Origin of the sequence: Stenotrophomonas sp. SRS1, assembly GCF_026130205.1 — a bacterium.
Lineage (GTDB): Bacteria > Pseudomonadota > Gammaproteobacteria > Xanthomonadales > Xanthomonadaceae > Stenotrophomonas > Stenotrophomonas rhizophila_B.
Genome location: NZ_JAINFD010000003.1, coordinates 112,510 through 225,680, shown reverse-complemented (window position 1 = coordinate 225,680; position 113,171 = coordinate 112,510). Strand labels below are relative to the sequence as shown.

Annotated in this window: 101 protein-coding genes, 1 tRNA gene and 2 pseudogenes (1 of these 104 running past the window's edge); 55 read left to right on the top strand and 49 right to left on the bottom strand. The window is 66.2% G+C overall.

Going from position 1 to position 113,171, the window contains the following annotated elements; translation table 11 throughout:
* Positions 1–7 precede the first annotated feature (7 nt).
* Together K4043_RS11710 and K4043_RS11705 are read right to left on the bottom strand one after the other, a co-directional pair.
* Positions 8–424 (bottom strand): hypothetical protein, encoded by a 417-nt coding sequence (locus K4043_RS11710; protein ID WP_265309443.1) that lies wholly within the window; start codon positions 422–424, stop codon positions 8–10.
* Positions 421–969 carry a sigma-70 family RNA polymerase sigma factor gene (locus K4043_RS11705; protein WP_265309442.1) on the bottom strand — a complete coding sequence of 183 codons (549 nt, stop codon included), beginning with the start codon at positions 967–969 and terminating at the stop codon, positions 421–423. Before K4043_RS11705 ends, K4043_RS11710 begins: the two co-directional genes overlap by 4 nt.
* A gap of 163 nt (positions 970–1,132) precedes the next feature.
* Between K4043_RS11705 and K4043_RS11700 the strand changes: the two genes are divergently transcribed.
* Positions 1,133–1,459, top strand: a complete 327-nt coding sequence (locus K4043_RS11700; protein WP_121043262.1) for a hypothetical protein — start codon at positions 1,133–1,135, stop codon at positions 1,457–1,459.
* Between the two features lie 18 nt (positions 1,460–1,477).
* Here K4043_RS11700 and K4043_RS11695 read toward each other — a convergent pair whose 3' ends face one another.
* The gene (locus K4043_RS11695; RefSeq protein ID WP_265309441.1) at positions 1,478–2,509 is read right to left on the bottom strand and encodes a LacI family DNA-binding transcriptional regulator; all 1,032 of its coding nucleotides are present in this window, start codon (positions 2,507–2,509) and stop codon (positions 1,478–1,480) included.
* A gap of 312 nt (positions 2,510–2,821) precedes the next feature.
* Here K4043_RS11695 and K4043_RS11690 point away from each other — a divergent pair, with 312 nt between their 5' ends.
* On the top strand, positions 2,822–3,364 hold the full coding sequence (locus K4043_RS11690; RefSeq protein WP_265309440.1) for a single-stranded DNA-binding protein: 543 nt from the start codon (positions 2,822–2,824) through the stop codon (positions 3,362–3,364).
* Positions 3,365–3,607: 243 nt separating this feature from the next.
* Here K4043_RS11690 and K4043_RS11685 read toward each other — a convergent pair whose 3' ends face one another.
* Positions 3,608–3,841: an SOS response-associated peptidase family protein gene (locus K4043_RS11685; protein ID WP_241655230.1), complete on the bottom strand. Its 234-nt coding sequence runs from the start codon at positions 3,839–3,841 to the stop codon at positions 3,608–3,610.
* 110 nt (positions 3,842–3,951) lie between these two features.
* Here K4043_RS11685 and K4043_RS11680 point away from each other — a divergent pair, with 110 nt between their 5' ends.
* Together K4043_RS11680 and K4043_RS11675 are read left to right on the top strand one after the other, a co-directional pair.
* Positions 3,952–4,413 carry a VOC family protein gene (locus tag K4043_RS11680; protein WP_134832125.1) on the top strand — a complete coding sequence of 154 codons (462 nt, stop codon included), beginning with the start codon at positions 3,952–3,954 and terminating at the stop codon, positions 4,411–4,413.
* 164 nt (positions 4,414–4,577) lie between these two features.
* A pseudogene (locus tag K4043_RS11675) lies at positions 4,578–5,068 on the top strand (IS5 family transposase); the annotation flags it as partial.
* A 395-nt stretch (positions 5,069–5,463) separates the two neighbouring features.
* On the opposite strand, the pseudogene K4043_RS11670 reads toward K4043_RS11675, so the two are convergent.
* Together K4043_RS11670 and K4043_RS11665 are read right to left on the bottom strand one after the other, a co-directional pair.
* A pseudogene (locus K4043_RS11670) lies at positions 5,464–5,598 on the bottom strand (transposase); the annotation flags it as partial.
* Positions 5,599–5,727: 129 nt separating this feature from the next.
* A complete protein-coding gene (locus K4043_RS11665; protein ID WP_134832126.1) occupies positions 5,728–6,327 on the bottom strand; it encodes a CGNR zinc finger domain-containing protein in 600 nt (199 codons plus the stop codon).
* An 86-nt stretch (positions 6,328–6,413) separates the two neighbouring features.
* On the opposite strand from K4043_RS11665, the gene K4043_RS11660 reads away from it, so the two are divergent.
* The 6 genes from K4043_RS11660 (at position 6,414) to K4043_RS11635 (ending at position 12,255) form a co-directional block, all read left to right on the top strand.
* On the top strand, positions 6,414–7,376 hold the full coding sequence (locus tag K4043_RS11660) for an alpha/beta hydrolase (protein WP_134833327.1): 963 nt from the start codon (positions 6,414–6,416) through the stop codon (positions 7,374–7,376).
* Positions 7,377–7,853: 477 nt separating this feature from the next.
* Positions 7,854–8,087, top strand: coding sequence for a hypothetical protein (locus K4043_RS11655; protein ID WP_265309439.1), 234 nt, complete (start codon positions 7,854–7,856; stop codon positions 8,085–8,087).
* A gap of 220 nt (positions 8,088–8,307) precedes the next feature.
* Entirely contained in the window at positions 8,308–9,210 is a 903-nt protein-coding gene (locus K4043_RS11650; RefSeq protein ID WP_265309438.1) for a TIM barrel protein, read from the top strand.
* Between the two features lie 26 nt (positions 9,211–9,236).
* Positions 9,237–10,922: a GMC family oxidoreductase gene (locus K4043_RS11645; protein WP_265309437.1), complete on the top strand. Its 1,686-nt coding sequence runs from the start codon at positions 9,237–9,239 to the stop codon at positions 10,920–10,922.
* Entirely contained in the window at positions 10,922–11,497 is a 576-nt protein-coding gene (locus tag K4043_RS11640; RefSeq protein WP_265309436.1) for a gluconate 2-dehydrogenase subunit 3 family protein, read from the top strand. The genes K4043_RS11645 and K4043_RS11640 overlap by 1 nt, the downstream gene beginning before the upstream one ends.
* A gap of 14 nt (positions 11,498–11,511) precedes the next feature.
* Positions 11,512–12,255, top strand: a complete 744-nt coding sequence (locus K4043_RS11635; RefSeq protein WP_265309435.1) for a DUF1080 domain-containing protein — start codon at positions 11,512–11,514, stop codon at positions 12,253–12,255.
* Positions 12,256–12,262: 7 nt separating this feature from the next.
* On the opposite strand, the gene K4043_RS11630 is transcribed toward K4043_RS11635, so the two are convergent.
* From K4043_RS11630 to K4043_RS11610, 5 genes are read right to left on the bottom strand one after another with little or no spacing between them, the layout of a single operon-like run.
* Positions 12,263–12,541 carry a cytochrome c gene (locus tag K4043_RS11630; protein WP_265309807.1) on the bottom strand — a complete coding sequence of 93 codons (279 nt, stop codon included), beginning with the start codon at positions 12,539–12,541 and terminating at the stop codon, positions 12,263–12,265.
* Between the two features lie 36 nt (positions 12,542–12,577).
* Complete coding sequence (locus K4043_RS11625; RefSeq protein ID WP_265309434.1) at positions 12,578–13,444, bottom strand: sugar phosphate isomerase/epimerase; 867 nt, start codon at positions 13,442–13,444, stop codon at positions 12,578–12,580.
* Positions 13,445–13,463: 19 nt separating this feature from the next.
* Positions 13,464–14,588, bottom strand: coding sequence for a Gfo/Idh/MocA family oxidoreductase (locus K4043_RS11620; RefSeq protein WP_265309433.1), 1,125 nt, complete (start codon positions 14,586–14,588; stop codon positions 13,464–13,466).
* Between the two features lie 12 nt (positions 14,589–14,600).
* Positions 14,601–15,818, bottom strand: coding sequence for a nucleoside permease (locus tag K4043_RS11615; protein ID WP_265309432.1), 1,218 nt, complete (start codon positions 15,816–15,818; stop codon positions 14,601–14,603).
* A gap of 26 nt (positions 15,819–15,844) precedes the next feature.
* On the bottom strand, positions 15,845–16,897 hold the full coding sequence (locus K4043_RS11610) for a sugar phosphate isomerase/epimerase family protein (protein ID WP_265309431.1): 1,053 nt from the start codon (positions 16,895–16,897) through the stop codon (positions 15,845–15,847).
* Positions 16,898–16,992: 95 nt separating this feature from the next.
* Between K4043_RS11610 and K4043_RS11605 the strand changes: the two genes are divergently transcribed.
* Positions 16,993–18,042 (top strand): LacI family DNA-binding transcriptional regulator, encoded by a 1,050-nt coding sequence (locus K4043_RS11605; RefSeq protein WP_265309430.1) that lies wholly within the window; start codon positions 16,993–16,995, stop codon positions 18,040–18,042.
* A complete protein-coding gene (locus K4043_RS11600; protein WP_265309429.1) occupies positions 18,033–19,058 on the top strand; it encodes an AI-2E family transporter in 1,026 nt (341 codons plus the stop codon). Before K4043_RS11605 ends, K4043_RS11600 begins: the two co-directional genes overlap by 10 nt.
* Before the next feature lie 13 nt (positions 19,059–19,071).
* On the opposite strand, the gene K4043_RS11595 is transcribed toward K4043_RS11600, so the two are convergent.
* Together K4043_RS11595 and K4043_RS11590 are read right to left on the bottom strand one after the other, a co-directional pair.
* Positions 19,072–21,117: a TonB-dependent receptor gene (locus K4043_RS11595; protein WP_265309428.1), complete on the bottom strand. Its 2,046-nt coding sequence runs from the start codon at positions 21,115–21,117 to the stop codon at positions 19,072–19,074.
* Between the two features lie 168 nt (positions 21,118–21,285).
* Complete coding sequence (locus K4043_RS11590; RefSeq protein WP_265309427.1) at positions 21,286–22,935, bottom strand: hypothetical protein; 1,650 nt, start codon at positions 22,933–22,935, stop codon at positions 21,286–21,288.
* A 237-nt stretch (positions 22,936–23,172) separates the two neighbouring features.
* On the opposite strand from K4043_RS11590, the gene K4043_RS11585 reads away from it, so the two are divergent.
* A complete protein-coding gene (locus K4043_RS11585) occupies positions 23,173–24,348 on the top strand; it encodes a metallophosphoesterase (protein ID WP_265309426.1) in 1,176 nt (391 codons plus the stop codon).
* Positions 24,349–24,377: 29 nt separating this feature from the next.
* Positions 24,378–25,286 carry an alpha/beta hydrolase-fold protein gene (locus K4043_RS11580; protein WP_321160150.1) on the top strand — a complete coding sequence of 303 codons (909 nt, stop codon included), beginning with the start codon at positions 24,378–24,380 and terminating at the stop codon, positions 25,284–25,286.
* Positions 25,287–25,403: 117 nt separating this feature from the next.
* Here K4043_RS11580 and K4043_RS11575 read toward each other — a convergent pair whose 3' ends face one another.
* Together K4043_RS11575 and K4043_RS11570 are read right to left on the bottom strand one after the other, a co-directional pair.
* Complete coding sequence (locus tag K4043_RS11575) at positions 25,404–26,813, bottom strand: DUF2867 domain-containing protein (RefSeq protein WP_265309424.1); 1,410 nt, start codon at positions 26,811–26,813, stop codon at positions 25,404–25,406.
* Positions 26,814–26,843: 30 nt separating this feature from the next.
* Positions 26,844–27,158 carry a metalloregulator ArsR/SmtB family transcription factor gene (locus K4043_RS11570; protein ID WP_265309423.1) on the bottom strand — a complete coding sequence of 105 codons (315 nt, stop codon included), beginning with the start codon at positions 27,156–27,158 and terminating at the stop codon, positions 26,844–26,846.
* A gap of 175 nt (positions 27,159–27,333) precedes the next feature.
* On the opposite strand from K4043_RS11570, the gene K4043_RS11565 reads away from it, so the two are divergent.
* The 5 genes from K4043_RS11565 to K4043_RS11545 all read left to right on the top strand — a co-directional run bounded on the left by K4043_RS11565 (position 27,334) and on the right by K4043_RS11545 (position 31,539).
* Positions 27,334–27,768, top strand: coding sequence for a pyridoxamine 5'-phosphate oxidase family protein (locus K4043_RS11565; protein ID WP_265309422.1), 435 nt, complete (start codon positions 27,334–27,336; stop codon positions 27,766–27,768).
* A gap of 11 nt (positions 27,769–27,779) precedes the next feature.
* Positions 27,780–28,520 (top strand): DUF72 domain-containing protein, encoded by a 741-nt coding sequence (locus K4043_RS11560; protein ID WP_265309421.1) that lies wholly within the window; start codon positions 27,780–27,782, stop codon positions 28,518–28,520.
* Positions 28,513–29,325, top strand: coding sequence for a DNA-formamidopyrimidine glycosylase family protein (locus tag K4043_RS11555; protein ID WP_265309420.1), 813 nt, complete (start codon positions 28,513–28,515; stop codon positions 29,323–29,325). Before K4043_RS11560 ends, K4043_RS11555 begins: the two co-directional genes overlap by 8 nt.
* A 121-nt stretch (positions 29,326–29,446) precedes the next feature.
* Positions 29,447–30,124: a methyltransferase domain-containing protein gene (locus K4043_RS11550; protein ID WP_123728631.1), complete on the top strand. Its 678-nt coding sequence runs from the start codon at positions 29,447–29,449 to the stop codon at positions 30,122–30,124.
* Between the two features lie 188 nt (positions 30,125–30,312).
* Positions 30,313–31,539 (top strand): MFS transporter, encoded by a 1,227-nt coding sequence (locus K4043_RS11545; RefSeq protein WP_123729688.1) that lies wholly within the window; start codon positions 30,313–30,315, stop codon positions 31,537–31,539.
* Positions 31,540–31,682: 143 nt separating this feature from the next.
* On the opposite strand, the gene K4043_RS11540 is transcribed toward K4043_RS11545, so the two are convergent.
* The 4 genes from K4043_RS11540 to K4043_RS11525 form a co-directional block, all read right to left on the bottom strand.
* Complete coding sequence (locus K4043_RS11540) at positions 31,683–33,926, bottom strand: TonB-dependent siderophore receptor (RefSeq protein WP_265309419.1); 2,244 nt, start codon at positions 33,924–33,926, stop codon at positions 31,683–31,685.
* Between the two features lie 162 nt (positions 33,927–34,088).
* Positions 34,089–35,780 carry a malate dehydrogenase (quinone) gene (gene mqo, locus K4043_RS11535; RefSeq protein ID WP_265309418.1) on the bottom strand — a complete coding sequence of 564 codons (1,692 nt, stop codon included), beginning with the start codon at positions 35,778–35,780 and terminating at the stop codon, positions 34,089–34,091.
* Positions 35,781–35,932: 152 nt separating this feature from the next.
* A complete protein-coding gene (locus K4043_RS11530) occupies positions 35,933–36,517 on the bottom strand; it encodes a hypothetical protein (RefSeq protein WP_265309417.1) in 585 nt (194 codons plus the stop codon).
* Positions 36,518–36,599: 82 nt separating this feature from the next.
* Positions 36,600–37,505, bottom strand: coding sequence for a LysR family transcriptional regulator ArgP (locus K4043_RS11525; RefSeq protein ID WP_123728635.1), 906 nt, complete (start codon positions 37,503–37,505; stop codon positions 36,600–36,602).
* A 134-nt stretch (positions 37,506–37,639) separates the two neighbouring features.
* Here K4043_RS11525 and K4043_RS11520 point away from each other — a divergent pair, with 134 nt between their 5' ends.
* From K4043_RS11520 to K4043_RS11510, 3 genes are all read left to right on the top strand, one after another.
* Positions 37,640–38,275 (top strand): LysE family transporter, encoded by a 636-nt coding sequence (locus K4043_RS11520; protein ID WP_121043335.1) that lies wholly within the window; start codon positions 37,640–37,642, stop codon positions 38,273–38,275.
* A 105-nt stretch (positions 38,276–38,380) separates the two neighbouring features.
* Complete coding sequence (locus tag K4043_RS11515) at positions 38,381–40,357, top strand: S9 family peptidase (RefSeq protein WP_123728636.1); 1,977 nt, start codon at positions 38,381–38,383, stop codon at positions 40,355–40,357.
* Between the two features lie 152 nt (positions 40,358–40,509).
* Entirely contained in the window at positions 40,510–42,471 is a 1,962-nt protein-coding gene (locus tag K4043_RS11510) for a S9 family peptidase (RefSeq protein WP_265309416.1), read from the top strand.
* 36 nt (positions 42,472–42,507) lie between these two features.
* On the opposite strand, the gene K4043_RS11505 is transcribed toward K4043_RS11510, so the two are convergent.
* Both K4043_RS11505 and K4043_RS11500 read right to left on the bottom strand, forming a co-directional pair.
* A complete protein-coding gene (locus K4043_RS11505; RefSeq protein WP_265309415.1) occupies positions 42,508–44,289 on the bottom strand; it encodes an oligopeptide:H+ symporter in 1,782 nt (593 codons plus the stop codon).
* Positions 44,290–44,373: 84 nt separating this feature from the next.
* Positions 44,374–45,525, bottom strand: a complete 1,152-nt coding sequence (locus K4043_RS11500; RefSeq protein WP_265309414.1) for a heparan-alpha-glucosaminide N-acetyltransferase domain-containing protein — start codon at positions 45,523–45,525, stop codon at positions 44,374–44,376.
* Positions 45,526–45,702: 177 nt separating this feature from the next.
* Between K4043_RS11500 and K4043_RS11495 the strand changes: the two genes are divergently transcribed.
* The 3 genes from K4043_RS11495 (at position 45,703) to K4043_RS11485 (ending at position 51,307) form a co-directional block, all read left to right on the top strand.
* On the top strand, positions 45,703–47,673 hold the full coding sequence (locus K4043_RS11495; RefSeq protein WP_123728639.1) for an oligopeptide transporter, OPT family: 1,971 nt from the start codon (positions 45,703–45,705) through the stop codon (positions 47,671–47,673).
* A gap of 151 nt (positions 47,674–47,824) precedes the next feature.
* Positions 47,825–49,888 (top strand): S9 family peptidase, encoded by a 2,064-nt coding sequence (locus K4043_RS11490; protein ID WP_123728640.1) that lies wholly within the window; start codon positions 47,825–47,827, stop codon positions 49,886–49,888.
* A gap of 174 nt (positions 49,889–50,062) precedes the next feature.
* Positions 50,063–51,307 (top strand): DUF819 family protein, encoded by a 1,245-nt coding sequence (locus K4043_RS11485; RefSeq protein WP_265309413.1) that lies wholly within the window; start codon positions 50,063–50,065, stop codon positions 51,305–51,307.
* Between the two features lie 120 nt (positions 51,308–51,427).
* On the opposite strand, the gene K4043_RS11480 is transcribed toward K4043_RS11485, so the two are convergent.
* The 5 genes from K4043_RS11480 to K4043_RS11460 are packed head-to-tail and all read right to left on the bottom strand — an operon-like array spanning position 51,428 to position 54,464.
* Positions 51,428–51,913: a hypothetical protein gene (locus K4043_RS11480; RefSeq protein ID WP_265309412.1), complete on the bottom strand. Its 486-nt coding sequence runs from the start codon at positions 51,911–51,913 to the stop codon at positions 51,428–51,430.
* Between the two features lie 48 nt (positions 51,914–51,961).
* Positions 51,962–52,222 carry a cell division topological specificity factor MinE gene (minE, locus tag K4043_RS11475; protein ID WP_017355894.1) on the bottom strand — a complete coding sequence of 87 codons (261 nt, stop codon included), beginning with the start codon at positions 52,220–52,222 and terminating at the stop codon, positions 51,962–51,964.
* Between the two features lie 2 nt (positions 52,223–52,224).
* Positions 52,225–53,034, bottom strand: a complete 810-nt coding sequence (minD, locus tag K4043_RS11470) for a septum site-determining protein MinD (RefSeq protein ID WP_123728642.1) — start codon at positions 53,032–53,034, stop codon at positions 52,225–52,227.
* Between the two features lie 35 nt (positions 53,035–53,069).
* The gene (gene minC / locus K4043_RS11465) at positions 53,070–53,852 is read right to left on the bottom strand and encodes a septum site-determining protein MinC (RefSeq protein ID WP_123728643.1); all 783 of its coding nucleotides are present in this window, start codon (positions 53,850–53,852) and stop codon (positions 53,070–53,072) included.
* A gap of 15 nt (positions 53,853–53,867) precedes the next feature.
* The gene (locus tag K4043_RS11460) at positions 53,868–54,464 is read right to left on the bottom strand and encodes a GNAT family N-acetyltransferase (protein ID WP_123728644.1); all 597 of its coding nucleotides are present in this window, start codon (positions 54,462–54,464) and stop codon (positions 53,868–53,870) included.
* A 139-nt stretch (positions 54,465–54,603) separates the two neighbouring features.
* On the opposite strand from K4043_RS11460, the gene K4043_RS11455 reads away from it, so the two are divergent.
* From K4043_RS11455 to K4043_RS11435, 5 genes are all read left to right on the top strand, one after another.
* A complete protein-coding gene (locus K4043_RS11455; protein WP_123728645.1) occupies positions 54,604–55,800 on the top strand; it encodes a sensor histidine kinase in 1,197 nt (398 codons plus the stop codon).
* Positions 55,800–56,441, top strand: coding sequence for a response regulator transcription factor (locus K4043_RS11450; protein WP_019184539.1), 642 nt, complete (start codon positions 55,800–55,802; stop codon positions 56,439–56,441). Before K4043_RS11455 ends, K4043_RS11450 begins: the two co-directional genes overlap by 1 nt.
* A 313-nt stretch (positions 56,442–56,754) precedes the next feature.
* Positions 56,755–57,834, top strand: coding sequence for an SRPBCC family protein (locus K4043_RS11445; protein ID WP_123728646.1), 1,080 nt, complete (start codon positions 56,755–56,757; stop codon positions 57,832–57,834).
* Positions 57,835–57,937: 103 nt separating this feature from the next.
* A complete protein-coding gene (locus tag K4043_RS11440) occupies positions 57,938–58,309 on the top strand; it encodes a DUF423 domain-containing protein (RefSeq protein ID WP_123728647.1) in 372 nt (123 codons plus the stop codon).
* A 1-nt stretch (position 58,310) separates the two neighbouring features.
* On the top strand, positions 58,311–58,985 hold the full coding sequence (locus tag K4043_RS11435; RefSeq protein WP_123728648.1) for a DNA-3-methyladenine glycosylase: 675 nt from the start codon (positions 58,311–58,313) through the stop codon (positions 58,983–58,985).
* A 2-nt stretch (positions 58,986–58,987) separates the two neighbouring features.
* On the opposite strand, the gene K4043_RS11430 is transcribed toward K4043_RS11435, so the two are convergent.
* The 6 genes from K4043_RS11430 to K4043_RS11405 all read right to left on the bottom strand — a co-directional run bounded on the left by K4043_RS11430 (position 58,988) and on the right by K4043_RS11405 (position 62,204).
* Positions 58,988–59,500, bottom strand: coding sequence for a hypothetical protein (locus tag K4043_RS11430; RefSeq protein ID WP_265309411.1), 513 nt, complete (start codon positions 59,498–59,500; stop codon positions 58,988–58,990).
* Positions 59,501–59,527: 27 nt separating this feature from the next.
* Positions 59,528–60,337 (bottom strand): M15 family metallopeptidase, encoded by an 810-nt coding sequence (locus K4043_RS11425; RefSeq protein WP_123728650.1) that lies wholly within the window; start codon positions 60,335–60,337, stop codon positions 59,528–59,530.
* Positions 60,338–60,346: 9 nt separating this feature from the next.
* Entirely contained in the window at positions 60,347–60,889 is a 543-nt protein-coding gene (locus tag K4043_RS11420) for a PH domain-containing protein (RefSeq protein ID WP_265309410.1), read from the bottom strand.
* A gap of 1 nt (position 60,890) precedes the next feature.
* Positions 60,891–61,070 (bottom strand): DUF4177 domain-containing protein, encoded by a 180-nt coding sequence (locus tag K4043_RS11415; protein ID WP_123728652.1) that lies wholly within the window; start codon positions 61,068–61,070, stop codon positions 60,891–60,893.
* Positions 61,067–61,246, bottom strand: coding sequence for an Arc family DNA binding domain-containing protein (locus tag K4043_RS11410; protein WP_123728653.1), 180 nt, complete (start codon positions 61,244–61,246; stop codon positions 61,067–61,069). Before K4043_RS11410 ends, K4043_RS11415 begins: the two co-directional genes overlap by 4 nt.
* An 88-nt stretch (positions 61,247–61,334) precedes the next feature.
* Entirely contained in the window at positions 61,335–62,204 is an 870-nt protein-coding gene (locus K4043_RS11405; RefSeq protein WP_123728654.1) for an SPFH domain-containing protein, read from the bottom strand.
* Between the two features lie 130 nt (positions 62,205–62,334).
* Between K4043_RS11405 and purT the strand changes: the two genes are divergently transcribed.
* A complete protein-coding gene (gene purT, locus K4043_RS11400) occupies positions 62,335–63,522 on the top strand; it encodes a formate-dependent phosphoribosylglycinamide formyltransferase (protein ID WP_265309409.1) in 1,188 nt (395 codons plus the stop codon).
* Positions 63,523–63,775: 253 nt separating this feature from the next.
* On the opposite strand, the gene K4043_RS11395 is transcribed toward purT, so the two are convergent.
* Positions 63,776–64,981 (bottom strand): endonuclease/exonuclease/phosphatase family protein, encoded by a 1,206-nt coding sequence (locus K4043_RS11395; RefSeq protein ID WP_265309408.1) that lies wholly within the window; start codon positions 64,979–64,981, stop codon positions 63,776–63,778.
* A 37-nt stretch (positions 64,982–65,018) separates the two neighbouring features.
* The gene (locus K4043_RS11390) at positions 65,019–65,774 is read right to left on the bottom strand and encodes an arginyltransferase (RefSeq protein WP_265309407.1); all 756 of its coding nucleotides are present in this window, start codon (positions 65,772–65,774) and stop codon (positions 65,019–65,021) included.
* A 154-nt stretch (positions 65,775–65,928) separates the two neighbouring features.
* On the opposite strand from K4043_RS11390, the gene K4043_RS11385 reads away from it, so the two are divergent.
* Positions 65,929–66,534 carry an EF-hand domain-containing protein gene (locus K4043_RS11385; protein WP_265309406.1) on the top strand — a complete coding sequence of 202 codons (606 nt, stop codon included), beginning with the start codon at positions 65,929–65,931 and terminating at the stop codon, positions 66,532–66,534.
* A 55-nt stretch (positions 66,535–66,589) separates the two neighbouring features.
* On the opposite strand, the gene K4043_RS11380 is transcribed toward K4043_RS11385, so the two are convergent.
* From K4043_RS11380 to K4043_RS11365, 4 genes are all read right to left on the bottom strand, one after another.
* On the bottom strand, positions 66,590–67,798 hold the full coding sequence (locus tag K4043_RS11380; protein ID WP_123728659.1) for a sigma-70 family RNA polymerase sigma factor: 1,209 nt from the start codon (positions 67,796–67,798) through the stop codon (positions 66,590–66,592).
* A 131-nt stretch (positions 67,799–67,929) separates the two neighbouring features.
* Complete coding sequence (locus tag K4043_RS11375) at positions 67,930–68,439, bottom strand: DUF2007 domain-containing protein (RefSeq protein WP_123728660.1); 510 nt, start codon at positions 68,437–68,439, stop codon at positions 67,930–67,932.
* A gap of 1 nt (position 68,440) precedes the next feature.
* Positions 68,441–69,349, bottom strand: a complete 909-nt coding sequence (gene tesB / locus K4043_RS11370; RefSeq protein ID WP_088432131.1) for an acyl-CoA thioesterase II — start codon at positions 69,347–69,349, stop codon at positions 68,441–68,443.
* A 140-nt stretch (positions 69,350–69,489) separates the two neighbouring features.
* Complete coding sequence (locus K4043_RS11365; RefSeq protein WP_265309405.1) at positions 69,490–70,269, bottom strand: enoyl-CoA hydratase/isomerase family protein; 780 nt, start codon at positions 70,267–70,269, stop codon at positions 69,490–69,492.
* 34 nt (positions 70,270–70,303) lie between these two features.
* Between K4043_RS11365 and K4043_RS11360 the strand changes: the two genes are divergently transcribed.
* Complete coding sequence (locus K4043_RS11360) at positions 70,304–70,747, top strand: copper chaperone PCu(A)C (RefSeq protein ID WP_265309404.1); 444 nt, start codon at positions 70,304–70,306, stop codon at positions 70,745–70,747.
* Between the two features lie 100 nt (positions 70,748–70,847).
* Here K4043_RS11360 and K4043_RS11355 read toward each other — a convergent pair whose 3' ends face one another.
* A complete protein-coding gene (locus K4043_RS11355; protein WP_265309403.1) occupies positions 70,848–71,255 on the bottom strand; it encodes a thioesterase family protein in 408 nt (135 codons plus the stop codon).
* Positions 71,252–74,227, bottom strand: a complete 2,976-nt coding sequence (gene uvrA / locus K4043_RS11350) for an excinuclease ABC subunit UvrA (RefSeq protein WP_123728665.1) — start codon at positions 74,225–74,227, stop codon at positions 71,252–71,254. The genes K4043_RS11355 and uvrA overlap by 4 nt, the downstream gene beginning before the upstream one ends.
* 295 nt (positions 74,228–74,522) lie before the next feature.
* Here uvrA and rplU point away from each other — a divergent pair, with 295 nt between their 5' ends.
* The 3 genes from rplU (at position 74,523) to obgE (ending at position 76,363) form a co-directional block, all read left to right on the top strand.
* Positions 74,523–74,840, top strand: coding sequence for a 50S ribosomal protein L21 (gene rplU / locus K4043_RS11345; RefSeq protein ID WP_265309402.1), 318 nt, complete (start codon positions 74,523–74,525; stop codon positions 74,838–74,840).
* Positions 74,841–74,855: 15 nt separating this feature from the next.
* Entirely contained in the window at positions 74,856–75,116 is a 261-nt protein-coding gene (gene rpmA / locus K4043_RS11340) for a 50S ribosomal protein L27 (protein ID WP_019184517.1), read from the top strand.
* A 194-nt stretch (positions 75,117–75,310) separates the two neighbouring features.
* On the top strand, positions 75,311–76,363 hold the full coding sequence (gene obgE / locus K4043_RS11335) for a GTPase ObgE (protein WP_088432136.1): 1,053 nt from the start codon (positions 75,311–75,313) through the stop codon (positions 76,361–76,363).
* A gap of 163 nt (positions 76,364–76,526) precedes the next feature.
* On the opposite strand, the gene rpsT is transcribed toward obgE, so the two are convergent.
* Positions 76,527–76,796: a 30S ribosomal protein S20 gene (gene rpsT / locus K4043_RS11330; RefSeq protein WP_019184515.1), complete on the bottom strand. Its 270-nt coding sequence runs from the start codon at positions 76,794–76,796 to the stop codon at positions 76,527–76,529.
* 116 nt (positions 76,797–76,912) lie between these two features.
* Between rpsT and murJ the strand changes: the two genes are divergently transcribed.
* From murJ to K4043_RS11295, 7 genes are all read left to right on the top strand, one after another.
* Complete coding sequence (gene murJ / locus K4043_RS11325; RefSeq protein ID WP_265309401.1) at positions 76,913–78,517, top strand: murein biosynthesis integral membrane protein MurJ; 1,605 nt, start codon at positions 76,913–76,915, stop codon at positions 78,515–78,517.
* Positions 78,518–78,592: 75 nt separating this feature from the next.
* A complete protein-coding gene (locus K4043_RS11320) occupies positions 78,593–79,540 on the top strand; it encodes a bifunctional riboflavin kinase/FAD synthetase (RefSeq protein WP_123728667.1) in 948 nt (315 codons plus the stop codon).
* Positions 79,537–82,368 carry an isoleucine--tRNA ligase gene (gene ileS / locus K4043_RS11315; protein WP_265309400.1) on the top strand — a complete coding sequence of 944 codons (2,832 nt, stop codon included), beginning with the start codon at positions 79,537–79,539 and terminating at the stop codon, positions 82,366–82,368. Before K4043_RS11320 ends, ileS begins: the two co-directional genes overlap by 4 nt.
* Positions 82,368–82,874 (top strand): signal peptidase II, encoded by a 507-nt coding sequence (lspA, locus tag K4043_RS11310; protein WP_265309399.1) that lies wholly within the window; start codon positions 82,368–82,370, stop codon positions 82,872–82,874. Before ileS ends, lspA begins: the two co-directional genes overlap by 1 nt.
* A gap of 53 nt (positions 82,875–82,927) precedes the next feature.
* Positions 82,928–83,878, top strand: coding sequence for a 4-hydroxy-3-methylbut-2-enyl diphosphate reductase (gene ispH / locus K4043_RS11305; protein ID WP_265309398.1), 951 nt, complete (start codon positions 82,928–82,930; stop codon positions 83,876–83,878).
* 218 nt (positions 83,879–84,096) lie between these two features.
* Complete coding sequence (locus K4043_RS11300) at positions 84,097–85,977, top strand: peptidase M61 (RefSeq protein WP_265309397.1); 1,881 nt, start codon at positions 84,097–84,099, stop codon at positions 85,975–85,977.
* A 250-nt stretch (positions 85,978–86,227) separates the two neighbouring features.
* The gene (locus K4043_RS11295; protein WP_265309396.1) at positions 86,228–86,968 is read left to right on the top strand and encodes a hypothetical protein; all 741 of its coding nucleotides are present in this window, start codon (positions 86,228–86,230) and stop codon (positions 86,966–86,968) included.
* Between the two features lie 33 nt (positions 86,969–87,001).
* Here K4043_RS11295 and treA read toward each other — a convergent pair whose 3' ends face one another.
* Entirely contained in the window at positions 87,002–88,630 is a 1,629-nt protein-coding gene (gene treA / locus K4043_RS11290) for an alpha,alpha-trehalase TreA (protein ID WP_265309395.1), read from the bottom strand.
* A 163-nt stretch (positions 88,631–88,793) separates the two neighbouring features.
* Between treA and K4043_RS11285 the strand changes: the two genes are divergently transcribed.
* Positions 88,794–88,869: transfer RNA gene (locus tag K4043_RS11285), tRNA-Thr, on the top strand.
* A gap of 63 nt (positions 88,870–88,932) precedes the next feature.
* Here K4043_RS11285 and K4043_RS11280 read toward each other — a convergent pair.
* The 5 genes from K4043_RS11280 to K4043_RS11260 form a co-directional block, all read right to left on the bottom strand.
* Positions 88,933–92,010, bottom strand: a complete 3,078-nt coding sequence (locus K4043_RS11280; RefSeq protein WP_265309394.1) for an efflux RND transporter permease subunit — start codon at positions 92,008–92,010, stop codon at positions 88,933–88,935.
* Positions 92,007–93,107 (bottom strand): efflux RND transporter periplasmic adaptor subunit, encoded by a 1,101-nt coding sequence (locus K4043_RS11275; protein ID WP_265309393.1) that lies wholly within the window; start codon positions 93,105–93,107, stop codon positions 92,007–92,009. The genes K4043_RS11280 and K4043_RS11275 overlap by 4 nt, the downstream gene beginning before the upstream one ends.
* A 50-nt stretch (positions 93,108–93,157) precedes the next feature.
* Positions 93,158–93,790 (bottom strand): TetR/AcrR family transcriptional regulator C-terminal domain-containing protein, encoded by a 633-nt coding sequence (locus K4043_RS11270; protein WP_123728675.1) that lies wholly within the window; start codon positions 93,788–93,790, stop codon positions 93,158–93,160.
* A 76-nt stretch (positions 93,791–93,866) separates the two neighbouring features.
* On the bottom strand, positions 93,867–95,201 hold the full coding sequence (locus K4043_RS11265; protein WP_265309392.1) for a sensor domain-containing diguanylate cyclase: 1,335 nt from the start codon (positions 95,199–95,201) through the stop codon (positions 93,867–93,869).
* Complete coding sequence (locus K4043_RS11260; RefSeq protein WP_265309391.1) at positions 95,198–96,004, bottom strand: alpha/beta hydrolase; 807 nt, start codon at positions 96,002–96,004, stop codon at positions 95,198–95,200. The genes K4043_RS11265 and K4043_RS11260 overlap by 4 nt, the downstream gene beginning before the upstream one ends.
* A gap of 195 nt (positions 96,005–96,199) precedes the next feature.
* Here K4043_RS11260 and K4043_RS11255 point away from each other — a divergent pair, with 195 nt between their 5' ends.
* From K4043_RS11255 to cyoD, 5 genes are all read left to right on the top strand, one after another.
* A complete protein-coding gene (locus K4043_RS11255; protein ID WP_265309390.1) occupies positions 96,200–97,204 on the top strand; it encodes a 2-hydroxyacid dehydrogenase in 1,005 nt (334 codons plus the stop codon).
* Between the two features lie 327 nt (positions 97,205–97,531).
* The gene (cyoA, locus tag K4043_RS11250; protein ID WP_123728679.1) at positions 97,532–98,608 is read left to right on the top strand and encodes a ubiquinol oxidase subunit II; all 1,077 of its coding nucleotides are present in this window, start codon (positions 97,532–97,534) and stop codon (positions 98,606–98,608) included.
* A gap of 2 nt (positions 98,609–98,610) precedes the next feature.
* A complete protein-coding gene (gene cyoB / locus K4043_RS11245) occupies positions 98,611–100,614 on the top strand; it encodes a cytochrome o ubiquinol oxidase subunit I (RefSeq protein ID WP_123728680.1) in 2,004 nt (667 codons plus the stop codon).
* Positions 100,611–101,252 (top strand): cytochrome o ubiquinol oxidase subunit III, encoded by a 642-nt coding sequence (gene cyoC, locus K4043_RS11240; RefSeq protein ID WP_184997032.1) that lies wholly within the window; start codon positions 100,611–100,613, stop codon positions 101,250–101,252. The genes cyoB and cyoC overlap by 4 nt, the downstream gene beginning before the upstream one ends.
* Positions 101,252–101,602: a cytochrome o ubiquinol oxidase subunit IV gene (gene cyoD, locus K4043_RS11235; RefSeq protein WP_019184497.1), complete on the top strand. Its 351-nt coding sequence runs from the start codon at positions 101,252–101,254 to the stop codon at positions 101,600–101,602. The genes cyoC and cyoD overlap by 1 nt, the downstream gene beginning before the upstream one ends.
* 95 nt (positions 101,603–101,697) lie before the next feature.
* Here the strand turns inward: cyoD and K4043_RS11230 are convergent, their stop codons facing one another.
* Positions 101,698–103,761: a bifunctional diguanylate cyclase/phosphodiesterase gene (locus K4043_RS11230; protein ID WP_265309389.1), complete on the bottom strand. Its 2,064-nt coding sequence runs from the start codon at positions 103,759–103,761 to the stop codon at positions 101,698–101,700.
* A 151-nt stretch (positions 103,762–103,912) separates the two neighbouring features.
* Between K4043_RS11230 and radA the strand changes: the two genes are divergently transcribed.
* From radA to K4043_RS11215, 3 genes are all read left to right on the top strand, one after another.
* Complete coding sequence (radA, locus tag K4043_RS11225; RefSeq protein ID WP_088432155.1) at positions 103,913–105,292, top strand: DNA repair protein RadA; 1,380 nt, start codon at positions 103,913–103,915, stop codon at positions 105,290–105,292.
* A 129-nt stretch (positions 105,293–105,421) separates the two neighbouring features.
* Complete coding sequence (locus K4043_RS11220) at positions 105,422–107,278, top strand: ATP-binding protein (RefSeq protein ID WP_265309388.1); 1,857 nt, start codon at positions 105,422–105,424, stop codon at positions 107,276–107,278.
* A 50-nt stretch (positions 107,279–107,328) separates the two neighbouring features.
* The gene (locus tag K4043_RS11215) at positions 107,329–109,635 is read left to right on the top strand and encodes a hypothetical protein (RefSeq protein ID WP_265309387.1); all 2,307 of its coding nucleotides are present in this window, start codon (positions 107,329–107,331) and stop codon (positions 109,633–109,635) included.
* Positions 109,636–109,678: 43 nt separating this feature from the next.
* Here the strand turns inward: K4043_RS11215 and ccsA are convergent, their stop codons facing one another.
* Complete coding sequence (gene ccsA, locus K4043_RS11210) at positions 109,679–110,473, bottom strand: cytochrome c biogenesis protein CcsA (RefSeq protein WP_121043472.1); 795 nt, start codon at positions 110,471–110,473, stop codon at positions 109,679–109,681.
* A gap of 130 nt (positions 110,474–110,603) precedes the next feature.
* Between ccsA and ffh the strand changes: the two genes are divergently transcribed.
* The 3 genes from ffh to K4043_RS11195 form a co-directional block, all read left to right on the top strand.
* Positions 110,604–111,983: a signal recognition particle protein gene (gene ffh, locus K4043_RS11205; protein WP_265309386.1), complete on the top strand. Its 1,380-nt coding sequence runs from the start codon at positions 110,604–110,606 to the stop codon at positions 111,981–111,983.
* 76 nt (positions 111,984–112,059) lie between these two features.
* Positions 112,060–113,136 carry a nitronate monooxygenase gene (locus K4043_RS11200; RefSeq protein WP_265309385.1) on the top strand — a complete coding sequence of 359 codons (1,077 nt, stop codon included), beginning with the start codon at positions 112,060–112,062 and terminating at the stop codon, positions 113,134–113,136.
* Positions 113,133–113,171: the 5' portion of an aminotransferase class IV family protein gene (locus tag K4043_RS11195; RefSeq protein WP_265309384.1), read on the top strand. The gene runs 750 nt beyond the window's last position; only the first 39 of its 789 coding nucleotides appear in the window; the start codon lies at positions 113,133–113,135; the stop codon falls past the right edge of the window. Before K4043_RS11200 ends, K4043_RS11195 begins: the two co-directional genes overlap by 4 nt.

The window sequence follows — 113,171 nt, the reverse complement described above, 5'->3', positions numbered from 1 at the left end:
CCGTAAGTCATGGGTGCTTCTGGACACGTGTGCGCCAGTGACCGGCCAGCCATGACACGCCCATGCAGCCTGCGACCACCAGCAGCCAGCCGGATGCCGTTGGCCCCGCGCTCTGCTTGATCGCGCCCCACCACGCCGGGCCGAACATCGCCCCGATGACCAGGACGGCGAGGGCCAACAAGGCAAGCAAGACCCGCGACACCCAGCGTTCGATACCGGCGTCATGCCGGGCAATGCGCAGCGTGACATCACGGGCGAAGCGCATCGGCGGCCCACTTTGCGGGGCCGAAGCGATCGCCTGGGCGATGCGCAGGTAGTTCGTGGCGTCCGGCGCAGCGCGCTGGCCGCTGAGCGCGGCGCGCAGCGCATCCTCCTGGGCCTGCCATTCCTCGGGATCGATGCGGGGATCGTCTGCGTTGCTCATGCGGGCACTCCAATGCGGGATTCAAGCAGTTCGCGCAACTGCTTGCGGCTGCGGAACAGGTGGCTCTTGATGGTGCCTTCGGCCAGCTCGGTCAGGGCGGCGATCTCGGCGATGGAGATCTCCTCCAGGTGATAAAGCGTGAGCAGGGTGCGCTGCAGGGGCGGCAGGGCGTCGATCGCCGCATGCAGGTGCGCGTTGATGTCCTGCTCGCTGGCACGTGCTTCCAGATCGATGCCATCGCCGATCTGTTCGATCAATGCGGTGCCTTCCTCGCCCATGTTGTTCTCCACCAGCGGAATGCGGCGCCGTTCCAGGTGGCGCTTGGCGATCGAATAGGCGACCTGCGCCACCCATGATTTCAACGCGCTTTCGCCGCGGTACTGATGCAGCGTCTGATGGATGCGCAGGAAGGCTTCCTGGCACAGCTCGCGGGTGTCGTCGGGGTGGCGGACCATGCGGTCGACCACACGCCAGCACAGTCCCTGATACTCGCGCACCAGCTGCTCGAACGCGCCGGGCTGCCGCGACAGAATCGCTGCGACCAATGCACGGTCGGCGTCGAGACAGTCGGCAGGGGAGGGCGGCGGCGTATGCATCACCATAGGGATACGTCGAGTGCGGCATCGGTTGCAACCACCTTGCTTGCAACCGTTCTTGCCCTGGCCGTATCTCAGTGGACAAGCCCCTCCTCAACGGAACGAACGCATCATGGATTACAACCTGATTCTCCCCGTCGTCCTGATCCTCGGCATCGTGTATGCCATCAAGAGCGTGGTCGATGGCCACACCCGCCGCCGGATCGTTGAAGCCCGCGGCTCGGAAGAACTGGTGCGCTCACTGCTGGCCGGCGATACCACCAAACGTCGGCTGGCCTCGCTGCATTGGGGCTGCGTGTTGCTGACCCTGGCGCTGGCATTCGGCCTGGTCGATCTGCTCGGCATCGACCGGGTCACGCCTGGCGCGATCGCGCTGCTGCTCGGTGCGACCGGGCTGGGCAACGTGGTGTATTTCGTGCTGGATCGTCGCCTGAAGTAATGCCCGCGTGCGCGTCGCTCAGCTGCGCAGCGAGGAGTCCCGCAGCACCTGCTTCACCGCGATGCTCTGGCCTTCCACCGGCTGGCCCTCGATCAGTGCCAGCAGCTTTTCCACCAGCAGGTGCCCGGCCTGCTTGGTGTCCTGCTGCACGGTGGACAGCGGCGGGGAGACCGAGGCGGCCAGCGGGATGTCGTCGAAGCCGGTGACCGCCACATCCTCGGGCACGCGCAGGCCATGCTCGCGCAGGGCGCGCATCGCACCGATCGCGATCAGGTCGCTGGCCGCGCACAGGCCGTCGATACGCTCGCCGCGCGCCAACAATGCCTGGCAGGCATCGAAGCCGGACTGCTCGGTCGTGATCGCATCGTGCTGCAGTGAGGGCTCGGCGGTCAGGCCGCGCGCGTGCATCGCCTCGACGTGGCCGCGGTAGCGCTGCTCGAACTCGGGATAGTGGCTGGAGGCATGGCCGACGAAGGCGATCCGGCGGCAGCCCTGGTCGAGCAGGTGCGCGGTGATGTCGAACCCGCCCTGGAAATTGTCGCTGCCGATCGAGACACCGGGCTGATCGGGCAGGGAAGCGCCCCAGCGCACGAAGTGGGTGCCTTGCTCGACCAGCCGCTGCAGCCGCTCGCGCGACTCGTGGTAGTCGCCATAGCCCAGCAGGATGATGCCGTCGGCCTTGTTGCTGTCCTCGTAATCCGCCTGCCAGTCGGTGGACAGCTGCTGGAAGGAGACCAGCAGGTCGTAACCGCGCAGCGCGCAGGCCCGGGTGATCGAGCCCAGCATGGCGTGGAAGAACGGGTTGATCAGCGAGTCGTCATTGGTGGGGTCTTCGAAGAACAGCAGGGCCAGCGTGCCGGCATTGCGCAGGCGCAGGCTGGAGGCGTTCTTGTCGACCTTGTAGTTCAGCTCACGGGCAATGGCCAGGATCCGCTGCCGGGTCTCGGCGTTGACCATCGGGCTGCCGCGCAGCGCCCGCGACACCGTGGGCTGGGAGACGCCGGCCAAGTGGGCGATATCGAGGGAGGTGGCTTTGCCGCGGATGGTCATTTCAGCAGGGGGTGAGGCAGTGAAGGGACATCATGCCATGCGCCGCCGGGGCTGGACCTGTCGCCGGGCTGGTCAGGCTGGCCGGGGCCTGGCGGCAGTCGGCGTAACGGTTGTCACCCTTGCCACGTATGGCTCGAGCAGGTTTCCGGTCGCTGCCGGCCGGAATTCCGACAGGGTCGGGGACGGCGGCGATGATAAGATGGTGCAATCTGGATCCCCCCAATTTTCCCAAGGGCGGCCCGGCAGATCTGCACCCCGCTCGGGGCTGTGATATGACTGGGGCCTGCCCTCGGACAACGGAAGAGCAACCCTATGGCGCGCGGCATCAATAAAGTCATCCTGGTCGGCAACCTCGGCAACGACCCGGACGTGAAGTACACCCAGGGCGGTATGGCGATCACCCGCATCAGCCTGGCCACCACCAGCGTCCGCAAGGACAAGGATGGCAACCAGCAGGAGCGTACTGAATGGCACCGCGTGGTGTTCTTCGGCAAGCTCGGCGAAATCGCCGGTGAATACCTGCGCAAGGGCAGCTCGGTCTACGTCGAAGGCAGCCTGCGTTACGACAAGTACACCGGTCAGGATGGCGTGGAGAAGTACTCCACCGACATCATCGCCGATGAGATGCAGATGCTCGGCGGCCGTGAAGGCGGCGGTGGCGGTGGCGGTGGCGGCGGCGAACGTCCGCAGCGCCAGCAGGCCCCGCGCCAGGAGTACGGCGGTGGTGGTGGTGGTGGCGGTGGTGGTCAGCGCGGCGGCGGCGGTGGCTACGGTCAGCAGCGCCCGCAGCAGCAGGCGCCGCAGCAGTCGGCGCCGCCGATGGACGACTTCGCCGATGACGACATCCCGTTCTAATTTTTAGCACTTCCTTCATACAAAAAAAGCCCCAGTAAGTCATTGTACTTACTGGGGTTTTCTTGTTTACGCATGGATTTCTGCATCCTGCTAGTCTGAGGCCAATCTTCTACTAGTAGAGGATGTAAACGATGAGGCCGGCATTTCGCGTTCGGATCGTCTTGTTCGCCTCTGGCGACACTTTCCGGTACTGCTGGATGAGCATGGGTGCCCGCTCTTTCGCCCCACCGTGTTTGCGCTTACTCAGGTTCGGGGTAGGAATCTTTCAACTAACACGATCAGCAACGTGCTGCGTGCGATTGAAGTGGGGGGCTCGCTGGCCAGCAGAATCGCCACGGCGTCGTCGGGCTCGGCGGCCATCCAGTCGTCGACCTGGCCAGGCTGCAGCCACGCCGGCATCCGGTCGTGGATATCGGCTGACACGCCGCTGCTGTCGCCGGTGATGATGGTGAAGGTGCCGAGGCCGCCTTTGCGCATTCACTTGACCGAACAAGCCGCGCCACCTAGATTTCCTGATGAAACCAACTATCTCGCCGTAACCCCAAAGACGGCCTACATGCCGAGTCGGCCCCTATGATCATGCAGCCATGACTAAGACGACGCACCTCGTTGGCGTTGATCACGCCGGCTTTACGGTTTCCTCCTTGGACGAATCCATCCACTTTTGGACCCAGGCACTGGGTTTCGAGCTGCAACGCCAATCGGAGATGGGTGGCGATTTCCTGTATCAGGTTACAGGCGTTGATGATCCGAACGTGCGCACGGCAATCGTCTTGGCGCCGAATGGGTTCATGGTTGAGCTGCTGCAGTACTCTGGAGGTCGCCAGCATGGAGCCGCGCCGGAGAGTGCCGGCGCGATCGGAGCTGCACACCTGGCTTTGACCGTGGAGGATATTCACTCCGCCATCGCCCGTGTAGAGGCTGCGGGATGGAAGGCGAAGGGCAGTCCACAACCAATTCCAGGCGGTCCACGCAAGGGGACACTAGCGGCCTACGTCTCCGGCCCCGATCACATCACAATCGAGTTCATGCAGCCGCCAAGCAGGTGATGGGCGTGCAGAGGAAAGTGAACTGGCATCACTGCTAGGGATGGTCTGAACAAATCTGCGCGAAATCCGATGGTAGTGCCGGCCGCTGGCCGGCAAGCTTGAGGTCCATCAGACCACGTTGAAGGACCCTCCATGCAGCTGACATTCGGTGGTGCCGAAGGCCTGATCCTGAAATGCACCAGACCAGGAAGGGCAATCAGTGGTACTTCGGCATGAAGGCGCACATCGGTGTGGATCAGTTTTCGGGCCTTGTGCACCATGTGACATGCATCGCTGCCAATGTAGGCGATGTCACAGTCACGCACGAACTTCTGCACGGTAACGAGGATTGCGTGCTGGGCGACAGTGGCTATACCGGGGCGGACTCGCGGCCAGAGCTACAGGACGCCAAGGCGGCGTTCTTAACCGCCAGGAAGCGGGGCAAAGTGAAGGCGATCAAGAACGCGCGCGACCGTCGGCAGCACGAGCGCTGGGAGCGTTGCAAAGCCAGCATGCGCGCGAAGGTGGACACTCCTTCCGGGTGATCAAGCGCCAGTTTGGTTACACCAAGGTGCGCTATCGCGGGCTGGCAAAGAACAGCTCGCAGGTGCTGACCCTGTTTGCGCTGTCCAATCTGTGGATGACCCGCTGGCAGTTCGTGCCGGCCCAAGGATAAATCCGTCTGGAGGCGCCCAACGCGGCCTCAAAACCCTATTTCCAGCGAAATAAACCGCAGCAGGTGGGCGCGGGACGCGTTCGGCTCATGAATCCAACATCGCGGGTGATCTGCTCAGAGCATCCTTAGAGGAAATGTCGCCACCATCGCCAATCCTATGATCGAGGCTGGCTTTGTTCACGCGAGAGCTTTGCTCGAGTTCCTCTGGCTGTGCACAGCTGACGGGAACTTGGCGCAGGTCAAGCGCCGCCGGCGAGACGACATTGGCATTGAGACCTTCTCAAATGCACAGGGGCCACTTTGTTTGGTTCATCCTGACGAGGCCGTTGCAGCGTATCTAGGTCCTTGAGCCGCTTGGCGTCGGGCACGCTCATGCCGCCGAACTTGCTGCGCTACAGGTAGTACGAGGCCTCGCTAAAGCCATGCTGGCGGCAGAGGTCCTTGTTGGGCATGCCGGCCTCAGCTTCGCGTAGGAAGCCGATGATCTGCTCTTCGGAAAAGCGCTTCTTCACGTCCAATCTCCTTGTCATTGAGAATTGGACTCCAAACCGCTTCGCTACTCAATCTCGGGGGGACGTCGATCCCGCCTGCCGAAGCTGAGGCAAACTACTATCGGCAACTAGCCAGTCAAGCCGCCGCGGTGGCGGCCTGACGTAACCCTACTTGCCTCCACCGAACCCGGGGGGATTCAGTTTGCGAGACCGGAACGCCGCCACTTTCATCCGGTTCCCGCAGAGCGCCATGCTGCACCAACGGCGCTTTCGCGACTTGGTCGTGTCATGGAACAGCAGTGTGCAGTCATGCGCTTCACACTCGCGTACGTGCTGCAGGTCGCCACCGGCGAGGAGCCGGCTCAGCGCCACTGCGATGGGCTCCAGCAGGCTTTCTGCGCTGTCATCGCGGCGGCGTTCGACCACGCAAGGGCCTGCACCGTCAGTGGACGACTGCAGTTGAACGATCGGTCGGCCAGCCTCCAGCACCTTGTTCACTATCGGTGCCTGGAACGGGCGCCCTGCCCGTGCAGCCGTCAGCAGTTCGCGTGCTTCGTCGCGCAAGGCGGCGGCCAGCTCCGCCACGCCGTTCGGGATGGGGACCGCGCCTGCGTCCAGGACGCCCGCCGCGGCCAGCCAGTCGATTGCCGCCTGGTCGCCCTGAAGCACGTCCACCGGGGCCGTACTGGGGCCGTAGGCCGAGTTGATGAAGTCGAGCGCCAGATCATTGGCCACGAACAATGCGGGGGATGGAGCTGAGTCGATCATGCGTAACCCCTGTAAATGTTGTTGACAGGTTACCACCGCCGCACGTAACCTTCAAATAAACTCCAATGTGGTTACATAAAACGCTCATGACTACTTCGAATACGCTCGCCCGATTCGGCGCGACGGCTGCCCTGCTCGCCGCCACCGCCACCGCGCACGCCCAGGTCCAGTACCGCTACGAACAGGTGGGCGAGGTCAAGGTGTTCTATCGGGAGGCCGGCCCCCGTTCGGGCCCCACCGTGCTCCTGCTGCATGGGTTCGCGGCGTCGTCGTACATGTACCGGGACGTCATCGAGGCGCTGTCGGACAAATACCACGTCATCGCCCCGGACCTGCCCTCCTTCGGTTACACCGAGGCACCTGCGCGTGGCGCGTATGACTACACCTTCGACACCCTGGCCGCGACCCTGCAGCGCTTCACCGAGCAGTTGAAGCTGGAGCGCTACGCGCTGGTGGTGCACGACTACGGCGCCCCGGTGGGATGGCGTCTCGCCAGCGCGCATCCAGAGCGGATCACCGCCCTGATCTCGCAGAACGGCAACGCTTACGAGGACGGCCTGGCGAAGGGGTGGGATCCGATCCGCGCCTACTGGAACGATCCCAGTGCGCAGAACCGCGCTGCCCTGGCCGAGTTCCCCACGGCCGCTGCGATCAAATGGCAGTATCTGGAAGGCGTGCGCGACCCCAGCCTGGTGGCGCCGGATGGCTACACCCTTGAGGGGCTGCATGTATCCAGGCCCGGCAACGCGGATATCCAGCTGGACCTGCTGCTGGACTACGCCTCCAATGTGCGGCTATACCCCGCCTTCCAGGCCTACTTCCGGACGCATCAACCGCCGCTGCTTGCCGTGTGGGGGCGAAACGATCCGTACTTCCTGCCCGCCGGTGCGGAGGCGTGGAAGCGCGACATTCCCGATGCCGAAATCCACTTTTTCGATACCGGGCACTTCGCGCTGGAGACGCATGCGGACGAGATCATTCCGGTGATCCGGGAGTTTCTGGATCGGAAGGTTGGCGCGCACCGAAGCGGAGCGCAGTCGAGTCGTTGAACAACAGGAAACGCGTCGGCAGGCAGAATCCCCAGCGATCCCAAAACGTTCCGGCCGCTGCACGACGATCCAGATGATTGAGTCAATCCGACCGTCCCGTTCAGAGTTCACAAGGTGGCGTCGAACGCGTCCCGTTGGGTCGTATGCCAGCAGAAGGGAAGGGTGCGATCTGGCTTCCAGTGGATAGGGGGCAAGGATGCCAACACGTTTATCTGGTACGCGAAGTTGTTGACACTCGCGAGGCAGTAGTACGCTGGATGCATTGCATGCCAGCGCATGTGGCAGTTGTTTACCTTTTTGGTAGGCACAACCGTTCTGATTTCTGATTTTTACGGATGTAAATGAAACCCCAGTAAGCCACTGTGCTTGCTGGGGTTTTTCTTTTTTGCGCGGGAAGCTCTATTTCCGCTGGTCTGGCGCCGGTCTTCTGCTCTTGGTCGTGCACGATGGGTCTCGACTCAAGGAAGGAGTGACGGCATGCTGCTGACGGACCAGGAACTCAAGCATGTGCTCAACGTCGAGTGGGGAATGCGGTTCTGGCGCTGGTTCCGCTGGGTCCTGCTGGTCATCCTGGCAGTGGCCGCGACCGGCGGTTACACCGGCCTGATGAAGCAGGCACCGAATGCGTGGCTGATCGCCGGCGCGGTCTACCTGCTGGTCGCCTGGCCGGACTCTGCCGCGCGTACGTCTATCACTCGTTGCGCCGCATGATCGACGCCGACCCGGAGGCGCGCGAGCAGCTGCGGCAAGCGATGCATCGCCGGCGATGAGCGGGTGCCTGCGGGCGACAGCCATCACGCGCGTGGTGCCCTGCAGCATGCGTTTTCGTGCACCGCGTCTTGCAAAAAAATGATGTCCTCCTCTATGGTGCAATCGATTGCATTGCAGCGGATCGTCAGCGTTTGATACCGGTTGGGAGGCCGGAAGACGGATGTCCATCCATTCGATCAGACCGGCGCCGGTATCGGGGCCGGGGCTCACGCGGCGCGATGCACTCCGCCTGGCGGCCGCCGCGAGCCTTGGGTTGGGCGCTGCGGGCGTGCTGCCGGCGTTTGCCGCGGCCGCGCCGCTCAAAGGCAACCTGAAGCACTCCGTCGCCCGCTGGACCTTTCCGCAGCAGTCGGTCGCGCAACTGTGCAGGACAGTGAAGGACATCGGGTTCGCCGCCATTGATCTGGTCGGCCCGGAAGACTGGCCCACGCTGAAGGCCCATGGCGTGGACAGCTCGATGTGCAACGGTGCGGAGCTGGGCCTGACCAAGGGCTTTGCCGGCCGTGAGTTCCACGACCAACTGGTGGAGCGCTACACGCGGCACATCGATCTGGTCGCCGATGCCGGCTACCGCAACCTCATCTGCTTCTCGGGCAATCGCAACGGCATGGACCCCGAGGAAGGCATGGCCCATGCTGAAGCGGGGCTCAAGCGCATCCTCGGGCACGCCGAGAAACGCAACGTCGTGCTGGTGATGGAGCTGCTGAACTCCAGGGTCGATCATCCCGACTACCTGTGCGACACCTCCGCATGGGGCGTGGCGCTATGCCAGCGGCTCGGCTCGGACCACTTTGGCCTGCTCTACGACATCTATCACATGCAGATCATGGAGGGCGACATCATCGCCACCATCGGCAGGGATCACGCCTGTTTCAAGCATTACCACACCGCGGGGGTGCCGGGCCGGCACGAGATCGGAGACCAGCAGGAACTCCATTACCCCGCCATCTGTCGCGCGATCCGCGACACCGGTTTCGATGGGTATCTGGCGCAGGAATTCATGCCTGCGGCACCGGATCCCGTCGGCTCGCTGCGCGAGGCGATCCGCCTCTGCGACGTCTGAAACGATATCCACCAGGTGAGAGATCCATGGCAGACAATCATTACGACGCGATCGTCGTTGGCTCGGGAATCAGTGGCGGTTGGGCGGCGAAGGAACTGACCGAGAAGGGCCTCAAGGTGCTGATGCTGGAACGCGGCCGCAACATCGAGCACGTGAAGGACTACGTCAACGCGATGAAGGAGCCGTGGGACTTCCCGCACCGCAACCGGCCAACCCAGGCGATGAAGGCCGCCTTCCCGGTGCTGATGCGCGACTACGCGCTGGCCGAGAACCTCCAGGGCATGTGGGCCGACGAACAGGAATCGCCCTACATCGAGACCAAGCGCTTCGACTGGTTCCGCGGCTACCACGTCGGCGGACGTTCGCTGATGTGGGGCCGACAGAGCTATCGCTTCTCCGACCTGGATTTTGAGGCGAACCTCAAGGACGGCATCGCCACCGACTGGCCGATCCGCTACGCCGACATCGCACCCTGGTACGACCATGTGGAGAAGTTTGCCGGCATCGCCGGCACCCGCGAAGGGCTGGACGTGCTGCCGGACGGTCAGTTCCTGCCGCCGATCCCGCTCAATATCGTCGAGAAGGACGTGGCCGCGCGGATCAGGAAGGCCTTTGGCGGAACACGGCACATGATCCACTCGCGCACCGCCAACATCACCCAGCCATTGCCCGAGCAGGGTCGGGTCAACTGCCAGTACCGCAACAAGTGCGTCCTCGGCTGTCCCTTCGGTGCGTATTTCTCGACACAGGCGGCGACGCTGCCGGCGGCCATGAAGACGGGCAACCTGACGTTGCGGCCGTTCTCGATCGTCAAGGAAGTGCTCTATGACAAGGACCGAAAGCGTGCGCGCGGGGTGGAGGTCATCGATGCCGAGACGGGGCAGACCTATGAGTACACGGCCAAGGTCATCTTCCTCAACGCGTCCTCCTTCAACTCGACCTGGCTGCTGATGAACTCGGCCACCGATGTCTGGGACGGTGGGCTGGGCTCCTCGTCCGGCGAACTGGGCCACAACGTGATGGACCATCATTTCGGTGCGGGCGCCTCGGGCCGGGTCGATGGCTACGAGGACAAGTACTACTTCGGCCGTCGTCCCTGCGGCTTCTACATTCCCCGCTTCCGCAACGTGGCTGCGGACAAGCGACGCTACCTGCGTGGCTTCGGCTACCAGGGCGGTGCCAGCCGCACAGGATGGTCGCGCGAGATCGCCGAGCTGAATATCGGTGCCGACCTGAAAGAGGCGCTGACCGTGCCAGGTGACTGGCGCATCGGCATGACCGGCTTCGGCGAAATGCTGCCGCACCACGACAACACGATCCGCCTGGACAGTGACCGCAAGGACAAGTGGGGACTACCGGTGCTGGCGATGGATGTCTCCATGCGCGCCAACGAACTGGCGATGCGCAAAGACATGGCCGCCGATGCCGCCGAGATGCTCGAGGCCGCCGGCGTCAAGGACGTGGAGATGCATGACAATGACTACGCCCCCGGCAAGGGCATCCACGAAATGGGGACCGCGCGCATGGGGCGTGACCGCAGCACCTCCGTGCTGAACCAGCACAATCAGGTCTGGGATGCGCCCAACGTCTATGTGACCGACGGTGCCTGCATGACCTCCAGCGCCTGCGTGAATCCTTCATTGACCTACATGGCGCTGACGGCACGCGCTGCCGACCATGCCGTGCGCGAACTGAAAGCGGGGAATCTCTGATGGACCGCCGCGAACTGCTGAAGATGATCGTCGCTGCCACCGGTGCGGCCATGATCGGCCTGCCCTCACTCGGTCAGGCACAGGCTCCTGCCGCGTCGGCGAACGCCCTGTTCTCCGATGCCGATGTGGGCACGCTGGATGAGATCGCAGAGACCATCCTGCCGCGGACGAAGACGCCTGGAGCGAAGGACGCCGCCACCGGCGTGTTCATGGCGACGTTCGTCAGCGACTGCTACACCGACCGGCAGCAGGCGACGTTCCGCGCTGGGCTGGTTGACATCAACCAACGCGCCGGTGGCCGCTTCGTCTCGCTCGCGCCGCAGGCCCGCGCCGAGCTGCTGCGCGCGTTGGATACAGAGGCCAGGAAACACGCGGTCGAGGTGACCGAGACCGGCACCGCCGAGGAGGGAGAAGCGATGCCGCATTACTTCACGATGCTCAAGCAGCTGGCCATCTTCGGTTTCTTCACGTCGAAGGTTGGCGCGACCGAGGTGCTGAAGTACGTCGCGGTGCCGGGGCGCTACGACGGTGACCTCGCCTACATCCCTGGTACGCCGGCGTGGGGGACCAGCTGATGGAGCGCAACGGAATGATCACGCCTGTGCTGATCGGCGCTGCCATGCTGGTTGCCGCACCTGCGCTCGCGCAGGCCGGTGCCGACCCTGCGCGCGATCCGAAGAAGACCGAGGTCTGGACGCCGGTGCCCGCGAGCGTGGCCACGCCCCCAGGAAAGGCACCCTCCGACGCGATCGCGCTGTTCGATGGCAATGATGTGTCCGCCTGGGAGTCGGAGCGGGGCGGGCGCGTGCCTTGGCGCGTCGCCGATGGCGCTCTGACGGTGGTTCCGGGCAGCAAGGGCATTCGCACCAGGCAGCGCTTCTGCGACGTCCAGCTGCATGTCGAGTGGCGCACGCCTGTCGAAACCAAGGGCTTTGAGGGTCAGGACCGCGGCAACAGTGGCATCTTCCTGCAGGAACGCTACGAGCTGCAGGTGCTCGACAGTTACAACAATTCGACCTATGCCAACGGCCAGGCGGCCTCGCTCTACAAACAGGCCATGCCGCTGGTGAACGCCTCGCGTGCGCCGGGCGAGTGGCAGGCCTACGACATCCTCTGGAAGGCGCCGCGCTTCTCGCAGGGTGGGGGGCTCCTCTCGCCCGCGCGCATCACCGTGCTGCACAACGGTGTGCTGGTACAGGACGACACCGTGCTGGCGGGCAAGACCGAGTACATCGGCGCGCCGTCGTACGCGCCACATGGGTGCGCGCCGATCTACCTGCAGGAACACGATTCCAAGGTCAGCTACCGCAACATCTGGGTGCGGGAGCTGTAGTGGACGCCTATTTCGCCAGGTAACTGGCGAGATTGTCGATTTCCTGTGGCGACAGCTGGGAAAAGGGCGGCATCAAGCCGCCGCCCTTGCTGATCTTTTCCTTGATCTGCGCCGGCTGCAACCGCTTGGCGACATCGGTGAGTGCGGGGAACGTCGGCGGAACGCCGGCACGATTCGCGCCGTGGCAGGCCGTGCAGTGCACGGCATAGAGTTGGGCGCCAGCGGCCGGGTCGTCCTTGGACCACGCTGTGGGGGCCAGCACCGTGCCGAACAGCGTCAGGGCCAGCGTCAGGATCTTGTTCACGTGGGGCTCCTTGGCGGGCTAGCGCGGTGCGTTGGCGGGCAGCGTGGCGGTGAGGTGTTGACGCAGGTAGTCCGCGCCCGTCTTGATGACCTTGGCCGGATCACGCGGTTGGTCGTGCTCGACGATGTACCACTGCACGCCCGCCGCCGCGGCGGCAGGCAGGATCGCGTTCCAGTCCAGCACGCCCTGGCCAACGGCGGCGAAGCCGCCCTCGTCTTCGGCCTGGCCTTTGGGGGCGTTGTCCTTGGCGTGTACCGCGAACACGTGGCCACGGAATTTGCCCAGCATCACCACCGGGTCATGGCCCGCACGGGCTACCCAGGCCAGGTCCAGCTCGGTCTGCAGGTCGGGGCCGGCCGCAGCGAACAGCAGTTCCAGGCCGGTTTTGCCGTTGAAATCGACCAGCTCGAAGTCATGGTTGTGGTAAGCCAAGCGCATTCCCTGGGCTTTTGCGTGCGCCGCGATCCGGCCCAGTTCCTGGCCCAGTGCGGTCCAGCCTGCGGCATCGGTCGGCCGATCCTTCTTGTCCAGGTACGGCACCACCAGGGTGGTGTTTCCGATCGAGCGGTTGAAGGCCACCACCCCGTCCAGGTCGCTGCGCAGATCGGCCAGCTGCACGTGGGAGGAAATGGCCTTGATCGAGTAGCGGTCCAGCAGTTGCTTGAGTTCGGCGGCGCTGACGTTCTGGGTGCCGACTGTCTCCACCGCGCCGACGCCCGCGTCATGCACGATCTTCAACTGCTGGTCGAGCGTGCCGGCGTCGCGCAGCGTGTACATCTGCACTGCGATGGGCTGCTGTGGACCGGCGGGGTCGCCTGCGAAGGCAGGCAGGGCAACGAGCAGCAGCAGTGCAAGGGTGGTGGTCCTGCGCGTAGCGATGTTCATCAACACATCCTCCCGGGATTCAACCGATGGTGGTCCAGGCACGGGACCTGGCCGATGCAATCACGCGGTCGACGATCAACGCCGAACGCAGGCCGTCCTCAAAGGTGGGCAGGCCCTGTGGCCGCTCGCCGTCGATGGCGTGATAGGTGTCGGCGACGAACGCCTCGAAGCAGTGGCCGTAGCCCTGCGCATGGCCGGGCGGCAACACCGACAGCCGGCGTTGTTCGGCACTGCCGGCGCCCGGCCCACGCACGAAGGTTTCCGCGCGCTGGTCGGGTCGGCCGATCCACAGCCGTTCGGCGTCCTCCTGGTTGAACGCCACGCTGGCCTGGGCGCCGTCGATCTCGAACCAGAGGCGATTGTGGCGTCCGGCCGAGACCTGGCTGACCGTCAATGACGCCAGCGTGCCTGCGCCGGTCTTGAACATCGCCGCGGCCACATCTTCGCTGGATACGGCCTGCATCGCGCCGCCCGCCGCCGGCGTGGTGAAGCTCTGGCCGGTGAGGGCGCCGCGCTCGGCGAGCACGGTGGCGAATGCCGCACTGACGTCGACGAAGCGCTCGCCACTGACCCATTCCACCAGGTCGCACCAGTGCGAGCCGATGTCGGCGAACACGCGCGACGCGCCGCCCAGCGCCGGGTCCACGCGCCAGTTGTTGCTGGCCGGGTCCAGCAGCCAGTCCTGCAGGTAGCTGCCGTGGATCAGGTGCAGCGGGCCCAGCTCGCCCTGCGCGATGCGAGCGCGCGCCTCGCGCACCACCGGGTGGTAGCGGTAGACGAACGGCACCGTGGCGACCAGCCCGGTCGAGGTAGCCAATGCGGCCAGCGCCTGGGCGTCCTCCAGCGTGGTGGCCAGCGGCTTCTCGCAGATCACGTGCTTGCCCGCTTCCAGCGCCGCCTGCGCCATGGCGCGGTGCAGATGGTTGGGCGTGCAGACGTGCACGACTTGTACCTGCGGATCGGTGACCACCTCTTCGATGTCACGATAGGCACGCGGGACATTCCATGCCTGCGCCACGTCGCGTGCGCGATGCGGTGACGAGGCGGCCACGCCCCGGATCTCCGCACCGGACAGCAGCGCCGCGCGATGGTGTACGGCGCCGATCATGCCGGTGCCGACGATGGCAATTCCAAGCTTGGGCATCGGGTGCGGTCCTCAGGGGGTGGCAGGGGCGGCCGCAACCACCGGCCGGTCGCGGAACAGCAGCAGGAAGGCGATCAGCACGACCAGCGCGACGCCCGCCGGGAACAGCCAGATCTGCTGCCAGTCCGGGCCCGCCGCCGTGGTGTAGTGCTCCACCACCGCGCCGGACAGGAACGTGCCGATCAACATGCCCACGCCGTAGGTGGCCAGGGTGATGAATCCCTGCGCGCTGCTGCGCGCGGCGGGGCCGGCATGCGCATCGGTGTAGATCTGGCCGGTGACGAAGAAGAAGTCGTAGCAGATGCCGTGCAGCACGATGCCGATCACCAGCAGGGAGAAGCCGCTGCCTGCATCGCCGAAGGCGAACATCGCATAGCGCACTACCCACGCCGCCATGCCCACCGCCAGCATCGTCTTCACTCCCAGCCGCACGAACAGGAACGGCATGGCCAGCATCAGCAGCACTTCGGAGACCTGGCCCAGCGATTGCAGGCCGGCCGCGCCGCGCACGCCAAGATCGTTGAGGTACGGGTTGGTGAAGTTGTAGTAGAACGATAGCGGGATGCAGATGGCGATGGACGCCAGGAAGAACACCAGGTAGGAGCGCGACTTCAGCAGCCGCAGCGAATCCAGCCCCAGGATCTGCCCCAGCCCGGCATCGCGCTGTTGCGCCAGCGGCGGCGTGTGCGGCAGCGTGAACGCATACAGGCCCAGCGCCAGCGACGCCATCGCCGCCATCCGGAACGTCAGCTCGAGCCGATGCGCCTGTTCCCAGCCCAGCCAGCCGATCAGCACGCCCGCCACGATCCAGCCGACGCTGCCGGCCACCCGCACGAGCGGAAACTGCTTTTCCGGCGACTGCATGTGCCGCATCGCCACACTGTTGGCCAGTGCCAGCGTTGGCATGAACAGCAGCATGTATCCCATGACATAGACGGAGAAGGTGCTGAAGTCCGTCGCCGTGGACGCCAGCCACATCAGCACCGCGCCGGCCAGATGCAGCACCGCGAGAATGCGCTGCGCCGCGAAGTAACGATCCGCGATCAGGCCAACCAGGAAGGGCGCGACGATGGCGCCGATCGATTGGCTGAGGAACGCCGTCGCGACCTGGCTCGCACTGGCCTGCAACGGCCCCTGCACCAGGTACGTTCCCAGAGTCACGAACCACGCCCCCCAGATGAAGAACTGCAGAAACATCATCGCGCCCAAGCGCGACATGGTGTGCGTCATGGCTTGCCCTCCCAGGCAGTGATGGCTCAGATTCCCAGCATGCGGCGCAGTGATCCAGGATCGGTGCCGCTGTCGGCAAAGTCGTCGAAGGCGCGCTCGGTCACGCGGATGATGTGGTCGCGGATGAAGGCGGCCCCTTCACGCGCGCCGTCCTCCGGGTGCTTCAGGCAGCACTCCCACTCCAGCACTGCCCATCCGGGGAAGTCGTACTGCGCGAATTTCGAGAAGATCGCCTTGAAGTCGATCTGCCCATCGCCGAGCGAGCGGAACCGACCCGGACGATCGATCCAGTCCTGGTAACCGCCATACACGCCACTGCGCGCGCTGGCGTGATACTCCGCGTCCTTGACGTGGAAGATGCCGATGCGCGCGTGGTAGCGGTCGATGAAGCCGAGGTAGTCCATCTGCTGCAGCAGCAGATGGCTGGGGTCGTACAGGATCTTTGCGCGGGGGTGGTGGTCCACCACGTCCAGGAAGCGCTCGAAGGTCGCGCCGTCGTGCAGGTCCTCGCCCGGATGGATCTCGAAGCACAGGTCCACGCCGCAGGTGTCGAAGGCATCGAGGATGGGGCGCCAGCGGCGGCCGAGTTCGGCGAAGGCTTCTTCCACCAGTCCTGGCGGGCGTTGCGGCCAGGGATAGAAGTAGGGCCACGCCAGCGCGCCGGAGAACGTGGCATGCGCCGTAAGCCCCAGACGCTGGCTGGCCTTGGCGGCCAGCAGCAGCTGTTCTACCGCCCAGGCCTGGCGGGCGGCCGGATCGCCGCGCTTGTCCGGCGGTGCGAAGCCGTCGAACAGGCTGTCGTAGGCGGGATGGACGGCGACCAGCTGCCCCTGCAGGTGGGTGGACAGCTCGGTGATCTGCAGGCCATGCCCGGCCAGCATGCCGGTGACATCGTCGCAGTATGTCTGGCTGCGCGCAGCTTCGGCCAGATCGAACAGGTGGGGCGCGCTGGTAGGCACTTGTACGCCAGAATAGCCCAGCCCCGCGGCCCAGCCGGCCAGCGTGTCCAGCCGATCAAAAGGAGGTGTGTCGCCGATGAACTGCGCCAGGAACAGCGCTGGACCCTTGAGCGTTTTCAAGAGGATTCGCCCTCGATGCAATCGATTGCATTATCCTAGCAGGGGCATTCGAAAGACCCGTTGTGCACTGCACAGCGGAAGGAAAAGGTAACCCCATGGCCACCATCTACGACATTGCAAAGCACGTCGGCGTCTCGGCCGGCACGGTGTCGCGGGCGCTGTCCCGGCCGGAGAAAGTGCTGCCCGCCACGCGCGCGCGCATCGAGCAGGCGGCCGCCGCGCTGGGCTATGTCCCCAACACGGTTGCCCGGACACTCAAGACCCAGCGCAGCGGCAAGATCCTGGTCACCGTGCCGGACATCGCCAACCCGTTCTTCGCCCAGATCCTGCAGGGCGCGGAGGACGCGGCGCAGGCCGTTGGCTACGCCGTCCTGCTGGGCGATACCCAGAACCTGCCCGAGCGCGAGGAGCGCTATGCGCAGATGCTCAGGCGCAACGAGGCCGACGGTCTGATCGTGCTGGGCCATCGCCTGCCGCCCACGGCACGCACGATCATCCAGCAGCATGGGGCTGCCGCGCCGGTGGTCAACGGTTGCGAGTTCGATCCCGCGCTGGGCATTCCCAGCGTCCATATCGACAACGCGGCTGCCGCGCGCGCCGTGATGGAACACCTGTACGGGCTGGGGCACGAGCAGATCGCCGTGGTTGGTGGGCCGCCGGACAATCCCCTGCACCAGCAACGGCTGGAAGGGGTTCGCGCCGCCGCCAAGGCGCGTGGTCGCCTGCGTCACCTGTGCGTTGTGCCGGGTGACTTCTCGGTGGAATCCGGCCATGCGGCCGGGATGGAACTGCTGGCCCGCGCGTCGGTGCCGACCGCGGTGTTCTGCTTCAGCGACCAGATGGCACTGGGTGTCCTGGCGGCCTGCCGGGATCTGGGCATCCGGGTGCCGGGTGATCTTTCCGTCGTCGGCTTCGACGACCTGGCATCGTCGCGTTACCTCACGCCTCCGCTGACGACCATCCGGCAACCGATGCGGGAGATCGGTGCCCGCGCGGTCAACCTGCTGCTCGCCATCATCGAACGTGTCGATGTGCCGCTCCAGCAGACGCTGGATTTCAGTTTGATGCTGCGGGGCTCGACTGCAGCGCCCGCGCCGCATCCACTACCATGGACCACCCGTCAGGATGCGCCCGCATGTCCATAGTGATCCCCGCGTTGCCCAAGCCGCCCACCGCCCGCATCGCGGCCTGGGTGCTGATGCTGCTGGGCATGTGGCTGACCTTGAAACTCGGGCTGGTGGTGACCCTGCTGTCGGGCCTGCTGGTGTTCCACCTGACCCACCTGCTGGCCTCCACCGTCGAAGGCAAGCTGCCGCCGGGGCGCGCACGGGCCTATTCGGTGATCGTGCTGTCGGCGTTGATCATCGGCGCGCTGACCCTGGCGGCGATCGGCATCGCTTCGTTCTTCCGCAACGAGACCGGTGGCCCGGATGCGCTGCTGATGCGCCTGATGGACATCCTCAACACCTCCCGCCACCAGGTGCCGGACCTGCTGCAGCCCTATATCCCGGAAGACCTGCAGGCGCTGCGCACGGCGATGAACGACTGGGCGGCGACGCACCGCCAGCAGCTCGGCATCGCCGGCACGTCGGCCGTGCAGATCAGCGTGCGGATCCTGATCGGCATGGTGCTGGGGGCGATGATCGCGCTCTACGACGAGTTGCCCTTGCCCAAGATGGGGCCGCTGGCGCAGGAGCTGATCGGCCGCACCAGCCGCATGGCCACGGCGTTCCGGCAGGTCGTGTTTGCACAAGTGAAGATCTCGCTGCTCAATACGCTGTTCACCGCCATCTTCCTGCTCGGGGTGCTGCCGCTGTTCGGTGTGCATCTGCCGCTGTCCAAGACGCTGGTCCTGATCACCTTCCTCGCCGGCCTGCTGCCGGTGGTGGGCAACATCATCTCCAATACTGTCATCACCATCGTCGCGCTGTCGGTGTCGTTCTACGTGGCCGTGGTCGCGCTGCTGTACCTGGTGGTCATCCACAAGCTGGAGTATTTCCTCAACGCGCGCATCGTCGGAGGGGAGATCCAGGCACGTGCGTGGGAACTGCTGCTCGCCATGCTGGTGATGGAAGCCGCGTTCGGGCTGCCAGGGCTGGTCGCGGCGCCCGTGTTCTATGCCTATATCAAGCGCGAGCTACTGGACCAGCGCTGGATCTGAGGGCCGGGCTGCCCTAGAGCTTCAGGTTCAACGACACGTAAGCCGAGCGCCCCGGTGCGGGCGAGAACATCGGCTGGTCATCGCCGCCCCAGAAGAAGTTGTCGTACCACGCATACGCGTAGTCGCGGCCGGTCAGGTTCTTCACCTGTACATCCACGCTCAGCCGCTCGGACAGCTGATACGACGCACTGGCATCAAGCACCGCGAAGGCGCCGAATGTGCCCTGCGTGTTGCGCTCTTCAATGTAATAGTCACCCTGCATCCGGCCCTGCAGGCCGAAGGTCCAACGATCGTTGGCGCGGTAGTCCAGGCCGATGTTGCTGATGTAGCGCGGCGTGGCGATGACTTCGTTGCCGGCCAGAGCGGTACCGTCGGTGGTGAAGGCGCTGACCACCTTGGCCTGCTGGATGGCGTGTGAGCCCCACAGCGTCCACTGCTCGCCCAGGCGCGTGGTGACTTGCAGGTCGACGCCTTCGCGACGGGTCTGGCCCAGGCCGACCGAGGTGCCGGTGGCCGGCATGTTGGCGACCTCGTCGGTTGCATCCTGGCGCCACACCGCGATGCGCGCGTCGGTACCGACGGCCGGGGTGAACTTGATGCCCACCTCCTTGCCGGTATTGATCGAGGGCCGGAACGTGTCCTGGCCGGCGGTGAGGTAGGCCGGTGCGGTGGAGCCGGTCAGTACCTGGAACGTCCTGCCCCAGTTGGCATACACATTGAGGGCCGGGGTGATCGCATAGACCACGCTCAGCTTGGGCTGCTCGATCGTGCCGTAGTGCTGCAGCGGGGCGGTGATGCCACCGGGCAGGCGGGTGCTGCCGGAGAAGCGATCCACGCGGTAGGCCGGCACGATCTTCAACGCGGAGGTGGGCTGATACACGGCCTGCACGTAAGCACCGAGGTTGTCCAAGGTGTAACGGTCATCGTTCTGGATCCGCGCCGGGGTCGAGAAGTCGGTCGGGATGGCGTGGTTGTAGCGCAGGCGGCGGTACGTGTTGTCCTGATGCTCGGCGTTGAGACCGCCTTCGACCGTCAGCGCAGGCGTGGCCGCCCAGGTCAGCGTGCTGAGCAGGCCGGTCTGTTTCTCGTCCCACTGGCGGCGCTGGCGCGGCGCGTTGCCGGGCACGTAACGGGTGAAGGTCACCTGCCGATCGTCCTCGTAGCGGTTGTAGTACAGCTTGTTGTTGACATGCACGGTGTCACTCAGCTGCAGGTCCAGATGGGTGCTGAGATGGCGCATGTCGCGGTCGTCGGCGTCGTTGGCATTCTTGAGCGCGGATCCGCGGCGATCAGTGGCCAACTCTTCAGCCGTCATGAAGCCGGGCTCGTCCGCCTCGTGGTGGTACACCCGTGCGATCAGGCCGATGGTGAACAGGTCCTCGTCACCGCTGTAGAACCACTTGCCGCCGAGCGAGTACTTCTTCGAGCGGTCATGATCGCGATAGCCATCGGAGGCCTGTGACGCCAGGAAGTAGTTCTGGGCGACACCGTTCGCTTCGCGACCGATCGCGACCTGTGCTTCGCGGGTGTTGTAGCTGCCGTAGGTGAGCCGCTCATCGGTGTAGTTGCCGCCCTGGCGGGTGCCGAGGTTGATGTTGCCGCCGATGTTGTGCAGTCCGTAGCGGGGATCGTTGGTCCCGCGCACGACCTCGATGTAGTCGATGTCCAGCGGGAACACCATGTCGATGAAGCGCTGGTTGCCGCTGTTGACGTTGCTGGGGATGCCGTCGATCAGGATCTTGATGCCGTTGAGGTAGCCCTCGCCATTGAACGCGCGGAAGGTGGCCTTGCCGGATTCCGCGCCCTGGCGGGTTTCGGTCAGCTGCATGCCCGGCATCTGGCCGAGCAGCTCCCAGCTGTTGGACACGTTCTTCTCGTGTACCTGGTCGCCGCCCATCACATCCACCGAGGTCAGCACACGGCTGGCGGCCAAGGGGCGGTGCGAGCCTTCGCGCACGTGCACGCTGCCCAGTGTGATCGCAGCATCGCCGGACTGTGCGCGCGCTTCGCCTGCGCACAGGGTCGCCAATACGGCGGACACCATTGCCTTGGTTCTCATCGGGTCGTGCCTTTCCGGGCGTGTGGTAAAAAAGAAATAATATAACATTGCGTTGATTGCGGTCATCCGTCCTCTGACGGCCGCGCAGAGGAATGCGGGGCCTGACGGGTCCTCCCTGGCCAGGATGCGGAAAAGGCCTGCGCTTCAGCAGGCGACAAACGTGGGATGTCAGTGCGGAGCGGCGCCCGTCAACGTGCTCGCGTTCTGGAACACCCACTGGCGTGACATGGTCTCCCAACGGTAATGCCGCAGCTTCAGCGCGGCGATCGGCTGCGCCGTAGCGATCTCAAGCCGTAGCGGCAGGCGATCCTGCTCCCAGCTCAGCGGTCGCTCGCGGCCTTCCCACGTGCCAGTGCCGGCGGTGCGTCCGGCCATCTGCGTTGCGGCAGCCATCGGGCGGCCGGCCGCGTCCACCGGTACGGCTGTCGTCCAGACACCGCGGGTCTGTGAGGGCGGCGGGAGGTCCTGCAACACGGTGACGCGTTGGGGCGAGGTCCAGACGATCCGTGCCTTGGGATTGCGCTGCGACGATTGCCCTTGGGCAAGTGCCTCACTGCCGTCCCACTGGTAGGTCTCCACATCGACCGTCGCACGGAGGCTGTCGAGTGCCTCCAGTTGCGCCGCGCGCGTATCGAGCGGCAGCCGCAGTGGAAACGCCAGGTCGCTTTCGCCGATCTGGTAGCTCTCCATCAGCATCCAAAGGTGTGGCACCGGGACCGCCCGCAAGTGGGGAAGCGCACGACCGGCATGGTCGAGCAGTTCAACCTCGCGCATCCGCGCGGATACCACCAGGGGTGGTGCGGTGGTGGTGTTGCCGGAGATGTCACGCGCGGCGCGCATCTCACCTCCCAGGCGGAGCAGAGGGCGCGATGTGCGGGCGTCAGGCCTGAGACCGAACAGCAGGCTCTTCTCGATGCGAGGCAGCGCGGCCGCATCGAGCATCCAGGGCTCCAGCGTGCCATCTTCCTGCGAATCGACGACGTAATCTGCCGGATCGCGCGATGGAGCAGAGAAGGGAGGGCGCCGCAGCGCCTCATCGGTGGCGTCATGCGCCGCCGCGCCGTCCTCATCCGAGAGCACGTCCGGCGTGGCGATCTCGGCAAGGTTCGCCAGGTGCATACGGTGCGTGGTGGCCGGCGTGCCGTTCTTGCCGGCGGCCACGTGGAATTCGAAGCGCGCTTCCAACGGCATGCCGTCGGCACGGCGCAATGCCTGGCGGCCGGTGCCGCGCAAGGTGTCGCCCTCCACGGTGGTGTCCAGCACCACGGCATCGGCGGTCACCGCACGGACCTGCATGCGCCACACGATCGCGCCCAGACCCTGCGTGGCATCGTGCTGCACGAGGTGCTGGCCCACCGTAAGCGACGCGGGCAGACGCCGGGGGCGCAGGCCGAGCGCCTGCTCCGACGAGGTGAGCACCTGCGCCAGGTAGGGCTGACGGGCAGTGAGTGCCTGCCATGCCTGTGGCGCCAGTGAACGCACCTCGGTGACACGGACCTGCTCGTCCAGATGCATGTCGATGCCGGCGGCCATGACCTCGAGCAGCGCCTGCGCATCGGGCGTATCCGGATCCAGCGCCAGCGTGCTGCGGCCGACGCCGCTGCCGGTCGGCGCGGACCACAGCAGGCGCGTGCGAAGACCGTGGCCGGGCGCCAGGGTCACACCGGTCAACATGCGTTTGCGCAGCGCGGGGGCCGCGCTGTCGGCCGCGCTGACCTGTTGGCTGATGAAATAGACCGCTTCGGCAGGCGGGGCAGCGGCAGCGGACGCACCGTTGAAGAAGAGAATGCCCAACAACGGGCCGCGCAGTGACGCCATCCTTGTAGTCCTTGTCCTGGGAGTGCCGGCGTGCACCCGCAGGATCGGACAGCGTGCAGGTGCAGCGTATCGACGGCGGGTACGACGGACGACAGTTTCCCACACCCACCGGCGCGGCCGACACTGCACCCGCCTGCCTGGCGCTGCCTGAATCATCCCGAATGCCTGCACTGGAATGCGCGGCCTGAATCAGGAACGATGGCAGGGTTTGTCCCCCCACGTTTCCAGGATGTGCCTGTGCTGAGTGTGATCGGCTGTTTGCTTGCGTTGTATCTGGTGTGGCGCGTGATCTGGCCGCTGCGGTTGTCGCGTCCGGTGCGGATCGTACTGGGCCTGCTGGTGGTTGCACTGGCGCTGCACCACCGGATCGTGGCGCAGTTCGCCGGGACCATGGCCTCGCCCGAGATTCCCAAAGCGGTGATCGCGGTGCTTGCGACCGGGTTCACCACGCTGCTGATCAGTGCGGTGTTCGTACTTGTGCTGGATGCGCTGCTGCTGATCGCCCAACTGGTCCGGGCGCGGCGCGTGCTGCCGATGCTGCGTGCGCCGTGGCTGCGCCCTGCAGCGGGCACATTGGCGTTGCTGCTCTCCGCCTACGGTATCTGGCAGGGCATGGCGGTCCCCAAGCCACGCCAGATCGAGGTGGCCATCGACGGGCTGCCGGCCGCGTTTGACGGCTACCGGGTGCTGCAGCTCACCGACATCCACGCCAGCCGCCTGCTCACCGGTGCCTGGGTGGAGAAGGTGGTCACCGAGAGCAATGCCCTGCATCCGGATCTGGTGGTGATCACCGGGGATCTGATCGACGGCAGCGTCAGCGCCCGCGCCAACGATTTCGCGCCGCTTGCCAGGCTGCGCGCGCCCGATGGCGTCATCGCGATCACCGGCAACCATGAGTACTACGCGCAGTACGCCGAGTGGATGCAGGCATTCCGGGGGCAGGGCATGCAGGTGCTGGAGAATACCCACACGCAGGTCCAGCGTGACGGTGCGACGTTGACCATCGCCGGTGTCACCGATCCGGTGGCTGCGCGCTACGGCCTTCCCATGCCGGATCTGACGGCCGCACTGGCCGGGGCGGACCCGCAGGCGCCAGTGATCCTGCTCGACCATCGCCCGGTGGAGGCACGCGCGAATGCCGCCAAGGGCGTGGCGCTGCAGCTCTCCGGCCACACCCACGGCGGCCACATCGTCGGCATGGACCAGCTGGTCAAGCGCGCCAATGGCGGCTTTGTGTCCGGGCGCTACAAGGTGGATGGCATGACCTTGTATGTCAGCAACGGTGCCGGGCTGTGGCCGGGCTTCGCAGCACGTATCGGCGTGCCGTCGGAGATCACGCTGATTACGCTTCGCCAGGGCGCCCGCAGTGAATTGCAACGCTTGCGCGCTGATAGGACGGAAGAACGCGGATGAAAGCGATGCGCAACGTGCTGGGAACGATGATGGTGCTGGCCACCACTGGTGGCTGTGCGCTGCACGGCGATGCGCTGCGAAGCACGCCTGCGGCGGCAGTGCCTGCGGCAGGCGTGGTCCTGCCCGATACCGAGAGCTGGAGCGTGCATGATCCGGCCGGGCGCGACTATCCGATCTGGGTGGCGCTGCCGGCCAGCTACGCGCAGCACCCGGAGCGGCGCTACCCGGTGCTGTTCGTCACCGACGCGCTGTACAGCTTTCCGCTGGTGCGCAGCGTGCGCAACCTGGTGGGGCAGGGCGGCGCCAACCTCGAAGATTTCATCCTGGTCGGGCTGCCGCCGCAGCAGGGGCTGACCTCCAAGCAGAGCCGCTCGCGCGACTACACGCCCACCCAGCCGCAACGCAGTGCCGACGATGACTACAGCGACGACGTGGTCTACGGCGGTGCCGCGCACTACCGCGATTTCCTGGCCACGCACGTGTTGCCCGCGGTGGACGCGCGCTACCGTACCGATCCGGCGCGGCGCAGTTTCGCCGGGCATTCCTACGGGGGGCTGTTCGGCACCTATGTGCTGCTCACACGCCCGCAGATGTTCCAGACCTACATCCTGTCCAGCCCCTCGCTGTGGTTCGACGGGCACTATATCGACCGCCTTGAACAGGACTACGCGCAGCAGCACCGCGCGCTGCCGGCCCGGGTATTGCTGGCGATCGGCAGTGAAGAGAGGCCCACGCCCGATGCGGTAGACGGCCCACGCAACGACATGGTGCGCGATACGCAGGCCTTCGCCGATCGACTGCGTCAGCGCGGCTACCAGGGCCTACAGGTGGAGAACCGGGTGGTCCCGGCCGAAGACCACCTCACCGTATACCCCAGCACGCTCACCCGCGCGCTGCTGCAGGTTTACCCGGGCACCGGACCGTACAACGGGGGCTGAGCATGCAGACTGTGCGCATCGTGCCGTTGTTTGACGCCCACTTCAGCCAGTGCGCAGCGGGCGACCTGGCGACGCGGGTCGCACGGCTCGCGGATTACCAGCGCTGAGCCCACCCGATCAGGCCAGGGCGGTGTCCTGCAGCGATATTGCCGTGGCCAGTTCCGGTGCCAGCGCGTGTGCCACGGCCATGCGCAGCATCGCCGGGCTGACGTGGCGGCGGTGCACCCGGTTGATCGCCGCCATGTAGAGGCGACCGAACGCGTTGAGTGTGCGCACCCGGGTGCCCAGCGCGATCACCGCCGCACCATCGTCCAGCACCTGCACGCGCACGCATGAGCGGAACTGCAGGTGGCGGTCGTCGGCACCGAGCAGAACTTCGGCGCTGCGGTCGGCGACGTCGGTGGCCTGGGCATGCACCGGGAAGCGACCGGCGAAACGCTCGCCGGGTCCGTCAGACAGCAGCGAGGACACCGGGCAGCCCAGCGACGAGGTGCGCAGCCGCAAGGGGGTCACCAGTACATTGCGCAGGGCCATCAGCCGGCCCACGCCCGGCGGTGGATTGCGGACGAATCCCTCCAGCACCGCTTCCAGCAGCGCACGCGCCGAGTGCCCGCCGATGCTGTGGGCGGGCAGGGTGACATAGGTGTAATCCTGGTGGTCGAAGCCCTGCGGCAACGCCTGCTGCAGCAGTGAATCGGCCGGCGCTGCGGGTTGCGTGCCCAGCGTGCCGCATGCCGCGCGCTGCCCGATGTAGCCATGGGCAGGGCGCAACCGCGTCAGGCCGCTGCGCACCCGGCCGACCAGGTTGCGGCTGCCGGCGCACCAGCGGGCCAGCACCGAAGCGGCTGGCGCGCGCAACGACAGCGTCACCCGCGGAAACTGGTCCAGGTCGCTCTGGTCAAGCAGGTGCTGCAACGCCGGCGGCAGGGTCTCGGTCAATGAGGGGATGTCGGCGGTGCCTGCATCGATGCGTGCACGTTGCGCATCGCTCAATGCGCCACTGCGCTCATCGGCATGGCAGGACAGCGCGAACAGCGCCGCGTGCCGGGGATGACGCGACACGAACTGGTGCCAGGTACCGCTGCCGAAGCGAACGGTGAACAGGCAGTCCGGCGGCACGTCGACGCAGCGCAGGGCGCGCACGAAGGCGGCCGGATCCTGCTGCAGTTGTGCGTCGGACACGGTGGAAAAACGCAACTGTGCGCCGCCGCTGCCGGCAATGGCGGTGAACATGCGCGGGCCGGCATGGCGATGGAACGGATGCCCGGTGCGGCCTACCGAGAACGAATACACCGACGACGCATCGCCGTGCGCCAAGTGCATGCCCCCCAGCCGCGCGGAGGGTTCGTCCAGTGCATCAACGAAGTGCGGATGCTGCGCCTGGCGCAGGCCCGCGTCGCGCAGCAGCGCATCGCCCGCACCGATCCCGAGCTGGGCGATCAACGCCACCTCGACCGGGCTGCCATCGCCGCAGGAGGGCAGGCTGATGCTGGGAAACGAACGACTCACGTGTGCGATGTCCTGCATGCCGATCTCCTTGTCGTTGGGTCGCTCAGCTCACGAGGTGGGTTCGCGGCGGGCGCGGGCACGGCTTTCACGCTGCAGCGGGCCGCCCACCGGACAGACCTCGGCGGCCCACGCGAACAGGGTATTGGCCAGTGTGTCGGGCACCTGCCGGAAGTACACGAACTGGCCGCGTTTCTCGCGCTCGATGAGCCCGGCGTCTTCCAGGATGCGCAGGTGGCTGGACAGCGCCGGCTTGCTGAAATCGAAGCGCTCGCCCAGCTCGCCCGCGCTCAACTCGCCGCCATTGAGGTAGGCCAGGATCTGCCGGCGTGCGGTGGAGGCGAGGGCTTCGAAGATGCGGTCCATGGGTAATAGTTAACTAATTCGTTAACTGATGGTGTTCCGTTGGCGCGCGGCTGTCAAGCGCCTGCGCGGTCGAGACGATGGCCCGGCTCGGCGTGAAGGCCAGGACAGCGGCCCTCCACGGCACGGTCACTGTCATCGGCCGACGCTGGCAGCCTGTCCCCAACCCGGATCCGCCATGACCACGCTGACCCTGCCCGAACTGGCCAAGAAGATGGCCAACATCGACTTCACCATGCTGCAGACCCATAGCGACAGCGGGGAGATCGCGGCGCGGCCGATGAGCAACAATGGTGATGTGGATTACGACGGCGACAGCTGGTTCTTCACCACCGAAGACACCGACATGGTCCGCGAGATCACCCGCGACCCGAAGGTGGCGCTGAGCTTCACCGGCAGCAAGTCGCTGCTGGGCAAGCCGCCACTGTTCGTGGCGGTGCAGGGCAGGGCGACCCTGATCCGCGACAAGGCGGTGATGCAGCAGCATTGGGTGAAAGATCTGGAGCGCTGGTTCGCGCAGGGTGTGGATAGCCCTGGGCTGGTTCTGATCCAGGTGGCTGCGGCGCGCATCCATTACTGGGATGGGGAAGACCAGGGCGAAATCCTGCGCTGAAGGAGGCGCGCATGCCCGCGTCGCAGATGCCGAAGATCGGGTGTGCCGGCTGGTCGATCCCCAGCCGCTACGCCATGCACTTCGGGCCCGGCGACAGCCTGCTGGCGCGCTATGCCACGCGCTTTGACGTCGTGGAGATCAACTCCTCATTCTACCGGCCGCACCAACGCGCGACCTACGCGCGCTGGGCGGCCACCGTACCGGCCAACTTCCGCTTCTCGGTAAAGCTTCCGCGGACCATCTCGCACGATTCCGGACTGGTTGGCGTGGGCCCACTGTTGGACCGCTTCCTCGACGAGGTGGGGGGACTGGGGCGTACGTTGGGCGCCCTGCTGCTGCAGTTGCCGCCATCGCTGGCACTGGATACGCGCCGCGCCGGGAGCTTTTTCCGCGTCCTGCGTCGACGCACCCCGGTGCCTGTGGTCTGCGAGCCCCGCCATGCCAGTTGGTTCAGCACGCAGGCCGATGCGCTGCTGCAGCGCCACGCGATTACCCGGGCCGCGGTGGATCCGTCGCGCGTTGCCGCCGCCGCGCTTCCGGGCGGCGCGCAGGGCTGGCACTACTGGCGCTGGCACGGTTCCCCGCGCATGTACTACAGCGACTACCCCGATGCCGCACTAGCCTCTCTGGCGACACAGCTCGTGCAGCAGCCCGGGCAGGCGCAGGCACCGTGGGTGATCTTCGACAACACCGCCCATGGCTTTGCTATCGCCAATGCCCTGCGCTTGACCGAGATCACCACGCATGCCTGAAGGTCCCTCCATCGTCATCCTGCGTGAAGCGGCCGCCAAGTTCCGCGGCAAGACCGTGCGTCTGGTCACCGGCAACAGCTCGCTCGACCTCACCCGGATGGAGGGGCGCCGCGTGGTCGCGCTGCGGAGCTGGGGCAAGCACGTCCTGATCGAGTTTCGCGGCTTCAGCCTGCGCGTGCACATGCTGATGTTCGGCAGCTACCGCATCGATGAGCGCAAGCCGTCGCCACCGCGGGTGTCGCTGCAGTTCGACAACGGCGAGCTCAACATCTATGCCTCGTCGGTGAAGTACATCGAAGGCGCGCTGGAGGACACCTACGACTGGCGCGGGGATGTGATGGACCTGGCCTGGGATCCCAGGCTGGCGCGCAGGAGGCTCAAGCAGCAGCCCGAAACGTTGATCTGCGACGCGCTGCTGGACCAGGAGATCTTTGCCGGCGTCGGCAACATCATCAAGAACGAAGTGCTGTTCCGCACGCGTGTGCATCCCGAATCCACAGTGGGTGCGCTTCCGCCACGCAAGTTGGGCGAGATCATCAAACAGGCGCGGCAGTACAGTTTCGATTTCCTGGACTGGAAGCGGCAGTTCGTATTGCGCCAGCATTGGCTCGTGCATACCAAGCGCACCTGTCCGCACTGCGGCGGGCCGATCAGCAAGACCTACCCGGGCACTACCCGGCGACGGGCATTCTTCTGCCCGGTGTGCCAGGTGCGCTACGGCGCCGCGCCTGCCGGGCGCAAAGCCGCGCCGAACGCACGCAAGGTCGCCCCGAGGCGTTCAGCCAGGTCCTCGCCCATGGCGTAGGATGGGAGCAACACGCACTTACGCGCGTCCAGCGCGATCGACACCTGATCGCCTCCGCTCCTTTCTCAGAGTCTTTCATGCCGCCAGCGGAAGGAAGGCTCCCGTGTCCCACGGAGCGCACATGCCGGGCTATACCACTCGCATTCTCACCATCCCGGTCGGCGGGCACGACTTCCGTATCCGCGCGCTCAGCGATCTGCAGCAGTTTTCCGATCCCACCGGACGCGCCCAGCGGGCCGGCATCCACTCGTCGTTGTGGAGCCTGTTCGGACAGATCTGGCCGGCCGGCCGCGCGCTGGCCGATACCATGAGCCACTTCGACGTGACCGGTAAGCGGATCCTGGAGCTGGGCTGCGGGCTGGGGCTGTCCAGCCTGGTACTGGCCCATCGCGGCGCGGATGTCGTGGCGACCGACCACCATCCGCTGGCCGAATCCTTCCTCGCCTACAACGCCGGCCTCAACGACCTGCCCGCGGTGACTTACCGCGACCTGCCCTGGGAAGTCCCCGATGGCTCGCTGGGGCGGTTCGATCTGATCATCGGCAGCGACATCCTGTACGAACGGGGGCATGCCCATCAGATCGCGGCGATGATGCTGCGACACGCCAAGCCGGATGCCGAGCTGCTGATCACCGATCCCGGCCGCGGCAACGTGGGCTCGTTCTCCCGTGGCATGGCGCTGCAGGGCTTCGATGTGACCGAGGAGCTGGGGTTGTTCGAGGATGAAGGCAATGCGCCGGGCAACGGCCGTCTGCTGAGTTACCGGCGCGGTGATGTTCGGCCGGCGGCCGTGGCCTGAGCACTCTGCTGTGACGCGGCGTGCAGATCGACTGGCGTAGGCTGTCGCCGTCCAGATGCGGCCCAGGCGGCCGGGAGTCCCTCGATGCGATCTCGTCCACTGCCGCCCCGCGAAGGCCTGCGTGTTTGCAGGAGGCACGCTTGAGTACGGCCGCCACCTCGCCCACGGCGCGCCCGCAGACGCGCTCGATGATCATCGCCGGCCTCTCCACGGTGGTGGAGTGGTACGACTTCACCCTTTACCTGTATCTGGCCACCGTGCTGTCGCGCGTGTTTTTCGGTGGCGGCGAGAATGCGTTGCTGGCCACCTTGGCCGGGTTTGCGGTGTCGTATCTGATGCGGCCCTTGGGTGCGCTGGTGTTCGGCCATCTCGGCGACCGCTTCGGTCGCCGCTACATGCTGCTGGCCTCGATGTTGCTGATGACCGTGGCGATGCTTGCCACTGCGCTGCTGCCCACCTTCGAGAGCATCGGTGCCGCTGCCGGTGTGCTGCTGTTGCTGCTGCGCTGCCTGATGGCGTTCTCGGTGGGCGGCGAGTACACCGGCGTGGTCGCATATCTGCTGGAAACCGCACCCGTGCGCAGGCGCGGGCTGGTGACCTCATTGGCGTCGGCCGCGAGCGAAGTGGGGGCCTTGCTGGCGGTGGCGTTGTCGGCGCTGACCGTCGCGCTGCTGAGCACGGCGCAGCTGGATGGCTGGGGCTGGCGGATTCCGTTCTTCGTCGGTGCGGCGCTGGCGGGGGCGATCCTGCTGGCGCGTTCGACCATGCACGAATCGCCGGAGTTCGAACGGCAACAGGCCGAGGGCACCGTGCCGACGTCGCCGATCCGCGATAGCTGGCGGCACCACAAGCCCGCGATTGCGCGCACGTTTGCGATCTCCGCACTGGGCTCGATCACCTATTACGTTGGAATCACCTACGTGCCCGCGTTCCTCGGTTCGGTGGGGCAGGTGAGTGAATCGGAGGCGTTGTGGCTGTCCACGGTCGCGGCGGTGGCGGTAATCGTGGTGACGCCGCTGGCGGGCGCGTTGTCGGACCGGGTCGGGCGTCGACCGGTGTTGATCGCGCTGGCCGCGCTGTCGGCGCTGCTGCCGTTGACGATGTTCTCGGTGATGGCCGGCGGCAGCACCGTGGCGATCGGCCTGGCGGCGGTGGTGCTGGCCTGCCTCGCGGGCGGCGTGAGTGCGGTGGCGGCACCGGCCACGGCCGAGCAGTTCCCCGGCGAAGGGCGGCTCAGCGGGCTGGCACTGGGCGTCACCATGGCCACGGCGTTCTTTGGCGGTGCTACGCCGTTGCTGGCCGAACTGCTGGTGCGGCATACCGGCTGGTCGTCGGCCCCCGGGGCCATGATCGCGGTGGTCGCGATACTGGTGCTGCCGGTGATGTGGACGCTGCGCGAGACACGGCCCAGGTAGTGCCGGCCGCTGGCCGGCTCCACGCAATATCGGATTCTCGAGGAGCCGGCCAGCGGCCGGCACTACCTGTGTGCGGTGCGCGGGAAAAAAAACGGGCCGCCCGAAGGCGACCCGTTCGTTCAACACCGCGATGTCGCCAGGCCTCAGTACTTCCAGCGCAGGCTCAACGCAACAAAACGCGGCTCGCCGTAGTTGTTGTAGTCCAGGTTGGCCCAGTAGGTCTTGTCCAGCGCGTTGCGCACGCTCAAGGTCGCCGTCCAGCTGTCGCTGATGCGGTAGTTGGCGTTGAACTGCACCAGCGCATACGCCGGCTGGTTCACCGTTACCGTGCCGCCGAGCGGATAGGGGATGTTGTAGCCCTGCACCTTGCTCTGCCACTGCACGCCCGCACCCACGCTCAGGCGTTCCAGCGCGCCGCGCAGCCGCACCTGGGTGTTGAGCTGCAGCAGATCTTCGGCCGGGTTGGCGTACAGCAGATCGGTGGCGGCGCGGGTCACCTTGACGTGGGTGAAGCCGGCATTGACGGTCCAGCCCGGCAGGATCTCGCCGTTGACGTCCACTTCCCAGCCGCGCGCCTTGGTGCCGTTGATGCCGATATAGGCCGAGCTGCCGTCGCTGAGCGATCCGTCCGGCAGGCTCATGTCGCGCACCGCGTAGTTGTCCTGCTTGGCCTCGAACACCGCGGCATTGGCGGTCAGGCGGCCGTCGAACCACTGCGACTTGATGCCCGCTTCCAGGTTGGAACCTTCCACCGGCGCCAGCAGGTTCTCGTTGCGGTCCTTGAAGTTCTGCGGGTTGAAGATTTCGGTGTAGCTGGCGTACGCCGCCACCTGTGGGGTGATGTCGTATACCAGGCCCACATAGGGCGTGACTTCATCCGTCACTTTGTACGCGCCGCTGGTGCCGGTGTACGCACCGGCCGCGTTGTAGGAACGGGACAGCGTTTCCCAGCGGCTCAGGCGCGCACCGGCGATCAGCGCCAGTGGATCGGCCAGCCGCAGGCGGGTAGCGACGTAGACGCCGCTCTGCGTGGTCTTGGCGACGCGGCGTGCGCCGGTACGTGCGTAGGTCACTTCGGAGATGTCGCCATCCCAGGCGCGGATATCCGGGATGTAATAGCAGCGCTCACGCACGCCGGCTGGGCTCACGCAGGTGGCCCAGTCACGCGGGTAGTTCAGCGCGATGGTGTTGGTGGTGCCTTCCAGGTCCGCCCACTGCCCGCCTACGGTCAGGTCGTGCTCGCGGCCGAACAGGGAGAACGTGCCGCTCAGGTAGGCATCCACGTTGCGGCGGGTGTCTTCGGAATCGCCGGCGGCGGTGCGCAGGAAGATGCCTGCACCGGTGGCCGGATCCGGGTAGCCGCTGCCGTACACGCGCACGTTCTGCACGTTGCCCTGGGTGTAGGCGGTGTTGATCTTCAGCAGCCAGTTCTCGCCGAAGCGCTGTTCCAGGTTGGCGAACGCGGTGCTGGTCTCGCGCTGCCAGTAGCTCCACTTCGGCGCCACGTTGGTCGAGCGCGGCAGATGGGCGAAGTCGCCCTGGCTGTTGAAGAAGGGCACCGTGCCCCAGGTCGAACCGACCGGATTGTTGTCCTGGGTCTGGTAGCCCACGGTCAGCGTGGTGCTGTCGGTCAGGTCACCTTCCAGCACGGCCATGCCGGCCATCTTGTTCTCGTGGTACCGGTCGTAATACAGATCACGGTCGGTGTAGGCGGCGACCACGCGGCTGCGGAAACGGCCGTCCGCGGTCAACGGCGCGGTCACGTCGGCTTCCATGCGCTGGTAGTCCCAGCTGCCGGCGCTCACCGCGAAGGAGGCGTCGAATTCCTTGCCCGGGCGCTTGCGCAGCAGGTTGACCGTGGCCGAGGGCACGCCGGCGCCGCTCAGCAGACCGTTGGCACCGCGGATCACTTCGACGCGATCGTAGAAGGCGGTGTCGTATTCCTGGTTGGTCGACCCGCTGTAGGTGGGGATGCCATCCACCTGGAAATCGGTGATGGCAAAGCCGCGTGCGTAGTACAACGGACGCTGGGTGTCGTAGAAGGAGACGCTGACGCCGGTGACGTTGCGCATCACATCGTTGATGCTGAACAGCGATTCGTCCTGCAGCCGCTGCAGGCCGATCGAGGTAGCCGACTGCGGGGTTTCCTGCAGGCTGATCGGCAGCCGCGTGGTGCTCGACGGGACTGCCCGCGCACCGACCACGCTGACCTTGTCCAGGGTCTTGGCATCGGCATTGCTGCCGGCGTCTGCCAACGCATCGGCGAAGGCCTGCGGCGCGGTCAGCATCAACACGGAAAGCAGGGCCAGGCCCAGCGGGGCACGGCGGGGGAGGCGAAGCGAAGCAGCGCAGGCGTACATGCGGGTCTCGTGATGGTCTGGGGACATGGCCGGGCCCCAAGCCCGGCGGGGTGCAAATGTAAAGCGTTCTCATTCGCTTTACAAATGGTGAACATTCAGCGTCACCAGGCCCCACAACGCATCCGGCCACCGCAAGGGTGGCCGGAGGGAAACCATGGCAAGAGACGCTAGCCCCTTGCCGGTGCAGGCTTACAGCGCCTGCAGTTCTTCGTTGGCGTTGCGCTTGGCCTCGGCCGGCTTGGCGGCCGGCGGCGGGGTCAGCATCACCGCCGGGCTGGTCTCGACCGGCACATCCAGGTACGGCAGCTTCAGGGTCTCGCTGGTCAGGCGGCGGATCTCATTGGTCAGCGCCGGGCTGTCGTTGAGCTTGCGGCCATACGACGGGACGATCTGCTTCAGGCGCGCTTCCCAGCCCGCCGCCATCTGCTCCGGGAAGGCTTTCTTGAGCAGGTCCAGCATGATCGGCGGCGAGGTGGAGGCACCCGGCGAGGCGCCGAGCAGGGCGGCCAGGGTGTGGTCCTGGTCGGTCACGATCTCGGTACCAAACTGCAGGATCGAGCCCTTTTCCGGGTCCTTCTTGATGATCTGCACGCGCTGGCCGGCGGTCACCAGCTTCCAGTCCTCACGTTTGGCGTGGGGAAAATACTTGACCAGCTCGGCCTGGCGGTCGTCATCGTTCAGACGTGCCTGGCCCATCAGGTACTTCACCAGGTCCAGATTCTCCAGGCCCACGTCCATCATGCCGGCCACGTTGTTGTGGTTCACCGAGGAGTACAGGTCGAACCACGAGCCGTGCTTGAGGAACTTGGTGCTGTACAGCGCGAACGGCCCGAACAGCACCACCGGCTTGCCATCCAGCTTGCGCGCATCCAGATGCGGCACCGACATCGGCGGCGAGCCGGTTTCGGCCATGCCGTAGGCTTTGACCGAATGCCGGTTGGCGATCGCCGGGTCCTGGAAGGCCAGGAACTGGCCGCCGACCGGGAAGCCGGCGTAGTTCTTCGATTCCGGAATGCCCGACAGCTGCAGCAGCTTGAGCGCGGCACCACCGGCACCGATGAACACGAAGCGCGACTTGACCGTGGTCTCGTTGTCGGACTTCAGGTCCTTGACGGTCACGTTCCAGCTCTTGTCATCGTTCTGGCGCAGGGCGCGTACTTCGTGGTTGAGATGCAGCGTGAAATTCGGGCTGCGTTCCAGGCCCGCGGTCAGCTGGCGGGTGATCACGCCGAAGTTCACGTCGGTGCCCAGCGGCATCCAGGTGGCGGCGACCTTCTGCTTCGGGTCACGGCCCTCCATCAGCAGCGGTGCCCACTGCGTGATCTGCGCGGGATCCTCGGAGTACTGCATGCCGTAGAACAGCGGGTTCTTGACCAGCGCCTGCTGGCGCTTGTGCAGGTAGGCGATGTTCTCATCACCCCAGACGAAGCTCATGTGCGGGGTCGGGTTGATGAAATCGCTGGGCTGGCTCAGGCGGCCTTCGCGGATCTGGTGCGACCAGAACTGGCGCGAGATCTCGAACTGCTCGGCGATGCCGACGGCACGCTTGGTCTCGATGCTGCCGTCCGGCAGCTCGGGGGTGTAGTTCAGCTCGGCGAACGCGGAATGGCCGGTGCCGGCGTTGTTCCAGCCGTCCGAGCTTTCCAGCGCAACCCCGTCCAGGCGCTCATAGACCTGGATGTTCCAGTCTGGCTGCAGCTCCTGCAGGAAGGTGGCGAGCGTGATGCTCATGATGCCGCCGCCGACCAGGACGACGTCGACCGGCTTGTCGTTGCCGGCAGCCGGGACCGAACGCTGATGCAGCGGCCAGTACAGGAACAGTGCTGCTGCCAACAGCAACACCACGAGCAGGCCGAGGACGACCTTCGCTAGTTTTTTCATGGGGATCTCAGGTAGGGAGACATGGGAAGGATGCCGCCGCTGCCGGGAACGCCCGTGAAGACGGGCGTCACAGCGGTACCTTGGGAGCGATTTTAGCCCTTTCCGGTACGGATTTGGTGCAACGCAGCATCCGGCGGGTGTGCCGGGCCGGGTCAGTCGCTGACCAAGGTGAAGTATTCGAGGAGGAAATAGCCGGCTTGATAGACCAGTGCCAGCACGGCCAGAGCCAGATGGGCGCGGCGCTGGCGCAGGCCCATGCCCAGCCCGGCAATGACCAGCATCACCCCCGTGTGGACCCAGTAGGCGTCGCCGAGCATCTGCCAGCGGCTGTGACCCTTGATGGCGGTATCGACCAGATCCAGCAGCGTGACCAGCGCCAGCATCCCGAAAAAGCCACCGCGCCGCTGCAGCAGATAGTTCTCATAGCTGCCGAACTCGCGCACATCGTCCGGAAACAGCAGCACGCACAGCAGGTACCACGCGGCGCAGTAGGCGATCACGAACAGGTACAGCTCGAAGGTCCACTGCCGGACCTCGCCCAGCCGGAACTCCCACCACCAGAAGGTCACCACCGAGATCAGCGCCCAGACCACCCAGCACAGGTGGATCCACGACCAGCCGCGGCGCTGGGGGTGCTCGATGATCCCCGCCAGACCCCGCAGCAGGGTGGTGATGCTCAGGCCGAGGATGGTGCTGAGCACCACGCGGATGTGCAGGTAGACCGGATCGGTGTCCATCGACGTGCCCGCGGCTGGAATGCGCCGATGCTGCATCGGGGCGGGTCGTCAGGTTGTGTAGGGCGGCTCTACCGGTCGGGGGTTATCGCTTCTTGCGCACCAGCGTCGCCGAGGCGGCCAGCACCGCCTTGGTCAGCAGCGCCATCGTCTGCACATCGCCCTTCCAATGCTGCCAGTACAGCGGCACGTCTTCCCACGCGCGCTGCTTCATGTGCACCAGCCGGCCGGCATCCAGGTGGCGTTTGACCAGCGGCAGCGGGTTCATGGTCCAGCCGAGGCCGCCCAGGTTTGCCTGGACGAATGCGCGGGTCGAGGGAATCCACCAGGTCGGCGCGGTCAGCGGCAGGTCGTTGCCGGCCAGGCGGCGGGCGAAACGAGCCTGCATGTCGTCCTTGCGGTTGAACACCAGCACCGGCGCCTGGGCCAGCGACTGCGCGTTGACGCCCTTGGCGAAGTGCTGCTCATGGAAGGCCGGGGTGCACGTGGCGGCGTAGCGGATGCTGCCCAGCGCATGGATCTGGCACCCCTGCACGGGCTCATCCAGCGTGGTCACCGCGCCCAGCACGGCCCCTTGCCGGAGCAGGGCCACGGTGTGGTCCTGGTCTTCCGAGCGCAGGTCCAGCGTGGTGCCGGTCTGCCGTGCGAACTGCAGGGCCGCCTCGGGGAACCAGGTTTCCAGGCTGTCGTGGTTGACCGCCACCGGGATGCTGGCGTGGGGGAGGTCCTCATCGGCGATGCCCATCCGGTGCAGGGCGTCGTGCTCGAGCAGGGCGGTCTGCTCGGCCAGCTGGACCAGCACCTGGCCCTCGGTGGTGGCCACCGCCGGGGACGAGCGTTTGACCAGCAGGCGGCCGACCCGGTCCTCCAGCGCCTTGACCCGCTGGGAAACCGCCGAGGCGGTGACATTGAGCGACTGCGCGGCACGGTCGAAGCTGCCTTCGCGGATCACCGCCGCCAGGGCGCGGAGCTGGGCATGGTCGATGCGCATGATCTTAAGTTCCGCTAAAGATGGTTAAGTAAGTTTAGCTCTACTTTTTAATGCTGCGGCGCGACAATACGCGCCATCCGGTGCTGTACGCCTTGGCGAGGCACCGCCCCCCAGCAAGACACAGGTGGTATCCCATGTTTTCCATTCTTTCCGGCGGTGCCGGGCTGAGCGCGTGGCTCAGTGGTGCCGCAACCGGCATCGGCCTGTTCGCGGTGGTCGGCGCGCAGAGCGCGTTCATCCTGCGCCAGGGCATCCTGCGCAAGCACATCATTCCCGTGGTGGCGACCTGCGCCGCCATCGATGGCATCTTCATCTTCGCCAGCGTGGCGGGCCTGCGCACGCTGACCCAGGCGCTGCCGTGGCTCACCACCGTGGTGCTGTGGGGCGGTGTCGCCTTCCTGGCCTGGTACGCCTGGCAGTCGGCGCGGCGCGCGCTGGCCGGTGGCGGTGGCATGCACGTGGACGACGGCGACAGCACCTCGCGCCGCGCAGTGCTGATCTCTGCGGTCGGGTTCTCGCTGATCAACCCGCATTTCTGGCTGGACATGATGGTCATCGGCGGCATCGCCGAGAACTTCGGCAACGCGCGCATGGCGTTCGCGGCCGGCGTGTTCACCGCCAGCTGCCTGTGGCTGACCGCCCAGGGCCTGGGCGCGCGACTGCTGGCCCCGCTGTTCACCAAGCCCAAAACCTGGCGCATCCTCGACGGCACCATCGCGGTGATCCTGTCGATCCTGGCGCTCAGCCTCGCGTTCCGCGGCATGCATTGAACTCTCTCCTCGATGCAGGTCCTGGAAATGGCACCGTTCGCGGTGCCATTTTTTTGCCTAGAATCGCCGTTCCGGACATGACGTCCAATGGAGCATGGGGGAAGGATGAAACGGGTACGCCTCTGGGGGCTGTGTGTAGTGCTGTTGGCCGGGCAGGCCAGTGCGGTGGATCTGGAGCACTATCTGCGCCGGGATGCTTTTACGGATATCAAGATTTCGCCCACGGGCGAGTTCTATGCGGCGACCATTCCGATGGAGGACCGCACCGGCCTGGCCATCATGCGCCGCGCCGACAGCCAGCTGATGGGGTCGTTCGTACCCCCGAAGAACAACCATGCCAATGACTTCGACTGGGTCAACGACCAGCGCGTGCTGATCGGCCTGGCAGAGAAGTTCGGTTCGCTGGATCAGCCACAGCTGACCGGTGAGTTGTTCGGCATCAATGCCGATGGTCGCCGGGGCGATCTGCTGATCGGCTACCGTGTCCAGGGCAATGGGCCGGGTACCCGCATCCAGCCCAAAAAGGTGGAGGCGGTGGCCGCGTTCGTGATCGACGCGCTGCCCGACCATGACCGCCGTGTACTGGTCAAGGTGATGCCGTTTTCGGACGATCCGTTCACCACGGCCGAACGGCTGGACGTGATCAGCGGCCAGCGCAACACCGTGGCGCGCGCGCCGGTGCAGCGCGCCGACTTTGTCGCCGACGGCAAGGGCGAGGTGCGCTTCGCCAGAGGTGCGGGTTCGGACAACGTCAACAAGCTGTACTACCGCGAGGGTGCGGGCGCGCCCTGGAAGATGATCAACGACCAGAATGTCAGCCAGCGCATCGAGCAGCCCCTGGGCTTCTCCGAAGATGGCAGCGTGGCGTACCTGCTGGTCGAGAAGCCGCGTGGCCCGGATGCGATCGTGTCCTGGAACCCGGCGACCGACGAGCGTCGTGAGCTGTTGCGCGACGAGGTGGTCGATCCGGCCAGGGTGATCTACAAGCGCGGTACTTCGGTGCCGATCGGGGCGCTGTACCAGGGCGACACGCCACGTACCCGATTCTTCGATGAAGCCTCGGCCGATGCCCGCCTGCAGCGCAGCCTCGAGCAGGCCTTCCCCGGGCAGGCCGTGTTCGTGACCTCGTCCTCGCGCGACGGAACGCTGGCGATGGTGCGGGTCTGGTCCGGCAGCAATCCCGGCGATTTCTATGTCTTCGATACGCAGGCCAAGACGGCCGATCTGGTGGTGAGCCGCAGCCAGTGGGTGGACCCGGCCGAATCGGCCGTAGTGCAACCGATCGCGCTGAAAGCCCGCGACGGTCTGCAGCTGCATGGGTTTGTCACCCGGGCCAAGGGAAGTGAGGGCAAGCGGCTGCCGATGGTGGTGATGCCGCATGGCGGGCCGTTCTTCGTCCATGACGACGGTGCCTACGACATGGAAAGCCAACTGCTGGCGGCGGCCGGTTACGCGGTGCTGCAGGTCAACTTCCGCGGCTCGTCCAACTACGGTCGGGCGCACGCCCACGCCGGTGGCCGGGAGTGGGGTGGCACGATGCAGGACGATCTGACCGACGCCACGCGCTGGGCGGTGTCCGAAGGGATCGCCGATGGATCGAAGATCTGCATGTACGGTGCGAGCTACGGTGGCTACGCGGCGCTGATGGGCGTGGCCAAGGAGCCGACCCTGTACAAATGTGCAGCGGGCTACGTGGGGGTCTACGACCTGCCGATGATGTTCACCACCGGCGACATCCAGCGCCGCGGCTCGGGCGAAACCTATCTGAAGGAGTGGATCGGTGACCGCTCGCAGCTTGCCGCGGTATCGCCGGTGAACCTGGCCGACCGGATCAAGGTTCCGGTGTTCCTGGCGGCGGGCGGCGAAGACCAGCGTGCGCCGATCCAGCACACCAAGCGGATGGAGGCGGCACTGAAGAAGGCGGGCGTGCCGGTGGAATCGCTGTATTACCCCACCGAAGGGCATGGTTTCTACACTGATCCGCATCGCCGCGAGTACTACACCAAGCTGCTGGCGTTCCTGTCCGCCCACCTTGGCGGCGAGACGGCCAGCACGGCGGCGGCGGCGGTGGCGCAACCGTAACCGTCACCGCGGCCAGCGCAATGGGCTGACAAGGCAACGGCACTTTCGGGTGCCGTTGCCATTTCCGCGGTCGCGCCAGGCCACTGGTCGGCGCAACACCGTTCTGTCTAGAATCGGCCAGCCGGACAGGGTGTCCGGGACCGGGGGGAAGGATGCGCAAGCAATGGTTGGCCGCGCTGTTGGGCGTGGGTTGTGCGTGGCTGTCGGCGGGGGCCGACGCGGTGGAGCTGGACCGTTTTCTGCGTGAGGATGCGTTCAACAGCATCAAGATCTCGCCGGGTGGGGAGTATGTCGCGGCGACGATTCCGCTCGAGGATGCCACCGCCGTCGCCATCCTGCGTGCGGCGGACATGACGTTGATCGGTTCGTTCCGGCCACCGCGCAACAACCATGCCGGCAGCTTCGATTGGGTCAGCAATGAGCGGCTCGTGATCGGCCTGGCGCAGAAGTCCGGACGGTTGGATGAGCCGCAGGCCACGGGCGAGCTGTATGGCATCAATGCCGATGGCAAGGGCGGCGAGCTGCTGGTCGGTTATCGCGTGCAGGGCTACAACCAGGGGGCGGTCGCGGCGTTCCTCACCGACGAACTGGTGGACGATGATCGCAATGCGCTGATCGCGGTCTGGCCCTTTACCGAGAATCCACATACCCGTATCGAACGCCTGGATGTGGTCACCGGGCGACGCATCGTCGTGGCGCGATCGCCGGTGCAACGCGCCGACTTCGTCACAGACAATGCCGGCGAGGTCCGTTTCGCGCTGGGTGCCGGCTCGGACAACGTCAAGAAGCTGTACTACCGCACCCGCGGCGGTACCGATTGGGAAATGCTCAACGATGAGGCCGTCAACCAGCGCGTGGAGATTCCCCTGGGCTTCTCCGCCGATGGCAGCCTGGCCTATCTGTGGGTCGAGCAGCCCAAGGGGCCGGATGCGATCGTCAGCTGGAACCCGCAGACCCGCGAGCGGAAAACGCTTCTACGTGATGACGTGGTCGATCCCGCGCGGGTGATCTATCAGCCGGGATCACGCGTGCCGGTGGGCGCGCTGTATCTGGGTGATGCGCCGACGACACGCTTTTTCGATCCTGCATCGAGCACTGCACGGTTGTACCGCAGCCTGCAGGCGGCGTTCGATGGCCCGGTGTACGTCACCTCCAGCACCCGCGACGCCCGCACCGTGCTGGTGGAAACCTGGTCGGGCCGTAACCCGGGTGACTTCTATCTGTACGACACGGTTGGAAAGGTGGCCAAGCACCTGACCAGCCGCAGCCAGTGGATCGACCCGAGGCAGACTGCCGAGGTGCGTCCTTTCGCGCTGACCGCGCGCGACGGGTTGCCCTTGCATGGCTTTTTGACGATTCCACAGGGAAGCACGGATCGCAACCTGCCGATGGTGGTGGTGCCGCATGGGGGCCCGATCGGTGTCTTCGATGACGGCAGCTACGACCGGGAGACGCAGTTGCTTGCGGCGGCAGGCTATGCCGTGCTGCAGGTCAACTTCCGCGGGTCCGCCAATTATGGTCGCGCGCACACCCAGGCGGGCCGGCAGCAGTGGGGCACGGCGATGCAGGACGATGTCACCGATGCCACGCGCTGGGCGATCGCGCAGGGCGTGGCCGACAAGAACCGCATCTGCATCTACGGTGCCAGCTATGGCGCCTACGCGGCGCTGATGGGGACGATCCGCGAGCCCGGGCTGTACCAGTGTGCCGCCGGCTATGTGGGTGTCTACGACCTGCCGATGATGCATGCGCGTGGAGATATCCGCGATGCCCGGTCGGGGCGGACCTATCTGCGTGAGTGGCTGGGTGCGCCCGATGCACTGGCGGCGCGTTCACCGGTGAATCTGGCCGATCAGGTCCGCGTGCCGGTGTTCCTGGCGGCCGGTGGCGAAGACGAGCGTGCACCGATCCTGCACACCAAAAAGATGGAAGCCGCGCTCAAGCGCGCGGGTACGCCCGTGGAGAGCCTGTACTACCCGACCGAAGGCCACGGCTTCTACACGCAGGCGCACCAGCGCGAGTACTACACCAGGCTGTTGGCGTTCCTGTCGCGCAGCCTGGGAGGCAAAACCGCATCGGCCAGCACCGTGGCCGGCAAGGACAACGCACCGTGACCGATGGGCGACGGCCGTGTGGCTGTCGCCCAGCAGTTACTTCACCCCGTGCATCATCCGCTTCAGCAGCGGCGAGCAGGCCAGCGCGACGGCCGCGCAGCCCAGGCCGATCCACATCAGCAGCCAGAACAGGTGTTCGTAGCTGGCGGCAGCGTTGGCGATATCCATGGTCTGGCCTTCCGGCACCTCGATCGCGGCGAGCTTGCCGAACAGCGCCGCCAGCGTTTCCGAGAACGCAGTGGCCAGGAACCAGGTGCCCATCATCAGGCTGACCACACGCGGTGCGGCCAGCTGGGTGACCGCCGACAAGCCGACCGGCGACAGGCACATCTCGCCGATCTCCAGGATCAGATACGCCAGCACCAGCCACCACACACTGGCCATCTGCCCAGTCGCGCCGACGTGCTGGGCAGCCAGGGCCAGCGGCACGAACGAGAGCGCGGCGAAAATCAGCCCGATCGAAGACTTGACCGGCTTGGACGGGTCCATCCGTCGACGGTCCAGCCACGCCCACAGCATCGCGAACAGCGGCGCGAGTACGACCAGGAACAGGCCGCCGAGGTAGGTCAGCGAGCCGGCGGTCTGCGGGATCACCAGACAGTCGCGGATCAGCATCACCAGCATCGCCGCCACAATGGCGATGAACAGGTTGCGCGGCGCGGACGAACCCGGGTTCCGCTCCGACAGCCGCGCGGCCACCACGAAGCCCAGTGGCGCCAGCAGCAGCGAGGCGATCGACCAGGGCAGCGGGGTGCCGCCCTGGATCACCAGCGACGGCACCAGATCCTTGGTCAGCAGGCGATCGGTGAAGGTCACCCACGAGCCGTAGGTCTGCTCGTACAGGGTGAAAAACACCAGGGCCATGAAGATCAACGCCATCAGCGCGATCATCTGCTGGCGCTGCACCGGCGTGCAGCGGGTACCGGTGAACCACGCGAACCAGACCAGCACGCCGCCGAGCACGACGATCATCAGCATCAGTGCCAGGCTGATTTCACCACCGAGCGCGAACGCGCCGTTGGCCGCGGCCCACATCAAGGCAGCGACGGGGATCACGCCGAGCACGGCCACCGCATAGATCAGCCATTCGCGGCGGATGCCCAGGACGCGCTGGCGCAGGGCGGGTAGATCGGACGGTTCGGCGTGGCCCTGCAGATACTTCTGGCCCCACAGGAACATGCCCAGCCCGATCACCATGCCGATACCGGCCGCACCGAAGCCGTACTTCCAGCCATAGGCTTCGCCGAGGAAGCCGCACACCAGCGAGGCGAACAGCGCGCCCAGATTGATGCCGGCGTAGAACAGCGAGAAGCCCGAATCGCGGCGGGGATCGTTCTCCGGGTAGAGCTTGCCGACGATGGTGGAGATGTTCGGCTTGAGGAAGCCCACGCCCATGATGATCAGGGCCAGCGAGAGGTAGGTGATGCCCAGGGCCGCGTCATCGCGTACCACGGCGCCGTCGATACGGACCGCCGCGTGCCCTTCGAACGCCATGCCCAGGTGGCCGAGCACCAGCAGCACGCCACCGAAGACCACCGCCTTGCGCATCCCCAGCCAGCGGTCGGCGAGCAGGCCACCGAACACCGGGATGCAGTAGACCAGGCCACCGTAGGCACCGAGCAGATCCAGGCCGGCCTTGTCGCCGAACAGGTGGTACTTGGTGAGATACAGCAGCAACAGCGCCTTCATGCCGTAGAACGAGAACCGCTCCCACATCTCGGTGAAGAAGCAGATGTAGACGCCCTTGGGATGGCCGAGGAAGTCGTCGGTCGCGATGGAGGTGGAGGCGGCGGAGGCGGGCAGGGCGGCTGCGGTCATCGAGGGATCGGGCAGGGCGGACAAGGGGGCGAGTATAGGCCCGGGGTGACGGTGTATCCGTGCCGGGTCTGGCCGCTCCGCTGTCTACAGATAGCGAAGCCAGGCCAGATCCCGCCGCCGTGCCTTGAATCGCGCGAACGCTCTGGTCGGCCAGTACAGCGCCAGTGCCAGCACCGCGGTGATCACCCACAGGCTTGCCACGTGGTCCACGGCGAAATACGCGCCGTGGGTGTGCCCCCAGCGTGCTTCGGCCAGCACGTACAGCAGCTTCAGCACGTACAGGTGCAGCAGGTAGAAGAACATCGGTGCCGCGCCGATGTCGGCCAGCGGCGCCAGCGCCCGGGCCACGCGCGGCTGCTCGTACAGGCGCAGCAACAGCAGGCCGATGCCCAGGGTCAGCAGCAGGAACAGCAGCGAAGGCGGGTACTTGGTGACATTGAAGACGCTCATCAGCGTGCTGCCCAGTGTGGCGAAAGATTGCCATGGGCTGTCGCCGTAGAGGTTCACCGCCCGCAGGATGACGAACGCCAGCAGCGCACCGGCGCCGGCCATCCACAGGCGACGCTGGCGCAGGAGGGCATCGCCGCCGCGCGCGAACCACGGGCCGATCACCCAGCCCAGCGCAATGACGCCGATCCACGGCAGCACCGGGTAGGAGGTGCGCAGGCGCAGCCCGTCGGTCACGGCGATCCAGTCGCGCTGGTGCAGCACCTTCCACAGCACGGCCAGCGCCCCGTCGCCCTGCACGCGGACGCCATCGAGCAGGTTGTGCCCGGCGATCACGGACAGCGCCAGCACCGCCAGCGCCCCGCGTGGCAGCCACAGCAGCCCGGCCAGCGCGATCATGCTGATGCCGATCGCCCAGATCACCTGCAGGTACATCACGCTGGGAGGGAACTGCAGCGTCCACGCGAAATTGATCACCAGCAGCTCCAGCACCACCAGGAACAGGCCGCGCTTGAGCAGGAACGCCGACGCAGCCCGGCGCCCATCCGGCTTGCCACTGGCGTACAACCAGGCCGACAGGCCGGTCAGCAGCACGAACACCGGGGCACACAGATGCGCCAGCAGCCGGCTGACGAACAGCGCCGGTTCGACCTGGTCGACCACCATCGGGTCGCCGACCTGCTGGTGCATATGGAAGGTTTCGCGCACGTGGTCGAGCAGCATCAGCACGATGACGGTGCCGCGCAGTTGGTCAATGGAGGTCAGGCGGGAGGTGGGGGAATACGTCACAGCAGCGCCGGTTGTTCGGTGCGATAGGATATAACATAACGAAAGTGGATGGGCCCGGCCTTGAACGTTGCCGAGTCCGGCGGGTCGCGGCTGCGGCGGCACGCGAAGGTCAACAGGCTGGACTTGCCCGTACATGAACGCTAGCGTGGCAGGGATTTTTTGCCAGCAGGGGCTTCCATGAACAACGACGCTGCGCCACGCCAGCTCACTTTCCGCGCGGTGGTGCTTGCCATCGTGCTGGCGGTGATTCTGTCGGCCGCCAACGCCTACCTCGGTCTGTTCGCAGGCCTGACCATCGCCACCGCCATTCCCGCCGCGGTCATTTCCATGGGGGTGCTGCGCCTGCTCGGCGGTGGCACGATCCTGGAGAACAACATCGTCCAGACCGGTGCTTCGGCCGGTTCGTCGATCGCCGCCGGCGTGATCTTCACGATTCCCGCGCTGGTGATCATGGGCTACTGGCCGGACTTCAAGTACTGGTGGGTGCTGGGCATCGCCGGTCTGGGTGGTCTGCTGGGCGTGCTGTTCTCGGTGCCGCTGCGGCGTTCGATGATCGTGGAAGATCCGCTGCCGTTCCCGGAAGGCAAGGCGGCCGCCGAAGTGCTCAAGGCCGGTGAGAACCCGGGCCCGGGCCTGAAGATCCTGGCCGTGTCGGCGGTGATCGGCGCTTTCGTGAAGCTGGCGGCCGAAAGCGGCCTGCGCCTGATTCCGGATGCCTGGGCCACCTCGGCCTACGTGGGCAGTTCGAAGATCACCGCCTTCATCGGCACCAACCTGTCCCCGGCGCTGCTGGGTGTGGGCTACATCGTCGGCCTGAATGTCGGCATCGTGGTGGTGTCCGGCTCGATCCTGACCTGGCATATCGCCATTCCGCTGTACCAGATGTTCTTCATGAACACCGATCCGGCGCTGGCGGCCTCGATCGCCACGGCCAGCTCCACCGAGGCCGCCTTCGCCATCTGGGGCGCGAAGATGCGTTACCTGGGCGTGGGCGCGATGCTGATCGGTGGCGTCTGGACCCTGATCTCGCTGCGCAAGTCGCTGCTCAATGGCGTCAAGAGTGGCTTTGCCGCGGCCCGCAAGAGCGGTGGCCCGGCGCTGGCGCACACCGAGCGCGACCTGCCGATGAAGTGGATGCTGGTGGCCCTGGTCGTGTTCACCCTGCCGCTGTTGGCGCTGTACCAGGCCATCGTGGGTCAGTGGCACGTCTCGATCCCGATGACGCTGATCATGATCGTGGCCGGCTTCCTGTTCGTCTCGGTCTCGGCCTATCTGGCCGGCCTGATCGGTTCGTCCAACAACCCGGTCTCGGGCATCACCATCTCCACCATCCTGTTCGCCTCGGCGGTGCTGGTGCTGCTGCTCGGCAAGGATGGCCTGACCCCGGTCGGCGTCGGCGGGGCACCGCTGGGTGCGGTGGCCGCGATCATGATCGGCGCGGTGGTGTGCTGCGCGGCCGCGGTCGGCGGTGACAACCTGCAGGATCTCAAGGCCGGTTACATCGTCGGTGCCACGCCGTGGAAGCAGCAGCTGATGCTGGGCATCGGTGCGTTCTCGTGCGCGCTGATCATGGCTCCGGTACTGAACCTGCTGGCCACCGCCTACGGCATCGGCGTGAAGTCCGAGCTGCATCCCAACGCGCTGGCCGCGCCGCAGGCGAACCTGATGGCCTCGGTGGCCAAGGGCCTGTTCGGCGGCGAGCTGCCGTGGACCTTCATCGGCATCGGTGCGGTGGTGGGCGCGGCGATCATCGCCTTCGACAGCTGGCTGAAGTCGCGCAATGCCCGCTTCCGCGTGCCGGTGCTGGCCGCTGCGATCGGCATCTACCTGCCGCTGGAACTGATGGTGCCGATCTTCCTGGGCGGCCTGATCGCCTACCTGGTGGAGCGCTTCCACAAGATCCGCGGCGACGATGAAGAAGGTCGCGACCGCGTGCACAAGCCGGGCGTGCTGTTCGCCGCCGGCCTGATCACCGGTGAAGCCCTGATGGGCATCGCCATCGCGGTGCCGATCGTGATCAGCAGCCGCGCGGACGTGCTGGCGCTGCCGTTCCACCTGCCGGGCGCGCAGTGGATCGGTCTGGCCGTGCTGTTCCTGGTCGGCTGGTTGATCTACCGCACCGGCAAGCGCGCGGTGGGTTCGGTCTAACAGGCGACCCCGGTCTGCGTCACGACAAACCCCGCTCCGGCGGGGTTTGTCGTTTCCGCCTCCTGCCGATCCGCCGGCATGACCGATGGCCTTTGCATGGGTGGCCCCTGCGGCCCTAACATCGGCGTTTTGCCGTTCCGCGGAGACCCCGATGAAACTTCGTTACGCCCTGCTGCCGTTGTGCCTGCTGACCGCGATGCCCTCGCTGGCGGCCACGCGTGGCCTGGATGTGCGCGACATGATCGCGCTGGATCGGGTCTCCAGCCCGCTGCTCACCGCCGATGGCGGCAACGTGATCTTCGCCAAGCGCGTGGTCGGCACCGACAGCAAGGCCAGCACCGGCCTGTACATCCGCAACCTGCGCACGCGTGACCTGGCCCCGCCCAAGCCGCTGACCCCGGCCGGCTGGAACGTCAATTCCGCCGCGCTGTCGGCCGATGGCCAGACCGTATATTTCCTGAGCGCCAAGAACGGCAGCCAGCAGCTGTACGCGCAGCCGACCACCGGCGGCACCCCGCGCCAGCTGACCGATTTCCCGGTCGATGTGGACAGCTTCCACGTCTCCCCGCAAGGTGACCGCGTGGCCTTCAGCAGCGGCGTGTTCCAGGACTGCGGTTCGGATCTGGCCTGCACCAGCAAGAAGCTTGACGCGCACAAGGCACGCAAGAACACCGGTGAAGTCTTCGACACTCTGTTCGTGCGCCATTGGGACACCTGGGCCGATGGCCGCCGCAACACGCTGTTCGTTGCGCCGCTGCCGGTGGCCAAGGCCGCTGCGGTGAAGGGCGCCTCGGCGATCAGCGCGACGCTGGCTGGCGATGCCCCGTCCAAACCGTTCGGTGGCAACGACGACTTCACCTGGTCGCCCGATGGCAAGAGCGTGGTCGCGGCCATCCGCGTGGCCGGCAAGCAGGAGCCGTGGTCGACCAACTTCGACCTGTACCGTCTGGATGCCGAGGGCAAGCAGGCGCCGGTCAACCTGACCGCGGCCAACCCGGCCTGGGATGCCGGCCCGGTGTTCAGCGCCGACGGCAAGACCCTGTACTACCGCGCCATGAAGCGCCCGGGCTTCGAAGCGGATCGCTTCGGCCTGATGGCGATGGACGTGGCCACCGGCAAGACCCGCGAGATCGCACCCAAGTGGGATCGTTCGGCCGGCGAGATCGTGCTGTCCGGTGACGGCACGCTGATCTACACCAGCGCCGACGACATGGGCGAGCACCGCCTGTTCGGCGTCGATATCGCCACCGGCACCGCTGAAGTGGTGGCCGACGGCGGCAGCATCGGCTCGCCGGTGATCGCCGGCACCACGCTGGCGTATACGAAGAACAGTCTGAAGAGTGGCGATCAGATCATCGTGGCCGCCTTCGATGGTGCGAACCCGCGCGAGATCACCCCGAGCGCCGGTGAGATGCTGCCCGACGTCGCCTTCGGCGATTACGAGCAGTTCCAGTTCAAGGGCTGGAACAACGAAACCGTGCACGGTTACGTGGTCAAGCCGTACAACTACCAGGAAGGCAAGAGCTACCCGGTCGCGTTCCTGATCCACGGTGGCCCGCAGGGTAGTTTCGGCAACGGCTGGAGCTACCGCTGGAATCCGCAGACCTACGCCGGCCAGGGCTACGCGGTGGTCATGATCGACTTCCACGGCTCCACCGGCTACGGCCAGGCCTTCACCGATGCGATCAGCCAGCACTGGGGCGACCGCCCGCTGGAAGACCTGCAGAAGGGCTGGGCCGCGGCACAGAAGCAGTACCCGTTCCTCAACGGTGACAAGGCGTGTGCCCTGGGCGCCAGCTATGGCGGCTTCATGGTCAACTGGATCGCCGGCAACTGGAACGAGCCGTGGAAGTGCCTGGTCAATCATGACGGCGTGTTCGACCAACGCATGATGGGCTACGCCACCGAAGAGTTGTGGTTCACCGAGTGGGAGCAGGGGGGCACGCCGTACGAGAAGGCCGCCAGCTACGAGAAGTTCAACCCGGTCAACCACGTGGCCGACTGGAAGAAGCCGATCCTGATCGTGCACGGCCAGCTCGACTACCGCATTCCGGTGGAGCAGGGCCTGGCCGCGTTCACCGCTGCGCAGCGCCAGGGCATCGAGTCCAAGTTCCTGTACTTCCCGGACGAGAACCACTGGGTGCTCAAGCCGCAGAACAGCGTGCAGTGGCACGACACCGTCAACGGCTGGTTGAAGCAGCACATCGGCGACTAAGCCGGTTTGAAGCGCCGCCCCCAGGGGCGGCGCTTTTTCATCGCTAGTGCCGGCCGCTGGCCGGCATCGGTACCTTCATCCGTAGTGCCGGCCGCTGGCCGGCATCTGCACCGCGCTTTCAGTATTCATGAGGTTGCCGGCCCGCGGCCGGCACGACCCAGGCACCCCATCTCCGTGAAAGCACCTGCCCTGATCCAGAACGACATCGTCGTCTTCGGCCTCATCGCCGCCACCCTCGGTGCCGTGTTCTGGACGGCCTCGCGCGAGCAGGGGCTGTGGAAGCGCTTCTACACCTACGTGCCCGCGTTGCTGCTGTGCTACATGATTCCCGGCGTGTACAACACGGTTGGGCTGATCGACGGCCAGAACACACAGCTCTACAACCCGATCGCGCGCGACATCCTGCTGCCCGCCGCCCTGGTGCTGCTCACCCTGGCCGTGGACATCAAGGGCATCCTGCGGCTGGGCCCGAAACTGATCGTGATGTACCTGGGCGCCTCGCTCAGCATCATGATCGGCGCCGTGGTCGCCTTCCAGTTGATGAAATGGCTGCATCCGGCCACCGTCGCCGGCGATACCTGGGCGGGCATGGCGGCGCTGGCCGGCAGCTGGATCGGCGGCGGCGCCAACATGCTGGCCATGCGCGAAGTGTTCGATGTCAACGCGACCACCTTCGGGCAGTTCGCGGTGGTCGATGTCGGTGTCGGTTATGTGTGGATGGCCGTGCTGATCTTCATGGCCGGGCGCGCGGCGAAGATCGATGCCCGCAGTGGTGCCGATACCTCCGGCATCGATGCGCTCAAGCTGCGCATCCAGGCCTTCCAGGCCCAGCACGAGCGCGTGGCCAGCCTGACCGACCTGATGCTGATCGTCGCCGTTGCCTTCGGCGTGGTCGGCCTGTCGCATGCGATTGCCGGGCCGGTCTCGGCGTGGTTCAAAGGGCATGTCGCCTGGGCCTCGCAGTTCAGTCTGGACGCACCGTTCGTGTGGGTGGTGGTGATCTCCACCACCTGCGGCCTGGCGCTGAGCTTCACCCGTGCACGCAACCTCGAAGGTGCGGGCGCCTCCAAGCTGGGCTCGCTGCTGCTGTACTTCCTGATCGCCTGCATCGGCATGCAGATGGACCTGCTGGCGCTGTTGGACCGCCCGTGGCTGTTCCTGCTCGGCCTGATCTGGATCGCGGTGCACATCGTGCTGCTGTGGGCGCTGGCACGCGCGCTGAAGGTGCCGTTCTTCTACTTCGCGATCGGTTCGCAGTCCAACATCGGCGGGCCAGCCTCCGCGCCCGTGGTCGCGGCGGCGTTCCATCCCTCGCTGGCGCCGGTGGGCGTGCTGCTGGGCACGATGGGCTACGCGACGGGCACGTATCTGGCGTACATCGTGGGCATCACCCTGCGCGCGATGGCAGGGCAGGGCTGATCCGTGTAGTGCCGGCCGCTGGCCGGCAACCAGGCGATGCGTCACTTGTCCAGGAGGTTGCCGGCCAGCGGCCGGCACTACCGGGGATCATGGCGCCCGGGACTGACCGCACGTGCGGATTTACGCAGGAAGAAGGCCGCGTTCGACCAGCCACGCCTTTGCATCTTCCGCATCCTGCTCGAACCACGCCTTCGTGGACCCCAACCGATACGTATACCCCCAGGCATCCATGTCCAGCATCAGGCGGTCGCTGCCCACACCAGGCAGTCTGCCGGCCAGTACGATCTGCAGGTAACAGGTGGCGTCTTCTTCGGGCACCGAATCGGTGGCATCGGTATGCACCAGCGCACGCCGCTCCGGCGGCAGCACGATCAGGTGGCAGGCTTCGTGCAGCATCGAGTGCACGGGGGTGTCATCGCGGACATACACGTCGCTGCCGATGATGCCGGCTTCGGGTTCGCCCCAATAGCTGCCCGGAATCGGCGCGCCATCGGCCACACGATGCAGGTGCAGATCGTGGGTGGCCAGCAGGGCGAGGGCATCGTCGAAACGGATTTCGCCGACGCGGGTGACCTGCGGTTCGGCGGTGGGGGCAGCGTCGTTCATGGGTTACCGCTCAACCGCCCCTTCCAAACGCGGAAGGGGCGATGTCGATCAGGGCTGCTGCGGGCCTTCCGGCAAGGCGACGGAGATATCGAGCACATCGTGCTCCCCGTCCTTGACCAGATCGACCTTGACCGCATCAGCGTCGATGTTGACGTACTTCTTGATCACTTCCAGCAGCTCGCGCTGCAGCAGGGGCAGGTAGTCCGGGCCGCCGCGGTGGCTGCGTTCCTGCGCGATGATGATCTGCAGGCGGTTCTTGGCCGTTTCGGCAGTAGTCTTCTTTCGGTTCAGGAAATCGAACAGTCCCATGCTTACCCTCCGAACAGCTTGCTGAAGAAGCCTTTCTTCTCCACGGTGGTGAAGCGCATCGGACGCTCTTCGCCAAGGATGCGGCCAACCGCATCTTCGTATGCCTGGCCCGCCGCCGATTCGGGGTCCAGAATGACCGGCTCGCCCTTGTTGGACGCATTGAGCACGTCGCCCGATTCGGGCACCACGCCAATGGCCTTCAGGCCCAGCACTTCTTCCACATCGGTGATGCTGAGCATCTCGCCGCTTTCCACCCGTACCGGGCTGTAGCGCGTGAGCAGCAGGAAGGCCGGCACGTTCTTGCCGGATTCGGCCTTGTGGGTCTTCGAATCGAGCAGGCCGATGATGCGGTCCGAGTCGCGCACCGAAGACACTTCCGGATTCACCACCACGACCGCACGGTCGGCGTAGTACATCGCCAGGAACGCACCCTTCTCGATGCCGGCCGGGGAGTCGCAGATGATGTATTCGAAGCCGTCGGCGACCAGGTCGTCGAGCACCTTGCGCACGCCCTCCTGGGTCAGTGCGTCCTTGTCGCGGGTCTGCGAGGCAGCCAGCACGTACAGGTTGTCGAAGCGCTTGTCCTTGATCAAGGACTGCTTGAGCGTCGCTTCGCCGTGCACGACATTGACGAAGTCGTACACCACGCGGCGCTCGCAGCCCATGATCAGGTCAAGGTTGCGCAGGCCGACGTCGAAGTCGATCACCGCCACCTTCTTGCCACGACGTGCCAACCCGCAGGCCAGGCTGGCGCTGCTGGTGGTCTTGCCGACGCCGCCCTTGCCGGAGGTGACTACGATGATTTCAGCCAAAGGATTTCTCCTGATTCTTCTGTTTGGGGGCTGCGTCAGTCCAGCGCAGCGATCTTGATCTGGTCCTGTTCCAGCCACACCTGCACGGCCTTGCCGCGCAGCGAGTCCGGAACATCGTCCAGTACCTTGTAATGGCCGGCAATGGCGACCAGTTCAGCGTGGAATTCACGGCAGAAAATGCGCGCCGTGGTGTTGCCTTGGGCACCTGCCAGGGCACGGCCCCGCAGCGTACCGTAGATGTGGATGCTGCCGTCGGCGATCACTTCGGCGCCCGCGCCGACGGTGGCCATGACGGTCAGGTCGCAGTTTTCCGCGTACAGCTGCTGGCCCGAACGGACGTTGGCGGTCTGCATGCGGCCCGGCTTGGGTGCGCCTCCGCTGGCCACCGCGCTGGGCGCCGGCGCCGCAGGCACGGCTGCGGCGGCACGCGCACGGCGCGGTGGCGGTTCGGCGACCGGCAGGGGCGCAGGGGCCGGCTCGGCCTCGGCGCGCTCGTACTGGGCGCGGAACTTGGCCAGCAGCGGCAGGCCGAGCTGCTGCGAGAGCAGGTCGGTTTCGGTGGTGCCGTAGGCCAGCGCAACCGGCAGCACGCCGGCCTTGCGCAGGCCGTCCAGCAGCGCCTTGGCGGTCGCCACGTCCGGCATCTTGCTGAGTCCGCCGAAATCCAGGATCACTGCCGCACGCCCGAACAGCTTCGGCGCACGCGCGACGCGTTCCTGCATTTCACGGATAAGGCGGTCGACGTCGAGGGTGCGGATACGCAGATTGGCGATGCCGACCTGGCCGATCTTCAGTTCACCGGCCTGTTCAAAATCCATGTTCGCTGCCACCGATCAGGTCCCCGTCTGCTGCTGGACGCGCAGCGGCTCGCGGCGATGGCCCACCCAGGGCACATCCGGCAACTGATCGCCGTAGGTGTCGTGCACCCACTGGTAACTACACAGGTCCTTGAGCAGCATGCTGGCGCGCACGTCAACGTGGGCCATGGTGTTCTGCCCGACTTCGCGGAAGCCGAAGCTGCCGTGGAAGAGCAGGGCGGCATCGGCACCGTGATCCAGGAAGACCTCGCAGGTCAGCTGCGGGTAGCGCAGCTCGGCGTAGCTCTGCGCATCGGCATAGAACGCACGGCCGACGCCACCGCCGCGACGGCGGCTGGCGACCACGATGCGGTCGATATAGAAGAATTTGCTGCCCAGCTGCTGCTTGAACCAGGCGAAGTTGCTGCTGTCGTGCTGGCTGTCGCTGCCGAAGCCGATCAGGAAACCGGCCAGGTTGCCGTCGCGCTCGGCGACGCGGAAATACTCAGCGCTTTCATAGAACAGACGCAGGCGGGCGGCATCCAACGGCAGGATGGCCAGGCCGGCATTGTTGTTCAGGGCCAGGACGGAATCGAGCTCGTGCTCGCGCACGTCGCGGATGACAATCGACATTGTGACTCCGTGGGGTAACGCGGTTGGCCCATCTAGGGGCCGTTCGGTCCGATTATTGCATGGGTGGCCTCCCCCCGCGAGCCGACAGGCATGACTTCTGTGGGAGTGCAGGGGAACAGGTTCAGCCTACTATGCGTCCATGTTGGGATACCTCAGCCACACCCGAGTACTGCGACTGGCCGGCCTGTTCACCTGGGTCATGGTCGGACTCCCTCTGGTTTATTCACAGTACGAAGCACTGCTGCGCCGCGGCGGTGGCGTCGATGCCTGGGCGCTGTGGTTGTTCGCCGCGTACCTGGCCTTCGGCGCCGGGTACTTCTGGCTGACCCGCGGGCTGCGCAACGGCGGCCACTCGCGCTGGTACGACCGGGTCATGCTGGTGCTGCTCACCGCCTCGGCGCTGGGCGTGAGCTATCTGAGCGGCTCCGGGCTGGGGAGCATCCTGATGATGGTCGCTGCCGGCGTGATTCCGTGGATGCTGCCGGTGCGCGGTGGCGTGATCTGGCTGCTGCTCAGCCAGCTCGCGGTGCTGCCGGTCTACTACCTCATCCTGAATTTCTCGCTGTTCGAAGCGGTGATGCAGTCGCTGCTGTATGGCGGCTTCTCCATGTTCATCTTCGTGACCAGCCTGGTCGCGCGCCAGCAGACCGATGCCCGGGAAGAGCAGCGCCGGCTCAATACCGAACTGCGGGCCACCCGTGTGCTGCTGGCCGAGAGCGCCCGCGTCAATGAGCGCACCCGCATCTCCCGCGAGCTGCACGACCTGCTGGGCCACCACCTGACCGCCCTCAGCCTCAACCTGGAGGTGGCGGGCCACATCACCGAGGGCCAGGCCCAGGAGCACGTGCATCAGGCCCATACCCTAGCCAAGCTGCTGCTCACCGACGTGCGCGAGGCGGTCAGCCAGCTGCGCGACAGTGGCGCCATCGATCTGGCCGCGGCCCTGCGCCCGCTGACCGAGCAGGTGCCCTCGCTCGATATCCACCTGGACATCGATGAGCCGCTGAGCGTGGAAGACCCCGAGCGCGCTCATGTGCTGCTCCGCTGCACCCAGGAAATCATCACCAATGCGGTGCGCCACGCCGGCGCACGCAACCTGTGGATCAAGGTCCGGCGCGAGCCGCCCGGCATCGTGGTGCTGGAGGCGCATGATGATGGGGTCGGCGCGGACGGCATCGTGGTCGGCAACGGATTGCGCGGGATGCGCGAGCGGCTGCAACAATGCGGTGGTGAGCTGCAGATCGAAACCCGCCGGGGTCAGGGCTTCCGCCTGCGTGCCTCGGTACCCGGCGTGCCAGTATTGATGCTGACCGCTGTCATTGAAGGAGTGCGTTGATGATTCGCGTCTGCCTGGTCGACGACCAAACCCTGGTGCGGCAGGGAATCCGCTCGCTGCTGGCGCTCGATGACGGCATCGAGGTGGTCGCCGAGGCCGCCGATGGCCGCCAGGCAGTCGAGGTGGTTCCGCAGGTCCGCCCCGACGTGGTCCTGATGGACATGCGCATGCCGGTGATGTCCGGGCTGGAGGCGCTGCAGATGCTGTCGCGTCTGAACCAGCTGCCGCCGACCATCATCCTGACCACCTTCGATGACGATCAGCTGGTGCTGGCCGGGCTGAAGGCCGGGGCAAAGGGCTACCTGCTCAAGGATGTGACCCTGGATCAGCTCGTGGGCGCGATCCGCACGGTGGCCGATGGCGGCTCGCTGGTGCAGCCGGCGGTCACCCAGCGGCTGCTGTCGGGCCTGGAGCACATGCGCAACGAGTTCGTGAGCCTGGACCGGCCGGACCCGTTGACCGACCGTGAGACGGAGATCCTGCGGCTGATGGCCAGTGGCTTCTCCAACAAGGAGATCGCCAATTCATTGGGCGTGGCCGAAGGCACCATCAAGAACCACGTGTCCAACATCCTGTCCAAGCTGGGGGTGCGCGACCGCACCCGGGCAGTGCTCAAGGCCTTCGAGCTGCAGCTGGTCTGAGCCGGTGGACCCGGCGGCGGCCTTCGGGCGGCCACGGGTTTGTCGGTAATTTCTGAATCCCGCGAAACCCTTGCAGCGCAAGCGATACAAGGGAAATTCCGGGTCCGTAGGCCGAATCCGGCAAAGAAATATTGCCCATACGCTACGTGCTGACACGCGCGATGCGTTATCTTTCCGCTCCTTGTCTATGCAAAACCGCTGCCGACATGGAAACCGGTGTGCCAACCCTGATCAACAACACCGGCGAAGCCTGCTAGGATTGGCGCTTCGCTTCAATCAACCCGGCCGTGGGATCGGCCCCGGAGACTCCTGAATGACCCGTATTATCGAGTTCCTGATCGCCTTGGGGATCGTGGCTGGCCTGTTCGTCATCATTGGCGTATGTCTGCCGGGCGAGCGCCATATTTCCGAAAGCATCGAGACCAACCGCAAGATGACGATCGTGTACGACACGGTCAACAGCCTGCGCCGCTTCAAGGACTGGAACCCGCTCTTGCTGCGCGATCCCGCCGTTGAACTGAAGCACTCCGGCCCGGCTGCCGGTGTCGGCGCACGCCTGGACTACTCCTCCAAGGAAGGTTCCTTGGGCCAGGGTAGCTGGGTGATCACCGAGTCCGAGCAGAACAAGCACGTTGCCATCGCCATCGAGGACCAGACCAAGGGCCACGACAAGGTGACCAACTTCACCCTCGAGCCGACCGGCAAGGGTGGCCGCAACGTCAAGATCACGCAGGACTACAGCGTCAAGTACGGGTTCAACCTGTTCGGTCGTTACGCTGGCCTGTACGTCAGCCGTCACGCCGGTGACGACCTGAAGCTGGGTCTGTCGCGCATGGCCAACATGCTGGCTACCGTGCCGAACGTGGACTACCGCACCGCCGAAGCCCCGCTGACCGATCTGGCCATCGTGGACGTCCCGGCCGAGGACCTGCTGGTCGTCACCGCCGGCAACGTGGACCGCGGCCAGGAGACCATCACCAAGTCCATCAAGGACAACCAGGAGTGGATCAAGCGCGTCATGGAGGCCAACAACCTCGAAGCCGCCGGTCCGTTCCGCATCATCACCACCGATTTCGGCGCCGAGAAGTACGCCTTCGACGTGGCCCAGCCGGTCAAGAAGAAGGGTGCTGAAGCCGCGACGGCCGAAGCCCTGACGGTGAAGATCGACGATGGTGCACCGGTCAAGTACGTGCATGTGGCTCCGCATCGTTCGGCCCACGCGGCCTACACCGGCCACATGGCCGGCCTGGACATCGCCCGCAACGCCCTGCGTGCGTGGTCGGTGACCGGCGGCAACGAAGTGATCGATCGTCCGTACGAGTCCTGGAAGGACGGCGTGGACAAGTCGTTCACTCCGGAAGGCACGTACGACATCTACTGGGCCGTCAAGTAATCCGACGGTTGCCGTGATGTAACGCACGACCTGAAACGCGCCGCTTCCTGCGGCGCGTTTTTTTTTGGCTCCGGCAGCGGGGCATTGTCTGAAGGACGCAAGCATGCTCAACCTGGAACGACGCACGCGCAAACCCTCCCTGCTGGCCGGCCTGGGCGGCCTGCTCGCGGCTACGGCGGTGGGCCTGTCGGCTTACGCCTCCCATGGCATCGCCGACCCGCTGGCGCAGTCGCATGTGACCACCGCGGCCCTATACGCCTTCGGGCACGGGGTGGCGCTGGCCGTACTCGGCCCGACCCAGCAGAACACGTTGGGTCGGCTGGCCCTGTATGTGCTGCTGATCGGCACGCTGCTGTTCTCCGGCAGCCTGGTGGCGGGCGCGCTGTGGAAGCTCAGTACCCAATTGGCGCCCATTGGCGGCACGGCCCTGATGGTGGGCTGGCTGGCCTACGGGCTGAACGCGCTGAGGCGCTGACATGCCCCGTTACCGCCGTGGCTTTGATGTCGATGAAGCGCACGACTGGCTGAGCCGGCGCGACCGGCGGCTGGGCACGTGGATGAAGCGGCTTGGCCCCATCCAGGCGCAACCCGGCTGGGCGAAGACCTTCGACCCGGTCGATGCGCTGGCACGGGCGATCCTGTTCCAGCAGCTCAGCGGCAAGGCCGCCTCGACCATCGTCGGGCGGGTGGAGACCGCCATCGGCAGCACCCGCCTGCACGCCGATACGCTCGCGCGCATCGATGATGCCGGGCTGCGGGTCTGCGGGGTCTCGGGCAACAAGGCGCTGGCGCTGCGAGACCTGGCGCGTCGCGAGGCGGCGGGCGAGATTCCCGACCTGCGTCGGATGTCGGTGATGGACCACGACGCGATCATCGACGCGCTGGTCCCGATCCGCGGCATCGGCCGCTGGACGGTGGAGATGATGCTGATGTTCCGGCTCGGTCGCCCGGACATCCTGCCGGTGGACGACCTCGGTGTCCGCAAGGGCGCCCAGCGCGTGGACAAGGCCGAGCGGATGCCAACCCCGAAGGAGCTGCTCGCCCGCGGCGAGAAATGGGGCCCGTTCCGGACCTACGCGAGCCTGTACCTGTGGCGGATCGCAGATTTCACGGTGGATCCGAAGGCGACGACCAACCGCTCGCAGGGGTGAGGCTACGCGGCCGGCGGCTTCGGCGCGAAGGCCGGGTCGTCGCTGATTCGTGCCCGCGCTGGCTGGCGCTTCTTCGCCGCAAGGTAGCGGTGATGGTGGAAGGTGGCGAAGGTGCCGCGGAGGACCACGACCCCGATCACCAGCATCATCCCCATCCTCCGAAGCGTGTCTGCCAGGCCTGCGGTGTCCTGCCTCAGATGCATCACGAACACCCATGCCCACAACGCAGCGGTCAGGCAGGCCGCAATCCGGCTGCGTTTGTAGACCCCCACTGCCAGACCCAGGTAAACGCAGCCGACCATCGCAGCAGCGATGAAGTTCATCATGGCGAACACGTGCCGGTTCGTGACCCACGTCCAGCCGCCCGTGGCGAGGGTGAACACGGCGAGTCCCGCGCCCAGTAACCAGAGCTGCGTGACTGGCCTGGTGATCCCGCTCGGCACCTGTTCCCAGTGCGGTGCCATTGGCGGGGTGGGGGGAACCTCACCGGCCTGGTAGGGATTCTGATCGTCCATGGTCGCCCTCCTTGTGGGTCGCGCTGGTCAGGGTATGGCGTCGTGCCAGCACCAGTGCCACGGTTCGTAGACAATCCCATGCGGGTTGTCCCGCGGGTAGCTCAGCTGGAACCCGAAGCGACCGGCATGCTCGCCCAGCCACGCGAACGCGGCAGTCGACTCAAACGATTCTTCCGCAGGCGGTTCGCCGGGTGTGCCGATATCCAGCGCGTAGCCGCTGTGGTGCTCGCTGTAGCCCGGCGCGGCGTTGACCTTGAGGATCTCCTCCACGCTCAGCCCGCGGTTGCGTTTGCGCGCGAATATCCCGAGTTGGTAATCGTGGCTGCGGTAGCCGGAGATCGCATCCAGGGCGGTGCCATCGGCAGCGGCCCGCGCGCGCAGGCGTTGCCAGTTGCGAGCGGCGTCACGCTGCAGCCAGAGTGGCCGCCGGTAGCGGTCGAAGCCGGCCAGGTGAAGCTGAGCCGGTTCGGCTTCCAGCGCCAGACCGGTCGCGGCTTCGTAAGCATCGGCATCAATCCCGAGGGTTTCGAGGCGATGCTGCAGTCCACTCAGGGGCAGCACCGTATCGGGCGCGCTGCCACGGCGGCGATCCAGCAGCTGGCGGTCCAGCGCATCCAGTGCCTCCTCGATGCCCGGCTCGCGCATCAGGCGCGGCACCAGCGGCAGCACGCCGTGGGCGGTAGCGACGGCGAGGTAGCGCCCATCGCGCTTGCGCCGCAGGACCCACTGCGCGCGAGCCAAGGCGCGCGCGTCGGCAGAGCCGCGTGCACGCAGCAGGCCGCCGGGCCACAGTTCGATCTCGGCGGTGTTGATCAGCAAGGCAGGGGATCGGCGCATGTCACCAGCTTAGTGCGCGGGCGGCGGTCCGGCCAGCGCCTGCAGGGCATCGAGCAGTGCACGTGGGCGGTCCGGGCTGATCACCAAGGCGCTGCCATCGCGCAGCGGCACGTGCAGCACGCGGCTGCTGTTGGTGATCAGGCAGAACGCCTTGCTGCGATCGGCCATGCGGTAGTGCCCGGACTGAAAGCCAGGTACGCCGTAGCCGTTGGTCTTGATCGAAGGCTTGTACCGGCCATGCTCGGCGAAGTCGACGATACGCGCCTCGTCCAGCCGCATCGCGCTGACCGGCACGCGCTTGCGGTAGAAGGTCGACAGCACCTCCAGGGTGTCCTCATGCAGCACGATGCGACGCCGGCTGTAGGCCCAGGTCAGTACGGCCGCCAGCACCGCAAGGAACGGCAGGGTGATGAACAGTTCGGTGTGCGAACGCTCCGGTGCGTCCAGCGCGGTGCCGACCATCAGGCCAGCGACGAGCAGCAGCGGAGTCCACAGCCACAGCAGTCGCCAGACCGGCGATGGGGCAACCTCGAAGGATTGAGCTGCAGGCATCTCAATCCTCCTTCTTGAAGATCAGCAACGCCGTATTGAGGGGCGGTGCGAAGACAAGGTTGACCAGTTCCCAGCCCAGGTTGCCATGCCGGGTCAGTTCGTCCTGTATGTCTTTGGGTTTCACAATGCCCATCATGCCCGGCTTTACTTCAACGGTCAGGTAGCTCCAGCGCCTGCTCATGATTTGCTCTCCTTGTCGGTGGTGGGCTTGGGAAGGCGTCCGGCCTTGCGCAGTGCATCACGCAGCACGTATTCGATCTGCGCATTGAGGCTGCGCAGATCGTCGTCGGCCCAGCGCTGCGCCGCCGCCAGAACGTCGGCATTGATACGCAGCGGGTACGCTTTCTTTTCGGTCATGCGGGGGTCCTTTATCTACACCCCGTGCCGTCCCCTCGGCGCCGGGTTGCGTTGGCAGGTGCCGACCCTGGGTCGGCACGCTGGTGCATCAATACAGCGAACCGGCGTTGACCACCGGCTGGGTGCCACGGTCCGAACACAGCACAGTCAGCAGGTTGCTTACCATGTGCGCCTTGCGCTCTTCATCGAGCTGGACCACGCCGTTCTTCTGCAGTTCGGCCAAGGCCATTTCGACCATGCCGACCGCACCAGCGACAATCCGCGTGCGTGCAGCGATGACGGCGTTCGCCTGCTGGCGCTGCAGCATGGCCTGGGCGATTTCCGGCGCATAGGCGAGGTGGCTGATGCGCGCATCGATCACCTGCACGCCGGCATCGGCCAGGCGCTCGGCCAGCTCGTCCTTGAGGTGCTGGGAGATCTCGGCGGCATGGCTGCGCAGCGACAGCTGGCCGTCTTCGTGCTGGTCATACGGATAGCTGGTCGCCATCGCGCGCAGCGCCGATTCGGACTGGATGTGCACGAAGCTCTCGTAGTCATCCACGTTGTAGACAGCTTCGGAAGCATCCACCACCTGCCACACGATCACCGCGGCGATCTCGATCGGGCTGCCATCGAGCTCATTGACCTTGAGCTTGCCGCTCTCGAAGTTGCGCACGCGCTGGCTCACCTTGACCTTGGTGAAGAACGGGTTGTTCCAGCGCAGGCCGTTCTCCTTGACGGTGCCGACGTACTTGCCGAACAGGCTGACGACCACGGCCTGGTTGGGCTGCACCGTATACAGGCCGACCAGGCTGAGCAGGGCGGTGGTGGCGAGCAGGAGGCTGCCGATGATCAGCGCCGGGTTGCGGTTGCCCTTGTCCACCCCGACCACGAACATCCACACCGCCACCGCGGTCAGGGCCAGCACCAGCAGCAGGAAGGGCAGGCCGGACAGCGAGCGGATCGACTTCTCTTTCATGGCGGGGCGTCCTTGGGTAGTTGATTGGAAGATATCAAATTGATATCACTTCGCAAGTGCCGGGAAGGCCGCTCATGGAGGGGCGCAGCGGCTAAAATGCCCTCCCGCCCCTGTTGCCCGGAACACTGCCATGTCCACGCTCGGTACGCCGCTGTCTCCTTCCGCCACCCGTGTGCTGCTGCTGGGATCCGGCGAACTCGGCAAGGAAGTCGCCATCGAGCTGCAGCGGCTGGGGGTGGAGGTGATCGCCGCCGACCGCTACGCCAACGCGCCGGCCATGCAGGTGGCACACCGTGCGCACGTGATCGACATGCTCGACGCGATGGCGCTGCGCGCGCTGATCGCACTGGAGAAGCCGCATCTGGTGGTGCCGGAGATCGAGGCGATCCATACCGAGACGCTGGTCCAGCTGGAACAGGAGCAGGGACTGCGGGTAGTGCCGACTGCGCGTGCGGCACGCCTGACCATGGATCGTGAAGGCATCCGCCGGCTCGCCGCCGAGACGCTGGGCCTGCCGACCTCACGGTACCGTTTCGTTGATACCGACGCCGAGTACCGCGCGGCGGTCGCCGCGATCGGGCTGCCGTGCGTGGTCAAGCCGGTGATGTCTTCCTCGGGCAAGGGCCAGAGCACGCTGCGCCAGGACGCCGACATCGCGCCGGCCTGGGAGTACGCGCAGACCGGTGGCCGCGCCGGTGCCGGGCGCTGCATCGTGGAGGGCTTCATCGACTTCGAATACGAAATCACCCTGCTGACCGTGCGTCATGCGGGCGGGACCTCGTTCTGTGCGCCGATCGGGCACTGGCAGAAAGACGGTGACTACCGCGAGAGCTGGCAGCCGCAGCCGATGTCGCCGCGTGCGCTGGCGCGGGCGGAGGAGATTTCGCAGGCGATCACCGATGAGCTGGGCGGCTGGGGGCTGTTCGGGGTCGAGCTGTTCGTGAAAGGCGACGATGTGTGGTTCAGCGAGGTATCGCCGCGGCCGCATGACACGGGTCTGGTGACGCTGGCGTCGCAGGAGTTGAGCGAGTTCGCGCTGCATGCGCGCGCGATCCTGGGGCTGCCGATTCCGGTGATCCGCCAGAGTGGTCCATCGGCGTCGTGCGCGATGTTGGCACACGGTGAGGGTGTGCCGTTCTTCAGCAATGTGGCCGCGGCGCTGGTGCATCCGGATTCGGCGCTGCGGTTGTTCGGCAAACCCAGTGTGCATGGGCATCGCCGGGTGGGCGTGACCTTGGCGCGGGGTGCGGATGTCGATGCGGCGCGGAAGATCGCGCGTGAGGCGGCTGAGGCGATCGGGATCGAGTTGCGGTCTTGAGCCGGGTTTGAGGCCGAAGCCGAAGCTGGGCGCCTTGGTTGCTGTCGGTGTGAGGCGATCGGGCAGCCCGATGCAGAACACGCCGTAAACCCATCCTTGGGGGCTCGTAGTGCGGCATCCATGCCGCACACGGTCCTTCATCGGGCTGCCCGATCACCTCTTCGTGGAAGGTCGGTTGTGCGGTTCGAACAGCGGAGCAAACGAAAAACGGCGAGCTTTGGCTCGCCGTTTTTCGTTGAGAGCGACGCGGGCTTTACTTCAGGTCGACCCACACCAGGTGGTGGTCGCTGCCGTCGGCAATCTTGGCTTCCGGGCTGTCGTTGGACGGCCAGAACACGCCGCTGCCGATGTAGCTGAAGCCGACCGAGGGCAGGACGTAGTCCAGGCGCATGGTGCCGGATTTCGGGCCGAAGTCGCCGGTGGCGTGGAAGGGCGCGCCTTTGCGGACGATGCCTTTTTCGGCGTAGGCCAGGCTGGTCTGTTCGGCGCCGACGCTGCGCGGGGTGGGGTAGCGCAGGACGCGGGGGTTTTCGATCAGTTCGACGATCGCTTCGTGGCGGCCGTCGCCGTCGGCCGGGTCGTTGTTGAGGTCGCCGAGGATGACGAAGCGCGCGTCCTGCGGAAGGCCGCCGCAGTGGCCGCGGTCATCGCACAGCCATGAGGTGTCGCGGTCCTTGAGGTAGTGCTGCCACAGGCGCAGTTCGTCGTGATTGCGGGCGGCGTTGCGCTTCTCCGGGCCGTCGAAGACCGGCGGGGTCGGGTGCGAGACCAAGGCGTGCACGGTGCCGTTCGGGGTGGTCACCGGGACGTCCCAATGCGATTTGGAGGACAGGCGCAGCTGCGACCAGACGTGGTCGTTGTAGAAGGATTTCCCGGTGCGCGGGTCGATCGGGCGCAGGGCGCCTGGCATCGTGCTCCACTTCAGCAGCTGGAAACTGCGGACCTTCGCTTCATCGATCGGGTAGCGCGACAGCACCAGCATGCCGTACTGGCCCGGGTGCAGGCCGTAGCCCCAGGCATCGTTGCCACGGGCGCGGCCTTCGCCGCCGATCTCGCCGTTGTTGTCCAGGTCCAGTCCGCTCTGCACGCCGGTGTTCACCGGGGCGAGGTAGCGATAGGCGTAATGCAGCGGTTCACCGCCGCCCGGCTGGGCGGCTTCCAGGTAGCGCTGCTGGAAGAGATCAGCGGCGCGATGGGCGTCGTCGTAATCGAACTCGTTGAGCAGGACCAGATCCGGGCGGACCTGCTGCAGGACGGCGGCAATCTTGCGCGCGTGTTCGCTGTCGCCTTCGAGCTCGGCGATCAGCCCGCCGGTCTCGTCGCTGTACAGGGAGGTGTTGTAGGTGGCGATCCGCAGCGGTGCGGAGGCGGTATCCGGCATGGCGGCGGTCTTGGCAGGGGTCTGGGCGCAGGCGCCGCAGAGCAGGGCCAGGGCAAGGATCAGGGGATGGGCTTTCATCCGCCTATTTTGCACCCGGCACGGTGTCAGTGTTGCGTCAGCGGCCGTCCAGTTCGTCATCGAAGGCGTGCCAGCGGCGGCCGTCATAGGCCTCCAGCGGGCGGAACCGGCGCTTGTAGTCCATTTTGCGGTGGTCGCGGATCCAGTAGCCCAAGTACAGGTGCGGCAGCTGCTCGCGCTGGGCCCAGGCGATCTGCTGCAGGATCGCGAAGGTACCCAGGCCGCGATGGGTGTGGTCCGGATCGAAGAAGGTGTAGACCGCCGACAGTCCTTGCGGGGTCACATCGGTCACGGCCACCCCGAGCAGCGGACCACGATGGCCGTCCTCGGCCGGGCCGCGGATTTCGATGAAACGCCCCTGCGACCAGCGCCCGATCAGGAACTGGTCGAACTCATGCGGGCCGTGCTCGTCCATGCCGCCCTGTGCGTGCCGATGGGACAGGTAACGGTGGTACAGCGCGAACTGCTCTTCGGTCTGTTCGGCCGCGACGATACGCACTTCCAGATCCGCGTTGCGGGCCAGGCAGCGGCGCTGGCTGCGGTCCGGTGCGAAGCGGGCCACAGGGATGCGCACGGCCACGCAGGCGTGGCAGTCGGCGCAGTGCGGGCGGTAGACCAGATCACCGGAGCGGCGGAAGCCCCAGCCCAGCGCCATTGGGTACAGCGTGCCCAGACGGGGATCGTTGGGGTCGAGCACCAGATCGCGTGCGGCCCGTTCCGGCCAGTAGCCACAGGGGTGGTCACCGGTCTGGAACAGTCGCAGCTCGTCGTCGCGGTCGCCGTGTATTGCCATGCCCACAGCATAGCCCCGTGCCGTCGCAGCCGGCGCGACTGTCTGCCAAATGAACACGGCCGGCCGGGCTGTCAACGGTGCTGGCGCCCACGCGTTGTTACCGGTGTGGGTGCCACGCACCGCACGCAGTTTCCCTCACAAACCGGAGTTACCCATGCGCAACCGCAAATCCCTCCTGCTGCTGGCCCTGCTGCTGTCCACCGGTGCTGCCGGCCTGGCGGTCGCTGCCGATACCCCCGCCGCCGCCGACAAGCCGGCCCGTGCCAAGCTGGACACCAACGGCGATGGCTTCATCGATCGCACCGAAGCGGCCAGGTCGCCGCGTCTGGCCGCGCAGTTCGACACGCTGGATGCCAACAAGGACGGCAAGCTGTCCCGTGAGGAACTGCCGCGCTGGCACGGCAAGCGCCACGGGCGTGGCCCGGGTGGGCATGGCGACTGGATGGCCAAGCTGGACACCAACAAGGACGGTCGCATCAGCCGCGAGGAAGCCAAGGCCGACCCGCGCCTGGCCGCGCGCTTCGATGCGATGGACGTCAACAAGGATGGTTACCTGGACAAGGCCGACCGCGAGCTGCGCATGAAGCAGCATCGTGATGCCTGGTTTGCCGCAGCCGATACCAACAAGGACGGCCAGCTGAGCAAGGCCGAGTTCGATGCCGCCAAGGGCCCGTTCGGTGGTCCGCGTGGCGATCATCGCGATGGCAAGCACCGCGATGGCAAGCCGCCGATGCCGCCGAAGGCACCGGCCGCGAAGTAAGCGGTACGAAGGTGTTGCACGAAAAAAAGCGCCGGTCGATGACCGGCGCTTTTTTTTAGATTCTGCCGTTCTTGTACATCGCCCAGACGATGGTGCCGACCACCAGCAGATTCATGACCCACAGTGCTTTGGGACCGTACAACGACTGATATTTCCAGTTCGCCCCGGTGCGCCCGTGGCGGGCCGCATCGCGCGCGATCATCGGCGCCATGATCCGCTGCAGCGGGACCAGGCACTGATAGTTGACGACGCCCAGGCCGATCGCCAGCGCCACGGCTGGCCAGTACCAGGCCAGGGGCAGGAAGCCCAGGGCGAACACGCCCATGCAGACCAGCATCGCAGTGAAGGTGCTGTAGTGGACGAACCTGCGGATCGCTGCGCGTTCGCCTTCGTTCTCGGCATACGAGAGCAGATAACGGCCGCCCAGGTAGCTCCCCAGCACGCCGCCGACCATGCTGCCGATGATCGCGCCCCAGGCGAGATCCGGCGGCAACACGTTTGTCTGGCTGGCCGCTGCCGTCAATGACCCCATTGCGGCACCGCCGGAGACACTGGCACCGCCCAGACCGAGCTTGCCGGTGCCCAGTCCGGTGCCCAGCAGGATCGCGGCACTGGCCGTACCGGGGGCGGCGACCAGCACCATCGATACGACGGTCGTGGCGAAGGCGGCACTGGGCGCGCTGCTGCGGGCGAAGTCGCTGAAGCGACGCAGCATCTCCTCACGGACGGTGGCACGTGCACGCGACAGGCGCTTGCGCACGGCGGCATCACTGAGCCCGAGCAGGTCGGCGACCTGCTGCGAGCTCTGGCCTTCGCGGTAATAGAGCAGCAGGGTTTCGCGGCTGTCCTCCGGCAGCGCCGAGATGATGTCTTCGGCGGCCAGTTCTTCCTCTACCCGTTGCAGATGATCCGGGGCACTGGGGCTGGGGTCGGCGGCCATGTTGATGGCGATCTCGGCGGCCTCGCCGGACAGGGGGCGGCCGCGGTTGGCGCGCAGCCAGTCACGGGCGAGGTTGCGGGTGATCTGGCGCAGCCACGGCAGGAAGCTGGCGTGGTTGTGCAGCTGGTTGAGCTGCTGCCAGGCCTTGATGAAGGCTTCCTGCGCGATGTCCTCGCTGGCATGCACATCGCGGGTGATCGCCAGCGCGATCGCGGTGACCGTGTTCTGGCAGGCCAGCACGATGCGTCCGTAGGACTGCTGGCAGCCGCCTGCGGCAGCGGGCAGCTCGCGTTCGAGCGTAGTGGTCAGCGGATGCGTCGTCATGATGTCCTCCCCCGGGGATGGTCCCATCATGACGCGTGCCGGTCCCGGATGTGACCGGGTAGTGCTGGCCGCTGGCCGGCTCTGCAGGCTTCCAACCGCACGAGGAGCCGGCCAGCGGCCGGCACTACCCTTTACTCGGTGGGCTGGATCCGGACCCGCACTTCCTCTTCTTCCGGCGGGGTGGCCGCCGGTGCGGTCGGCGACGCCGCCGGCTGCACGGCCGGTGCTGGTGCAGGCGCAACGACCGGGGTGCCGCGGTGGCGCATGACTACCACCATCGCCACAGCAGCGATCACCAGCAGCAGGCCGATGCGGATGCGCCAGGCCCAGTTGCGCGGTGCATCGTTCTGGGCGACCTCGTCGCGGAACGCGAACTGCGCGGTCGGGTGATCGCGGCGGGTGGTTTCGAGCAGGCGCGCATCGCGCAGGATCTCGCGGGCCCGGGGCTGGTCATCGGCATGCACCACCCACAGGGTCGGGTGGGTAGTGGCCTTTTCCTTGTCCAGATAGCTGAACTGGCTGCCGCGCTTGCTGTGGTACGAGCGTCCGTTGGTGATGCGCACTTCGATGCCGGCGTCGCGCAGCAGCTGGGCCACGCCTTCGACGGTTTCCACGCGCTGGCTGTTGAAGATCTGTCTCATGTCAGTCCTTGGCCGGCACGGCGGCGGCCGCGGCACTGTCGTCGACCACGCGGATCAGGCCTTCCTGCGCGGTACTGGCGACCAGGATGCCGTTGCGGGTGAAGAACTGGCCACGCGCCAGGCCACGCGAATCCTGCGCGCTGGGGCTGTCCAGCGAGTACAGCAGCCAATCGTCGGCGCGGAACGGGCGGTGGAACCAGATCGCATGGTCCAGCGAGGCCATCTGCACATGCGGCTGGTAGTAGCTGATGCCGTGCGGGAAGGTCGCGGTGCCGAGCAGGTGGAAGTCCGAGGCGTAGGCGAGCAGCGCCTGATGCAGCTCCGGGGCATCGCCGACGGTCTCGTTCAGGCGCAGCCAGACCTGGTGGTACGGCGGGCGCTTGGGCGGGTTGAGTTCGTCACGCGGGTAGACATGGCGGAACTCGAACGGGCCGCCGCGCGAGAGCCAGCGCTGCACCTTGATCGGCAGCCGATCCAGAACGGCCTGCGGCAGTGGCTGGTTCGGCTCGATGTCCTCCGGCTGCGGCACTTCCGGCATCTTGTGCTGGTGCTCGGCGCCGGTCTCGGCCTGCTGGAACGAAGCGGCGCAGAAGAAGATCACCTTGCCGTGCTGGATCGCGGTGACCCGGCGCACGGAGAAGCTGCCGCCATCGCGGGTGCGGTCCACGTCATAGACGATGGGGTGGTCGATGTTGCCGGCACGCAGGAAGTAGGCGTGCAGCGAATGCACGTGACGGCCGTTCTCGACCGTCTTCTGGGCGGCGGACAGCGCCTGGCCCAGCACCTGGCCGCCAAAAACGTACTTGGTGCCGATATCGCGGCTCTGGCCGCGGAACAGATTGTCTTCCAGGCGTTCGAGCGAGAGCAGGTCGATCAGCTCGGAAACGACGGGTTCGTGCGTGGCGGACAAGGGAAGCAACCTGGGGTGGGCGAACGCAAATTATAGGGTAGTGCCGGCCCATGGCCGGCAACCACGCACCACTTCGATCGTTCATTGCCTGGTTGCCGGCCAGCGGCCGGCACTACCGGGGCGTTGGCGTTTGCCGGGCTTCAGGCCTTGCCCAGCCTGGCCACCAGCCCCTGCAGCGCCTGCTGGGCGTCCGGGGCGTACCAGGCCTCGACGAAGCGGTCGAGCTGGATCAGGTCGGCGTGCAGGGCCTCGTGCAGGTCGGCGCGGGCGATGGCGCGGGTCAGCAGCATCGGCTGGCGGGGCAGCTTGAGCAGGCGCTGCAGCCACGCCACCGCCCGCGGGACTACCTGGGCGGCGTCGGCCAGTTCGTCCACCAGCCCGATCTCGAGCGCACGCTCTGCCGGCACCATCTCCCCGCCCACCAGCAGGGTGGTGGCCCGATGGTGGCCGACCACGCGGCGCATCAGGCGCTGGATGCCCTCCGGCGCGACCAGCCCGACTTGCACTTCGTTCAGGCCGATCACCGTGGGATGGGCGGCATCGGGGCTGCGGGCGATGATCCGGTAATCGCAGCACAGCGCCAGCACGCAGCCGCCGGCCGGCGCATGCCCGGTCATGGCGGCAACCACCGGCACGCGGCACTCGGCCAGGGTGCGCACGGCGCCGAAGAAGGCCTGCCAGCTGTCCAGCAGCTTGTGTTTGTCATCGCCGTGGCCGAGCAGGTGTGGCACATCCATGCCGGCGCTGAAGATGCGCTCGCTGCCGGACAGCACGATGCCGTGCACGTCATCGGACATGGCCTGGTTGATTGCGTGGATCAGATGCCGGCACAGCTCGGTGTCCAACGCGTTGACCGGCGGCCTGGCCAGCCGCAGTTCGCGGATGGGGCCATGGTTGATCACCTCGATGAGCGTCGTCATGCTGCAGTCTCGTTGCGGACAGGGAACGAAGCCGATGATAACCAAACCATTCGTGTGCGTATTGTTGGGGCTGTGTGCGCTCGCAACATCAGCCGTGGCCGCAGCGCCGGCCTGTGTGTCACTGCGCGAGGGGTGGGTACGCTTGCCGCCGGGCGCGATGCCGATGGCGGCCGGCTACGGCCAGATCCGCAATGACTGCCGCGAGGCGGTAGTGGTGGTCGCCGCCGGCAGCAAGGCGTTCGGCGAGGTGTCGCTGCACGAAACCACGCTGGTCGACGGCGTCAGCCGCATGCGCGCGGTGGAACGCCTGCCGATCGCGGCAGGCGCAACGGTCGCGCTCAAACCCGGCGGACTGCATCTGATGCTGATGCAGCCGGAGGTAGCACTGAAGGAAGGCGCACAGCTGCCGTTGCGGCTGAGCCTGGAAGATGGGCGCAAGGTGGATGGAACGTTGCAGGTGCGCAGCGCGGTACCGTAAGGCCCCATGGGGTATGGAACGGTAGTGCCGGCCGCTGGCCGGCACCCATGCACATCCGTCCGGCGTCATGAGGTTGCCGGCCAGCGGCCGGCACTACCCCTCAGGTGGACGCGGTGCGGATCGCCTCGGGCAACGGCGCGCTCTTGCCGGTCTGCGTATCCATCCAGACCACCACCACGTTGCCATCCGAGTACAGCGTGCTGTCGTTCTTCTCGTCCACGATGCGGTGGCCGATGGTCACGCTGCTGTTGCCGAGACGCTCGACGAACAGCTCCACCACGATGTCGTTGGGCCACACGATCGGCAGGCGATAGTTGACGTTGGTCGCCGCCACCACCGGTGCGATCCGGTCGGTCATCGAAACGCCCTCCACCCCCAGCATCCAGCGCACGCGCGCTTCTTCCAGGTAGGAGATGTACTTGGCGTTGTTCACGTGGCCCATGCTGTCCATGTCGCGCCAGCGGACGCTGATCGGCACGCGGGCGAGGATCTTGTGCTCGTTGCTCATGCGGTCTTCTTCTTGGTCTTGCTGGGGGATTTGGTCGCGGCGGTCTTGCGCACGGCCTTCTTCGGTTCCGGCTTGGCCTTGCGCGGCGGGCGGGCGTCGGGTTTGTTGGCCACGGCCGCCGGCTGTTCCGGGCGCGCGCTGGTGGAGGGCAGCATCTTGGCCAGGAACTGGCCGGTGTACGAGGTCGGGCAGGCCGCCACGTCTTCGGGCGTACCGGTGACCAGGATGGTGCCACCGCGATGGCCGCCTTCCGGACCCAGATCAACGATCCAGTCGGCGGTCTTGATCACGTCCAGGTTGTGCTCGATCACCACCACCGTGTTGCCTTCGTCGCGCAGCTTGTGCAGCACGCCGAGCAGCGCTTCGATGTCGTGGAAATGCAGGCCGGTGGTCGGCTCATCCAGGATGTACAGCGTGCGCCCGGTATCGCGGCGCGACAGTTCCTTGGACAGCTTCACGCGCTGCGCTTCACCGCCGGACAGCGTGGTCGCGCTCTGGCCGAGCTTGATGTAGCTCAGGCCCACATCGACCAGCGTTTCCAGCTTGCGCGCGATGCTCGGCACCGGTTCGAAGAGCTTCAGCGCATCTTCGACGGTCATCTGCAGCACGTCGTTGATGTTGTAACCCTTGTAAAGGATCTCCAGCGTTTCGCGGTTGTAGCGCTTGCCGTGGCAGACATCGCAGGGCACGTACACGTCCGGCAGGAAGTGCATTTCGACCTTGATCAGGCCATCGCCCTGGCACGCTTCGCAGCGGCCGCCGCGCACGTTGAAGCTGAAACGGCCCGGCGAATAGCCGCGCGCACGCGCTTCGGGGACCTGCGCGTACAGCTCGCGCAGCGGCGTGAACAGACCGGTGTAGGTGGCCGGGTTCGAGCGCGGGGTGCGGCCGATCGGCGACTGGTCGATGTCCACCACCTTGTCGAACAGATCCAGCCCGTCCACTTCCTTGTAGGGGGCGATCGGGTGCGAGGAGCCGTTGATCTCGTTGGCGGCCAGCGAGAACAGGGTGTCGTTGATCAGGGTCGACTTGCCCGAGCCGGACACGCCGGTGATGCAGGTCAGCAGGCCGGACGGAATGTCCAGGTCCACGCCCTTGAGGTTGTTGCCGCTGGCACCGCGCAGGTGCAGGGTCATCTTCGGGTTGGGCTTGTGCCGGCGCGCCGGGATCTCGATGGCGCGCTTGCCCGACAGGTACTGGCCGGTCAGCGAACGCGGCGCATCCAGGATGTCCTGCAGCGTGCCCTGGCCCACGATCTCGCCGCCGTGCACACCCGCGCCCGGACCGATGTCCAGCACGTAGTCGGCCAGGCGGATCGCGTCTTCGTCATGCTCGACCACGATCACCGTGTTGCCGAGGTCGCGCAGGCGGGTCAGGGTACCGAGCAGGCGCTCGTTGTCGCGCTGGTGCAGGCCGATCGACGGCTCATCCAGCACGTACATCACGCCGACCAGCCCGGCACCGATCTGCGAGGCCAGCCGGATGCGCTGGGCTTCACCACCGGACAGGGTGTCGGCCTTGCGCTCCAGGGTCAGGTAATCCAGGCCGACGTCGACCAGGAAGCCAAGCCGTTCGCCGATCTCCTTGACGATCTTGCCGGCGATCTCGCCGCGCCAGCCGGGCAGGGTCATGCTGCTGAAGAACTTCAGCGCATCGTCGATCGGCATCACCACCAGTTCCGGCAGCGCACGGTCGGCCACGAACACATTGCGCGCGGCCTTGTTCAGGCGCTGGCCCTGGCACTCGGGGCAGTTGCGCTCGCTGATGTACTTGGCCAGCTCTTCGCGCACCGCCGAGGATTCGGTCTCTTTATAGCGGCGTTCGAGGTTGGGAATGATGCCCTCGAAGCGATGCTTGCGCTGGGTGCGGCCACCGGCTTCGGTGAAGTAGGTGAACGTGATCGTTTCATCGCCGCTGCCGTACAGCACCGCCTGGCGCACGTCCTCGGGCAGGCTCTGCCAAGGGGCGTCGGTGTCGAACTTGTAGTGCTTGGCCAGCGAGGCGATCAGCTGGAAGTAGTACGCATTGCGGCGGTCCCAGCCGCGCACGGCACCGGCCGAGAGCGACAGCTCCGGGTGCACCACCACGCGCGAGGGATCGAAGAACTCGGCCATGCCCAGGCCATCGCAGCCCGGGCAGGCGCCGACCGGCGAGTTGAACGAGAACAGGCGCGGTTCCAGCTCCGGCAGCGAGTAGTCGCAGACCGGGCAGCTGTACTTGGATGAGAACAGGTGCGCAGGCGCATCCTCCACATCCAGCGACTGCACCGAGACCATGCCGTCGCCCAGCTTCAGCGCGGTTTCAAAGCTCTCGGCCAGGCGCTGCTTGATGTCCTCGCGCGGGCGGAAGCGGTCGATCACCGCTTCGATGGTGTGCTTCTGGCGCAGGGCCAGCGGCGGCACCGCGTCGATTTCATGCAGCTGGCCGTCCACCCGCACGCGCACATAACCCTGCGCGCGCAGCTGGTCGAACACCTGGGCGTGCTCGCCCTTGCGCTCGCGGATCACCGGGGCCAGCAGCATGTAGCGCTGTTCGGCATCCAGGGTCAGCACGTGGTCGACCATCTGGCTGACGGTCTGCGCTTCCAGCGGGTAGCCGTGGTCCGGGCAGCGCGGGCTGCCGACGCGGGCGTACAGCAGGCGCAGGTAGTCGTAGATCTCGGTGATCGTGCCGACGGTCGAGCGCGGGTTGTGCGAGGTCGACTTCTGCTCGATCGAGATCGCCGGGGACAGACCCTCGATGTGGTCCAGGTCCGGCTTTTCCATCACGCTGAGGAACTGGCGGGCATAGGCCGACAGCGACTCCACGTAACGACGCTGGCCTTCGGCGTAAATGGTGTCGAACGCCAACGAGGACTTGCCCGAGCCGGACAGGCCGGTGATGACAATCAGCTTGTCGCGGGGCAGGTCGAGATCGATGTTCTTGAGATTGTGCGTCCGCGCGCCGCGGATGCGGATGAAATCCATCGCCATGGGGGATCCGTTGTGGGGCTTCGGCTCAGGGAGCCGGCAAGCGGGTGGGGCAATCGGAAACGGCAATCGGTCAGCCTACCGAGCTTGGGATTTGGGGGCAATCGCGGACTTTGCCACCCCCATGTCTCATTCCCTGAGACCCCGCCAGCCGGTTTCCTGAACCGTATTCAGCCAAATCCGGGTCAGAGCAGGGGGTGGGTTGACCCGAAGTGGTTGAAGTCATTAAAATTCCGCTTCTGTCCGCCCTCGATGGCGGCAGTCCATAGACCACAATAACTACAGAGGAAGTCTGGTCATGTACGCAGTACTGGTAACCGGCGGTAAGCAATACCGCGTGGCGCAGGGCGAAACGCTCCGCGTTGAAAAGCTCGAAGTCGAAGTCGGCAACGAGATCAAGTTCGACAACATCCTGATGCTGGGCGACAGCGATGGCATCAAGCTGGGCGACGCGCTGAGCGGCGCTTCGGTCACTGCCAAGGTCGTGTGCCAGGGTCGTGCCGACAAGGTCCGGATCATCAAGTTCCGTCGCCGTAAGCACCACATGAAGCGTCAGGGTCACCGTCAGTACTACACCGAAATCGAGATCACCGGCATTGCCGGTGGCAGCAAGTAATAAGGAGAAGCAGTCATGGCACATAAGAAGGGCGTAGGCTCATCGCGCAACGGTCGCGACTCCAACCCGAAGTACCTCGGCGTCAAGATCTTCGGTGGCCAGGCCATCGATGCCGGCAACATCATCGTGCGTCAGCGTGGCACCCAGTTCCATCCGGGTACCGGCGTTGGCCTCGGCCGTGACCACACCCTGTTCGCGCTCGTCGACGGCAAGGTGGAGTTCTCGGTCAAGGGCCCGAAGAAGCGTCGTACCGTCAGCGTCGTCGCCGAAGCCTGATCTTCAGCGGTACGCAGGCGCCCACGCCACGGCGTGGGGTCGCTGACGAAAGCCCCGCTTCGGCGGGGTTTTTCGTTGGTATCAACTATCGGGCGGGACATTTCCCGCCGCCGGCCCTGGATCGTACCGGGGCCGTTAGACTCTGCGGTGGGGTGCACCTCGCGCCCGCCGCCTCCAGATTGGCATCCAGAATCATGAAACTTGTAGACGAAGCAGAAATCCAGGTGATCGCCGGCAATGGCGGCAACGGCTGCATCGGTTTCCGTCGCGAGAAGTTCATTCCGCTGGGCGGGCCGGACGGTGGCGACGGCGGTAATGGCGGCAGCGTGTGGATCCGCGCCGACGAGAACCTCAACACCCTGGTCGATTTCCGCCATGACCGCATCTTCAAGGCGCAGCGCGGCGAGAACGGCATGGGCCGCCAGGCCTATGGCAAGGGCGGCGAAGATCTGGTCATCACCGTGCCGATCGGCACCGTGATCATGAACGTCAGCACCGATGAAGTGATCGGCGATCTGACCAGTCATGGTGACCGCCTGCTGGTGGCCAAGGGTGGCCGCGGCGGCCTGGGCAACATGCATTTCAAGAGCTCCACCAACCGCTCGCCGCGCCAGGCGCTGCCGGGCGAAGAGGGTGAAGAGCGCCTGCTGAAGTTGGAGCTGAAGCTGCTGGCCGACGTCGGCCTGCTGGGCTTCCCGAATGCCGGCAAGAGCACCCTGATCCGCGCCGTGTCCGCGGCGACCCCGAAGGTGGCCGATTACCCGTTCACCACGCTGTACCCCAATCTGGGCGTCGTGCGCGTGGAGAACTACCGCAGCTTCGTGATCGCCGACATTCCCGGCCTGATCGAAGGTGCGGCCGATGGCGCCGGGCTGGGCGCGCAGTTCCTGCGCCACCTGCAGCGCACCCGCCTGCTGCTGCACCTCGTGGATATCTCCCCGATGGAAGGCGGCGTGGAAGGTGTCTCGCCGATCGAGCAGGTCCGTGCGATCGAGCGCGAGCTGGAAAAGCACGATCCGGAGCTGCTGGACAAGCCGCGCTGGCTGGTGCTGAACAAGGCTGACCTGATGTTCGAGGACGAGGCCAAGGCCGCCGCCGAGAAGATCGTCGCCGAACTGGGCTGGACCCAGCCGTGGTACCTGGTCTCGGCGCTGGGCCGCGAAGGCACCTGGCCGATCATGAACAACGTGATGGCCTTCTTCGACCGCCAGAAGGAAGACGAGGCGCAAGCGCGCGATGCGTACTGAGCGCACCCGCGCGCCCCTGAGAAACCCGGCTCCGGCCGGGTTTTTCTGTGGTGCTGCCATTTCGGGATCGCAGGCAACAAAAAACCCGGCCGGGGCCGGGTTTTTTTCTGCGGCTGGATCGAAGCCACGCGGGGCGTGGCTCTACGACACCCGCAGCGCCGTATCAGGCGGCCTTGATGGCCTTGATGCGCGCGGTCAGGCGGCTCTTATGGCGAGCAGCCTTGTTCTTGTGGATCAGACCACGCGAGCTGAAACGGTCGAGGATCGGCTGGGCAACAGCGAAGGCTGCCTCGGCGCCGGCGGCGTCATTGGCATCCAGAGCCTTGATCACCTTCTTGACAGCGGTGCGCAGCATCGAACGCTGAGCCGTATTGCGCGCGTTGCGCACGACGGTCTGCTTGGCGCGCTTCTTGGCGGACTTGATATTGGCCACAGTGGTGGTTTCCTGAAAAATCGGTGTAATGGGAACAGCAAGCTGGAAAGTATGATGGCTCGAAAAATGTACGTCAAGTCAATTGTCAAGAGGGAACACGGGTGAGTTCACCAAGGATGTTGCGGGGCCTGCTGTCTTTCAGCAGCATGACCATGATTTCGCGGGTGTTGGGGCTGGTTCGCGACCTGGTCATCACCACCACGTTCGGCACCAATGCGGTGACCGATGCCTTCTGGGTCGCCTTCCGGGTGCCCAATTTCCTGCGCCGGCTGTTCGCCGAGGGCTCGTTCGCCACCGCGTTCGTCCCGGTGTTCACGGAGGTGAAGGAAACCCGCTCGCATGCCGAACTGCGCGAACTGATGGCGCGGGTGGCCGGCACGCTGGGCGGGGTGTTGCTGCTGGTCACCGCGCTGGCGCTGATCTTCGCGCCGCAGCTGGCGACCCTGTTCTCCAGTGGGGTGGATACCGACCCGGCCAAGCATGGCCTGCTGGTGGACCTGTTCCGGTTGACCTTCCCGTTCCTGCTGTTCGTCTCGCTGACCGCGCTGGCGGGCGGGGCGCTCAACAGTTTCCAGAAATTCGCGATGCCCGCGCTGACCCCGGTCATCCTCAACCTGTGCATGATCGCCGGTGCGTTGTGGCTGGCCCCGCGGCTGGGCGGCACCCCGGAGAAGCAGATCCTGGCGCTGGGCTGGGCGGTGCTGGCGGCCGGCCTGCTGCAGCTGCTGTTCCAGCTGCCCTCGCTGAAGGGCATCAACCTGCTGACCCTGCCGCGCTGGGGCTGGCGGCATCCGGGGGTGCGCAAGGTGCTGACCCTGATGGTGCCGACCCTGTTCGGCTCCTCGATCGCGCAGATCAACCTGCTGCTGGATACGGTGATCGCCGCCAAGCTGACCGACGGCTCGCAGTCCTGGCTGTCGCTGGCCGACCGCTTCCTGGAACTGCCGCTGGGCGTGTTCGGTGTGGCGCTGGGCACGGTGATCCTGCCGGCGCTGGCCCGCCACCATGTCAGTACCGACAAGGCCGGCTTCTCCAGTGCGCTGGACTGGGGCCTGCGCACGACGCTGTTGATCGCCATCCCCGCCATGCTGGGCCTGCTGCTGCTGGCCGAGCCGCTGATCGCCACCGTGTTCCAGTACGGCCGCTTCACCGCCTTCGATACCCGCATGACCGCGCTGTCGGTGTACGGCCTGAGCTTCGCCCTGCCGGCCTTCGCGCTGCTGAAAGTGGTGCTGCCGGCCTTCTATGCCCGCCAGGACACCCGCACCCCGGTCCGCGCCGGTGTGGTCGCGCTGGTGGCCAATATGGTCTTCAACGTCATCCTGCTGGCCGTGCTGTACCACGTGATGGTGCCGGAGGCGCTGAAAGCGCAGGGCGTCTGGGTCGCGTTGGGCAAGCAGCCGGGCCTGCATCTCGCGCTGGGTATCGCCAGTGCGCTGTCCAGTTATCTGAACCTGGGCCTGCTCTGGTATTGGCTGGGCAAGACCGATGTCTACCAGCCCAAGGCGGGCTGGGGCGGCTATGTCACCAAGCTGGGGCTGGCCTGCCTGGCGATGGTGGCGGTGCTGCTGGGCCTGCGCTACGGGATGGCGGACTTCACCGGCATGGATAAATGGCACCGCATCGGCAACCTCGCGCTGCTGGTCGGCGGTGGCGGTCTGACCTATCTGGTGGCCCTGGTTGCCATGGGCTTCCGCCCGCGCCACCTGCGGGAGCATTGATCCGGGGGCAGCCCGGCTATACTTCATGGCTATCTCTTGCAAAGCATCGGCCCTGGTGGGCCGCATTCCACGTAGATGAGCAGGCTGTTTAGAAACGTCGAAGGCGGGCAGTTGTTCCCGCACGGAAGCGTGGTCTGCATCGGCGCATTCGACGGCCTGCACCTGGGCCATCGTGCGTTGGTGCGCCACGCCGTTTCGCGCGCGCGCGCGCTGGGCGTCGCCGCCGTTGCGGTGGCCTTCGAGCCGCTGCCGCGCGAGTACTTCGCCCAGGGCGAGCCGCCGCCGCGATTGACCCTGGCCCGTGACAAGGTCGCGATGCTGCGCGAACTCGGCGTGGATGCGATCGGCCTGCTGCGCTTCGATGCGCGCATGGCCGCGATGCAGGCCGAGGATTTCGTCGAGCAGCTGCTGGTGCACCGGCTGAGCGCGCGCGAGGTGTGGATCGGGCCGGAGTTCTGCTTCGGCAACCGCCGCAAGGGCGATCTGGCCCTGCTGCAGGCGATGGGCCGCGAGCGTGGCTTCAGTGCGGGCGAGATCGAGCCGGTCGACCTGCACGGCGAGCGCATCTCCAGCACCCGCATCCGCCAACTTCTGCGCGCCGGTGATTTCCGTCATGCCGGCGATCTGCTGGGCAGGCCGTATACGATTGGGGGCAGGGTAGTGCGCGGCCGCCAGTTGGGCCGTACGCTGGGCTTCCCGACCGCCAACCTGCGCTTTCCGAAGACGCCGGCGCTGTCGGGGATCTACGCGACCTGGGTCCACGGCGTGTTCGACCAGCCGTGGCCGTCGGTCTCCAGCTTCGGTACGCGTCCCACCGTGGATGGCGTGGAGCCGCTGCTGGAAGCGCACCTGTTTGATTTCCAGGGCGACCTGTACGGCCGCCACATCGATGTCGAGTTCGTCGCCAAGCTGCGCGACGAAGAAAAGTTCCAAGATCTGGCTGCGTTGACCGACCAGATGCACCGTGACGCCGAACAGGCCCGTCACATCCTTTCCGAACACAGATTGCGAGCCACTGCGTGAGCCAGGACTACAAAGCCACCCTTCATCTGCCGGCAACCGAATTCCCGATGCGCGGCGACCTGCCCAAGCGCGAGCCGGGCATTCTGTCGCGCTGGGAGGACGAGGGCCTTTACGCCCGCCTGCGCGACAACGCGCAGGGCCGCCCGCTGTTCGTGCTGCACGACGGCCCGCCCTACGCCAATGGCCAGATCCACCTGGGCCACGCGGTCAACAAGATCCTCAAGGACATCATCGTCAAGTCGCGCTACCTGGCCGGCTTCGATGCGCCCTACGTGCCGGGCTGGGATTGCCACGGCCTGCCGATCGAGATCGCGGTCGAGAAGAAGTGGGGCAAGGTCGGCGTCAAGCTCGATGCGGTCGCGTTCCGCCAGAAGTGCCGCGAGTTCGCCGAAGAGCAGATCGAACTGCAGCGCCGCGACTTCAAGCGCCTGGGCGTGATCGGCGATTGGGACAACCCGTACAAGACGCTGAGCTTCGATTTCGAAGCCAACGAGATCCGTGCGCTTTCCAAGGTGTTCGCCAACGGTCACATCGTGCGCGGCGCCAAGCCGGTGCACTGGTGCTTCGACTGTGGCTCGGCGCTGGCCGAGGCCGAGATCGAATACCAGGACAAGACCTCGCCGGCGATCGACGTGGCCTACGTGTCGCGTGATTCGAAGCAGCTGGCCGAGCGTTTCGGTGTGACGCTGCCGGCCGATGTCGAGGTGGCGGTGCCGATCTGGACCACCACCCCGTGGACGCTGCCGGCCTCGCTGGCGGTGTCGCTCGGTGCGGAGATCGAGTACGTGTTGGCCGAAGGCCCGGCCCACCACGGCAAGCGTCGTTGGCTGGTGCTGGCCGCCGCGCTGGCCGAGCGTTCGCTGCAGCGCTACGGCGTGGACGGCCTGGTCGTGCACGGTCGTGCCACCGGCGCCGCGCTGGAAAACCTGCTGCTGGCCCATCCGTTCTACCCGCAGCGCGACATCCCGCTGCTCAATGGCGCCCACGTCTCCGATGAAGACGGCACCGGTGCGGTGCATACCGCCCCGGGCCACGGCCAGGAAGACTTCGTGGTCAGCCAGCAGTACGGGCTGATGGACAAGTACAACGCCGGCCAGATCAACCCGGTCGACGGCCGTGGCGTGTACCTGTCCTCTACCCCGCCGGCCGGCGACGTCGAACTGGCCGGCGTGCACCTGTGGAAGGCGCAGCCGCTGATCGTCGATGTGCTGCGTGCCTCCGGTGCGCTGCTTGCGTATGTCGAGATCGTGCACAGCTACCCGCACTGCTGGCGCCACAAGACGCCGGTCGTGTTCCGCGCCACCCCGCAGTGGTTCATCTCGATGGACAAGGCCAACCTGCGCAGCGATGCGATGGCCGCGATCGACAGCGTTGGCTGGTTCCCGAGCTGGGGCAAGGCGCGCATCGGCTCGATGGTCGATGGCCGCCCGGACTGGTGCATCAGCCGCCAGCGCACCTGGGGCGTGCCGATCGCGCTGTTCACCCACCGCGAAACCGGTGAGCCGCACCCGCGCACCGTCGAACTGATGCAGCAGGTCGCCGACCGCGTGCAGGCCGACGGCATCGACGTGTGGTACTCGCTGGACAGCGCCGAGCTGCTGGGCGAGGAAGCGCCGCAGTACGAGAAGGTCACCGACATCCTGGATGTCTGGTTCGACTCGGGCGTGACCCATGAAGGCGTGCTGCTGGCGCGTGGCTTCGGCAAGCCGGCCGATCTGTACCTGGAAGGCTCGGACCAGCACCGCGGCTGGTTCCAGTCCTCGCTGCTGACCGGCGTGGCCATCGACAAGCAGGCCCCGTACAAACAGTGCCTCACCCACGGCTTCACCGTGGATGAGAAGGGCCGCAAGATGTCCAAGTCGCTGGGCAACGGCATCGAGCCGCAGGACATCATGAAGACCCTGGGCGCGGACATCCTGCGCCTGTGGATCGCCTCGGCCGATTACAGCAATGAAATGTCGCTGTCGCAGGAAATCCTCAAGCGCAACGCGGATGCCTACCGGCGCCTGCGCAACACCGCGCGCTTCCTGCTCGGCAACCTGGACGGCTTCGATCCGGCCCAGCACCTGGTGGCCCCGGCCGACATGGTCGCGCTGGACCGCTGGATCGTGCATCGCGCCTTCGAGGTGCAGGAGAAGATCAAGGCGGCGTACACCGGCTACAACATGGCCGAGATCGTGCAGCTGCTGCTGAACTTCTGCAGCGTGGATCTGGGCTCGGTGTATCTGGATGTGACCAAGGACCGCCTGTACACCATGCCGGTGGACTCGCGCGGCCGCCGCTCGGCGCAGACCGCGATGTACCACATCGCCGAAGCGTTCACGCGCTGGATCGCGCCGATCCTGAGCTTCACCGCCGATGAGCTGTGGGGCTACCTGCCGGGCGAGCGCAAGGAGAACGTGCTGTTTGCCACGTGGTACGAGGGCCTGGCCCCGCTACCGGCCGATGCACCGCTCAACGCCGCCGACTTCGATCAGCTGCTGGCCCTGCGCGAGCAGGTCGCCAAGGTGCTCGAGCCGATGCGCGCCAACGGTGCGATCGGTGCGGCGCTGGAAGCGGAGATCACCGTTGCCGCCGATGCCGAGACCGCCGCGCGCTGGCAGCCGCTGGCCGAGGAGCTGCGCTTCCTGCTGATCAGCGGTGACGTGCAGGTGCGCCCGGCGACCACCGACGAGGTGTTCGTCAGCGCCCAGCCGACCGGCAAGCAGAAGTGCGTGCGCTGCTGGCATTACCGCGCCGATGTCGGCTCGGTCGCTGCGCACCCGGAACTGTGCGGCCGCTGCGTGACCAACATCGACGGTGCCGGCGAAGACCGGCGGTGGTTCTGATGGCCGCCGCCCGTCCGCGTCCGAACGCGCTGATCTGGCTGCTGCTGTCGGCGGTGATCATCATCGCCGACCAGTGGAGCAAGGCCTGGGTGCTGTCCAGCCTGCCCGAGTACGAGCCGGTGGTGGTCATCGAGGGCTTCTGGAACTGGTACCGCACCTACAACACCGGTGCGGCATTCAGCTTCCTGAGCGATGCCGGTGGCTGGCAGCTGTGGTTCTTCACCGCGCTGGCGGTGGGCATCAGCGGCCTGATGGCCTACTGGATGTGGGGCACCGCGCGCGGTGCCTGGCGCAGCGCCGTGCCTTACGCGCTGGTGATCGGCGGGGCGATCGGCAACGTGATCGACCGGCTGATGCACGGTCACGTGGTCGACTTCATCCAGTGGCATATCGGTGACCATTACTGGCCCTCGTTCAACATCGCCGACTCGGCGATCGTGGTCGGCGCGGTGGGTATCGCCCTGTTCGGCCTGTTCGACGGCAAGGCTGCCAAAAAAGCGGGATAATTCCCTCCTGTATCCGTAACAACCCGGCTCACGCCGGCCGGAGTATCTGACCGATGGATGTGTTGCTCGCCAATCCGCGTGGTTTCTGTGCCGGTGTCGATCGTGCGATCGAGATCGTCAAGCGCGCGATCGAGACCCTGGGTGCGCCGATCTACGTGCGCCACGAGGTCGTGCACAACCGGTTCGTGGTGGATGACCTCAAGGCCCGAGGCGCGATCTTCGTCGAAGAACTCGACGAAGTGCCGGACGACAACACGGTGATCTTCAGCGCCCATGGCGTGTCCCAGGCCGTGCGCCAGGAAGCCGACCGCCGTGGCCTGAAGGTGTTCGACGCGACCTGCCCGCTGGTCACCAAGGTGCACCTGGAAGTGGCCCGCCACTGCCGCGCCGGCCGCGACGTGGTGCTGATCGGCCACGCCGGGCACCCGGAAGTGGAAGGCACGATGGGCCAGTGGAGCCGCGAGCGCGGCACCGGCCAGATCTACCTGGTTGAGGATGTGGAAGATGTCGCCACGCTGGTCATCGACCAGCCGGATAACTTCGCCTACACCACCCAGACCACGCTCTCGGTGGATGACACGCGCAGCATCATCGACGCGCTGCGCACCCGCTTCCCGGCGATGCAGGGCCCGAAGAACGACGACATCTGCTACGCCACGCAGAACCGCCAGGACGCCGTACGCGATCTGGCCAAACGGTGCGATCTGGTGCTGGTGGTCGGCTCGCCGAACAGCTCCAACTCCAACCGCCTGAGTGAACTGGCACGCCGTGATGGCGTGGAGTCCTACCTGATCGACGGTGCCGACGAGATCGACCCGGCGTGGGTGGCCGGCAAGAAGCACATCGGCCTGACCGCAGGCGCCTCGGCACCGCAGGTGCTGGTGGACGGGGTGATCGCGCGCCTGAAGGAACTCGGTGCCACCGGTGTGGGCGAGCTGGAGGGCGAGCCCGAATCGATGGTGTTCGCGTTGCCGAAGGAACTGCGGCTGCGCTTGGTCGACTGATCGCAGCATTCCGCCACACATGCCATGGCGCTGCCCCGGTAGTGCCGGCCGCTGGCCGGCAGCGCACCCCGGTTGGCCCTGATCCTGTCCGGCAGACAGAACGTCACTGCGCGCCGCTGTGCCAATCATGGCCGCAACGCGACGCATGACCTTTGGCCATGGGGTAGGGAGCAGGCGGAGGGCTAGGATCAAGAGCTTCCCCTGCCGGAGCCTGCCTGATGAAGATGCGTGCCATTGCCCTGTCCGTGCTGCTGGCCGTGTCCGCCACCGGCGTGCAGGCGCAGACACCGCCGCCGCAGGACGTGGCCTTCCCGGGTCTGCTGCGCATCGACGTGGACGCGCGCGATATCGGGCGACGCATCTTCAAGGTCAAGGCCACGGTGCCGGCCAAGCCCGGCCCGCTGACTCTGCTGTACCCGCAGTGGCTGCCCGGGGCGCATTCGCCGAGTGGCCCGATCGACAAGCTCGCCGGCCTGGTCGTCACCGCCAACGGCACGCCGCTGCAGTGGACGCGCGATCCGTACGACGTCTATGCCTTCACCGTGCAGGTGCCGCAGGGCGCCAGCGAAGTGGTGGCCGAGTTCAAGTTCCTCTCTTCGCAGGGCACCCAGGGCCGCGTGGTGATGACGCCGGACATGCTCAACCTGCAGTGGAATGCCAATTCGCTGTACCCGGCCGGGGTGATCACCCGCAACATCCAGGCGCAGGCCACCGTCACGCTGCCGCCGGGCTGGTCGTACGCCACCGCGCTGGATACCGAGCGCCGCGAGGGTGACACCGTGGTGTTCAAGCCGATCAGCTACGACCACCTGGTCGACTCGCCGCTGTTCGCCGGCCGCCACTTCCAACGCTTTGATCTGGACCCGGGCGCGAAGGTGCCGGTGCACCTGAATGTCTTCGCCGATGAGGCCAAATCGCTGACCGCCAAGCCAGAGCAGATTCAAGCGCATCGCGCGCTGGTGCAGCAGATGTACAAGCTCTACGGCGCACGCCATTTCGACCGCTACGAGTTCCTGCTGGCGTTGACCGACAAGCTCGGCGGCATCGGCCTGGAGCACCAGCGCTCCAGCGAGAACAGCGGCGACACCGGCTACTTCACTGAGTGGGACAAGACCTGGCTGGGCCGTGATCTGCTGCCGCACGAGTTCAATCACTCCTGGAACGGCAAGTACCGTCGTGGCGCCGATCTGACCACGGCCAACTTCAACGTGCCGATGGGCGACAGCCTGCTGTGGCTGTACGAAGGCCAGACCCAGTTCTGGGGCCAAGTGCTGGCCGCGCGCTCCGGCCTGTGGAGCCCGCAGCAGACACGCGACGTGCTGGCCAATGTGGCGGGCACTTACGACCGCGGTCGCCCCGGCCTGGCCTGGCGCAACCTGCAGGACACCACCAACGACCCGACCATCGCCCAGCGCCGCGCGCTGGCGTTCCGCAACTATCAGATGAGCGAGGACTACTACTCCGGCGGCCAGATGGTGTGGCTGGACGTGGAGGGCAAGCTGCGCGCGCTGACCGGCAACAAGCGCGGCCTGGATGATTTCGCCAAGGCGTTCTTCGGCATGAACGACGGTGACTGGAACGTCCATCCGTACACCTTCGACGAGGTGGTGAGCACGCTCAACGGCGTGGCGCCGTTCGACTGGGCCAGCTTCCTGCGCGAACGCCTGGACGGGCACGGTCCGCTCACAGGGGGCTTGGAAGCGGCTGGCTGGAAACTGGTGTACACCGATACACCGAACGAAGCGTTCAAGGCGCAGGAGACGCGCGGCAAGAACAGCAACCTGCTGTACTCCATCGGCCTGTCCGTCAGCGAATCCGGCTACATCGGCGATGTGTTGTGGGACAGCCCGGCCTTCAATGCCGGCCTGATTCCCGGCATGAGCGTGGTCGCGCTCAATGGCCGGGTGTTCAAGGCCGAGCAGTTGAAGGAGGCGATCACCGCCGCCAAGACCGACAAGGCGCCGCTGACCCTGCTGGTGAAGAGCTTCGATCGCATCGATACGGTGACGCTGGATTACCACGATGGGCTGAAGTACCCGTCGCTGCAGCGCATCGCGGGCAAGCCGGATCGGCTGGCGGAGTTGTGGAAGGCGCGGTGATGCCGTGTCCTCGCCCGAGGCAGCGAGGATTCATGGTGGATGCGTTATCAAACGCGCTGGACTGGATGCGAAGGTGGCACGGACGCTCATGCTTGGAAAACACGGGAAGGCACTAGTGGCAGTGGTGCTCGTCGCTGCGGCCGGCATCTTCGTAGGAGCGTTGGCACTTCGGAGTCAGGACAGCGTTCCGGCTGGCCAACACGTGCGGAGCACTACCGGTGATGCTGCCTCTCCGGTGGCGCTCAGTGGGATGCGCGTGCCGGCCTCGGTCACTGCGCCACCGCCGGCACCGGGCACGTTCCGTTCGTTGGGGTCCAAAGCCTACGAGCTGTCGCGCCAAGGCTCGAGCCGTCCACCCGGCGATGCGCTGGCCTACGTCCAGCAGTTGCTGCCGCGCTCGAAGGCTGGCGACGGTACCGCCAGCTACGAAATCTATCTGACCGTGCTTGAGTGCCGCACGTTCACCTCCGGCCGGGTGGATCAACTCGCGCAGTCCGCGGCACTGGTGGGTGCAGAGAAGGCATTCTTGGAGCGCTCCGAGCGTCTGCTTCGCGAGTGCAGCGCGCTGGTGCTTGATCGCGATCTGTATCCCGGCAACTGGCTCGAAACGGCGGCGCTGCAGGGCTCTGTCGAGGGTCAACTGGACTATGCACGCTCCCCCAAGGATGTGCTGGGCACCTACGCGGATATCCTGGCGGACCCGGAGCGGGCCGTGGCGTGGAAGCACACCGCAGGGCAATACCTGGCAACGCTGGCCCGCAGCGGCAGCATCGATGCGGTCGCCAAGTTGGCCCAGGATTACGAACACGGCGGCATCGTGCCGCGCGATCCGGTGGCCGCCTACGCCTACAACCTGGCCTTGCAGCAGGTGAATCCCAACTACGTCTCTCCGCTGGTCATGCAATCGCTGGATGCCGAATTGAGCGCAGACCAGCGGGCACGCGCACGGCTGCTGGCCAACACCGTCCACGGGGCATGTTGCGTGCCATAGCGCGCATCACGTTCGCGCGGCGCGGTTGGTGGATCAGTCTGCGGCGTCCACATCCTGGGCACTCTCACACGCACGCTTCGGCGCACACAGGCGATCCAGCAGCGCCAACGTGACCCCGTTGCTCCAGCCGAAGCCATCCTGCAGCGGGTACTCGCCACCGCCGCCGCCTGTAGCCGAACCGTCCACCACGTACTTCTCCACCAGCTTGCCCTCGCGGTCGTACACCGTCTGCACAGTGCGCAGGAAGCGCGTGCCGATCCGGCGGGCGAGGGTGTCCTGCCCATAGCGCTGCAGCCCGTCCACCGCGACCCACTGCAACGGTGCCCAGCCATTCGGGGCATCCCATTGCTGGCCGGTCGTCACGGTGGTGCTCAGCAGCCCGCCATCGCGCAGCAACTGAGCCTGGACGGCCTCCGCGGTACGGCGTGCCTGCGTGCGGTCAGCAACGTCCAGCCACAAGGGGAACAACGCCGCCGCGGTCAGGGCGGGGCGGGTCTGGCCACGCTCCAGATCGCGATCCACGTACCAGCCTTGCTGGTCATCCCAGAGCCGTTGGTTGATGGCGTGTTGGCGTGCCTTCGCCCGCTGGGTAAAGGTGCGTGCAGCGGTGCGATCACCGGCCGCCTTGCTGGCGCGGGCCACGGTCATCTCGAGATGGAACAGCAGGCTGTTCAGATCCACCGGCACGATCGCCGTCGTGTGGATGCTCGCCAGTGCAGACGGCTCGGCGAGCCAACGTGAGCTGAAATCCCAGCCCGATTCCGCACCGGCGCGCAGGTCGCGATACACCTGCGAGGGCGAGCGCTGCGGCGCCTGGGCTGCGGTGGCCAGATCATCCATCCAGGACTCGGTGCGTGGCACCGCGCGGTCGTCCCAATAGCGGTTGAGCAGTTGCCCGTCCGCCAGTCGCACGACGCGTTCTCGCGCCTCGCCCGGCGCCAGCGCTTCCGCGCCGCGCATCCAGAATGCATGCTCGATGCGTAACTGTGGCAGGTAACGGCGGTAGGCCTCGTCGCCCTCATGCGTAGCGAGCAGATCCACCATCAGGCTGAAGAACGGCGGCTGCGAGCGGCTGAGGTAGTAGCTGCGGTTGCCGTTGGGGATATGGCCGTAGCTGTCGAGTTGCCATGCGAAGTTGTCCACCATGTCGCGCACCTGCTGCCAGCGGCCACTGGAGGCCAGCCCGAGCAGGGTGAAATAGCTGTCCCAGTAGTACACCTCCCGGAAGCGCCCGCCGGGCACGACGTAGGGCTTGGGCAGCGGCAGCAGCGAGCCGTTCGGATCCACCGTGTCGGTGGTGCGGGTCAGCACGGGCCACAGCCCCTCGATGTGCGCGCGCAGGGTTTCGCCGGTGGGTGGCACGTAGGGCTGGGTGTCACCAGGCACTGCGAAGTGCTCGGCTACGAAGGCTGCCAGGTCGAATCCGGGCTCAGTCCTGGCGCGCTGCCACTGGGTGAGGAGGGCCGCGCTGGGCTGGTGGGGCACTGCATCAGCGAAGGTCTTTTGATCCTTGAACAGGTGCGCCCCCTGGACCTGCTGGAACAGCGGCTGCCACTGCTGGTCCGGCGTCTGCGGCATCGGCGCCGTGCCTTGTGCCAGCGCGGGGGCACTGAACAGCAGGGATGACAGCAGCAGACCGGCCAAGCGGGGACAGGGGCGCATGGGATGCCTCCGGAGGTGGGGGATTCACTGTAGAGGCTGGTGCGTCAAGGGCTGGTGCGGCAGGAGCACGTCTTGCCGGGCCATTGGGCGCGCGGGCCGTCCCACGGTGAGGTGCTTCCCTGATTGACCAAACCGGTCCGCACCCCCTAGAATTCACGACCTCGCCGGAATAGCTCAGTTGGTAGAGCGGCGCATTCGTAATGCGTAGGTCGTAGGTTCGATTCCTATTTCCGGCACCAGATACAGCAAAAAGCCCCGGCCTTGGTCGGGGCTTTTTGTTTGTGGCGAAGTGGCCAGTCACCTCACTCCGCACCACTCCCCACGGGATGCGAAGACCGCCGCCGGAACTTCCGCGACAGCCAATCCCCCGCATCATCCACCACGGTGAAGGCCGCGGGAATCACGATCAGGCTCAGCAGCGTGGAGGTGATCAAGCCGCCGATCACGGCGATCGCCATCGGCGCACGGAAGCTTGAATCCCCGGCAAAGCCCAGCGCGATCGGCATCATGCCCGCGCCCATCGCCAGGGTGGTCATGATGATCGGCTGTGCACGCTTGCGGCAGGCATCGATCAGCGCGTCATGTTGGCTCATGCCGTGCTCGTCTTCGGCCATCACCGCGTAATCCACCAGCAGGATGGAGTTCTTGGTGGCGATGCCGATCAGCATCAGCAGGCCGATCAGCGCCGGCAGCGAGAGCATGTTCTGGGTGATCAGCAGGGCGCCGAACGCACCGCCGGCGGATAGTGGCACCGCCGCGAGGATGGTGACCGGCATCAGCGCGTGGTTGAACAGCAGCAACAGCACCATGTAGATGCAGATCAACCCGGCCGCCATCGCCAGCATGAAGCCGATGAACAGCTCGACGAACACTTCCGCATCGCCGGTGTTGAGGAAGGTCACGCCCGGCGGCAGCTGTTTGACGCCCGGCAGCGCCTGCACTTCGGTCATCACATCGCCGAGCGGGCGATCGTTGAGTTCGGCGGTGAGGGTCACGTTGCGCTGGCGCTGGTAGCGCGAGATCTGCGAGGGACCGCTGCCTTGCTGGATGTCCGCCACCGCCGCCAGCGGCACCGGGCCATTGCGGCCGGGCACGCGCAGTTGGCTGATCAAACCCGGATTGGCCAGGGTGGCTTCGGCAAAGCCGACCCGGATCGGTACCTGCCGGTCGGGCAGGTTGAGCTTGGCCAGGCGCTGCTCGTAATCGCCAGCCGTGGCGATGCGGGCGGCCTCGGCGATATCGGCGGTCGCGACGCCCAGGTCCGCGGCGCGGGCGGGGTTCGGCACGATCTGGAGTTCCGGGCGCAGCAGCGAGGCGGTGGAGGTGACGCTGCCCAGCCCCTGGATGCCGCGCAGGTCGCGTTCCAGTGCGGTGGCGGCATCCTGCAGGCGCTGCGGGTCGTCGCCGGAGAGCACCAGCTGCAGCAGGTTGCCGGGCTCGGAGCTGACATAGCTGACGCGCACGCCGGGCAGATCAGCCAAGCGCTCACGCGCCTCACGTTCCAGCACGCGCTGGTCGCGGTCGCGTCCGTCGGCGCTGCCCCAGTCGAGCACCAGGGTCGCCTTGCGCGGCTCACCGACGCCGGTCGCACCCGGATCGCCCAGGTCGAGCACGCTGCCGACCGCGGTATAGACCTGTTTGAGTTCGGGCATGTCCTTGAGCAGCCCGCGCGCGTGTTCGGCGACGGCCACGGTCTCCTGCAGGCGGGTGCCCGGCGGCAGTTCGAGATTGAGGTTGCTGCGGCCCAGATCGGACTGCGGGATGAAGGTGGCCGGGATGAACGGCACCAGCGCCAGCGACGCGACGAACAACCCGGTGGCCAGCCACAGGGTGCGGCCGCGATAGCGCAGTGCGGCGTCCACCCAGCCCAGGTACCACGTCATCAGCCTGGATTCCGGCTTCTCCTCGCCATGCGGCTTGAGCAGGTAGGCGGCCATCATCGGGGTGAGCAGGCGGGCGACCAGCAGCGAGAACAGCACGGCGGTGGCGGCGGTCCAGCCGAATTCGCGGAAGAACTTGCCGGCAATGCCGGGCATGAAGGCGACCGGCACGAACACTGCCGCGAGGGTCAGCGAGGTGGCGATCACCGCGTTGCCGATCTCGCCGGCGGCCTCGCGTGCGGCTTCCAACGGCGGCTTGCCCATGCGCAGGTGGCGCACGATGTTCTCGATCTCCACGATCGCATCGTCCACCAGGATGCCGACCACTACGGAGAGCGCCAGCAACGTGATGATGTTGAGGGTGAAGCCGAAGAAGTACATCACCGCGAACGTCGGGATGATCGACAGCGGCAGCGCCAGCGCCGACACCCAGGTCGCGCGCCAGTCGCGCAGGAACAGCCACACCACCAGCAGTGCCAGCAGCGCGCCTTCCCAGAGCATGGTCATCGAGGAATCGTAGGAGCGGTGGGTCTCGTCGATCGCCGTGGTGACCAAGCGGAAGTCGATGCCCGGATGCTCGGCCTTGATCTTGTCCAGCGCGTCATGCACGCCGGCCTCCACCTTGACCTCGCTGGAGCCGCGGGTGCGCGACATCGAGAAGGCCACCACGCCCTTGCCATCCAGCAGGGCGGCCTCGGTCGGGTCGGCAGCGCCGTCGGTCACCGTGGCCAGCGTGGAGAGTCGCACCGCGCGGCCATCGGGCAGGGCGATGGAGTAGTCGCGCAGTGCCTGTGCGTCACCGACGGTACCCAGCGTGCGGATGGTCTGCTGCGCGCCTTCGACCTCGGTCTTGCCGCCGGCACGCTCGACCTGGATGCGGGCCAGCTGCTGCGATACATCGCCGGCGGTGATGCCCATCGCGATCAGCGCATTGGGATCCAGGTCCACCCGCACCTGGCGCTGCACGCCGCCCACGCGGGTGACGCGCGCCACACCAGGCACGCCGTACATCGCACGCGAGATGTCACGGTCGACGAACCAGCTCGCCTCATCGGTGGTCATGTGTGGGGCGACCAGCGCATAGGTCATCAGCGAGCCGCCGATATCGACCTTGGAGATCACCGGTTCCTGGATGTCCTGCGGCAGGTCGGTACGGATGCGGGTGACCGCGTCGCGGGTGTCATCCAGCGCGGTGGCCAGATCGGCCTCGAGCTGGAATTCGATGGTGGTGGTGCTGACGCCCTCGCTGACCGAGGACATCACGCGCTTGACGTTATTGACCGTCGCCACCGAGTCCTCGACCTTGCGGGTCACCTCGGCCTCCAGCTGGCTGGGCGAGGCACCCGGCTGGGTGACGGTAACGGTGGTCATCGGGAAGGCGATGTCGGGGAAACGCGCTACCGGCAGCTGATGGAAGCCCCACAGGCCGGCCACGCACAGCACGAAGAAGATCAGCAGCGCGGGCAGGGGGCGGTTGATTGCCCAGGCGGAGATGTTCATCGGGCGGCGGCCTTGGCATCGGCCACCACGCGCACGCGATCGCCCTCACCGAGGAAGCCTGCGCCATCCACCACCACCTGATCGCCCGCCTTCAATCCTTCAAGGATCGCGGTACGGCCCTTGACGGCCTGGCCGGTGCTGACGCGGTGGCGGGTGGCCTGCTGTTTGTCGTTCACGGTAAACACGTAGTTGTGGCCATCGCGCTGCACGATGGCTGCGGTCGGGATGGTCAGCACCTGGCCGTCGCCGGTGACGATGCGGCCATCCACATAAATGCCCTGCTTGAGCGGGCCGGGCGTGGGCAGGTCGGCGTAGATGGTGCCGGTGCGGGTCTGCCCATCGACACCCGGGGTGACCGCGCGGATGCGGCCGCTGACCACCTGGCCGCCGTACGGCAGCTCCACGGTGTTGCCGACGGCGACATCGGCCAGCTGGTTCTCCGGCAGCTCCGCACGCCACTCCAGGCGGCCGTCGCGGATCAGGCGCAGCAGCTCGGTACCGGCGGAGACCACCTGGCCCGGCTGCACCAAGCGTTTGGAGATCAGGCCGTCGGCCGGTGCGCGCAGGTCGGCGAAATCGCGGCGCAGCTTCGCCGCGTCGCGCGCGGCGCGTGCGGTGGCGGTCTGCGCTTCGGCGTTGATGCGCGAGGCGCGCAGCTCATCCAGGCTGCTTTCACTGATCAGCTGCTGGGCGGCCAGCTTGGCGCTGCGCTCGTAGTTCATGCGGGCCAGTTCCTGCGAGGCCTGCGCCTGCCGCAACGAGGCATCGGCCTGCGCCAGCTCGCTGTCCAGGGTGCGATGGTCGACCTGCAGCAGCACCTGGCCCTGCTTGACCCATTGCCCCACATCCACCAGCAACGCGGTCACGCGCTGGCCGCTGATCTCCACGCCAAGCTGCATTTCTTCATAGGCGGTGACCGGCCCGGAAACCAGCACCGTGCGGGCCATGGTCTGCTGCTGCGCGGGCGCCAGCGACACCGGCAGCGCCGAGCTGGCAGCGGCGGCGTCGGCCGAAGCCTTGTCGTCCTTGCCACCACACGCGGACAGCAGCGCAGCGATCAGGATCAGGGAGAAACTGCGGAAGGAGGGTGCACGCATTGAGGGGCTTTCCGGGTCGGAACAGCGGGAAAAAGAAGGAGGGGGGGGAATCAGGCGTCGCGGGACAGATGCAGCTCGATGCCATCCAGCATCAGGCCCAGCCCCTGCTCGAAGCGCGCGTCGAAATCGACTTCGCTCCACACGTCACGGGCTTGCCAGCAATGGGGGAAACGCGCCTCGGCCAGTGCCATGAAGGCCTCACCGAGCGCCTCCATGCTGCCGTCACCGGGCCAGGATTGTTCTTCGATGACGAAGCCCATCGTGTAGTACACCAGGTCCATCGCCGCGGTCGCGGCGAAACGTGCCGAGGCGCCCGCACCGATCAGCGCGGCGATGCTCGCCTCACCCACCCGCAGCACGTTTTCGGTGGCCAGGAAGGTGCCGGCATACACCCGCGCACCGTCTCGGCGCGCTTTGAATGCCAAGCGGAACTCACGCCCGATCTGCAGCAAGGTCTGCCGCCACGGCTGTCCCGCGGGAAACGCACGGGCGACATCGCAGATCATGGCATCGGCCATGGCGTCGATCAGCGCCTGCTTGCTCTTGAAGTGCCAGTACAGCGACGGCGCGCGGATGCCCAACGAGCAGGCCACCTTGCGCAGCGTGATGCCTTCCAGGCCATCCTCGTCGAGGATCCGGAAGGCTGCCTCGACGATGTTCTCCCGCGCGATGGGTTGACGCACTGTGGGGTGGCCTAACGATGTTAGGTGGCGAATCTAACAGTGTTAGGCTGGCGTGGACAAGTGCCGCCGGGCCGGCTCAAGGGTCGACCGGCTCCGCATGCAGCGCCGCCATCCGGACCCGGTTCCGGCCGCTGCTCTTGGCCTCATACAGCGCCTCATCCGCCCGGGCGATCAGGTCTTCCAGCAGTCTCTGGTCGCCACCCGGCAGCGCCTCGCCGATCGCCCCGCCGACGCTGACGGAGACGGAGATCCGGTCGCCGCCCACCAGGATGGGGTCGGCCGCCACCGCGCTGCGCAGTCGCTCGGCGGCGGCAGGGATCTCGTCCACGGCGGACGCGGCCAGCAGGGCAATGAACTCCTCGCCGCCAAAGCGGGCAAACAGGTCGCGCTGGCGAAGGGCGTCCCGGCAGCGCCTGGCCACGACCTTGAGGACTTCATCGCCGGCGGGATGGCCGTAGGTATCGTTGATCTTCTTGAAGTGATCCACGTCCACCATGAGTACCGCCACGGCGCGGCCGTTCGCTTCGCGGGCGGCGATGATCTGTGCCGAGCATTCCTCGAAGTGCCGTCGATTGGGAACACCGGTCAAGGGATCGGAGGAGGCAAGGCGGCGCAGCTCGGCGGCCATCAGCAGATCGGCGGTGACGTCGGTGAACAGCCAGATGCGCCCGTGTGCCCCGTTGCCGCGCACCGGGTGGGTATCCACCTCGAACGTCCGTTCGCCCAGTGTCCAGTTCAGCGTCGCGGCGAACTGATCGTTGTTCATCTGGGCGCTGTAGGCCAGCTCCAGTTCGGTGTGGTTGTCGCAGCGCTGGCGCAGGGCGCGCATCGGGCCGGTGAGATCCGCGGCGCGGTGATTGCCGGCGGTGCAGCCAAGCAATGCCGCGGCATGCTCGTTGACCGCAGCACCGACACCGTCGCCGTCGATCAGGACGATCCCGGCGGGCACGCTGTCGAACAGATCAAGGAACTGATTGCGCACGATGAGCTGCCGGGCGGCCTCGCGGCGTGCGGATAACAGGCGTGCCACGCTCTTTGCCAGCAGGCTCATCTGCCCGGTCAGCCCGACCGGCGCCGGTTGGTTTCGCCAGAGCAGCAGCAGACCGCTGAGCGGCGCACCGTGCGAGGGGGCCGGGACGTAGAGCAGACGGGCGGGGAGGCCCTCCAGCGCATGGATCACCGCGGTTGGCAGCCGGAACCCCGCCGCGTCGACGGCGTCACCGGTCCAGGCGTGCTCGAACAGGCCGCTGCGCGCCAGGTTGAAGCTCGATGAGGGCAATGCCGGGGCGGCGGCGGCCCAGGTCGCCCTGCCGCCGTCTTCCACCTCCATCGCCATGACCAGGTCGGCGTGGGAGGCGAGGCGGGCAAACTGGCACAGCGCGGCCAGCGCTTCACTGTCGGACGAGGTCACAGCTTCGTTGCGCCCAAGCGCCGTTCCAGGATGTCCATGACGTCATCCGGCGCGGTCATGTGCGGCAGATGACCGGAGGCATCGATCACATCGAGCGTAGCGCCGTCGATCGCGTTGGCCAGCCATTCGCCGACCGCGACCGGCACGGCGATGTCGTGCGCGGTCTGGATGAGGTGCACCGGCGTGGAAACCCGCGCAGCCAGGCTGCGCAGATCGGAGGTGAAGATCGTGCGCGAGGTGTTGAGCGCGATATCCGGGCGCATCTGGAACAGCGTGTTGGAGAAGTCGGCGACAACCGCGCTGTCCTCCACGCCTACGACCATCGGGGCGAAGCCGGCGATCCAGGCCTGGTAGTTGGCGCGCATGCTCTCGAACAGTTGCTCCAGGTCCTGCGGCTTGAAGCCGCCGGTGTAGCCCGCGTCGTCGAGATAACGCGGCGACGCACCGATGATGACCAGACGCTCGAACAGCTCCGGCCGAGCAACGGCGGCGGCCGCGCCGATCATTCCGCTCATCGAGTGGCCGATGTATGTGCAGTTGTGCACGTCCAGCTCGTCCAGGATGTCGAGCAGATCGTCGGCATAGCCGAACAGCGAGCCGTGCCGTTCGAAATCGTAGGTCTGCGCACCTTTCGGACCGCAGCCGGCAAGATCGAAGGAGATCACATCAAAGCGTGCTTCAAACCAAGGGCGCAGTGCGTTCCATGCGGTCTGATCGGTACCAAAGCCGTGTGACAGGATGGCGACTGATTTGCCCGCACCGCTACGGCGCCCGTTGAACCGCTCGAAACTTTCCACGCACATCCACCCATGGCGTCCTGCAAGGGCCGAATACTAGGTCACGCACGCCTGTGGGTCCAACGCGCGAACAGGGCGCGCCGGCCCATCGGCGTGGCGGTCCAGTGGAGAAGGCGGGCAGTCAGGGACACGGCAGGCTCCCGGCAGTCGGCCGGAGTGTACTGCGGTATCGTCAGGCTCGAACTCCCGGGGATCACCCTCATGAAGATCGCAGTATTCAGCGCCCGCCCGTACGACCAGCATTTTCTTGATGAGGCCAACCAGCGCCGCGGGGCAGGGCAGCTGTTCGAGTTTCTGTACTTCGATGCCGCGCTGGATCTGCATACCGCGGCGCTGGCGCAGGATTGCGAGGCGGTCTGTGTGTTCGTGAATGACCGGCTGGATGCCCCGGTACTGCAGGCGCTGCAGGCCTTGGGCGTGCGCGCGGTACTGCTGCGCTGTGCAGGCTTCAACAATGTCGACCTGGCGGCGGCGGGGCAGCTGGGCCTGTTCGTGGCCCGCGTGCCCGCGTACTCGCCGGAGGCCGTGGCCGAACATGCGCTGGCGCTGGTGATGACGCTCAACCGCCGGACCCACCGCGCCTACAACCGCGTGCGCGAAGGCAACTTCATGCTCGATGGCCTGCTGGGCCGCACGCTGCATGGCAAAACGGTGGGCATCGTCGGCGCCGGGCAGATCGGCCTGGCCACGGCCCGCATCTTCAAGGGCATGGGCTGCACCGTGCTGGGCCACGATCCGTATCCGTCGGCGGTGTTCGCCGCGATCGGCACGTCGGTCGCGCTGGACGAGCTGCTCGCCCGCTCGGATGTCGTCTCGCTGCACTGCCCGCTGACGCCGGAGACCCACCACCTGATCGACGATGCCTCACTTGCCGGGATGAAGCCCGGGGCGATGCTGGTCAATACCTCGCGCGGTGGGCTGGTGGATACCCATGCAGTGATCCGCGCGCTGAAGTCACGGCGGCTGGGGCATCTGGCCATCGATGTGTACGAGCAGGAGAGCGGGCTGTTCTTCCAGGACCGGTCCGGCGACATCATCGACGATGATGCGTTCCAGCGGCTGATGACCTTCCCCAATGTGCTGGTGACCGGGCACCAGGGCTTCTTCACGGTGGAGGCGCTGCAGGAGATATCGGAGATCACGCTGCGCAACCTGGCGGACTTCGTCGCCGGGGCGCCCTGCCCGAATCAGGTGCTGGCCGCCTGAGCGGCGCTGCCGGTGACGCCGGGCGCCGGGGCGTGTACCGTGGCCACCCGCTGGCGCCCTGCGGATGACTCGTTCATGTCTATACATGGGCCGGAATGTTGCCGAATCGGGTCATTGCCCGGCACTGCGACAACGTGTCGCAGCCTAAAACAGGCCTTTCCTGCGCTGGATCATTGTCAATGCCTTTCTTAAATGATGCATGACGGCCTAAAATTAGAAGGCTGACATGATCGTCCTCCGTGCCTGTCCCCTTGGACCGGCACCACCGGCTTTGGCTGGGACGGAGGCGGGCTTGAACTGGCATTCCCTACGCAATTGGATCGACCGATGATTCCGTTGAACCCCCTTGGACGCTTCCTGCGTCCGGGCCTGCTGTTTGCGTTGTCCGTGTTCCTCACGGGCTGCAACTCGGCCATTCTCAACCCCAAGGGCCAGATCGGCCACGACGAGAAGACCCTGCTCATCACGGCGACCGTGCTGATGCTGCTGGTTGTCGTGCCGGTCATCATCATGACCCTCACCTTCGCGTGGAAGTACCGTGCGACCAACACCAAGGCCCGTTATGAGCCGAAGTGGTCGCATTCCACGGCCATCGAAGTGGTGGTCTGGTCGATCCCGTGCATGATCGTGCTGGTGCTGGCCGTGCTGACCTGGCGTTCCTCGCACGCGCTGGATCCGTACCGTCCGCTGGACTCGGACAAGAAGCCGGTGGTGATCGAAGCCATCTCGCTGGACTGGAAGTGGCTCTTCATCTATCCCGAAGAGAACATCGCCACCGTCAACGAGATCACCTTCCCGGTCGATACTCCGCTGAACTTCAAGATCACGTCCGATTCGGTGATGAATGCGTTCTTCATCCCGCACCTGGGCAGCATGATCTACTCGATGACGGCCATGGAGACCAAACTCCACCTGATCGCCAACGAGACCGGCGAGTTCCCGGGCATGTCCTCGCACTACAGCGGCGCGGGCTTCAGCAAGATGCATTTCTCCGCGCACTCGGTGACCGAGGCGGAGTACCAGCAGTGGCTGACCAAGGTACGTGCCGAACGCGCGACCCTGGACAAGAACGCCTTCGCTGCGCTGGTCGCCGAGAAGAACCACGACTGGCACCCGGTGACCTACTTCGGCACCGCCGAGACCGGCCTGTTCGACTGGGTGATCGCCAAGCACATGGGCGACAACCAGCACTACGGCATGAAGCACGACCACAAGGCGATGAAGCATGACGGTGCCCAGGGCGAAAGCCATGAAGGCCACGACATGCAGGCCATGAGCGGCGCCCAGGACGAAGCCGTCAAGCTGCCGGTCCATGCCGACCAGCCCGCTGCCGCGGACGCCGCACACACTTCAGACGAGCACGCCGCAGCCGGTCACGCCGGTCACGGCGGCTCGGGAGAATGACCATGAATCCGTTGGGTAAACTGACCTTTGCCGACATCCCACACGATCCGATCGTCATCACCACGCTGATCGGCGCGGGGATCGGTGGCCTGCTCGTGCTGGCGCTGATCACCAAGTTCAAGCTGTGGGGCTATCTCTGGAAAGAGTGGTTCACGTCCGTCGACCACAAGAAGATCGGCGTGATGTACCTCGTCGTCGCCTTCGTCATGCTGCTGCGCGGCTTCGCCGACGCCATCATGATGCGTGTGCAGCAGGCCATGGCTGCCGGCGGCAACGAGGGCATCCTGCCGCCCCATCACTACGACCAGATCTTCACCGCCCATGGCGTGATCATGATCTTCTTCGTGGCGATGCCGCTGATCACCGGCCTGATGAACGTTGTCGTGCCGCTGCAGATCGGCGCACGCGACGTCGCCTTCCCGTTCGTCAACTCGCTCAGCTTCTGGCTGTTCGTAGCGGGCGCGGGCCTGGTGATGATCTCGCTGGGTGTCGGTGAGTTCGCGCAGACCGGCTGGCTGGCCTTCCCGCCGTTGTCAGGCAAGGAATACAGCCCAGGGGTAGGTGTCGATTACTACATCTGGGGCCTGCAGGTGGCAGGCCTGGGTACCACGCTGAGCGGCATCAACTTCTTCATCACCATCTTGAAGATGCGTACCCCCGGCATGAAGCTGATGCAGATGCCGGTGTTCACCTGGACCGCGCTGGTCACCAACGTGCTGATCATCGCCGCCTTCCCGGTGCTGACCATCACCCTGGTGCTGCTGACCCTGGACCGTTACCTGGGCACGCACTTCTTCACCAATGATGGTGGCGGCAACGCCATGCTGTACATCAACCTGATCTGGATCTGGGGTCACCCGGAAGTCTATATCCTGGTCCTGCCGGCCTTTGGCGTGTTCTCCGAGGTCATCGCGACCTTCTCGCGCAAGGCGCTGTTCGGCTACAAGGGCATGGTCTACGCCACCGCCTGCATCGGCGTGCTGTCGTTCATCGTGTGGCTGCACCACTTCTTCACCATGGGCTCGGGTGCCAACGTCAATGCCTTCTTCGGCATCACGACGATGATCATCTCGATCCCGACCGGCGTGAAGATCTTCAACTGGCTGTTCACCATGTTCCGCGGTCGCGTGCAGTTCACGACCCCGGTGCTGTGGACGATCGGCTTCATGGTCACCTTCACCATCGGCGGCATGACCGGCGTGATGCTGGCGATCCCGGCCATCGATTTCGTGCTGCACAACAGCCTGTTCCTGATCGCCCACTTCCACAACGTCATCATCGGCGGCGTGGTGTTCGGCATGTTCGCCGGCATCACCTACTGGTGGCCGAAGATGTTCGGCTTCCGCCTCAATGAAACCTGGGGCAAGCGCGCGTTCTGGTGCTGGTTCATCGGCTTCTATGTCGCGTTCATGCCGCTGTACATCCTGGGCTTCATGGGCATGACCCGCCGCATGCAGAGCTACCCGAACCTGGAATACCAGCCGCTGCTGATCATCGCCATGTGCGGTGCCTTCATCATCGGCGCCGGCATCCTGTGCCAGGTGATCCAGATCGCCGTGTCGATCCGCGACCGCAAGAAGACCGCCGACCTGACCGGCGATCCGTGGGATGCCCGTACGCTGGAGTGGGAAACCTCTTCGCCGCCGTCGTTCTACAACTTCGGCTCGCTGCCGCGCGTCAACGAACTGGACGAGTTCTGGGAGCGCAAGCAGCGTGGTGAGGCGTGGGAACGTCCGGCCAAGTACACCGACATCCACATGCCGCGCAACACCGGCACCGGTGTGGTGATCGGCGCCTTCAGCCTGGTGTTCGGCTTTGCGATGATCTGGCACATCTGGTGGCTGGCCATCGTGGGCCTGGTCGGCATGATCGGCACCTTCATCTGGCGCACCTTCGACAAGGACGTGGATTACTACGTGCCGGCCGCGGAAGTGGAGCGGATCGAAAATGAGCACCGTCGCCACCTGGTGGCGCAGGGCCTGGTGAAATCGGAGCTGAAGGCATGAGCACCACTATCCCCAACACCATGAACCCTGGGCACGCCGCGCACGCGGCGGCCCACGGCCATGACGACCACGAGCACCACGACACCGGCGGCAATACCGTCTTCGGTTTCTGGGTGTACCTGATGAGCGATTGCCTCATCTTCGCCACCCTGTTTGCGACCTACATCGTGCTGTCCGGCGGCACCAACGGTGGCCCCGGCCCGAAGGACCTGTTCGAACTGTCCTTCGTCGCCTGGGAAACCACGCTGCTGCTGGTCTCCTCGCTGACCTTCGGCCTGGGCATGATCGCCATGCACAAGCAGAAGGTGGGCCAGATGTACGCATGGCTTGCACTGACCTGGCTGCTGGGCTTCGGCTTCATGTGCATGGAAGTGTGGGAGTTCAACCACCTGATCCATCAGGGCTACGGTCCGGACCACAGTGCGTTCCTGTCGGCGTTCTTCGCGCTGGTGGGTACCCACGGCCTGCACGTGACCGCGGGTCTGCTGTGGCTGCTGATCATGTTCATCCAGATCAAGCAGAACGGCCTGACCCAGACCAACAAGACCCGCATGGCGTGCCTGAGCCTGTTCTGGCACTTCCTGGATCTGATCTGGATCGGCGTGTTCTCCGTCGTCTATCTGAATGGAGCGCTGTAATGGCCGCACATGACAATCACGCACACGATCATGGCCACGGTGCCGCCGGCGAAAGCCACGGCAGCGTCAAGTCCTACCTGATCGGCTTCCTGCTGGCCGCGGTGCTGACCATCATCCCGTTCTGGGCGGTCATGCATGGCGACCTGCCGCGCTTCACCACCGGCGTCATCATCGTCGTTGCAGCAGTGCTGCAGATCCTGGTTCACCTGGTGTTCTTCCTGCACCTGGACCGCTCCTCGGAACAGCGCTGGAACGTCAGCGCGGCGGCCTTCACCGTCGTGGTGATCGGCATCATCGTTGCCGGTTCGCTGTGGGTCATGCACAACATGAACGTGCACATGATGCACTGACGTCTTCGCGACGTTGCCACACGCAGAAAGGCCGCCCTCGGGCGGCCTTTCTGTTTGGTTCGCCCTCGCATCCGTATGAGAAGCCGAGTCCCGCGTTACGCCGCCTTCGCCAGCCGCATGAACTCGGCCGCATCCACCGGCCGCCCGAGGTGATACCCCTGCAGCTGATCGCAGCCCATGTCGCTCAGGTATTGGCGTTGGCCAGCCGTCTCTACGCCTTCGGCGACGATCTGCAGCTGCAGCGAACGGCCCAGCGCGATGATCGAAGAGACGATGGCCGCATCTTCGGCGTTGTCCTCCAGATCACGTACGAAGGCGCGGTCGATCTTCAGCTCGGTAGCCGGCATGCGCTTGAGGTAGAGCAGGCTGGAGTAGCCGGTGCCAAAATCATCGATGGAGATGTTCACCCCCATTGCAGTCAGCCCGTGCAGGATCTGCAGGCTGGCATCGACGTCCTTCATCGCCGTGGTTTCGGTCACTTCCAGCGTGAGGCGTTTCGGGTCCAGGCCATGGCGATCCAGGGTGCGGCCAACCGTATCGAGCAGCGTGCTGGAACCGAACTGCAACGGCGACAGATTCACCGCCATGGTCCAGTCGGGATGGCCGGCGTCGTGCCACTGGCGCAGCTGGTGGCAGGCGTGGTCGAGCACCCACTCGCCCAGAGCCAGGATCAGCCCGCTGCGCTCGGCGATGGGGATGAAGGCGTCGGGCGAGAGCAGCCCCAGCTCGGGATGCTGCCAGCGCACCAGCGCTTCGGCGCCGATCAGTGATTCACCATTGGCCTGGAACTTGGGCTGGTAGTGCAGCACCAGCTCATTGCGGCTGACCGCTTTGCGCAGTTCCTGCAGCAGTTTGAGCTGGCGGTTCGCGCTCACGTTGAGCGACTGGGTGAAGAACGTATAGCCGTTCCGTCCCGAATCCTTGGTGTGGTACATCGCGGCATCGGCGTGGGCCATCAGGTCGCGCTCGGTGGTGGCATCGGCCGGGTACAACGCGATGCCCAGGCTGGCGCTGACCTGCAGTTCCAGTGCATCGATCTCGAACGGCTCGGCCACGCAGGCGATGATCCGTTCGGCGACAACCGCGGCGTCTTCGGGGTCGTCGATCTGGAAAACGATGACGAACTCATCGCCGCCCAGCCGGGCGAAGGTGTCCTGCGCGCGCAGCAGCGCCGACACGCGTTCACTGACCTGGATCAGGAGCTTGTCGCCGAGTTGATGGCCGTAGGCGTCGTTGATCGTCTTGAAACCATCGAGGTCGCAGAACATCACCGCGAAGCTGAACTGTCGACGGCGTGCTTTCTCGATGGCCTGCTCGATGCGGTCCTGCAGCAGCATGCGGTTGGGCAGCTGGGTCAGTGGGTCGTGCAGGGCTGCCTGCAGCAGCTTTTCATTGGCCTGCGCCAGTGAGTCGGCCAGCAGGCCGGTACGGGTGCGCATCTGCCGATCGAACACCGAGGAAATCAGTGCGATGCCGAGGGTGCCCAGGGTGGTGACGATCACCAGCACGGCCAGCCATTTGGCATCGATGCCTTCGCCGAACGCCGCACCGCAGACCGCGCCCTCGGGGAAGTTGGCCGCGGCCATGCCGGTGTAGTGCATGCCGACGATCGCCAGGCCCATCACCAGCGAGGCCATCCCGCGCAGCAGGAAGGGGCGCCGCTGCTCCAGGCGCAGCCGGAAGGCGATCCACAGCGCCGCGCCGGCCGCGCCGATGGCGATCAGGACCGAGGCGGCGAACCAGGCTGGGTTGTAGTCGATGCCCGGCTGCATCTGCAGGGCGCTCATGCCCAGGTAATGCATGGTGGCGATGCCCAGCCCCATCAGTACCGCGCCGGCGCACAGGCGCGACCAGGGCAGCTCCGCGCGCGAGACCAGCCATAGCGCATAGGCCGAGGCACCGACCGAGACCGCCAGCGAGTACAGGGTGATCGCCAGGTCATAGCCGACCGGGATCGGCAGATGGAAGGCCAGCATGCCGATGAAATGCATGGACCACACGCCCAGGCCCATCGCGGTGGCGCCGCCGGCAAGCCACCAGCGGGCGACCCGCCCTTGGGTACTGGCCAGTCGGCCGGCCATGTCCAGCGCGGTGTAGGAGGCGAGGATGGCAACCAGCAGCGAGAACACGACAAGACTCTGGCTGTAGGTGCCGGTCATGGAGAAGCCTGGAAAGTTGAAGGAAAGGCGGTGGCCCGCCGGAGTATCGGCACTGCGGCCGGATTCTTGAGGGGGCTGGGAGGCACGGCGTCTCGGTTGCTGCGACGCGGCTCGGCTATCCTGCCCCATCGATTCTGAAGCGGAAGTTGACATGGCCAAGCGACTCACCGCTTACGTCTGCAGTGAATGTGGCGCCGAATACAGCAAGTGGCAGGGCCAGTGCACCGAGTGCGGGGTCTGGAACACGCTCAGCGAGATCACGCTGGAAAGCGCCACGCCTGCCAAGTCCTCGCCGGCGTCGCGCCGTTCCGGCTGGGCCGGCAAGGTGGATGCGCCGAAAATCATGGCGCTCAAGGACGTACAGCAGACCGAGCACCTGCGGGTGAGCACCGGCATCGGCGAGTTCGACCGCGTGCTCGGCGGTGGTCTGGTCGAAGGTGCGGTGGTGCTGGTCGGTGGCGATCCCGGCATCGGCAAGTCCACTCTTCTTCTGCAGGCCGTAGCGAAGATGGCCGCCAGCCTGCCGGTGCTGTACATCACCGGTGAGGAATCGCTCTCGCAGGTGGCTGGCCGCGCCGTGCGGCTGGATCTGCCGCTGGACAACGTCAACGCGTTGGCCGAAACCCAGGTCGAGGCGATCCTGCAGCATGCCAGCGTGGCCAAGCCGCGGCTGATCGTGGCTGACTCCGTGCAGACGCTGTGGACCGAATCGCTGACCGCCGCGCCCGGCTCGGTCAGCCAGGTGCGTGAGAGCGCCGCACGGCTGGTGCGCTTTGCCAAGGAAACCGGCACCGCCGTGTTCCTGGTCGGCCACGTCACCAAGGAGGGCGGCATTGCCGGCCCGCGCGTGCTCGAGCACATGGTCGACGCGGTGCTGTACTTCGAAGGTGAGAGCGGCAGCCGATTCCGCCTGCTGCGGGCGTTCAAGAACCGCTTCGGCGCGGTCAACGAGCTGGGCGTGTTCGCCATGGGTGAGAAGGGCCTGAAAGAGGTCTCCAATCCTTCGGCGATCTTCCTCTCCGGCGGCAGCACCCAGCAGCCGGGCAGCTGCGTGATGGTGACCCGCGAGGGCACGCGCCCGCTGCTGGTGGAAGTGCAGGCACTGGTGGACGCTTCTCCGCTGTCCAACCCGCGCCGGGTGGCGGTGGGTCTGGAGCAGAATCGCCTGGCGATGCTGCTGGCAGTGCTGCACCGTCATGGCGGCGTGCTGGTGGGCGATCAGGACGTGTTCGTCAACGTGGTGGGCGGCATCCGCGTGCAGGAGACCGCCGCCGATCTGCCGGTGCTGCTGGCGGTGCTGTCCTCCCTGCAGGACCGGCCGCTGGCCGAGAAGACGATCGCCTTCGGCGAGGTGGGCCTGTCCGGCGAGATCCGCCCCGTGCCCAACGGTGAAGACCGCCTGCGCGAAGCAGCGACGCATGGCTTCAAGCGCGCGATCGTGCCAAAGGCGAATGCACCGAAGACGGGCAGCGTGAAGGGCATGGAGGTGATCGCGGTGGAGCGGTTGTCGGAGGCGATCGACGCGCTGTGACCGGGGCCGGGCCGAGGCGCGGTTGCCGCACAGGACGAGTGCGGCATCGGTCAGCCAGCCTGTGCTAGTTTTCCCGGCTCGACGAAGGCGCCCTCCGGCGCTTTTCCGTGGCAAGGAGTAATCGATTACATGCAGGACCCGATGTTCAGCACCCCCGCTGCCGAAATCCGCCGCGCCGGGGTCGACCTCAATGGACTGATGACGGTGCTGGGCAAGCACCTGTATTCCACTCCGATGGTGGCGCTGCGCGAACTGGTGCAGAACGCGCACGATTCGATCATCCGCCGCCGTATCGAGCAGCCCGGCATCGAGTGCGTATCGCGCATCGACGTGCAGGTCGATGCCGCCGCCGGCGTGCTGCGCATCACCGACACCGGTGCCGGCCTGACCCGGCAGGAAATCCACGATTACCTGGCCACGGTTGGTGTGGGTTACACCCGGGGTCTGCGCCAGGAGGGCGAGGACAATGACGGCCTGATCGGCATGTTCGGCCTGGGCTTCCTGTCGGCCTTCGTGCTGGCGCGCCGTGTCAGCGTACGCACCACCTCCTACCAGGCGCCGGAGCTGGGCCACCTGTACGTCTCCAGCAACGCCGAGCAGTACACCGTCAGCGACGCGCCGGCACGCGCGATCGGCACCGAGGTCGAGCTGGAGCTGCATCCGGACTTCCTGCCGCTGGCCAACGAAGCGCGCCTGCACGAGGTGCTTGGGCGCTACTGCGCGCTGCTGTCCGAACCGATCTTCATCGGCGCTGCCGCCGAGGCCATCAACCCCGAACCGCCGCCGTGGCGCGGGCAGGGGGACGTCGCGCTGCATCCCGTGCAGGCGCGCCGCCAGGCGCTGCAGTTCGCTGCCCGTTTCGAACATGATTTCGAGCCCATCGTGACGATGCCGCTGCAGTCCGATGGCAGCAGCGATGCCATCGGCATGCTCTGGGTGCAGGACGGTGCCACCTACGGCACCAGCGACAACCGCAACCTGTCGGTGTTCGTGCGCGGCATGCTGCTGGACGACGATGCGCGCGACCTTTTGCCGCCGTGGGCCGGTTTCATCGGTGGGGTGATCGAGTCGTCGAAGCTGACCCCGACCGCCAGCCGCGAGGACCTGCAGCGTGATGATCACTATCGCGCCGTGCAGCACGCCCTGCTGGAAGCGCTGATCGATGGCCTGGCCGACGTCGCACGACAGCAGCCCGAAGCTTGGCGGCGTGTGCTCAGCCGGCACAATGAAGCCCTGCTGGGCGCGGCCCTGTGCGATGAGCGCCTGTTCGATCTGCTGCTGGAACACGTGCGCGTGCCGACCTCGCAGGGCGACCTGCCGGCCAGCGCGCTGCCGGCGCGCGGCGCGGTGCATGTGATCCTCGACAACGGTGGCGGCTTCGAGGAGATGCTGTTCCGTGCGATGGGCGTGCCGGTCGCGCATGGCCATCGCTATGCAGTGGTGCCCTTCCTGCGCCGCTGGGCCCAGGCCAAGGGCCTGCGCCTGGTCGAGCTCGGTACCGAGCAGGGCAATCGCGCACTGTTCCGTACCGACGACAGCCTTGACGATGCGCAGCTGGCCTGGCTGCGCGAACACCTGGGCGATGGCGAACAGCTGCTGCCGGCGCGGTTCAGCCCAGAGGCGCTGCCGGTGGTGGTGGTGCCCGACCGCGAAGCCGAGCTGAAGCAGCGCCTGGAAGACGACGAGAACGACAAGCGCGTATCGATGGCCGCACTGCGGCTGGCGCGCCAGTTCACCGCCCGCATCGAGGCGCGTGCGCCGTCACGGCTCTACCTCAACCTGGACAATCCAGCGGTGCAGGCATTGCTGCAGGCCCAGCGCGATGGCCACCCGCAGGCCGCCTCGGCCGCGCGCCTGCTGCGCTCGCTGAAGATCATCGTGTCCGCACAGGGCCGACCGTTGCAGCGGAGTACTGCGACGCCGGGCCCCGATCTCAATGGTGCATTTACCGATATTGCCGGTGCCCTGCAGCAGATGCTGCGCTGAGCACCGCCCCCTCTCATCCAGCCTTCGCTAGACAGGAGCATTCCCCCACCATGGATATCTGGAACTGGGTTGAAAAACTGCAGGAAGACCTGCGTCAGGCCGGGCAGGCACAGAACGCCCACCTGCTGACCCGCCTTGCCGATGACGTCAGTGAACTGCAGGTCGACCGCGTCGATGCACTGCTGCCCGAAGCGCGTGCGCTGGGCAAGGCGCTGGGCAACCCCTGGGTCGATGTCTATGTCGGCCATTGGGCGCTGCGCAACCGCGTCGGCAACCGCATGGAAGGTGAAAGCGCACTGGGCGAGTCGGTGGCGCTGTTCGAGCGTGCACACCGTGCCGATACCCTGGACTGCCCGCAGTCGATCTGCGTCACCCAGGATCTTGCCGCCTGCTACGGCAACATCGATGGTCCGGGCTGGGTGCCTGAGCGTATCGAGGTCTGCGACGAGACGCTGGGCCGTATCGACCCGAGCTGGGCCTGCTTCCAGTGCCTGAGCTGCGAGAAGGCGGACGCGCTGCTGGACGACGGCCGCGGCCAGGACGCGCTGGAGTACCTGCAGGTGCAGGCGGCGGCGATCCAGGCGCGTGGCAAGGAGGTGTTCGACAGCTTCCCGGAAATGCAGATCAAGATCCTGCTGGCCAGCGGCCGTGCGGAGGAGGCGCTGGCACTGATCGAGCAGCGCGAGGCCGAAGTAGCTGCTGCAGGCGACTACGAGCCGGCCAACTGCACGGTGCCGCGCCGGCTGTCCAAGGCCTGGGCGCTGGCCCAGCTGGGGCGTGATGAAGAGGCACTGCAGCAGCTGGTGCCATGGAGCGAGCTGACGCCGAACCACTGGCGGTTGTGGGCCAATACCGCCTCGACCCTGTGCAGCCGGGATGGCGCACGCAATACCTGGGATCTGGGGACGCGGTTCAACACCATCATCGAGCACTTCGCCGCGGTCGGTGCGCATCGTTTGGTGATCGAGATCGCTGCATTGAGCCTGGAACTGGCCCTGCAGCGTGGTGCGCGCTGGGTGGCGCAGCGCCAGCTCGGTCTGGCCCGGACCCATCTGGCACAGCTGCGGCAGGATCGTGGCGCTGCCGCGCTGGTGGCTGGATTGGCGGCACGGATCGAGGCGCTGCCGGAGATGGCACCGCTGCCGGTGCCTGCCGATGAACTGCTGGCGTGGCTGCAAGCGCAGGGCGAACAGCACCAGTCGCGCGATCCCGAGCGTGAAGCGCAGTGGCTGCTGCAGGCGCACGCCGAGCAGCCCGACGACGACGCGCTGGCCGAGGTCGCTGCCTCGGCGCTGCATGCCTGTGGCGCAACCACCGAAGCCATGGCGCTGCTGTGGGACTTCGTGCGCGGCCACGCGCGGGAAGATGGCGCGGCGGCCTACACCCTGATGCGTTGGCTGGCCGAGCAGGGCGATGATGATGGCCTGCGCAGGCTGGCGGCGACCTATTGCGACAGCGTGCCGGTGTTCGCGCACTGGTGTGAAGTACAGCGTGCACGGCGCGCGTCCGACTGGCCGGCGCTGGAACAGGCCGCGCAGGCGTTGTTGGCGTTGTCGCCGGGCTCGAACGGCGCACGCCGGACGCTTGCCAGCATGTACATGGAGACCGGCCGCTTCAGCGATGCGCAGGCCTGCTACGCGCAGCTGGTGGAGATGCTGGAGGAGCCGAATGCCGCGCACTGGGACCACATGAGTGCGGCGAGTGCGGCGGGCGACTGGGATGCGGTGCGACGCTCGGCGGCCGCGATCGGGATGGAACTGTCCAGCCAGCAGGGCGTGGTCGAAGAGCCCTGGGGCTGGGTGATCATCCGCAGCGAAGACGGCGGCGAGCCGGTGGAGTACTACGCCCGCCGCAGCGGGCCGGTGACCGCGCGCATCGTCGAGAACGCACCGGCCAACCGCGCGCAGCAGGTGGGTGACTGGGTGGTGTTCGACGCCGGCCTGGTGCACCCCGCACCAGAGGACGAAGCCGAGCGCGAGCACTTCATTCCGACCTATGCGCAGGTGCACGTGCTGGAGCGGGGTGGATTCGCACGCAGCTGGCTGGTCGACGGCGCGCATCCGGGCGAGGCGGCATGGAACGCGTTGGTGGAAGCGGCCGAGGCGCAGGGCTGGAAGGTGTGGTCGCACAGCCGTGCGGACTACACCGTGACCGATCCGGATGCCGAAGGCGGGACGCTGCCGGGGCTGCTGTTCACGGTCGCCCAGCCGCAGGATCACGCGCCGCTGGCACTGCATCGTTTTCTGCAGCAGGCGACGGCGGAGTGGGTGCATCCGCACTGCTGGCTCCGCCTGGCCGAGGCCTGCGACCAGGACCGGCAGCCGCATCTGGACGCGATCGAACGGTACGGGTTGTAATCAGCGGGTAGCGGGTTGGTGCCGACCGTTGGTCGGCACGCCGCTATCGCGTGCGCCCGAACACCAGCTCGATCACGAACTGGCTGCCGAAGAACGCCAGCAGCAGCAACGCCATCGCGGTCAGGGTCCAATGCACCGCCTTCGCGCCGCGCCAGCCGTAACGGCGGCGCCCGATCAGCAGCGTGCCGAACACGATCCAGGACAGGATGCTGAGCACGGTCTTGTGCACCAGCTTCTGCGCCAGCAGGTCATCGACGAACAGCACGCCGGTGACCAGGGTCAGCGTGAGCAGTGCAAAGCCGACCGCGATCACCCGGAACAGCAGGGCTTCCAGATCCGCCAGCGGGGGCAGGGCACGCAGCCACGGGCGAAAATCACGGCGGCGCAGGGCGCGTTCCTGCAGCCACAGCATGATCGCCAGCAACGCGGCCACGCTCAGGGTGGCGTAGGCCAGCAGCGCCATCCACGCGTGCGTGGCCAATTGCCAGCCCAGTGGCTTGCTCGGCTCGTGGCCGTAGGCGTGATAGATCCACAGCACCACGGCGGCCATCGGGAACACCAGCACCCCGAGCGCCGCCATGCGCCCGCGCGCGGCGACCAGCGAGGTCAGCCACGCCATGCCCAGGCCGACCAGCGACAGCGCGGCGAAGAAGTGCATGTCCGGCCCGCCGCTGGTACGCATCGCCACCAGCACGTGATAGCCGCCGTGCAGCAGCATCGCCGGCAGCGCCGGCCACAGCCAGGCCGGGGAGGTCACCGCGTCATCGCGGACGACCGCGCGCACCAGCAGGCCGGTGGCGGTCAGGTACAGCAGGGTCGCGATGAGAACGATTGTCATCGTGTCAGTTTCGCATACCCCCGGGGTGCTGGCGATGCCCGCAGCGCCGCCGTCAGCGCCGGTCCGGGAGCCGGGGCGGAACCGTTATACTGGCGGTCTCATTGTCTTTTGTTCTGAACAGGTCGCTTCCATGTTCGAGTCCCTGACCCAGCGCCTCTCCGGCACCATCGAGCGGCTGCGCGGCCGCGGTCGCCTGACCGAGGAAAACATCCGCGAGGCCACCCGCGAAGTCCGCATCGCGCTGCTTGAAGCCGATGTCGCGCTGCCGGTGGTGCAGGCGCTGGTCGAACGCATCAAGGTGCGCGCGGTCGGCCAGGAAGTGCTCAAGTCGCTGACCCCCGGCCAGGCGCTGATCAAGGTCGTGCGCGACGAGCTGACCGCGGTCATGGGCTCGGCCGCCTCGGACCTGAACCTCAACGTGCCGGCCCCGGCGATCATCCTGATGGCCGGCCTGCAGGGTGCGGGCAAGACCACCACCGTGGGCAAGCTGGCCAAGCACCTCAAGGAAAAGCGCAAGAAGAAGGTGATGGTGGTCTCGGCCGACGTCTACCGTCCGGCCGCGATCGAGCAGCTGAAGACGCTGGCCGACCAGGTCGGCGTGCTGTTCTTCCCGTCCACCGCCGACCAGAAGCCGGAAGCCATCGTCCGCGCTGCGATCGATGATGCGCGCAAGTCGTTCGTGGATGTGCTGATCGTCGATACCGCCGGTCGCCTGGCCATCGACGAAGCGATGATGGCCGAGATCAAGGCGCTGCACGCCGCGGTCAACCCGGCCGAAACGCTGTTCGTGGTCGACGCCATGACCGGTCAGGATGCCGCCAACACCGCCAAGGCCTTCGGCGATGCGCTGCCGCTGACCGGCGTGGTGCTGACCAAGACCGACGGTGACGCCCGCGGCGGTGCCGCGCTGAGCGTGCGCTACATCACCGGCAAGCCGATCAAGTTCGTCGGTGTCAGCGAAAAGCCGGACGGCCTGGATGTGTTCCACCCGGACCGTATCGCCAGCCGCATCCTGGACATGGGCGACGTGCTGTCGCTGGTGGAGCAGGTCGAGCAGCAGGTCGACAAGGACAAGGCCCAGAAGCTGGCCGAGAAGGTCGCCAAGGGCAAGAAGTTCGATCTGAACGACATGCGTGACCAGCTGGAACAGATGCAGAACATGGGCGGCATCGGCGGCCTGATGGACAAGCTGCCGGGCCTGGGGCAGATCCCGGATCACCTCAAGCAGCAGGTCAGCCAGGGCAAGGACGTGCCGCGCATGATCGCGATCATCAACTCGATGACCAAGAAGGAGCGCCGCAACCCGGGCCTGCTCAACGGTTCGCGCCGTGCCCGTATCGCGCGCGGTTCCGGCCTGACCCCGGCCGACGTCAACAAGCTCATGAAGCAGTTCCAGCAGATGGAAAAGATGATGAGCAAGATGGCCGGCGGCGGCATGAAGGGCATGATGCGCAGCATGAAGGGGATGATGGGCGCCATGGGCGGCCGCGGCGGCATGCCGTTCCGCTGAGTCCTGCGCACGCGCATTCCGGGCAGGGGCGGTGCGGCGTATGCTGGCACCGTCTCCTTTCACAGGTGCGCCGAGCGTGAGTGTTTCCCCGCTTCTCGAACGCGCCGACAGCTTCTGTCGGCGTTTTGCATTGCAGGCCCCGATCCTGCTCGCGCCGATGGCCGGCGCCTGCCCCGTGCCGCTGTCGGCCGCGCTCGCCAATGCCGGCAGCATGGGCGCGATGGGCGCGGTGCTGTCCCAGCCGCAGGACATCGTGGCGTGGATGAATGATTTCCGTGCGCAGTCCGCAGGGCCGGCGCAGGTCAACGTGTGGATACCCGACCCGCTGCCGTCACGCGATGCCGATGCTGAAGCGGCGACACGCCGCTTTCTGGCGCAGTGGGGCCCGGAGGTTCCGGCCACCGCCGCCGATGCCGGGCCGGCTGATTTCGACGCGCAGTTCGATGCCTTGATCGAGGCGCGCCCGGCGGTGGCCTCCACCATCATGGGCGTGTTTTCTCCGGCACAGGTGCAGCGTCTGAAAGACGTGGGCATCGCCTGGATCGCCTGCGCCACGACCTTGGCCGAAGCGCGGGCCGCGCAGGCTGCCGGCGCCGACGCGGTGGTCGCGCAGGGCTTCGAGGCGGGCGGCCATCGTGGTGCGTTCGATCCGGACGCGGCCGAGCGGCAGCTCGTCGGGTTGTTCGCGCTGCTGCCGCGGCTGGCCGATCATCTGGATATCCCGGTCATCGCGGCCGGTGGCATCGCCGATGGGCGCGGCATCGCGGCCGCCCTGACGCTGGGTGCGAGTGCGGTGCAGGTGGGCACCGCGTTCCTGCGCACCCCGGAGTGCCATTTGAATCCGGCATGGTCACAGGCATTGGCGAACGCCGAACCGGAAGATACCTGGCCGACGCGCGCCTTCAGTGGTCGTCTCGGCCGTGGCCTGGCCACCGCGTATGTGCGCGCCGCGGCGTCTGCTGATGCGCCACCGCCGCGGCCGTATCCGGTGCAGCGCGGGCTGACCGCGCCGATGCGCGCACAGGCGGGCCGCGACAACACGCTGGATGCAATGCAGGCGTGGGCGGGACAGTCTGCGTGGATGGCCCCGGCGCGCCCGGCGGCCGAGGTGCTGCGGCAGATGTGGTCCGATGCGAAGGCGTTGCTGGGATGACTTTGTACTGCAATGGCCGCGTTGCCAGCGCCGAT

What these genes read in the sequence shown, in the direction of transcription:
- K4043_RS11360 (WP_265309404.1), top strand. Translation starts at nt 70,304, where the DNA reads ATGATAACCAAACCATTCGTGTGCGTATTGTTGGGGCTGTGTGCGCTC.
- K4043_RS11295 (WP_265309396.1), top strand. Translation starts at nt 86,228, where the DNA reads ATGCGCGTGCCGGCCTCGGTCACTGCGCCACCGCCGGCACCGGGCACG.
- K4043_RS11440 (WP_123728647.1), top strand. Translation starts at nt 57,938, where the DNA reads ATGCTCAACCTGGAACGACGCACGCGCAAACCCTCCCTGCTGGCCGGC.
- K4043_RS11635 (WP_265309435.1), top strand. Translation starts at nt 11,512, where the DNA reads ATGATCACGCCTGTGCTGATCGGCGCTGCCATGCTGGTTGCCGCACCT.
- treA (WP_265309395.1), bottom strand. Translation starts at nt 88,630, where the DNA reads ATGCGCCCCTGTCCCCGCTTGGCCGGTCTGCTGCTGTCATCCCTGCTG.
- ffh (WP_265309386.1), top strand. Translation starts at nt 110,604, where the DNA reads ATGTTCGAGTCCCTGACCCAGCGCCTCTCCGGCACCATCGAGCGGCTG.
- ispH (WP_265309398.1), top strand. Translation starts at nt 82,928, where the DNA reads ATGGATGTGTTGCTCGCCAATCCGCGTGGTTTCTGTGCCGGTGTCGAT.
- K4043_RS11320 (WP_123728667.1), top strand. Translation starts at nt 78,593, where the DNA reads ATGAGCAGGCTGTTTAGAAACGTCGAAGGCGGGCAGTTGTTCCCGCAC.
- K4043_RS11575 (WP_265309424.1), bottom strand. Translation starts at nt 26,813, where the DNA reads ATGCAGGACATCGCACACGTGAGTCGTTCGTTTCCCAGCATCAGCCTG.
- minE (WP_017355894.1), bottom strand. Translation starts at nt 52,222, where the DNA reads ATGGGACTGTTCGATTTCCTGAACCGAAAGAAGACTACTGCCGAAACG.
- K4043_RS11680 (WP_134832125.1), top strand. Translation starts at nt 3,952, where the DNA reads ATGACTAAGACGACGCACCTCGTTGGCGTTGATCACGCCGGCTTTACG.
- K4043_RS11695 (WP_265309441.1), bottom strand. Translation starts at nt 2,509, where the DNA reads ATGACCATCCGCGGCAAAGCCACCTCCCTCGATATCGCCCACTTGGCC.
- K4043_RS11490 (WP_123728640.1), top strand. Translation starts at nt 47,825, where the DNA reads ATGAAACTTCGTTACGCCCTGCTGCCGTTGTGCCTGCTGACCGCGATG.
- cyoD (WP_019184497.1), top strand. Translation starts at nt 101,252, where the DNA reads ATGGCCGCACATGACAATCACGCACACGATCATGGCCACGGTGCCGCC.
- K4043_RS11565 (WP_265309422.1), top strand. Translation starts at nt 27,334, where the DNA reads ATGACCACGCTGACCCTGCCCGAACTGGCCAAGAAGATGGCCAACATC.
- K4043_RS11385 (WP_265309406.1), top strand. Translation starts at nt 65,929, where the DNA reads ATGCGCAACCGCAAATCCCTCCTGCTGCTGGCCCTGCTGCTGTCCACC.
- cyoA (WP_123728679.1), top strand. Translation starts at nt 97,532, where the DNA reads ATGATTCCGTTGAACCCCCTTGGACGCTTCCTGCGTCCGGGCCTGCTG.
- K4043_RS11615 (WP_265309432.1), bottom strand. Translation starts at nt 15,818, where the DNA reads ATGACGCACACCATGTCGCGCTTGGGCGCGATGATGTTTCTGCAGTTC.
- K4043_RS11555 (WP_265309420.1), top strand. Translation starts at nt 28,513, where the DNA reads ATGCCTGAAGGTCCCTCCATCGTCATCCTGCGTGAAGCGGCCGCCAAG.
- K4043_RS11515 (WP_123728636.1), top strand. Translation starts at nt 38,381, where the DNA reads ATGAAACGGGTACGCCTCTGGGGGCTGTGTGTAGTGCTGTTGGCCGGG.
- K4043_RS11450 (WP_019184539.1), top strand. Translation starts at nt 55,800, where the DNA reads ATGATTCGCGTCTGCCTGGTCGACGACCAAACCCTGGTGCGGCAGGGA.
- K4043_RS11405 (WP_123728654.1), bottom strand. Translation starts at nt 62,204, where the DNA reads ATGAAAGAGAAGTCGATCCGCTCGCTGTCCGGCCTGCCCTTCCTGCTG.
- K4043_RS11625 (WP_265309434.1), bottom strand. Translation starts at nt 13,444, where the DNA reads ATGAACATCGCTACGCGCAGGACCACCACCCTTGCACTGCTGCTGCTC.
- radA (WP_088432155.1), top strand. Translation starts at nt 103,913, where the DNA reads ATGGCCAAGCGACTCACCGCTTACGTCTGCAGTGAATGTGGCGCCGAA.
- rplU (WP_265309402.1), top strand. Translation starts at nt 74,523, where the DNA reads ATGTACGCAGTACTGGTAACCGGCGGTAAGCAATACCGCGTGGCGCAG.
- K4043_RS11480 (WP_265309412.1), bottom strand. Translation starts at nt 51,913, where the DNA reads ATGAACGACGCTGCCCCCACCGCCGAACCGCAGGTCACCCGCGTCGGC.
- uvrA (WP_123728665.1), bottom strand. Translation starts at nt 74,227, where the DNA reads ATGGCGATGGATTTCATCCGCATCCGCGGCGCGCGGACGCACAATCTC.
- K4043_RS11445 (WP_123728646.1), top strand. Translation starts at nt 56,755, where the DNA reads ATGACCCGTATTATCGAGTTCCTGATCGCCTTGGGGATCGTGGCTGGC.
- K4043_RS11685 (WP_241655230.1), bottom strand. Translation starts at nt 3,841, where the DNA reads ATGCGCAAAGGCGGCCTCGGCACCTTCACCATCATCACCGGCGACAGC.
- K4043_RS11495 (WP_123728639.1), top strand. Translation starts at nt 45,703, where the DNA reads ATGAACAACGACGCTGCGCCACGCCAGCTCACTTTCCGCGCGGTGGTG.
- K4043_RS11435 (WP_123728648.1), top strand. Translation starts at nt 58,311, where the DNA reads ATGCCCCGTTACCGCCGTGGCTTTGATGTCGATGAAGCGCACGACTGG.
- cyoB (WP_123728680.1), top strand. Translation starts at nt 98,611, where the DNA reads ATGAATCCGTTGGGTAAACTGACCTTTGCCGACATCCCACACGATCCG.
- lspA (WP_265309399.1), top strand. Translation starts at nt 82,368, where the DNA reads ATGGCCGCCGCCCGTCCGCGTCCGAACGCGCTGATCTGGCTGCTGCTG.
- K4043_RS11425 (WP_123728650.1), bottom strand. Translation starts at nt 60,337, where the DNA reads ATGCGCCGATCCCCTGCCTTGCTGATCAACACCGCCGAGATCGAACTG.
- K4043_RS11430 (WP_265309411.1), bottom strand. Translation starts at nt 59,500, where the DNA reads ATGGACGATCAGAATCCCTACCAGGCCGGTGAGGTTCCCCCCACCCCG.
- K4043_RS11710 (WP_265309443.1), bottom strand. Translation starts at nt 424, where the DNA reads ATGAGCAACGCAGACGATCCCCGCATCGATCCCGAGGAATGGCAGGCC.
- K4043_RS11700 (WP_121043262.1), top strand. Translation starts at nt 1,133, where the DNA reads ATGGATTACAACCTGATTCTCCCCGTCGTCCTGATCCTCGGCATCGTG.
- rpmA (WP_019184517.1), top strand. Translation starts at nt 74,856, where the DNA reads ATGGCACATAAGAAGGGCGTAGGCTCATCGCGCAACGGTCGCGACTCC.
- K4043_RS11375 (WP_123728660.1), bottom strand. Translation starts at nt 68,439, where the DNA reads ATGAGACAGATCTTCAACAGCCAGCGCGTGGAAACCGTCGAAGGCGTG.
- K4043_RS11560 (WP_265309421.1), top strand. Translation starts at nt 27,780, where the DNA reads ATGCCCGCGTCGCAGATGCCGAAGATCGGGTGTGCCGGCTGGTCGATC.
- K4043_RS11380 (WP_123728659.1), bottom strand. Translation starts at nt 67,798, where the DNA reads ATGACGACGCATCCGCTGACCACTACGCTCGAACGCGAGCTGCCCGCT.
- K4043_RS11650 (WP_265309438.1), top strand. Translation starts at nt 8,308, where the DNA reads ATGTCCATCCATTCGATCAGACCGGCGCCGGTATCGGGGCCGGGGCTC.
- K4043_RS11690 (WP_265309440.1), top strand. Translation starts at nt 2,822, where the DNA reads ATGGCGCGCGGCATCAATAAAGTCATCCTGGTCGGCAACCTCGGCAAC.
- K4043_RS11410 (WP_123728653.1), bottom strand. Translation starts at nt 61,246, where the DNA reads ATGACCGAAAAGAAAGCGTACCCGCTGCGTATCAATGCCGACGTTCTG.
- cyoC (WP_184997032.1), top strand. Translation starts at nt 100,611, where the DNA reads ATGAGCACCACTATCCCCAACACCATGAACCCTGGGCACGCCGCGCAC.
- purT (WP_265309409.1), top strand. Translation starts at nt 62,335, where the DNA reads ATGTCCACGCTCGGTACGCCGCTGTCTCCTTCCGCCACCCGTGTGCTG.
- K4043_RS11395 (WP_265309408.1), bottom strand. Translation starts at nt 64,981, where the DNA reads ATGAAAGCCCATCCCCTGATCCTTGCCCTGGCCCTGCTCTGCGGCGCC.
- ccsA (WP_121043472.1), bottom strand. Translation starts at nt 110,473, where the DNA reads ATGACAATCGTTCTCATCGCGACCCTGCTGTACCTGACCGCCACCGGC.
- K4043_RS11280 (WP_265309394.1), bottom strand. Translation starts at nt 92,010, where the DNA reads ATGAACATCTCCGCCTGGGCAATCAACCGCCCCCTGCCCGCGCTGCTG.
- K4043_RS11590 (WP_265309427.1), bottom strand. Translation starts at nt 22,935, where the DNA reads ATGGCGTCACTGCGCGGCCCGTTGTTGGGCATTCTCTTCTTCAACGGT.
- K4043_RS11230 (WP_265309389.1), bottom strand. Translation starts at nt 103,761, where the DNA reads ATGACCGGCACCTACAGCCAGAGTCTTGTCGTGTTCTCGCTGCTGGTT.
- K4043_RS11275 (WP_265309393.1), bottom strand. Translation starts at nt 93,107, where the DNA reads ATGCGTGCACCCTCCTTCCGCAGTTTCTCCCTGATCCTGATCGCTGCG.
- K4043_RS11520 (WP_121043335.1), top strand. Translation starts at nt 37,640, where the DNA reads ATGTTTTCCATTCTTTCCGGCGGTGCCGGGCTGAGCGCGTGGCTCAGT.
- K4043_RS11505 (WP_265309415.1), bottom strand. Translation starts at nt 44,289, where the DNA reads ATGACCGCAGCCGCCCTGCCCGCCTCCGCCGCCTCCACCTCCATCGCG.
- K4043_RS11390 (WP_265309407.1), bottom strand. Translation starts at nt 65,774, where the DNA reads ATGGCAATACACGGCGACCGCGACGACGAGCTGCGACTGTTCCAGACC.
- K4043_RS11215 (WP_265309387.1), top strand. Translation starts at nt 107,329, where the DNA reads ATGGATATCTGGAACTGGGTTGAAAAACTGCAGGAAGACCTGCGTCAG.
- K4043_RS11660 (WP_134833327.1), top strand. Translation starts at nt 6,414, where the DNA reads ATGACTACTTCGAATACGCTCGCCCGATTCGGCGCGACGGCTGCCCTG.
- K4043_RS11580 (WP_321160150.1), top strand. Translation starts at nt 24,378, where the DNA reads ATGGTGCTGGCCACCACTGGTGGCTGTGCGCTGCACGGCGATGCGCTG.
- K4043_RS11220 (WP_265309388.1), top strand. Translation starts at nt 105,422, where the DNA reads ATGCAGGACCCGATGTTCAGCACCCCCGCTGCCGAAATCCGCCGCGCC.
- K4043_RS11510 (WP_265309416.1), top strand. Translation starts at nt 40,510, where the DNA reads ATGCGCAAGCAATGGTTGGCCGCGCTGTTGGGCGTGGGTTGTGCGTGG.
- K4043_RS11420 (WP_265309410.1), bottom strand. Translation starts at nt 60,889, where the DNA reads ATGCCTGCAGCTCAATCCTTCGAGGTTGCCCCATCGCCGGTCTGGCGA.
- obgE (WP_088432136.1), top strand. Translation starts at nt 75,311, where the DNA reads ATGAAACTTGTAGACGAAGCAGAAATCCAGGTGATCGCCGGCAATGGC.
- minC (WP_123728643.1), bottom strand. Translation starts at nt 53,852, where the DNA reads ATGGATTTTGAACAGGCCGGTGAACTGAAGATCGGCCAGGTCGGCATC.
- K4043_RS11640 (WP_265309436.1), top strand. Translation starts at nt 10,922, where the DNA reads ATGGACCGCCGCGAACTGCTGAAGATGATCGTCGCTGCCACCGGTGCG.
- K4043_RS11645 (WP_265309437.1), top strand. Translation starts at nt 9,237, where the DNA reads ATGGCAGACAATCATTACGACGCGATCGTCGTTGGCTCGGGAATCAGT.
- K4043_RS11455 (WP_123728645.1), top strand. Translation starts at nt 54,604, where the DNA reads ATGTTGGGATACCTCAGCCACACCCGAGTACTGCGACTGGCCGGCCTG.
- K4043_RS11600 (WP_265309429.1), top strand. Translation starts at nt 18,033, where the DNA reads ATGTCCATAGTGATCCCCGCGTTGCCCAAGCCGCCCACCGCCCGCATC.
- K4043_RS11260 (WP_265309391.1), bottom strand. Translation starts at nt 96,004, where the DNA reads ATGTGCGTGGAAAGTTTCGAGCGGTTCAACGGGCGCCGTAGCGGTGCG.
- mqo (WP_265309418.1), bottom strand. Translation starts at nt 35,780, where the DNA reads ATGAAAAAACTAGCGAAGGTCGTCCTCGGCCTGCTCGTGGTGTTGCTG.
- murJ (WP_265309401.1), top strand. Translation starts at nt 76,913, where the DNA reads ATGTTGCGGGGCCTGCTGTCTTTCAGCAGCATGACCATGATTTCGCGG.
- K4043_RS11415 (WP_123728652.1), bottom strand. Translation starts at nt 61,070, where the DNA reads ATGAGCAGGCGCTGGAGCTACCTGACCGTTGAAGTAAAGCCGGGCATG.
- K4043_RS11460 (WP_123728644.1), bottom strand. Translation starts at nt 54,464, where the DNA reads ATGTCGATTGTCATCCGCGACGTGCGCGAGCACGAGCTCGATTCCGTC.
- K4043_RS11540 (WP_265309419.1), bottom strand. Translation starts at nt 33,926, where the DNA reads ATGTCCCCAGACCATCACGAGACCCGCATGTACGCCTGCGCTGCTTCG.
- K4043_RS11595 (WP_265309428.1), bottom strand. Translation starts at nt 21,117, where the DNA reads ATGAGAACCAAGGCAATGGTGTCCGCCGTATTGGCGACCCTGTGCGCA.
- K4043_RS11355 (WP_265309403.1), bottom strand. Translation starts at nt 71,255, where the DNA reads ATGAGCAACGAGCACAAGATCCTCGCCCGCGTGCCGATCAGCGTCCGC.
- K4043_RS11550 (WP_123728631.1), top strand. Translation starts at nt 29,447, where the DNA reads ATGCCGGGCTATACCACTCGCATTCTCACCATCCCGGTCGGCGGGCAC.
- K4043_RS11525 (WP_123728635.1), bottom strand. Translation starts at nt 37,505, where the DNA reads ATGCGCATCGACCATGCCCAGCTCCGCGCCCTGGCGGCGGTGATCCGC.
- K4043_RS11365 (WP_265309405.1), bottom strand. Translation starts at nt 70,269, where the DNA reads ATGACGACGCTCATCGAGGTGATCAACCATGGCCCCATCCGCGAACTG.
- K4043_RS11545 (WP_123729688.1), top strand. Translation starts at nt 30,313, where the DNA reads ATGATCATCGCCGGCCTCTCCACGGTGGTGGAGTGGTACGACTTCACC.
- K4043_RS11655 (WP_265309439.1), top strand. Translation starts at nt 7,854, where the DNA reads ATGCTGCTGACGGACCAGGAACTCAAGCATGTGCTCAACGTCGAGTGG.
- K4043_RS11620 (WP_265309433.1), bottom strand. Translation starts at nt 14,588, where the DNA reads ATGCCCAAGCTTGGAATTGCCATCGTCGGCACCGGCATGATCGGCGCC.
- K4043_RS11530 (WP_265309417.1), bottom strand. Translation starts at nt 36,517, where the DNA reads ATGGACACCGATCCGGTCTACCTGCACATCCGCGTGGTGCTCAGCACC.
- K4043_RS11570 (WP_265309423.1), bottom strand. Translation starts at nt 27,158, where the DNA reads ATGGACCGCATCTTCGAAGCCCTCGCCTCCACCGCACGCCGGCAGATC.
- K4043_RS11665 (WP_134832126.1), bottom strand. Translation starts at nt 6,327, where the DNA reads ATGATCGACTCAGCTCCATCCCCCGCATTGTTCGTGGCCAATGATCTG.
- K4043_RS11605 (WP_265309430.1), top strand. Translation starts at nt 16,993, where the DNA reads ATGGCCACCATCTACGACATTGCAAAGCACGTCGGCGTCTCGGCCGGC.
- K4043_RS11300 (WP_265309397.1), top strand. Translation starts at nt 84,097, where the DNA reads ATGAAGATGCGTGCCATTGCCCTGTCCGTGCTGCTGGCCGTGTCCGCC.
- K4043_RS11255 (WP_265309390.1), top strand. Translation starts at nt 96,200, where the DNA reads ATGAAGATCGCAGTATTCAGCGCCCGCCCGTACGACCAGCATTTTCTT.